The organism is Lelliottia nimipressuralis (assembly GCF_041464075.1).
Classification (GTDB): domain Bacteria; phylum Pseudomonadota; class Gammaproteobacteria; order Enterobacterales; family Enterobacteriaceae; genus Enterobacter; species Enterobacter nimipressuralis.
On sequence record NZ_CP167172.1, the window covers coordinates 2920090 to 3035432 of the forward strand.

At 56.2% G+C, this 115343-nt stretch carries 98 protein-coding genes and 1 riboswitch (2 of these 99 only partly in view); of the genes, 42 read left to right on the forward strand and 56 right to left on the reverse strand.

The features are described 5' to 3' along the window. From wcaC to ACB496_RS14075, 6 genes are all read right to left on the reverse strand, one after another. Window positions 1-1184 carry the 5' portion of a colanic acid biosynthesis glycosyltransferase WcaC gene (gene wcaC, locus ACB496_RS14050; RefSeq protein WP_107703265.1) on the reverse strand. 34 nt of this gene lie to the left of the window's left edge, so 1184 of the gene's 1218 nt are visible here — the first part of the coding sequence; its start codon is at window positions 1182-1184; the stop codon falls past the left edge of the window. Then, window positions 1181-1669, reverse strand: coding sequence for a colanic acid biosynthesis acetyltransferase WcaB (gene wcaB, locus ACB496_RS14055; protein ID WP_102104145.1), 489 nt, complete (start codon window positions 1667-1669; stop codon window positions 1181-1183). The genes wcaC and wcaB overlap by 4 nt, the downstream gene beginning before the upstream one ends. Window positions 1670-1671: 2 nt before the next feature. Next, a complete protein-coding gene (gene wcaA / locus ACB496_RS14060; RefSeq protein ID WP_371972883.1) occupies window positions 1672-2514 on the reverse strand; it encodes a colanic acid biosynthesis glycosyltransferase WcaA in 843 nt (280 codons plus the stop codon). An 83-nt stretch (window positions 2515-2597) separates the two neighbouring features. After that, complete coding sequence (wzc, locus tag ACB496_RS14065) at window positions 2598-4760, reverse strand: tyrosine-protein kinase Wzc (protein WP_107703264.1); 2163 nt, start codon at window positions 4758-4760, stop codon at window positions 2598-2600. A gap of 2 nt (window positions 4761-4762) precedes the next feature. Next, window positions 4763-5206, reverse strand: coding sequence for a low molecular weight protein-tyrosine-phosphatase Wzb (wzb, locus tag ACB496_RS14070; RefSeq protein WP_100779606.1), 444 nt, complete (start codon window positions 5204-5206; stop codon window positions 4763-4765). 6 nt (window positions 5207-5212) lie between these two features. Further along, the gene (locus ACB496_RS14075; RefSeq protein WP_100779605.1) at window positions 5213-6352 is read right to left on the reverse strand and encodes a polysaccharide export protein; all 1140 of its coding nucleotides are present in this window, start codon (window positions 6350-6352) and stop codon (window positions 5213-5215) included. A gap of 694 nt (window positions 6353-7046) precedes the next feature. Between ACB496_RS14075 and ACB496_RS14080 the strand changes: the two genes are divergently transcribed. Then, window positions 7047-8630, forward strand: coding sequence for a TerC family protein (locus ACB496_RS14080; protein WP_100779604.1), 1584 nt, complete (start codon window positions 7047-7049; stop codon window positions 8628-8630). Between the two features lie 47 nt (window positions 8631-8677). Here the strand turns inward: ACB496_RS14080 and asmA are convergent, their stop codons facing one another. The 3 genes from asmA to udk form a co-directional block, all read right to left on the reverse strand. Next, window positions 8678-10525, reverse strand: a complete 1848-nt coding sequence (gene asmA, locus ACB496_RS14085) for an outer membrane assembly protein AsmA (RefSeq protein WP_371972884.1) — start codon at window positions 10523-10525, stop codon at window positions 8678-8680. A 22-nt stretch (window positions 10526-10547) separates the two neighbouring features. Continuing rightward, a complete protein-coding gene (gene dcd, locus ACB496_RS14090) occupies window positions 10548-11129 on the reverse strand; it encodes a dCTP deaminase (protein WP_100779602.1) in 582 nt (193 codons plus the stop codon). Window positions 11130-11220: 91 nt separating this feature from the next. Beyond that, window positions 11221-11862 (reverse strand): uridine kinase, encoded by a 642-nt coding sequence (udk, locus tag ACB496_RS14095; protein WP_100779601.1) that lies wholly within the window; start codon window positions 11860-11862, stop codon window positions 11221-11223. Window positions 11863-12204: 342 nt separating this feature from the next. Here udk and ACB496_RS14100 point away from each other — a divergent pair, with 342 nt between their 5' ends. After that, on the forward strand, window positions 12205-15534 hold the full coding sequence (locus ACB496_RS14100; protein WP_107704247.1) for a diguanylate cyclase: 3330 nt from the start codon (window positions 12205-12207) through the stop codon (window positions 15532-15534). Here ACB496_RS14100 and alkA read toward each other — a convergent pair. Next, the gene (gene alkA / locus ACB496_RS14105) at window positions 15499-16371 is read right to left on the reverse strand and encodes a DNA-3-methyladenine glycosylase 2 (protein ID WP_314522810.1); all 873 of its coding nucleotides are present in this window, start codon (window positions 16369-16371) and stop codon (window positions 15499-15501) included. The genes ACB496_RS14100 and alkA overlap by 36 nt on opposite strands. 132 nt (window positions 16372-16503) lie before the next feature. On the opposite strand from alkA, the gene yegD reads away from it, so the two are divergent. The 10 genes from yegD (at window position 16504) to yegS (ending at window position 32185) form a co-directional block, all read left to right on the forward strand. Next, on the forward strand, window positions 16504-17856 hold the full coding sequence (gene yegD, locus ACB496_RS14110) for a molecular chaperone (protein ID WP_371972885.1): 1353 nt from the start codon (window positions 16504-16506) through the stop codon (window positions 17854-17856). A gap of 207 nt (window positions 17857-18063) precedes the next feature. Then, entirely contained in the window at window positions 18064-19311 is a 1248-nt protein-coding gene (locus ACB496_RS14115; RefSeq protein WP_102104101.1) for an MdtA/MuxA family multidrug efflux RND transporter periplasmic adaptor subunit, read from the forward strand. Beyond that, window positions 19311-22433 (forward strand): MdtB/MuxB family multidrug efflux RND transporter permease subunit, encoded by a 3123-nt coding sequence (locus tag ACB496_RS14120; RefSeq protein WP_371972886.1) that lies wholly within the window; start codon window positions 19311-19313, stop codon window positions 22431-22433. Before ACB496_RS14115 ends, ACB496_RS14120 begins: the two co-directional genes overlap by 1 nt. Continuing rightward, the gene (mdtC, locus tag ACB496_RS14125) at window positions 22434-25511 is read left to right on the forward strand and encodes a multidrug efflux RND transporter permease subunit MdtC (protein WP_100779595.1); all 3078 of its coding nucleotides are present in this window, start codon (window positions 22434-22436) and stop codon (window positions 25509-25511) included. After that, window positions 25512-26927 carry an MFS transporter gene (locus ACB496_RS14130; protein ID WP_371972887.1) on the forward strand — a complete coding sequence of 472 codons (1416 nt, stop codon included), beginning with the start codon at window positions 25512-25514 and terminating at the stop codon, window positions 26925-26927. After that, window positions 26924-28327 (forward strand): two-component system sensor histidine kinase BaeS, encoded by a 1404-nt coding sequence (gene baeS / locus ACB496_RS14135; RefSeq protein ID WP_100779593.1) that lies wholly within the window; start codon window positions 26924-26926, stop codon window positions 28325-28327. Before ACB496_RS14130 ends, baeS begins: the two co-directional genes overlap by 4 nt. Continuing rightward, entirely contained in the window at window positions 28324-29046 is a 723-nt protein-coding gene (gene baeR / locus ACB496_RS14140; protein ID WP_100779592.1) for a two-component system response regulator BaeR, read from the forward strand. The genes baeS and baeR overlap by 4 nt, the downstream gene beginning before the upstream one ends. A gap of 140 nt (window positions 29047-29186) precedes the next feature. Next, window positions 29187-29519 carry a YegP family protein gene (locus ACB496_RS14145; protein ID WP_100779591.1) on the forward strand — a complete coding sequence of 111 codons (333 nt, stop codon included), beginning with the start codon at window positions 29187-29189 and terminating at the stop codon, window positions 29517-29519. A 153-nt stretch (window positions 29520-29672) separates the two neighbouring features. Next, complete coding sequence (gene yegQ, locus ACB496_RS14150) at window positions 29673-31034, forward strand: tRNA 5-hydroxyuridine modification protein YegQ (RefSeq protein WP_100779590.1); 1362 nt, start codon at window positions 29673-29675, stop codon at window positions 31032-31034. A gap of 251 nt (window positions 31035-31285) precedes the next feature. Further along, window positions 31286-32185: a lipid kinase YegS gene (yegS, locus tag ACB496_RS14155; protein WP_371972888.1), complete on the forward strand. Its 900-nt coding sequence runs from the start codon at window positions 31286-31288 to the stop codon at window positions 32183-32185. Between the two features lie 87 nt (window positions 32186-32272). Here yegS and ACB496_RS14160 read toward each other — a convergent pair whose 3' ends face one another. From ACB496_RS14160 to fbaB, 7 genes are all read right to left on the reverse strand, one after another. After that, window positions 32273-33046 (reverse strand): ABC transporter ATP-binding protein, encoded by a 774-nt coding sequence (locus ACB496_RS14160; RefSeq protein ID WP_102104106.1) that lies wholly within the window; start codon window positions 33044-33046, stop codon window positions 32273-32275. 9 nt (window positions 33047-33055) lie between these two features. Further along, window positions 33056-33919 carry an ABC transporter ATP-binding protein gene (locus ACB496_RS14165; protein ID WP_371972889.1) on the reverse strand — a complete coding sequence of 288 codons (864 nt, stop codon included), beginning with the start codon at window positions 33917-33919 and terminating at the stop codon, window positions 33056-33058. After that, complete coding sequence (locus ACB496_RS14170; RefSeq protein ID WP_100779586.1) at window positions 33891-34796, reverse strand: ABC transporter permease; 906 nt, start codon at window positions 34794-34796, stop codon at window positions 33891-33893. Before ACB496_RS14170 ends, ACB496_RS14165 begins: the two co-directional genes overlap by 29 nt. Then, window positions 34793-35830, reverse strand: a complete 1038-nt coding sequence (locus tag ACB496_RS14175) for an ABC transporter permease (protein ID WP_107703253.1) — start codon at window positions 35828-35830, stop codon at window positions 34793-34795. Before ACB496_RS14175 ends, ACB496_RS14170 begins: the two co-directional genes overlap by 4 nt. Then, on the reverse strand, window positions 35827-37443 hold the full coding sequence (locus ACB496_RS14180) for an ABC transporter substrate-binding protein (protein ID WP_371972890.1): 1617 nt from the start codon (window positions 37441-37443) through the stop codon (window positions 35827-35829). Before ACB496_RS14180 ends, ACB496_RS14175 begins: the two co-directional genes overlap by 4 nt. A gap of 33 nt (window positions 37444-37476) precedes the next feature. Next, window positions 37477-38631: a mandelate racemase family protein gene (locus tag ACB496_RS14185; RefSeq protein ID WP_100779583.1), complete on the reverse strand. Its 1155-nt coding sequence runs from the start codon at window positions 38629-38631 to the stop codon at window positions 37477-37479. Between the two features lie 311 nt (window positions 38632-38942). Then, window positions 38943-39995 carry a class I fructose-bisphosphate aldolase gene (gene fbaB, locus ACB496_RS14190; RefSeq protein WP_123427334.1) on the reverse strand — a complete coding sequence of 351 codons (1053 nt, stop codon included), beginning with the start codon at window positions 39993-39995 and terminating at the stop codon, window positions 38943-38945. 252 nt (window positions 39996-40247) lie between these two features. On the opposite strand from fbaB, the gene ACB496_RS14195 reads away from it, so the two are divergent. Genes ACB496_RS14195 through ACB496_RS14205 form a run of 3 tightly spaced genes read left to right on the forward strand, consistent with a single transcriptional unit; the run spans window position 40248 to window position 43479 of the window. After that, window positions 40248-41525, forward strand: a complete 1278-nt coding sequence (locus tag ACB496_RS14195; RefSeq protein WP_100779581.1) for a nucleoside permease — start codon at window positions 40248-40250, stop codon at window positions 41523-41525. Next, window positions 41522-42526: an ADP-ribosylglycohydrolase family protein gene (locus ACB496_RS14200; RefSeq protein ID WP_371972891.1), complete on the forward strand. Its 1005-nt coding sequence runs from the start codon at window positions 41522-41524 to the stop codon at window positions 42524-42526. Before ACB496_RS14195 ends, ACB496_RS14200 begins: the two co-directional genes overlap by 4 nt. Then, window positions 42523-43479 (forward strand): PfkB family carbohydrate kinase, encoded by a 957-nt coding sequence (locus tag ACB496_RS14205; protein ID WP_371972892.1) that lies wholly within the window; start codon window positions 42523-42525, stop codon window positions 43477-43479. The genes ACB496_RS14200 and ACB496_RS14205 overlap by 4 nt, the downstream gene beginning before the upstream one ends. Here ACB496_RS14205 and ACB496_RS14210 read toward each other — a convergent pair. From ACB496_RS14210 to thiM, 3 genes are read right to left on the reverse strand one after another with little or no spacing between them, the layout of a single operon-like run. Next, window positions 43453-44199 (reverse strand): GntR family transcriptional regulator, encoded by a 747-nt coding sequence (locus tag ACB496_RS14210; RefSeq protein ID WP_100779578.1) that lies wholly within the window; start codon window positions 44197-44199, stop codon window positions 43453-43455. The genes ACB496_RS14205 and ACB496_RS14210 overlap by 27 nt on opposite strands. A gap of 49 nt (window positions 44200-44248) precedes the next feature. Next, entirely contained in the window at window positions 44249-45049 is an 801-nt protein-coding gene (gene thiD, locus ACB496_RS14215) for a bifunctional hydroxymethylpyrimidine kinase/phosphomethylpyrimidine kinase (RefSeq protein ID WP_371972893.1), read from the reverse strand. After that, window positions 45046-45816 carry a hydroxyethylthiazole kinase gene (thiM, locus tag ACB496_RS14220; RefSeq protein WP_371972894.1) on the reverse strand — a complete coding sequence of 257 codons (771 nt, stop codon included), beginning with the start codon at window positions 45814-45816 and terminating at the stop codon, window positions 45046-45048. Before thiM ends, thiD begins: the two co-directional genes overlap by 4 nt. Window positions 45817-45852: 36 nt before the next feature. Beyond that, window positions 45853-45949, reverse strand: a riboswitch (TPP riboswitch). A gap of 471 nt (window positions 45950-46420) precedes the next feature. On the opposite strand from thiM, the gene ACB496_RS14225 reads away from it, so the two are divergent. From ACB496_RS14225 to ACB496_RS14250, 6 genes are all read left to right on the forward strand, one after another. Continuing rightward, window positions 46421-47365 carry a YadA-like family protein gene (locus tag ACB496_RS14225; protein WP_371972895.1) on the forward strand — a complete coding sequence of 315 codons (945 nt, stop codon included), beginning with the start codon at window positions 46421-46423 and terminating at the stop codon, window positions 47363-47365. 201 nt (window positions 47366-47566) lie between these two features. Further along, on the forward strand, window positions 47567-48028 hold the full coding sequence (locus tag ACB496_RS14230; protein WP_100779562.1) for a hypothetical protein: 462 nt from the start codon (window positions 47567-47569) through the stop codon (window positions 48026-48028). 263 nt (window positions 48029-48291) lie between these two features. Further along, the gene (locus ACB496_RS14235) at window positions 48292-49668 is read left to right on the forward strand and encodes a diaminobutyrate--2-oxoglutarate transaminase (RefSeq protein ID WP_102104115.1); all 1377 of its coding nucleotides are present in this window, start codon (window positions 48292-48294) and stop codon (window positions 49666-49668) included. Window positions 49669-49684: 16 nt separating this feature from the next. Continuing rightward, window positions 49685-51151: an aspartate aminotransferase family protein gene (locus ACB496_RS14240; RefSeq protein WP_371972896.1), complete on the forward strand. Its 1467-nt coding sequence runs from the start codon at window positions 49685-49687 to the stop codon at window positions 51149-51151. 305 nt (window positions 51152-51456) lie between these two features. After that, a complete protein-coding gene (locus tag ACB496_RS14245; protein ID WP_100779559.1) occupies window positions 51457-51789 on the forward strand; it encodes an RcnB family protein in 333 nt (110 codons plus the stop codon). Continuing rightward, window positions 51731-52219, forward strand: coding sequence for a GNAT family N-acetyltransferase (locus ACB496_RS14250; RefSeq protein ID WP_371972897.1), 489 nt, complete (start codon window positions 51731-51733; stop codon window positions 52217-52219). The genes ACB496_RS14245 and ACB496_RS14250 overlap by 59 nt, the downstream gene beginning before the upstream one ends. 90 nt (window positions 52220-52309) lie before the next feature. Here ACB496_RS14250 and apbC read toward each other — a convergent pair whose 3' ends face one another. Further along, the gene (gene apbC / locus ACB496_RS14255) at window positions 52310-53419 is read right to left on the reverse strand and encodes an iron-sulfur cluster carrier protein ApbC (RefSeq protein WP_107703243.1); all 1110 of its coding nucleotides are present in this window, start codon (window positions 53417-53419) and stop codon (window positions 52310-52312) included. A 136-nt stretch (window positions 53420-53555) separates the two neighbouring features. Here apbC and metG point away from each other — a divergent pair, with 136 nt between their 5' ends. Beyond that, entirely contained in the window at window positions 53556-55589 is a 2034-nt protein-coding gene (gene metG, locus ACB496_RS14260; RefSeq protein WP_371972898.1) for a methionine--tRNA ligase, read from the forward strand. A gap of 86 nt (window positions 55590-55675) precedes the next feature. Here the strand turns inward: metG and ACB496_RS14265 are convergent, their stop codons facing one another. Genes ACB496_RS14265 through ACB496_RS14275 form a run of 3 tightly spaced genes read right to left on the reverse strand, consistent with a single transcriptional unit; the run spans window position 55676 to window position 58600 of the window. Then, the gene (locus ACB496_RS14265; RefSeq protein ID WP_371972899.1) at window positions 55676-56152 is read right to left on the reverse strand and encodes a DUF1456 family protein; all 477 of its coding nucleotides are present in this window, start codon (window positions 56150-56152) and stop codon (window positions 55676-55678) included. A 46-nt stretch (window positions 56153-56198) separates the two neighbouring features. Continuing rightward, the gene (gene btsR / locus ACB496_RS14270) at window positions 56199-56918 is read right to left on the reverse strand and encodes a two-component system response regulator BtsR (protein WP_100779554.1); all 720 of its coding nucleotides are present in this window, start codon (window positions 56916-56918) and stop codon (window positions 56199-56201) included. Next, complete coding sequence (locus ACB496_RS14275) at window positions 56912-58600, reverse strand: sensor histidine kinase (RefSeq protein ID WP_100779553.1); 1689 nt, start codon at window positions 58598-58600, stop codon at window positions 56912-56914. Before ACB496_RS14275 ends, btsR begins: the two co-directional genes overlap by 7 nt. A gap of 219 nt (window positions 58601-58819) precedes the next feature. Between ACB496_RS14275 and mlrA the strand changes: the two genes are divergently transcribed. Both mlrA and ACB496_RS14285 read left to right on the forward strand, forming a co-directional pair. Next, the gene (gene mlrA, locus ACB496_RS14280; RefSeq protein WP_100779552.1) at window positions 58820-59551 is read left to right on the forward strand and encodes an HTH-type transcriptional regulator MlrA; all 732 of its coding nucleotides are present in this window, start codon (window positions 58820-58822) and stop codon (window positions 59549-59551) included. A 78-nt stretch (window positions 59552-59629) separates the two neighbouring features. Continuing rightward, a complete protein-coding gene (locus ACB496_RS14285) occupies window positions 59630-59743 on the forward strand; it encodes a protein YohO (protein WP_100779551.1) in 114 nt (37 codons plus the stop codon). Here ACB496_RS14285 and ACB496_RS14290 read toward each other — a convergent pair. The 8 genes from ACB496_RS14290 to bglX form a co-directional block, all read right to left on the reverse strand. After that, window positions 59718-60455, reverse strand: a complete 738-nt coding sequence (locus tag ACB496_RS14290; protein ID WP_102104118.1) for an ABC transporter permease — start codon at window positions 60453-60455, stop codon at window positions 59718-59720. The genes ACB496_RS14285 and ACB496_RS14290 overlap by 26 nt on opposite strands. After that, window positions 60439-61389, reverse strand: a complete 951-nt coding sequence (locus ACB496_RS14295) for an ABC transporter ATP-binding protein (RefSeq protein WP_129036056.1) — start codon at window positions 61387-61389, stop codon at window positions 60439-60441. Before ACB496_RS14295 ends, ACB496_RS14290 begins: the two co-directional genes overlap by 17 nt. Continuing rightward, window positions 61382-62539 (reverse strand): ABC transporter permease, encoded by a 1158-nt coding sequence (locus ACB496_RS14300; RefSeq protein ID WP_371972900.1) that lies wholly within the window; start codon window positions 62537-62539, stop codon window positions 61382-61384. Before ACB496_RS14300 ends, ACB496_RS14295 begins: the two co-directional genes overlap by 8 nt. Before the next feature lie 12 nt (window positions 62540-62551). Beyond that, the gene (locus tag ACB496_RS14305; protein WP_100779547.1) at window positions 62552-63469 is read right to left on the reverse strand and encodes an ABC transporter substrate-binding protein; all 918 of its coding nucleotides are present in this window, start codon (window positions 63467-63469) and stop codon (window positions 62552-62554) included. A gap of 70 nt (window positions 63470-63539) precedes the next feature. After that, the gene (locus ACB496_RS14310; RefSeq protein ID WP_371972901.1) at window positions 63540-64775 is read right to left on the reverse strand and encodes an MFS transporter; all 1236 of its coding nucleotides are present in this window, start codon (window positions 64773-64775) and stop codon (window positions 63540-63542) included. Then, window positions 64772-66325 (reverse strand): MFS transporter, encoded by a 1554-nt coding sequence (locus ACB496_RS14315; protein ID WP_371972902.1) that lies wholly within the window; start codon window positions 66323-66325, stop codon window positions 64772-64774. The genes ACB496_RS14310 and ACB496_RS14315 overlap by 4 nt, the downstream gene beginning before the upstream one ends. After that, window positions 66322-67653 (reverse strand): glycoside hydrolase family 28 protein, encoded by a 1332-nt coding sequence (locus ACB496_RS14320; RefSeq protein WP_371972903.1) that lies wholly within the window; start codon window positions 67651-67653, stop codon window positions 66322-66324. The genes ACB496_RS14315 and ACB496_RS14320 overlap by 4 nt, the downstream gene beginning before the upstream one ends. Window positions 67654-67957: 304 nt before the next feature. Then, on the reverse strand, window positions 67958-70255 hold the full coding sequence (bglX, locus tag ACB496_RS14325) for a beta-glucosidase BglX (protein ID WP_319418158.1): 2298 nt from the start codon (window positions 70253-70255) through the stop codon (window positions 67958-67960). A gap of 187 nt (window positions 70256-70442) precedes the next feature. On the opposite strand from bglX, the gene dld reads away from it, so the two are divergent. Both dld and ACB496_RS14335 read left to right on the forward strand, forming a co-directional pair. Further along, on the forward strand, window positions 70443-72200 hold the full coding sequence (dld, locus tag ACB496_RS14330) for a D-lactate dehydrogenase (protein WP_371972904.1): 1758 nt from the start codon (window positions 70443-70445) through the stop codon (window positions 72198-72200). Window positions 72201-72304: 104 nt separating this feature from the next. Continuing rightward, a complete protein-coding gene (locus ACB496_RS14335; RefSeq protein WP_100779541.1) occupies window positions 72305-72859 on the forward strand; it encodes a GNAT family N-acetyltransferase in 555 nt (184 codons plus the stop codon). 76 nt (window positions 72860-72935) lie between these two features. Here the strand turns inward: ACB496_RS14335 and pbpG are convergent, their stop codons facing one another. After that, window positions 72936-73856: a D-alanyl-D-alanine endopeptidase gene (gene pbpG / locus ACB496_RS14340; protein WP_100779540.1), complete on the reverse strand. Its 921-nt coding sequence runs from the start codon at window positions 73854-73856 to the stop codon at window positions 72936-72938. A gap of 166 nt (window positions 73857-74022) precedes the next feature. Further along, window positions 74023-74610 carry a Yip1 family protein gene (locus ACB496_RS14345; RefSeq protein WP_100779539.1) on the reverse strand — a complete coding sequence of 196 codons (588 nt, stop codon included), beginning with the start codon at window positions 74608-74610 and terminating at the stop codon, window positions 74023-74025. A 174-nt stretch (window positions 74611-74784) separates the two neighbouring features. Between ACB496_RS14345 and ACB496_RS14350 the strand changes: the two genes are divergently transcribed. Further along, window positions 74785-75351: a DedA family protein gene (locus tag ACB496_RS14350; RefSeq protein ID WP_107703233.1), complete on the forward strand. Its 567-nt coding sequence runs from the start codon at window positions 74785-74787 to the stop codon at window positions 75349-75351. 5 nt (window positions 75352-75356) lie between these two features. On the opposite strand, the gene ACB496_RS14355 is transcribed toward ACB496_RS14350, so the two are convergent. The 7 genes from ACB496_RS14355 to ACB496_RS14385 form a co-directional block, all read right to left on the reverse strand. Further along, window positions 75357-76130, reverse strand: coding sequence for an SDR family oxidoreductase (locus ACB496_RS14355; protein ID WP_100779537.1), 774 nt, complete (start codon window positions 76128-76130; stop codon window positions 75357-75359). Between the two features lie 47 nt (window positions 76131-76177). Continuing rightward, window positions 76178-77596, reverse strand: a complete 1419-nt coding sequence (gene mdtQ, locus ACB496_RS14360) for a multidrug resistance outer membrane protein MdtQ (RefSeq protein ID WP_371972905.1) — start codon at window positions 77594-77596, stop codon at window positions 76178-76180. Between the two features lie 357 nt (window positions 77597-77953). Further along, window positions 77954-79348, reverse strand: coding sequence for a glycoside hydrolase family 1 protein (locus ACB496_RS14365; protein WP_371972906.1), 1395 nt, complete (start codon window positions 79346-79348; stop codon window positions 77954-77956). Between the two features lie 12 nt (window positions 79349-79360). After that, entirely contained in the window at window positions 79361-81223 is a 1863-nt protein-coding gene (gene bglF, locus ACB496_RS14370; protein ID WP_371972907.1) for a PTS beta-glucoside transporter subunit IIABC, read from the reverse strand. A 137-nt stretch (window positions 81224-81360) separates the two neighbouring features. Continuing rightward, window positions 81361-82194 carry a BglG family transcription antiterminator LicT gene (gene licT / locus ACB496_RS14375; protein WP_100779533.1) on the reverse strand — a complete coding sequence of 278 codons (834 nt, stop codon included), beginning with the start codon at window positions 82192-82194 and terminating at the stop codon, window positions 81361-81363. A 292-nt stretch (window positions 82195-82486) separates the two neighbouring features. Beyond that, complete coding sequence (gene dusC / locus ACB496_RS14380; protein ID WP_102104858.1) at window positions 82487-83419, reverse strand: tRNA dihydrouridine(16) synthase DusC; 933 nt, start codon at window positions 83417-83419, stop codon at window positions 82487-82489. A gap of 72 nt (window positions 83420-83491) precedes the next feature. Next, window positions 83492-83758 (reverse strand): hypothetical protein, encoded by a 267-nt coding sequence (locus ACB496_RS14385; protein ID WP_100779531.1) that lies wholly within the window; start codon window positions 83756-83758, stop codon window positions 83492-83494. A 217-nt stretch (window positions 83759-83975) separates the two neighbouring features. Between ACB496_RS14385 and ACB496_RS14390 the strand changes: the two genes are divergently transcribed. From ACB496_RS14390 to sanA, 4 genes are all read left to right on the forward strand, one after another. Continuing rightward, complete coding sequence (locus tag ACB496_RS14390) at window positions 83976-84374, forward strand: CidA/LrgA family protein (protein ID WP_123427288.1); 399 nt, start codon at window positions 83976-83978, stop codon at window positions 84372-84374. After that, entirely contained in the window at window positions 84371-85066 is a 696-nt protein-coding gene (locus tag ACB496_RS14395; RefSeq protein ID WP_100779529.1) for a CidB/LrgB family autolysis modulator, read from the forward strand. Before ACB496_RS14390 ends, ACB496_RS14395 begins: the two co-directional genes overlap by 4 nt. Before the next feature lie 128 nt (window positions 85067-85194). Next, entirely contained in the window at window positions 85195-86079 is an 885-nt protein-coding gene (gene cdd / locus ACB496_RS14400) for a cytidine deaminase (RefSeq protein ID WP_123427286.1), read from the forward strand. 129 nt (window positions 86080-86208) lie between these two features. Beyond that, window positions 86209-86928 carry an outer membrane permeability protein SanA gene (gene sanA, locus ACB496_RS14405; protein ID WP_100779527.1) on the forward strand — a complete coding sequence of 240 codons (720 nt, stop codon included), beginning with the start codon at window positions 86209-86211 and terminating at the stop codon, window positions 86926-86928. Between the two features lie 39 nt (window positions 86929-86967). Here the strand turns inward: sanA and mglC are convergent, their stop codons facing one another. The 7 genes from mglC to ACB496_RS14440 all read right to left on the reverse strand — a co-directional run bounded on the left by mglC (window position 86968) and on the right by ACB496_RS14440 (window position 95163). Continuing rightward, a complete protein-coding gene (gene mglC, locus ACB496_RS14410; protein ID WP_100779526.1) occupies window positions 86968-87978 on the reverse strand; it encodes a galactose/methyl galactoside ABC transporter permease MglC in 1011 nt (336 codons plus the stop codon). A 15-nt stretch (window positions 87979-87993) separates the two neighbouring features. After that, window positions 87994-89514 (reverse strand): galactose/methyl galactoside ABC transporter ATP-binding protein MglA, encoded by a 1521-nt coding sequence (mglA, locus tag ACB496_RS14415; protein ID WP_100779525.1) that lies wholly within the window; start codon window positions 89512-89514, stop codon window positions 87994-87996. Window positions 89515-89595: 81 nt separating this feature from the next. After that, window positions 89596-90594 (reverse strand): galactose/glucose ABC transporter substrate-binding protein MglB, encoded by a 999-nt coding sequence (gene mglB / locus ACB496_RS14420; RefSeq protein ID WP_063143782.1) that lies wholly within the window; start codon window positions 90592-90594, stop codon window positions 89596-89598. Between the two features lie 295 nt (window positions 90595-90889). Continuing rightward, window positions 90890-91912 (reverse strand): HTH-type transcriptional regulator GalS, encoded by a 1023-nt coding sequence (gene galS / locus ACB496_RS14425; protein WP_371972908.1) that lies wholly within the window; start codon window positions 91910-91912, stop codon window positions 90890-90892. Window positions 91913-92067: 155 nt separating this feature from the next. Beyond that, window positions 92068-93225: a DUF418 domain-containing protein YeiB gene (gene yeiB / locus ACB496_RS14430; RefSeq protein ID WP_371972909.1), complete on the reverse strand. Its 1158-nt coding sequence runs from the start codon at window positions 93223-93225 to the stop codon at window positions 92068-92070. 16 nt (window positions 93226-93241) lie between these two features. Then, window positions 93242-93910 (reverse strand): GTP cyclohydrolase I FolE, encoded by a 669-nt coding sequence (gene folE / locus ACB496_RS14435; protein ID WP_100779522.1) that lies wholly within the window; start codon window positions 93908-93910, stop codon window positions 93242-93244. Between the two features lie 104 nt (window positions 93911-94014). Then, the gene (locus ACB496_RS14440) at window positions 94015-95163 is read right to left on the reverse strand and encodes a YbfB/YjiJ family MFS transporter (protein ID WP_102104862.1); all 1149 of its coding nucleotides are present in this window, start codon (window positions 95161-95163) and stop codon (window positions 94015-94017) included. A gap of 138 nt (window positions 95164-95301) precedes the next feature. Here ACB496_RS14440 and fghA point away from each other — a divergent pair, with 138 nt between their 5' ends. Then, window positions 95302-96138, forward strand: a complete 837-nt coding sequence (gene fghA / locus ACB496_RS14445; RefSeq protein WP_371972910.1) for an S-formylglutathione hydrolase — start codon at window positions 95302-95304, stop codon at window positions 96136-96138. Between the two features lie 95 nt (window positions 96139-96233). Here fghA and cirA read toward each other — a convergent pair whose 3' ends face one another. The 3 genes from cirA to yieE all read right to left on the reverse strand — a co-directional run bounded on the left by cirA (window position 96234) and on the right by yieE (window position 100964). Further along, the gene (gene cirA, locus ACB496_RS14450) at window positions 96234-98204 is read right to left on the reverse strand and encodes a catecholate siderophore receptor CirA (protein WP_181826590.1); all 1971 of its coding nucleotides are present in this window, start codon (window positions 98202-98204) and stop codon (window positions 96234-96236) included. A 293-nt stretch (window positions 98205-98497) separates the two neighbouring features. Continuing rightward, window positions 98498-99967, reverse strand: coding sequence for a lysine-specific permease (gene lysP / locus ACB496_RS14455; protein ID WP_100779517.1), 1470 nt, complete (start codon window positions 99965-99967; stop codon window positions 98498-98500). Between the two features lie 130 nt (window positions 99968-100097). Continuing rightward, window positions 100098-100964 (reverse strand): DNA-binding transcriptional regulator YeiE, encoded by an 867-nt coding sequence (gene yieE / locus ACB496_RS14460; protein ID WP_371972911.1) that lies wholly within the window; start codon window positions 100962-100964, stop codon window positions 100098-100100. A gap of 121 nt (window positions 100965-101085) precedes the next feature. Between yieE and ACB496_RS14465 the strand changes: the two genes are divergently transcribed. From ACB496_RS14465 to nfo, 6 genes are all read left to right on the forward strand, one after another. After that, a complete protein-coding gene (locus tag ACB496_RS14465; protein WP_371972912.1) occupies window positions 101086-102132 on the forward strand; it encodes a YeiH family protein in 1047 nt (348 codons plus the stop codon). Window positions 102133-102309: 177 nt separating this feature from the next. Then, on the forward strand, window positions 102310-103191 hold the full coding sequence (locus ACB496_RS14470; RefSeq protein WP_371972913.1) for a hypothetical protein: 882 nt from the start codon (window positions 102310-102312) through the stop codon (window positions 103189-103191). A 10-nt stretch (window positions 103192-103201) separates the two neighbouring features. Then, complete coding sequence (locus ACB496_RS14475) at window positions 103202-103636, forward strand: DUF1240 domain-containing protein (protein ID WP_371972914.1); 435 nt, start codon at window positions 103202-103204, stop codon at window positions 103634-103636. Next, window positions 103626-104003 carry a hypothetical protein gene (locus ACB496_RS14480; RefSeq protein ID WP_371972915.1) on the forward strand — a complete coding sequence of 126 codons (378 nt, stop codon included), beginning with the start codon at window positions 103626-103628 and terminating at the stop codon, window positions 104001-104003. Before ACB496_RS14475 ends, ACB496_RS14480 begins: the two co-directional genes overlap by 11 nt. Window positions 104004-104007: 4 nt before the next feature. Beyond that, entirely contained in the window at window positions 104008-104496 is a 489-nt protein-coding gene (locus tag ACB496_RS14485) for a hypothetical protein (protein WP_371972916.1), read from the forward strand. Between the two features lie 26 nt (window positions 104497-104522). Further along, complete coding sequence (gene nfo, locus ACB496_RS14490; protein WP_371972917.1) at window positions 104523-105380, forward strand: deoxyribonuclease IV; 858 nt, start codon at window positions 104523-104525, stop codon at window positions 105378-105380. Window positions 105381-105455: 75 nt separating this feature from the next. Here the strand turns inward: nfo and fruA are convergent, their stop codons facing one another. The 3 genes from fruA to fruB are packed head-to-tail and all read right to left on the reverse strand — an operon-like array spanning window position 105456 to window position 109232. Then, window positions 105456-107147, reverse strand: coding sequence for a PTS fructose transporter subunit IIBC (fruA, locus tag ACB496_RS14495; protein WP_371972918.1), 1692 nt, complete (start codon window positions 107145-107147; stop codon window positions 105456-105458). 16 nt (window positions 107148-107163) lie between these two features. After that, window positions 107164-108102, reverse strand: a complete 939-nt coding sequence (gene fruK / locus ACB496_RS14500) for a 1-phosphofructokinase (protein WP_100779512.1) — start codon at window positions 108100-108102, stop codon at window positions 107164-107166. Further along, window positions 108102-109232 carry a fused PTS fructose transporter subunit IIA/HPr protein gene (gene fruB, locus ACB496_RS14505; protein WP_129036022.1) on the reverse strand — a complete coding sequence of 377 codons (1131 nt, stop codon included), beginning with the start codon at window positions 109230-109232 and terminating at the stop codon, window positions 108102-108104. The genes fruK and fruB overlap by 1 nt, the downstream gene beginning before the upstream one ends. A 352-nt stretch (window positions 109233-109584) precedes the next feature. Here fruB and setB point away from each other — a divergent pair, with 352 nt between their 5' ends. Next, window positions 109585-110766 (forward strand): sugar efflux transporter SetB, encoded by a 1182-nt coding sequence (setB, locus tag ACB496_RS14510; protein WP_371972919.1) that lies wholly within the window; start codon window positions 109585-109587, stop codon window positions 110764-110766. On the opposite strand, the gene ACB496_RS14515 is transcribed toward setB, so the two are convergent. After that, window positions 110763-111017, reverse strand: coding sequence for a YkgJ family cysteine cluster protein (locus tag ACB496_RS14515; RefSeq protein WP_100779509.1), 255 nt, complete (start codon window positions 111015-111017; stop codon window positions 110763-110765). The genes setB and ACB496_RS14515 overlap by 4 nt on opposite strands. Before the next feature lie 165 nt (window positions 111018-111182). Between ACB496_RS14515 and yeiP the strand changes: the two genes are divergently transcribed. Further along, window positions 111183-111755, forward strand: a complete 573-nt coding sequence (yeiP, locus tag ACB496_RS14520; protein ID WP_095282688.1) for an elongation factor P-like protein YeiP — start codon at window positions 111183-111185, stop codon at window positions 111753-111755. Between the two features lie 125 nt (window positions 111756-111880). Here the strand turns inward: yeiP and uxuA are convergent, their stop codons facing one another. Then, the gene (gene uxuA / locus ACB496_RS14525; RefSeq protein ID WP_107703217.1) at window positions 111881-113071 is read right to left on the reverse strand and encodes a mannonate dehydratase; all 1191 of its coding nucleotides are present in this window, start codon (window positions 113069-113071) and stop codon (window positions 111881-111883) included. A 204-nt stretch (window positions 113072-113275) separates the two neighbouring features. On the opposite strand from uxuA, the gene ACB496_RS14530 reads away from it, so the two are divergent. Together ACB496_RS14530 and ACB496_RS14535 are read left to right on the forward strand one after the other, a co-directional pair. Further along, complete coding sequence (locus ACB496_RS14530) at window positions 113276-114742, forward strand: mannitol dehydrogenase family protein (protein WP_371972920.1); 1467 nt, start codon at window positions 113276-113278, stop codon at window positions 114740-114742. A 121-nt stretch (window positions 114743-114863) separates the two neighbouring features. Further along, window positions 114864-115343, forward strand: partial view of a GTP-binding protein gene (locus ACB496_RS14535; RefSeq protein WP_312068774.1) — the 5' portion only. The gene runs 507 nt beyond the window's last position; 480 of the gene's 987 nt are visible here — the first part of the coding sequence; its start codon is at window positions 114864-114866; its stop codon lies beyond the right edge, outside the window.

The window sequence follows — 115343 nt, forward strand, 5'->3', positions numbered from 1 at the left end:
AGCATCTGTTCACCGCTGTAAGCCTTGCGGCTGCGGTTGCGGAACGATTCCAGGCTGGTGTTAAAAACAGCCTGCGCGATCTCGGCTTTTGGTCGTTGTACCAGCGGCAGCACTTCGTGCTCGCTGAAGGTTTTCCCGCCTGATTTCTCCAGCACTTCGCGTGCGGCGTCGCTGTGGGTGGCGATCACCGGCACGCCGATGGAGAGTGCTTCGCACAAAATCAGCGGGTAGTTGTCCACGCGAGAGCTAAACACCAGCGCGTCCATGCCGTTCAGGGCGCTCATCAGCTTGCGTTTATCCGTTTCAAAGCCGTGATTAATCACGTTCGGCCCTTCAAACGGCGAGAATTTGCCGAAGGTGTGCAGCTCAATTTTGTCGCCGAGCGCCATCATGTCGCGCACCAGCTGTTGATTGGTTTTGCCGTCGTAGCGCAGATCGTGCGCAACCACCGCAATTTTCGGCTTACCCGGCGTTACTGCCACCGGCGTGAGTTCCGCCAGAATGTCTTCGGTCGCCACATCAATGCCGTTATTGATAATTTTGCAGCGCCCGACGCCATACAGGCTGTTAAAGGCATCCGCTACGTGCTGGCTCGGGGAGATAAAGTGGCAGCCAAGGGCCATCATGTCGCGGAACAGCTGACGTTTTCCCGCCACCAGCTGGTGCGCGCGATCCACTTTCACCGGCGGATAGTTGCTGAGCGTCGGGCATTTCTGGCAGTGCGTTTTCCAGCCTTCGCAGCCATCGGTGAACGCGCAGCGTCCGGTGACGCTCCAGTGATCGTGCAGGGTCCAGACAAACGTGGTGTCCGGCTTGTGCGCCTGCACGTTCTCACAAAAGGCAACCACCTCTTCGAGTTTCAGCCAGTAGCTGTGCATAACGTGGAAATGCAGAACCACCGGGCCGGGAGTACGTGTCACGGTGCGGTAGAGGTTATTCAGATTGCCGAACAGATCGCGGTTGAACAGACGAAACAGCGCGATGTTGGCCACCGATGTCAGACGCGGGGTCTGCTTCAGGACGTGCGGATAATTATCGTGGCTGACGCTTTTTTTACCGCCCTTGCCGTAGCCATACACAAAGCGGGATTTGAACCCTTTTTGCAGCGCACGCTGATGCAGATCCAGCGCCACACCGGCCGCCCCGCCTTCGGCAAGACGGACGTTAAATTGCAGAATATTCATTTCAACACCTTCACGCGGGCTTTTTCACCCACCACCAGCGCGTTATCCGGGATGCTGTCCAGCACCACGCTCCCCGCGCCAATAGTGACGTTGTTGCCAACGGTAATCTCACCAATCATCACCACATTGGCCCCCAGCTCGACGTTGTTGCCAATCACCGGGCAGGCCAGGCTGTCCGGGCCACGGTTACCAATAGTGACACCGTGGCGAACGGTGAAATCATCACCCGCAACCACGAATTTATTGATAACGATCGCGTAGCCGTGGTGGATGGTAAAACGTCGTCCGATGGTGGCCGCCGCCTGGATTTCATAGCCAAACAGGCATTCAGTGATGATGCGGTACAGCACCAGAACCGGCGCTGCCCACAGGTTATTGAGCACATTCTTCTTGCGCCAGACGGAGCAGAAATGGGCGATGCGGTACGCCAGAACCATGCAGCACGGGCGCAGGCTCCAGCTGTTTGCGCGGCAATCTTCCAGAATCATTATTTCCCCCGCAGCCCGTCGGCCAGACGCTTGGTGTTTCGCACGGAAAAGAGCGTCAACAGCGTGCGCCAGTTCATGCGCTTATTGCGGATCTGATAGAGGGTAAACAGCTGATATTTACGGCTGGCACGGTCGAACTTGTCCTTGTGCTTGCGATAAAAGTGGAAGTAGCCGGAGAATTTTTTCGGCGATGAGGTGATCTGCATTTCACCGTGATTGATGTGCAGAATTTGCGTGGCGTCATCCACTTTCCAGGGTTCGCCATACTCCACCACCATGCGCAGGAAAATGTCGTAGTCCTGCGCCGCTTTCAGTTCCGTATCGAACAGGCACTCTTTGAAGCGCCATGCCCAGGTAAAGACCTGGTTGCCGATGATATTGCGTTTGTAAAACAGACGGCGCGAGTAAGGTGATTTCGGGTACAGCGGCAGGCTGGCAGGCTGGGAGTAAACTTCGCCCTGGCAGACATAGTCGTTGGCATACAGAAACGCGTGGGTGACCAGCTGATGTTTACGCGCCAGGAAGGTCGACAGACGGTTGGGCGTCCACTCGTCGTCGTCATCGATTCCGGTCAGGAACTCCCCTTTCGCCTGCAAAATCGCCTGGTTGCGCACCGCGCACGCCCCGGAGTTGATGGCGTTGTGGGTATACATCACACGCGGATCGTTCAGCTCGGTGACGAATTTTTGCAGCTGCTCGAAGGATGACGAGCAATCATCCACGATGATCAATTCCCAGTGGTTGTAGTCCTGACGTAAAACCGATTTAATCGCGCGGATCGCCAGCTGCTGACGATTCCAGGTTGGCATATAGATGGAGATCAAAGGGCGTGGTGTTGTCATTTTATTCCCCGGATGGCTTGTTGCCCTCACCCCTGCCCTCTCCCGATGGAAGAGGGAATTAAGGTTAGGGTGAGGGAAAACGATTATTTACTGTCAGACTTATATTCGTACTCGTAATACCCGTAATCCTGGTACCCGGTTGCGCGGCGGAAGATGGAGTTCAGAATCACCCCTTTCACTTCGATGCCGTTCTGCTCGAAGCGACTCAGGCTGGTTTCCACCTCTTTCAGGGTGTTCACCGCATAGCGCGCCACCATCAGGGTGGTCCCGGCGTGGCGGCCCACAATCGCGGCGTCGGTGACGGCCAGAATTGGCGGCGTATCAATCAGCACCAGGTCGTAGTGTTCACTCGCCCATTTCACCAGTTGCGCGAAACGTTCGCTCATCAGCAGTTCGGACGGATTCGGTGGCACCTGGCCGCGCGGCACAAGGTCAAAATTGGTAATGGAGGTCGGCTTGGCGCACTGACTGATCTCCCCTTTGCCGAGCAGAATTTCCGACAGACCGTTGACGTTGTTGGTGCCGAGCAATTCGTGGGTGTAGCCCTTGCGCATATCGCAGTCGATCAGCAGCACGCGTTTGTTGGTCTGACTGATTACCGCCGCGAGGTTGGCACACACGAAGGTTTTACCAATCGACGGGCTGACCCCGGTGAGCATCAGGACGTTATTTTTGGCCTGCATCATGGCGAAGTGCAGGCTGGTACGCAGGCTGCGCACCGCTTCAATCGCCAGATCCGTTGGGTTACCCACGGCCAGCAGCTGGCTCTGTTTGTAACGTTTGACCCCTTTGACCGTTTTGACGCTATCGCGGGATTTCTGCCATTCCGACAGCGGAATGCTGGCATAGACGCTGATACCGTTCTCTTCGAGGACCTGCGGGCTTTCGATACCGCGGTTAAACAGGGAGCGCAGCAGCACACCAACGATGGAGAGCATCAGGCCGAGAATAATGCTGCCGAAAATGATCAGCGCTTTCTTCGGTTTCAGCACGCCAGGCTGTGTGATAGCGGAGTCAACGATGCGCACGTCACCGACGGTACTGGCTTCGGTGATTTTCAGCTCCTGCTGTTTATTCAGCAGCTGCATGTACACCTGCTGGCCCGACTCCACATCGCGCGTTAGTCGCACAATTTCCTGCTGGGTTTTCGGCATCGCGGTGACGCGGTTGTTGAGTTTCGATTTCTCATCTTCCAGCGCCTGGCGTTTTTCCAGCAGCGTGCGGTAAGCCGGGTGGCGTTTGGTGTAAAGCTTGGAGATTTCCGCTTCTTTGAAGGTCAGCTCGTTTAACTGGGCATCGATGTTAACCATCGAATCGAGCACCGATTTCGCTTCCAGCGGCAGATCGACGGAGTCTTTCTGCTGGCGATAGGCGTTAAGTTTATTCTCCGCGTCATCCAGACGGGTACGCACTTCCGGCAGCTGTTTCGCGAGGAAAGCGAGGCTCTTCGCCGCCTCTTCCGACTTGCGCTCCACGTTCTGCTCAAGGTAGTTACGAGTAATGCTGTTGAGGACGTTGCGGATCATCTCCTTATCTTCACCGGTGAAGCTCAGGCTCAACACTCCCGTGTCTTTGCCATTTTCGGTGACGGTCAGGTTGTTTTGCAGATTGTTGATCATGCCAAGCGTTGAAAATTTGCTGACGGTAAATTCACCGCCCTCAGCCGCCTGAATGGCGCTGACCATCATGGTGACACCGTTTTTAGACAGCAACTGCCCCACTTCGCCGCGTGCGCTAAAGCCCGCATCGCTGGTCAGTTCATACTGCTTAGGGCCGAGCACCGTCAGGGTGAACACCTGATCCGCCGAACCTTTTGGCAGGGTAAAGGTGGTGACTTTAACGGTATCGTTTTGACGCCCCATCAGTCGGTCCCAACCGGCACCAAACACCGGGAAGGTGTTTTTGCTAACGGCGATATCCAGGTCGAGATCGTCAACGGTTTTACCGAGGACCATGCGCGACTGAATCAACTGGATTTCCGCATCGGACGCCGGTGGCTTATTCGCCAGCGCTGAACCGATATCCTGCACCAGTGAGTTACCGGAGTTTTGCTCGATCTGCACCAGCGCATCGGCACTGTAGATAGGCGTAGCAAACAGGGTGTAGATCACGGCGGCGATGGCAAAAACCGCGGTAATGCCCAGCACCCACCAGCGCGCCTCGACCACCGTCCCGACCAGACGGCCAATATCAATTTCATCACTGCCCGAGATCGGGGCGGCAGAAGGTTTTGTTTTTTCTGTCATTGTTATCCCTGCTGAGCTTTCAGTGCCTGCGCCCACTGTTGGGCAGACTGGTCTAGTAAGGTATAAACCGCCTCAAATGCCTCACGGCTCTTGCGATACGGATCGGGAATTTCGCGCTCACTGTCCCAGTGACCAAACAGCATCACTTTGCCGCGCATCTCCGGTGCGATTTCGCACAGCGCACTAATGTGGCGCTTTTCCATCGCGAGGATCAGATCGTACTCCCGGCACATCCGGCCAGAGACCTGACGGGCCACATGCCCGTCGAGGGAGAGGTTATGCGACTTCGCCACGCTCGTTGCGCGCTCATCCGCCCCCTTCCCCACCAGCGCTCCCAGCCCTGCGGAGTCCACCACCAGATCGGGCTGATAATTTTTCAGCAACCGTTCAGCCGTGGGGGAACGGCAAATGTTCCCCACGCACACCACCAGAATTTTGTTAAACATCGCGGGTTACCAGGTATGAATGTCGCGCGCCGTGTCCGTCATGTAGCGAACGCCACTGATGGTTGGCAGCAACTGGTTGATCAGACGGTTCCAGCGTGTGACTGGCGCGGTAGTGACATAGACCACATCGTATGGCTGCAGACGGAATTCCGTCGCCATCACCAGGGACGTCGCATCGGACATATCCAACTGGTAGATGTTGGCAATCTTGCCTTTCGCACTGCCTTCGCCTTTCAGCGGACGGATCACGAAGATGCCGCTGGCGTTAGACGACGTCAGATCCAGGCCTTCCGCATTCCCCAGCGCTTCGGTCAGGGTCATGCCGCTGAAGTCCATTTTGAGGGTGCTCTGTTTTTTAACTTCGCCCATCACGAACACTTTCAGATCGTCGTTGCGCGGCACAAACAGAATGTCGCCCGGATAGAGCAGACGGTTTTGGCTCAAATCGCCGTTCTGCATCAGCGCCTGGAGTGAAATGCGCTCCTCTTTGCCGTTGTGCGTCAGCACCACGTTGCGCCAGTCGGCCGCGTCCGTTAACCCGCCCGCGGTGTTAATGGCGTCGAGAATGGTCAGCGGTACGTTGGTGATCGCCTGCTGGCCCGATTTATTGACCTGGCCGGAGACGTAGGCTTTCTGCGAACGGAATGCGGCGATATTAACGTCCACCTGCGGGTCAGCGATGTACTGCGCTAAACGGCCGGTAATATCACTACGAATTTCTGCGAGGGTTTTCCCCACGACGTGCACTTTACCGATGTAGGGATAGAACATGGTGCCATCAGGCTGCACCCAGTTACCGGTGTCGCTGGAGCTGCGGTATTGCCCTGCGGGAGTGGTCAGTTCCGGGTGATCCCAGACGGTGACGCTCACAACGTCGCCCGGCCCCACGCGGTATTGATAAGAGGCAATTTCCTGATCCAGAGACATATTCGGCTGCGCAACATTCGGACGCGGGCGTAATTGTTCGACGATACGCGGCGTTAATGGATAAACATTCACCATTTTGTCGAGATCAAAATCAGCATCCTGTTGCTTGATCACATCCTTGCCCATTGTTGACATATTGCTGCCGGGAAAGACCGTACAACCACTCATCAAGGTCACAGACACCAATAATGGCATCAATTTCATTTTGGATTTCATCATTGATTATTTATCACTTTGGCAGAGTAATTATCCTGTGCAATTTAAATAAGCGCGGGTTGTTTAGGCAATCAGAATGCAGTTAATAAAATAGAAATATAACTGGCATCAATCCTAAAAAACGCTTATTCATCCATTGGCTATTGACAGAATAATCGAGGCTGATTCACACGCTTTCAGGCACGCTACCGCCCTTGGCTTTCAGTTACCAATCCACTGACGAAACAATGTATTATGGATAGACACCCTCTAAAATTAGGTCTTGCAGGATAAATATATCCGGCATTTTCAATGCCTGAGCGGTAATGAATGTTCGCTCTTGAGACCGTTACATAAATAGCAGCAAGAAGATTTAACATTTGATGCCTGGAGAATTGTTGCAGCTAACCTAATAGCAGGCAAGGAGACAACCGTCCTATTATTGGTTTTTAAGAATAATATTAAGCGCAAATTTTTATGGTTTTAGGAATTTCTTTATATTGACAAAATACGGACATAAAACATTTCATGCGATATTTCCTAATTATCCGCTTAACCGGATAATTTCACTTTCATATAGAAATAACAGGGTTATTCGCCGTGGCTATTTCCCGCGCTTTCATTAAGAGAAATCTCAAGCAGTCATTGCAATTTTTGCCAGCTTTATCCATGATCGAAGTGTGACAAATGTCATATCTTCAGAGGTACTGCTATTACTATGGAATGGATTGCCGATCCATCAATCTGGGCCGGGCTGGTGACGCTGGTCGTCATCGAATTAGTGCTTGGCATCGATAACCTGGTCTTTATTGCCATCCTCGCCGAAAAATTGCCCCCGGCGCAGCGCGACCGCGCACGCGTTACCGGTTTGCTGTTGGCGATGGTGATGCGTTTGCTGTTACTGGCTTCGATCTCCTGGTTGGTCACCCTGACCACTCCCCTCTTCTCGTTCCACGGCCTGAGCTTTAGCGCCCGTGACGTGATCATGTTGTTTGGCGGCCTGTTCCTGCTGTTCAAAGCCACCGTTGAGCTGAATGAACGGCTCGAAGGGAAAGACAGCGAGAACCCCACCCAGCGTCGTGGGGCGAAGTTCTGGCCCGTGGTCGCGCAAATCGTGGTGCTGGACGCGGTCTTCTCGCTGGATTCCGTGATTACCGCCGTGGGGATGGTCGATCATCTGCCCGTCATGATGGCGGCGGTGATTATTGCCATCACGCTGATGGTGATGGCGAGCAAGGCCCTGACGCGCTTTGTGAACAGCCATCCAACGATTGTGATTTTGTGTCTGAGCTTCCTGCTGATGATCGGCTTTAGCCTGGTCGCAGACGGCTTTGGCTTCCATATTCCAAAAGGCTATCTGTACGCGGCGATCGGTTTCTCGGTGATTATTGAATCCCTGAACCAGCTGGCGATTTTCAACCGCCGCCGTTTTCTCTCTGCCAATCAGACCTTGCGTCAGCGCACGGCGGAGACCGTTCTGCGCCTGCTTAGCGGTAAGAAAGAGGACGCCGAGCTGGATGCAGAGTCAGCGTCACTGCTTGCCGATCACGACGACAGCCAGATCTTTAACCCGCAGGAGCGGCGGATGATTGAGCGCGTGCTCAATCTTAACCAGCGCTCGGTCAGTAGCATCATGACGTCGCGCCACGATATCGAACATATCGACCTGAATTCGCCGGAAGCACAGATCCGCGCCCTGCTGGATAAAAACCAGCACACCCGCGTGGTGGTGACCGGCGGTGATGATGAGGAAGGTCTGCTTGGGGTGGTGCACGTCATTGACCTGCTCCAGCAGTCCCTGCGCGGTGAGCCACTGGATTTACGTGCGCTGATCCGCCAGCCGCTGGTGTTCCCGGAAACCCTGCCGCTGCTTTCGGCGCTGGAACAGTTCCGCAACGCGCGCACCCACTTTGCCTTTGTGGTCGATGAGTTTGGCTCCGTTGAAGGGCTGGTGACGCTGAGCGACGTGATGGAAACCATCGCCGGTAATTTGCCTAACGAAGTGGATGAGATCGACGCCCGCCACGACATCCAGAAAAATGCCGATGGGTCCTGGACTGCCAACGGTCATATGCCGCTGGAAGATTTAGTGCAGTACGTTCCACTGCCGCTGGATGAGAAGCGCGAATACCACACGATCGCCGGTCTGCTGATGGAATACTTACAGCGCATTCCGCAGCCGGGTGAAGAGGTTCAGGTAGGGGAATATGTGCTGAAAACGCTGCAGGTGGAGAGTCACCGCGTGCAGAAAGTGCAGCTGATCCCCCTGCGCGGGGAGGATGATTTGGATTTTGAGGTTTGATCTCCTCTCATTCCCCTCTCCCGTTCAAGGAGAGGGGGATGATTGGATCAGAGCTTATCTAAAAGCTTCTTCACATCTTTGCTGTTCTGCGAATCTTTATTCTTATCCGCCCACTCATTCAGACGGCGTTTTGCTTCATCCTGCAGATGTTTACGCAAGATCTGGTCAACCTGAAGACTGTAATTCAGCTCCTGCCATCTGCCGTAAACGTTGAGTGGGATAGCCGTCTCTTTCAGGACATCAATCAGTGGGCCTTCGCCTTCCCAGCCGGACATCACGCGGACGTTAAAGCGCGTATCCGTCGTCTCTTTCACCAGATCCAGCGTGCCTTTGCCCGTGACCGCCAGCATCGAGGATTGCCCCTGCATGTCATCGAGCGTGAGCTGCCCGTTGTCGAGCGTCAGATCGGTGGTAAAGGTGTCGAGTTTCGTCGCGCTGTCGAAGTTCTCTTTGGCTTTGACATTACTGCTGCGCTCGACGGCCTGCTGCACCAGCTGCTGGAAGTTCAGCCCTTCCATGCGGCTGTTGGCGAGGTCAACGTGCGCCTGCCCCTGCCAGCTGTGACGGAAGGCGTCAGCGTCAATCTTATCGCCGGAGAAATCTCCCGCCATGGTCAGATTACCGGTCAGCGCGATAGGATAATCGAAGGCTTTGAGGATAGTGCCAATCTCGATGTTCTCAAGACGCGGCTGGAACTCGGCCTTCGCCATATCCTTACGCACGTCCAGCATGCCAGGCAGCGAAATATGCCCCGCCCCCATCTGACCGCTTAGCTCGGAAATGACCAGTAAACCGTTGTGGTTCAGCATCTGACTACTGACGTTAGTGAAGTCGATGCCCCGCCAGCGCACCGAGTTGGCTTTAAGCAGAATATCCGCCGTAAAGCTGCGCAGCCCGTTGTAATCTGGCGCGTCGACGTTTGACGCAATAACCGGTCGCATCTGTTTCGGCAGCCCGGGTGCCTGAGCGCCGTCACCCTCTTTCGCCGGGACCGGCTGCGGAGGCAACAGATTTTCCAGGTTGAGCTTGTCGAACTGAAGATCAAAGACCCATTTCGGCTCTTCGCCCAGCAGCACGCTGGCACGACCTTTTAATGAACTGTCATTTGCCTGCAGGTTGAGATTATTCAGTTCAAGCTGTTTTTGCTCTTCGCGCCACATCGCCTGCAGCGTGCCCTGGCCGGTGATCCCTTGCGTCGGGAGATCGGCGCCAGAGAGTTGCCAGTTCAGCTGTTGAATATCGGCGGTAAGTTGATGCGGGTAGTCCGACGCGTTGACGCGAGCATTTAGCGACAGAGTCAGGTCACGCTGATTGCGATTAATGCGACCTGAAAAATCGACCGTCGCCAGATGATGCGGGTCCTGTTCCATCGTCAGATTAATATTGCGCACGGTGACCTGGTCGTCATCCTCATGCTGGAAGACCAGCACGCTGTCCGCCACTTTCAGACTGGCGATATCAAATGACCAGCCCGCATCTTCGGGGACGTCGGGAAGTGAATTAGCGCGAGGCGCAACAGGCTCACCCGGTTTACGGACGGCTTCTGTTTGTGGCGTCAGCTGAATGACAGCACCTTTCAGCATCACCTGACGCACCTGCAGCTGGTGCGAAAGCAGCGGCATTAAGGCGACGTCCAGACGCATATTGTCGGCAGAGACCACCGGCAAAGCGGCGCCCGGTGCAGTGAGTGACATGCGGCCAGACAGAATGCTGAGCTGCGGCCAGACGTGCCAGCGAAGAGGCCCATCCAGCTTCAGTTCATACCCGCTTCGAGCTTCGACCTGGCGGACCATGTAGGCGCGGAAATCATTGGGGTTAACCAGCAGAACCAACGCTGAAAGGCCAGCAACCAGCACCACCAGCAAAATCATCAGCGTTGTAAGAACTCTTCTCATGGCATCCTCGATGAAGCCTAAATCAGTCTTTATCAATACGACTGGCAACCGCACCCTGCTGGTCGCGGTACTTCGCGTCCTGACGGCGGTTGTAAGGGCGCTCGGCCGGGCCGGTCAGCGGCTCGAAGCTCAGCGCACCAATCATCATACCAGGGCGCAACGCCAGCGGTAATTTACCGGCATTAAAGAACTCAAGCACGATACGGCCAGACCAGCCGGGATCAATACGGTGCGCGGTGACGTGCACCATCAGCCCCAGACGCGCCAGAGACGAGCGGCCATCGAGCCAGCCCACCAGATCGGCAGGCAGCGTCACGGATTCATAGGTCACCGCCAGCGCCAGTTCGCCCGGGTGCAGATAGAAAGCGTCGCCTTCCGCCAGCACAATTTCATCGCTCATGACGCGATCGAGCGCGGCGCTGACTTCGTCTTTCGGTCCGCTCAAATCAATAAAAGGTGCGGTGTGGCCGCTGAAAGTACGGAATTTATTGCCCAAACGCACATCAACGGTGACACCGTTAATGCGTTCTACTGGCGGACGCGGGGTGATAGACAGACGCCCTTCATCCAGCCAGGCTTCTATATCTCGGTCACAAAGACGCATGACACTTTCTCCTTTCGTGCATCAAACCCTGAAACCGCACTGGCTTCAGGGCAAACCCGGTTATCTCTGAACGGTACACAATTCGGGCGTATTATTCAAAAAACTGGCTAATTTTCGCTTTCAGGATATCGATAGCAATGCGGTTTTTACCCCCGCGCGGCACGATGATATCAGCGTACTGTTTGGACGGTTCAATAAACTGCAGGAACATCGGACGTACGGTTTTCTGATACTGCGCCATCACGGAGTCCATCGAACGACCACGCTCGTTCACGTCGCGCTTGATACGACGCATCAGACAGATGTCCAGCGGCGTGTCGACGAAAATCGAGAAGTTCATCGCTTCGCGCAAGCGCGCATCGGTCAGCAGCAGGATGCCTTCCAGAATGATGACCTTTTTCGGTTCAATGTGAATCGTTTCTTGCGTACGCGTGTGGTCGACATAGCTATAGACCGGCAGATCGATAGGCGTGCCGCTTTTGATCATTTGCAAATGCTGGAACAGCAGGCTGTGATCCATGGCATTAGGATGGTCGTAATTCGTTTTTACGCGTTCTTCCATCGACAGATGGGATTGATCTTTATAGTAGCTGTCTTCGGGAATGACGCCGATGTGCTCATCACCAACTTGTTCGCGCAGTTCGCGATAAAGCGTACTGGCAATAAGACTTTTACCTGAAGCTGATGCGCCGGCGATGCCTATGATGACGCACTGATGAGACTTATCAGTCATAAATTTAGCGACCTGATTAACCTGGATGTAAAGGAAGGACGACGCCTGAGCGTCAAACGCGGCAATTATAGGGATTTCGCGTGCCTGATACTAGTGGAAAGGGCAGGTAATGCGAGAGTCATTCCAAATCCCTCTTTTCGCCCTGACCGAAATTTTAACGGTCATTTTTAACGCGTTAAACCTGAAATTTCTGCTGACTAAGTATTTAATAACTCTATGATGACAAATTATGAGCAGTCGGCATATGAATTGTAAATTGTTTGTACTAGCATAATCCAAATTAAAATTCTCATTCGTGCGGACCTTGTTCCTGGCAGCATGGCGTCTCTGGATAAAGCGGTAATGAATAAACAATACCAGCATGTTTTGGTGACTACCCCACATCCTTTACTACGGCTTGTCAGTCTTGGTCTGGTGACCTTCATCTTCACCCTTTTCTCGCTCGAGCTGACGCGTTTCGGTACTTTACTGGCACCGTTATGGTTCCCGACGTCGATCATGATGGTCGCCTTCTATCGCCACGCCGGAAAGATGTGGCCAGGAATCGCCCTCGCCTGCTCGTTTGGTAACATTCTTGCCTCATGGATGCTGTTTTCCTGGGAAACCCTCAGTTTCTGGTACACGGCCATCAACGTGATCGAAGCGTGCGTCGGCGCGCTGCTGCTGCGTAAATTATTGCCCTGGTATAACCCGCTCAAAAATCTTAGCGACTGGATTCGTCTGGCGATAGGCAGCGCCGTGGTGCCGCCGCTGTTGGGCGGCGTTCTGGCCTGGCTGCTGGTCCCCAGCGCCGAGCCGCTGCGTAACTTTTTTGTGTGGGTGCTTTCAGAATCTATCGGCGCGCTGGCGCTGGTCCCACTCGGTCTGCTGTTTAAACCGCACTATTTACTGCGCCACCGCAACCCGAAACTGCTGCTGGAAACCCTGCTCACTATGGCGGTCACGCTGGTGCTGTGCTGGGTGTCGATCACTTTCCTGCCCTGGCCATTTACCTGCGTAATTGTGTTACTGATGTGGAGCGCGGTGCGTCTGCCGCGCATGGAGGCGTTCCTCGTCTTTCTGGTGACGGTGATGATGGTGTCGCTGATGATTGCGACCAAACCGGCGTTGCTCACGCCCCAGAACACCGACGTGATGCTCAACGCTCCCTGGCTGCCCTTCCTGATGATGCTCCTGCCGGCGAACGTGATGACCATGGTGATGTACGCCTTTCGCGCCGAGCGCAAGCACATCACGGAGAGTGAAGAACGCTTTCGTAATGCGATGGAGTATTCCGCCATCGGCATGGCGCTGGTCGGCATTGAAGGGCAGTGGCTGCAGGCAAACAAGGCGCTGTGCCAGTTCCTTGGCTACTCGCAGCCTGAGCTGCAGGCCCTGACTTTCCAGCAGTTGACCTGGCCGGAAGATTTAAATTCCGACCTGAAAAGCCTGGAAGATCTGGTACGTGGCGACATCAACAGCTATTCAATGGAAAAGCGCTATTACACCCGCAACGGCGAGGTGGTCTGGGCGCTGCTGACGGTCTCCGTGGTGCGTCATACGGACGGCTCCCCGCTCTATTTCATCGCGCAAATCGAAGACATCAACGACCTCAAGCATACGGAGTGGGTTAATAAGCGCCTGATGGAGCGTATTACGCTCGCGAACGAAGCGGGCGGCATCGGTATCTGGGAGTGGGATTTACAGCCGGATGTGATCAGCTGGGACAAACGTATGTTCGAGATGTACGAGATCCCGTCGCATATCAAACCGACCTGGCAGCTGTGGCACGAGAGCATGCTTCCGGAGGATCGCGAGCATGCCGAACAGGTGATCCGCGATGCCCTGATGGCGCGCGTGCCGTTTAAGCTCGAATTCCGCATACGCGTCAAAGAGGGGGTGCGTCATATCCGCTCGCTGGCGAATCGGGTGCTCAACAAGCAGGGCGAAGTCGAACGCCTGCTGGGCATCAATATGGACATGACCGAAGTTAAAGAACTTAACGAAGCCCTGTTCCAGGAAAAAGAGCGTCTGCATATCACCCTCGACTCTATCGGCGAGGCGGTGCTGTGTACCGATATCGATATGCACGTCACCTTTATGAACCCGGTCGCAGAGAAAATGAGCGGCTGGACGCAGCAGGAAGCGATGGGACAGCCCATCCTCAACGTGCTGCACATTACCTTCGGCGAGAACGGCCCGCCGATGGAAAATATTCACAGCGGCGATATGTCACGTTCTGATATTAATCAGGATGTGGTCCTGCACAGCCGCAATAGCGGCAGCTTCGATATTCACTACAGCATCACGCCGCTGAGCACCCTCGACGGGCAGAATATCGGCTCGGTGCTGGTCATTCAGGACGTCACCGAGTCGCGCAAAATGCTGCGTCAGCTAAGCTACAGCGCCTCTCACGACGCCCTCACCCACCTGGCGAACCGCGTCAGCTTTGAAAGCCATCTCAAGCGTCTGCTGCAAACCGTGCATGACACCCATCAGCGCCACGCGCTGGTCTTTATCGATCTCGACCGCTTCAAAGCGGTGAACGACACCGCAGGCCACGCAGCGGGCGACGCCCTGCTGCGCGAACTGTCGTCTCTGATGCTGAGTATGCTGCGCTCAAGCGACGTGCTGGCGCGACTGGGCGGCGATGAATTTGGCCTGCTGCTGCCGGACTGTAACGTCGAGAGCGCACGCTATATCGCGGGCCGAATTATTCATGCCATCAACGATTACCACTTCATGTGGGAAGGTCGCCTGCACCGCATCGGCGCCAGCGCCGGGATCACGCTGATTGACGACACAAACAGCCTGGCCGCAGAAGTCATGTCCCAGGCCGATATCGCCTGCTACGCCTCGAAAAACAACGGTCGCGGCGTGGTAACGGTGTACGAACCGCAGCAGGAGAGAATTCACAGCGCGCGCAGCATGATGTCGCTGGATGAGCAATGGCACATGATCAAAGACAACCATCTGCTGATGATTGGCCGCAGCGTCGCGTCGCCGCGCATTCCGGAGAGCAGCAACTTCTGGCTGGTCTCCCTGCGGCTGTGGACCAGCCAGGGCGAAGTGCTCGAAGAACACGCGTTCCGCTCGGGGCTGGCAGAACCGGATCTGCTGCACGCCCTCGATCGTCGTATTTTCCAGGAATTTTTCCGCGCCTTTGCCGTTCAGGTAGCGAATAAAGGGATGGGTGTGGCGCTGCCGCTCTCGCCTGAAGGGATGTCCAGCTCGACGCTGGTGAATGAACTGCTCGATTTGCTGGAAAAAAGCCCACTGCCGGGGCGTCTGCTGCATCTGGTGATCCCGGTCGAAACCCTGCAAAACCAGGATGCGACGATTCAGGACGGGCTGCAAAAACTGCGTCAGGCCGGTTGCCGCATTATTCTGAGCCAGGTCGGGCGCGATATGGACATCTTTAACCACCTGAGCGCCCACATGGCGGATTACCTGCTGCTGGACCCGGAGCTGGTGACCAACGTCCACGGTAATCTGATGGACGAAATGATGGTGACCATTATCCAGGGCCACGCCCAGCGACTGGGGATGAAAACCATTGCCGGGCCGAGCAATCAGCCGCTGATGATGGATACCCTTTCCGGCATTGGCATCGACTTCATCTATGGCGATTCCATTGCCGAACCGCAGCCGCTGGAGCTACTGCTCAACACCAGTTATTTCGCTATCAACTGAGGGTGCCCAGTTTTCCGTATACCAGATATGGAGCAGCGCATAAGACCGCCACGGCTGCCAGCGCAGCGCATACTTGCGGATCTGCGCCGGCGTCATACCGGCGAAGCGCTGTTTGATCAGATAGTCATCCGGCAAGAACACATCTTTCGCCTGCCAGCCGCGCAGGGCTAAGTAATTAGCCGTCCAGCGCCCGATCCCGGGCCGCGCCTGGAGCGCCTTCATTCCGCTCTCAATATCTTCCGGCGGCTGGAGCGGAAAAGTGCCGTCAACGACCGACTGCGCAAGGTGAATCAGCGACTCCGCGCGTTTCACCGGCATCCCCAGCGCCTTGAGCGCCAGCGGATCGGCAGCGGCCAGTGCCGCCGGGGTCGGAAAGCAGGTGTAATCCGGGAATCCCTTCAGCGGTTCGCCGCAGAGCGCGACCACGCGCGCCGCGAGTTTCGCCGCCATCGACACACTCACCAGCTGCCCGAGAATCGCCCGCACACCCTGTTCGTACGCATCCATCGCCCCCGGCAGGCGTAATCCTGGACGCGCTGCGCCCAGCTCACCCAGCGTGGCAGCGATGTGCTGCGGATTGCAGGAGAGATCGAACAGGCGGTCGATACGCGCCAGACAGTTCTGTGCGACCGGCACCAGCCCTTCGCTGAGCGTGACCTGCAGGGTGCAATCCGCCAGCGATGGCGTGACCCGAAACAGCCCCTGATGGCCGTCGCAGGTGAAACTGCGCTCGTAATAGGTATCGGTCACGGTCTCCACGCCCGCGACCGCACGCGCGCCAAGAAAGCCAAACATCCATTGCCAGTCGTAGGGGGGTTGCCAGTTCAGGGTGTACATCATCGCTCCTTTTGTTGTCTTCACAGCATAACCCGACCTTACGCGGCGTGCCTTGCTTTCATATTCCTGTTGTCGTGAGCGAGACATTTCGCTAAAGTCTCGCCCCTTCTCAACGGCATGGGGATTACGTCAGTGTTTATTGGTTTTGACTACGGTACGGCAAACTGCTCTGTGGCGGTGATGGATGACAACACGCCACGTCTGCTGAAAATGGAAAAAGAGAGCTCGCTGCTGCCGTCGATGCTGTGTGCGCCGACGCGCGAAGCCGTGAGCGAATGGCTGTATCGCCACCATCAGGTTCCGGCGACTGCCACAGAGACGCAGGCGTTACTGCGTCGTGCCGTGAATTTCAACCGCGACGAAGATATCGACGTCACGCCGTCCAGCGTACAGTTCGGGTTGTCCTCTCTGGCGCAGTACATTGAAGATCCGGAAGAAGTTTACTTCGTTAAATCCCCCAAATCCTTCCTCGGTGCCAGCGGGCTTAAGCCGCAGCAGGTAGCCCTGTTTGAAGATCTGGTGTGCGCGATGATGCTGCACATTCGCAACCAGGCGCAGACGCAGGTGTCGGACGCGATTACCCAGGCCGTCATTGGCCGCCCGATTAACTTCCAGGGGCTGGGCGGCGATGAAGCCAACCAGCAGGCGCAGGGTATTCTTGAGCGCGCGGCCCATCGCGCCGGTTTCCGCGACGTTGTGTTCCAGTATGAGCCGGTCGCTGCGGGTCTGGATTTTGAAGCGACGCTGCGCGAAGAGAAACGTGTGCTGGTGGTGGATATCGGTGGGGGTACTACCGACTGCTCCCTGCTACTGATGGGGCCTCAATGGCACCAGCGCCGCGACCGCGAAAACAGCCTGTTAGGGCACAGCGGTTGTCGCGTAGGCGGTAACGATCTGGATATCGCCCTGGCATTTAAAAGCCTGATGCCGCTGCTCGGTATGGGCGGGCAAACGGAAAAAGGGACCGCCCTGCCGATTCTGCCATGGTGGAATGCCGTCGCGATTAACGACGTTCCGGCGCAGAGCGATTTCTACAGTACAGCTAACGGACGCTTCCTGAACGACCTGGTGCGTGACGCCCAGGACGGCGACAAAGTGGCCCTGCTGCATAAAGTCTGGCGTCAACGTCTGAGCTACCGTGTGGTGCGCAGTGCGGAAGAGAGCAAAATTGCCCTCTCCGATGCGACCGAGCACGACGTCACGCTGCCGTTTATCAGCGATGAACTGGCGACCGCCATTTCTCAGCATGGGCTTGAGACAGCGCTGTCGCAGCCGCTGCAGCGCATTCTGGAGCAGGTCCAACTGGCGCTGGAAAACGGTAACGAGAAGCCGGATGTGATCTACCTGACGGGCGGTAGCGCACGTTCACCGCTGATCAAGAAAGCGCTGGCAGAACAGTTGCCGGGCATTCCGATTGCCGGTGGCGATGATTTTGGCTCCGTCACCGCCGGGCTGGCACGCTGGGCGAAGGTGATGTTCAGCTGATATTTGTCGGGGTCTGTGCGGGCTGATGCCCTCCCCCCGCGCCCGGTAAGAGCGAGAAATCCTCAAAACGGCAGCTCAGGTTGCCGTTTTGCTTTTATCTCTCAGACAAATCCAGACAGTCTTTCATATTTCCTCCATTATTCCACTGCGTTGCCTGACTAAACTAGTATCATTCCCCGAAGTGTTTCAGGAAGAGAACGTATAACGATGAAAGGCAGCAAAAAATTCCGCTGGGCAATTGCCGCCGGTGTCATTGTGGTGGCCCTTGCCGCCGCGTGGTACTGGCACAATCAATCGGCGCAGAGTGCCGCTCCGGCAGGCGCTAACGGCCAGACGCAACGCCCTGCGGGCGGTGGACGCCACGGCATGCGCGGTGGCGCGCTTGCCCCGGTACAGGCCGCGACCGCCGTCAGCAAATCGGTTCCTCGTTATCTCACCGGTCTTGGGACGGTCACCGCTGCAAACACAGTAACCGTGCGCAGCCGCGTCGATGGACAGCTGATGGCGATCCACTTCCAGGAAGGCCAACAGGTCAAAGCTGGCGATCTGCTGGCTGAAATCGATCCGAGTCAGTTCAAAGTGGCGCTCGCGCAGGCGCAAGGCCAGCTCGCCAAAGATAAAGCAACGCTTGCCAACGCCCAGCGCGATCTGGCGCGTTATCAGCAACTGGTGAAAACCAACCTCGTTTCCCGTCAGGAGCTGGACACGCAGCAGTCGCTGGTGAGCGAAGCCCAGGGCACCATTAAAGCGGATGAAGCCGCCGTTGCCAGCGCACAGTTGCAACTCGACTGGAGTCGCATTACCGCGCCGATTGACGGACGCGTCGGCCTGAAACAGGTCGATATCGGCAACCAGATCTCCAGCGGCGACACCACCGGCATCGTGGTGCTCACCCAAACGCATCCGATTGATCTCGTCTTCACCCTGCCGGAAAGCGAAATCGCCACCGTCGTTCAGGCGCAAAAAAACGGCCAGACCCTGGCGGTAGAAGCCTGGGATCGTGCGAACAAAGCCAAGCTGAGCGACGGCCAACTGCTGAGCCTGGATAACCAGATCGATACCACCACCGGCACCATCAAGCTTAAAGCCCGCTTTACCAATCAGGATGACGCCCTGTTCCCGAACCAGTTCGTCAACGCGCGCATGCTGGTCGCTACCGAAGAGAATGCGGTGGTGATCCCAACGGCGGCGCTGCAGATGGGCAACGAAGGCAACTTTGTTTGGGTACTGAACAGTGACAATAAAGTCAGCAAACATCTGGTGAAACCGGGCATTCAGGACAGCCAGACGGTCGTCATCAGCGCGGGCCTTTCCGCAGGCGATCGTGTGGTGACGGACGGGATCGACCGTCTGACCGAAGGGGCCAAAGTCGAAGTCGTTGAAGCACACACGGATACGGCCACCAGCGAAAAACCGGCTAAACGTGAACACGTGAAACAGGGAGCGGCGTCCTGATGCAGGTATTGCCACCCAGCTCCACAGGTGGGCCATCACGCCTGTTCATTTTACGCCCCGTCGCCACCACGCTGCTGATGGTGGCGATCCTGCTGGCAGGGATTATCGGCTATCGCTTCCTGCCCGTGTCGGCCCTGCCCGAAGTGGATTACCCAACGATTCAGGTCATCACCCTCTATCCTGGCGCCAGCCCGGATGTGGTGACGTCGGCGATCACTGCCCCGCTGGAGCGCCAGTTTGGGCAAATGTCGGGCCTGAAACAGATGTCATCGCAAAGCTCCGGCGGCGCATCGGTGGTGACGCTACAGTTCCAGCTCACCCTGCCTCTCGACGTGGCCGAGCAGGAAGTGCAGGCGGCGATTAACGCAGCCACCAATCTGCTGCCCTCCGACCTGCCCAATCCACCGGTTTACAGCAAGGTCAATCCGGCGGATCCGCCGATCATGACCCTCGCCGTCACCTCCTCCGCCATGCCGATGACACAGGTGGAAGATATGGTGGAAACGCGCGTGGCGCAGAAAATCTCCCAGGTCTCCGGCGTCGGGCTGGTCACACTCTCCGGTGGTCAGCGTCCGGCCGTGCGCGTGAAACTGAACGCCCAGGCGATTGCCGCCCTCGGATTGACCAGTGAAACCATCCGCTCCGCCATCAGCAGCGCCAACGTCAACTCGGCAAAAGGCTCGCTGGACGGCCCAACGCGCGCCGTCACGCTCTCGGCTAACGACCAGATGCAGTCCGCCGACGAGTATCGTCAGTTGATTGTAGCTTACCAGAACGGCGCCCCCATTCGCCTCGGCGATGTGGCAACCGTAGAGCAAGGCGCAGAAAACAGCTGGCTCGGCGCATGGGCCAACAAACAGCAGGCGATCGTGATGAACGTCCAGCGCCAGCCGGGCGCGAACATTATCGACACCGCCGACAGCATTCGCACCATGTTGCCGCAGCTGATCGAAAGCCTGCCGAAATCGGTGAGCGTCAAGGTCCTGTCGGATCGCACCACCAATATCCGCGCCTCCGTCAGCGACACTCAGTTCGAGCTAATGCTGGCGATTGCGCTGGTGGTGATGATTATTTACGTCTTCCTGCGTAACGTTCCAGCGACCATTATCCCTGCCGTCGCCGTTCCGCTGTCGCTGGTCGGGACCTTTGCGGTGATGGTGTTCCTCGATTTCTCCATCAACAACCTCACCCTGATGGCGCTCACCATCGCCACCGGGTTCGTGGTCGATGATGCAATCGTGGTCATCGAGAACATTTCGCGCTATATCGAAAAAGGCGAGAAGCCGCTGGCCGCAGCGCTAAAAGGCGCAGGCGAGATCGGCTTTACCATTATCTCCCTCACTTTCTCGCTGATTGCGGTACTGATCCCGCTGCTGTTTATGGGCGATATCGTTGGCCGTCTGTTCCGCGAATTTGCCGTCACTCTGGCAGTGGCGATTCTCATCTCCGCCGTGGTCTCCCTGACGCTGACGCCGATGATGTGCGCCCGCATGCTGAGCGCGGAGTCCCTGCGCAAGCAAAACCGTTTTTCTCGCGCCTCCGAGCGCCTGTTTGAACGCGTGATTGCGGCCTATGGCCGAATGCTGACCAAAGTGCTCAATCACCCGTGGGCGACGTTGAGCGTCGCGCTGGGAACGCTGGCCCTGAGCGTGCTGCTGTGGGTGATGATCCCGAAAGGCTTCTTCCCGATTCAGGATAACGGCATTATTCAGGGTACGCTGCAGGCACCGCAGTCCGTCTCCTTCGCCAGCATGGCCCAGCGCCAGCAGCAGGTATCCGAGGTGATCATGAAAGATCCGGCGGTCGAGAGCCTGACGTCGTTTGTCGGCGTCGACGGCACCAATCCGTCGCTGAACAGCGCTCGCCTGCAGATCAATCTCAAACCGCTGGACGACCGCGACGATCGCGTGAATACCGTGATCGAACGGCTGCAAACTGCGGTGGCAAGAGTGCCAGGCGTCGAGCTGTATCTCCAGCCGACTCAGGATTTGACCATCGATACCACCGTCAGCCGCACCCAGTACCAGTTCACCCTGCAGGCCACCAGCCTGGAGGCGCTTAGCACCTGGGTTCCGCAACTGGTCAGTAAGCTCCAGGAACTGCCGCAGCTGTCGGACGTGAGCAGCGACTGGCAGGATCAGGGGCTGGCGGCCTACGTCAACGTTAACCGTGACACCGCCAGCCGTCTGGGCATTTCCATGGCCGATGTGGATAACGCGCTGTACAACGCCTTCGGCCAGCGCCTGATCTCCACGATTTACACCCAGGCCAACCAGTATCGCGTGGTGCTGGAGCACAACACTGAACAGACGCCGGGCCTTGCGGCGCTGGATTCGATTCGCCTGACCAGTAAAGACGGCGGGATGGTGCCGCTGAACGCAATTGCCACCGTCGAGCAGCGCTTTACGCCGCTCTCCATCAACCATCTCGACCAGTTCCCGTCCACCACCATTTCGTTTAACGTGCCGGACAATTACTCCCTCGGGGAAGCGGTGGAGTCTATTCTCAACGCCGAGAAAACCCTCAGCTTCCCGACGGATATCCAGACCCAGTTCCAGGGCAGCACCCTGGCGTTCCAGGCCGCACTCGGGAACACCATCTGGCTTATCGTGGCGGCGGTGGTGGCGATGTATATCGTGCTCGGCGTACTGTACGAGAGCTTTATCCATCCGGTGACGATCCTCTCCACCCTGCCCACGGCGGGCGTGGGCGCGCTGCTGGCGCTGATGCTGTCGGGCAGTGAGCTGGATGTGATCGCGATTATCGGCATTATTTTGCTGATCGGCATCGTCAAGAAAAACGCCATCATGATGATCGACTTCGCCCTTGCCGCCGAGCGCGAGCAGGGCATGGCCCCGCGCGAGGCCATTTTCCAGGCCTGCCTGCTGCGTTTTCGCCCGATCCTGATGACCACCATGGCCGCCCTGCTTGGCGCACTGCCGCTGATGCTCAGTACCGGCGTCGGTGCGGAATTGCGCCGTCCGCTGGGGATCGGTATGGTCGGCGGTTTGCTGGTAAGCCAGGTGCTGACGCTGTTCACCACGCCGGTGATTTACCTGCTGTTTGACAGTCTGGCGCTGAGGCTCAAAGCGCGCTTCCCGAAACGTGAAGAGGAGGCGTAAGTGAAGTTTTTCGCCCTCTTCATTTACCGCCCGGTGGCAACGATTTTGATCTCCCTCGCCATCACCCTGTGCGGCGTGCTCGGCTTCCGGCTGCTGCCGGTGGCCCCGCTGCCGCAGGTGGATTTCCCGGTGATCATGATCAGCGCCTCCCTGCCCGGCGCGTCGCCAGAAACGATGGCCTCGTCGGTGGCCACGCCGCTTGAGCGCTCTCTCGGGCGCATTGCGGGCGTCAGTGAAATGACCTCCAGCAGTTCCCTCGGCAGCACGCGAATCATTCTGGAATTCAACTTTGACCGCGATATCAATGGCGCCGCCCGCGACGTACAGGCCGCCATCAACGCCGCGCAAAGCCTGCTGCCCAGCGGCATGCCGAGCCGGCCGACCTATCGCAAAGCCAACCCGTCCGATGCGCCGATTATGATTCTGACGCTGACATCCGACACCTACTCTCAGGGCGAACTCTACGATTTCGCCTCGACGCAGCTGGCGCAGACCATCGCCCAGATCGACGGCGTCGGCGACGTCGATGTCGGCGGTAGCTCCCTGCCCGCGGTACGCGTGGGCCTGAACCCGGAAGCGCTGTTTAACCAGGGTGTCTCGCTGGATGATGTGCGCAGCGCCATCAGCAATGCCAACGTGCGCAGGCCGCAGGGGGCGATTGAGGACAGCAGCCATCGCTGGCAGATCCAGACCAACGACGAGCTAAAAACCGCGGCGGAATATCAGCCGCTGATTATTCATTACAACAACGGCGCGGCGGTGCGTTTAAGCGATGTGGCCAGTGTCACCGACTCGGTGCAGGACGTGCGTAACGCCGGGATGACGAACGCTAAACCGGCGATTTTGCTGATGATCCGCAAACTGCCGGAAGCCAATATCATCCAGACGGTGAACAGCATTCGTGAACGCCTGCCGGAATTGCAGGAGACGATTCCGGCGGCGATCGATCTTCAAATCGCCCAGGATCGCTCCCCGACCATCCGCGCCTCGCTGGAAGAGGTCGAGCAGACGCTGATTATCTCCGTCGGGCTGGTTATCCTGGTGGTGTTCCTGTTCCTGCGCTCCGGTCGTGCGACGCTGATCCCTGCCGTAGCGGTGCCCGTATCGCTGATTGGCACCTTCGCCGCCATGTACCTGTGCGGATTTAGTCTTAACAACCTGTCGCTGATGGCCCTGACTATCGCCACCGGATTCGTGGTCGATGACGCCATCGTGGTGCTGGAAAATATTTCGCGCCATCTGGAAGCGGGGATGAAACCGTTGCAGGCCGCGCTTCAGGGGACGCGGGAAGTGGGCTTTACGGTGCTCTCCATGAGCCTGTCGCTGGTTGCGGTATTCCTGCCGCTGCTGCTGATGGGCGGACTGCCGGGGCGGTTATTGCGCGAGTTCGCCGTCACGCTTTCTGTCGCCATAGGTATTTCGCTGGTGATCTCCCTGACCCTGACGCCGATGATGTGCGGCTGGATGCTTAAGCGCAGCAAGCCCCATTCCCAGCCGCGTAAAAAAGGCGTTGGCCGCCTGCTGGTGGCGATGCAGGAGGGTTACGGCAAGTCACTGAAATGGGTGCTGAACCATACGCGAATCGTCGGTTTTGTGCTGGTGGGCACCATCGCGCTCAACGTCTGGATGTACATCAGCATTCCGAAAACCTTTTTCCCCGAGCAGGACACAGGCGTGCTGATGGGCGGGATTCAGGCGGATCAGAGCATTTCATTCCAGGCGATGCGCGTGAAGCTGCAGGATTTCATGAAGATCATCCGGGAAGATCCCGCCGTCGATAACGTGACGGGCTTTACCGGCGGTTCGCGCGTTAACAGCGGGATGATGTTTATCACCCTGAAAGCACGCGGCGAGCGCAACGAAACGGCGCAGCAGGTGATTGACCGCCTGCGCGTGAAGCTCGCCAAAGAACCGGGCGCGAATCTGTTTTTGATGGCCGTTCAGGATATCCGCGTCGGTGGGCGTCAGGCCAACGCCAGCTATCAGTACACCCTTTTGTCAGACGATCTGGCCGCCCTGCGCGAGTGGGAGCCGAAAATCCGCAAAGCGCTGGCGGCCCTGCCGGAGCTGGCCGATGTGAACTCGGACCAGCAGGATAACGGCGCGGAGATGAACCTGACCTATGACCGCGAAACCATGGCGCGGCTCGGCATTAACGTTGAAGCGGCCAACAGTTTGCTCAACAACGCCTTTGGTCAGCGCCAGATTTCCACTATCTACCAGCCGATGAACCAGTACAAAGTGGTGATGGAAGTCGATCCGCGCTACACCCAGGACATCAGCGCGCTGGATAAGATGTACGTTATCAACAACGACGGTAAATCGATCCCCCTCTCCTACTTCGCCAGCTGGCAGCCCGCCAACGCGCCGCTGTCGGTAAACCATCAGGGGCTGTCGGCGGCGTCAACGGTGTCATTTAACCTGCCAACCGGCTCGTCGCTTTCTGAGGCGAGCGATGCGATCAACCGCGCCATGACCCAGCTTGGCGTGCCGTCGACCGTGCGCGGCAGCTTTGCAGGCACCGCGCAGGTGTTTCAGGAGACGATGAACTCTCAGGTGATTTTGATTCTGGCGGCGATTGCGACGGTCTATATCGTGCTCGGCATTCTGTACGAAAGCTACGTCCATCCGCTGACGATCCTCTCCACTCTGCCGTCGGCGGGCGTCGGCGCGCTGCTGGCGCTGGAGTTATTCGGCGCACCCTTTAGCCTCATTGCGCTTATCGGGATCATGCTATTAATAGGCATAGTGAAGAAAAACGCGATCATGATGGTCGATTTCGCCCTCGACGCGCAGCGCAACGGCAATATGTCGCCGCAGGACGCCATTTTCCAGGCCTGCCTGCTGCGCTTCCGCCCGATTATGATGACCACGCTGGCGGCGCTGTTTGGCGCACTGCCGCTGGTGATTTCCGGCGGTGATGGCTCTGAACTGCGCCAGCCGCTGGGGATCACCATTGTCGGCGGGCTGGTGATGAGCCAGCTGTTGACGCTCTATACCACACCGGTGGTGTACCTGTTCTTCGACCGCCTGCGGGTGCGTTTTTCACGTAAAAACAGAGAAACGGTAAGCGAGTAAATGACTGATCTGCCCAACAATGTTCGCTGGCAACTGTGGATTGTCGCCTTCGGCTTCTTTATGCAGTCGCTGGATACCACCATTGTTAACACCGCCCTCCCCTCGATGGCGAAAAGCCTGGGGGAGAGTCCGCTGCATATGCACATGGTCATCGTCTCCTATGTGCTGACGGTGGCGGTGATGCTGCCCGCCAGCGGCTGGCTGGCGGACAAAGTTGGGGTGCGCAATATCTTCTTCACCGCCATTATTCTGTTCACCCTCGGTTCGCTGTTTTGCGCGCAGGCCGACACGCTGAACGAGCTGGTGATGGCGCGCGTGTTGCAGGGCGTCGGCGGAGCGATGATGGTGCCCGTCGGCAGACTGACGGTGATGAAAATTGTGCCGCGCGAGCAGTATATGGCGGCGATGACCTTCGTGACGCTGCCCGGCCAGGTCGGGCCATTGCTCGGCCCTGCCCTCGGCGGGATTCTGGTGGAGTACGCCTCCTGGCACTGGATTTTCCTGATTAATCTTCCGGTCGGGGTTGTCGGCGCGATCGCCACGCTGTGGCTGATGCCGAACTACAAAATGCAGACGCGGCGCTTTGATCTCTTCGGCTTTGTGCTGCTGGCAGCGGGCATGGCGACGCTGACCCTGGCGCTGGACGGGCAAAAAGGGCTGGGGATTTCCACCCTGACGCTGGCGCTGCTGGTGACTATCGGCGTTCTGTCGGTGCTGTGGTATCTGTGGCACGCCAGGGATAACGACCAGGCGCTGTTCAGCCTGTCGCTGTTTCGCAATCACACCTTCAGCCTCGGGCTGCTCGGCAGCTTCGCCGGGCGTCTTGGCAGCGGCATGTTGCCGTTTATGACGCCGGTGTTCCTGCAGATCGGACTGGGCTTTTCGCCGTTCCACGCCGGTTTGATGATGATCCCGATGGTGCTAGGCAGCATGGGCATGAAACGCATTGTGGTGCAGGTGGTTAACCGCTTTGGCTATCGCCGGGTGCTGGTCGCCGCAACGCTGGGACTGGCGCTGATCAGCCTGCTGTTTATGGCCGTGGCGCTGATGGGCTGGTACTACGCCCTGCCGCTGGTGCTGTTCTTCCAGGGGGTGATTAACTCCACGCGTTTCTCGTCGATGAACACTCTGACGCTGAAGGATCTGCCCGACGAACTGGCGAGCAGCGGCAACAGTTTGCTGTCGATGATCATGCAGCTCTCCATGAGCGTGGGCGTGACCGTCGCGGGCCTGCTGCTCGGCATGTACGGTCAGCATCATCTGGGCGCTGATACCGCCGGCGCGCATCAGGTCTTCCTTTACACCTATCTCAGCATGGCAGTGATTATCGCCCTGCCCGCCTTAATTTTCGCCCGGGTCCCGGATGATACCAGCAAGAACGTCGTCATCAGCCGACGTAAAAGGAGTGAGTCATGAAATTCTGGCGCCCCGGCATTACTGGAAAACTGTTTCTGGCGATTTTCGCCACCTGTATCGTGCTGCTCATCACCATGCACTGGGCCGTGCGGGTCAGCTTCGAACGGGGTTTTATCGACTACATTAAGCGCGGAAACGAACAGCGACTGCAGGGCTTGAGCGACGCGCTGGCCGATCAGTATGCCCTGCACGGCAACTGGCGTTTCCTGCGCAATAACGACCGTTTTGTGTTCCAGATCCTCAAATCGCTTGAGCACGATAACGACGACGATCGCCCGGGGCCGGGGATGCCGCCACACGGCTGGCGCACACAGTTCTGGGTGATCGACCAGGATAAATACGTGCTGGTCGGGCCTCGCGCGCCGGTTCCACCAGACGGCACGCGGCGGGCCATTATGTTTAACGGTGCCACTGTCGGTTGGGTGATCGCCTCTCCGGTCGAACGGCTGACGCGCAACACGGATATCAACTTTGATCGCCAGCAACGCCAGACCAGTTGGCTGATTGTCGCCCTCTCCACCCTGCTTGCGGCACTGGCGACATTCCCGCTGGCGCGCGGCCTGCTGGCCCCCGTCAAACGGCTGGTGGAAGGCACGCACAAGCTGGCGGCAGGAGACTTTACCACCCGCGTGGATACCCGTAGCCAGGACGAGCTGGGCAAACTGGCGCAGGACTTCAACCAGCTCGCCAGTACGCTTGAGAAAAACCAGCAGATGCGCCGCGATTTTATGGCCGATATTTCCCACGAGCTGCGCACGCCGCTGGCGGTGCTGCGCGGTGAACTGGAAGCCATTCAGGACGGCGTGCGCCAGTTTACGCCTGAGTCCGTCACCTCGTTACAGGCAGAAGTGGGCACCCTCACCAAGCTGGTGGACGATCTGCATCAGCTTTCCATGTCCGATGAGGGCGCGCTGGCCTATCAAAAAGCGCCTGTCGATGTGATCAATATCCTGGAAGTGGTCAGCGGTGCGTTCCGCGAACGCTTCGCCAGCCGGAATCTGAAAATTGAACTCTCCCTGCCGGATAGCGCCGTGGTCTTCGGCGATCCTGACCGTCTGATGCAGCTGTTTAATAACCTGCTGGAAAACAGTCTGCGCTATACGGACGGCGGCGGCGCACTGCGCATTTCTGGCCGCGTCGAAGACGGGCGTTTCGCCCTCACCTTTGCCGATTCCGCGCCGGGAGTGCAGGACGCGCAGCTGGAGAAACTGTTCGAGCGCTTTTACCGCACCGAAGGTTCCCGCAACCGTGCCAGCGGCGGTTCGGGTCTGGGGCTGGCGATTTGCGTTAACATCGTCGAGGCGCACGGCGGCACTATCCGCGCCGCCCATTCGCCTTTTGGCGGGGTTAGCATTACAGTAGAGTTACCGCTGGAACGCGATTTATCGAGAGAAGTATGACTGAGTTACCCATTGACGAAAACACGCCGCGTATTCTGATCGTGGAGGACGAGCCTAAGCTTGGGCAGTTATTGATCGACTATTTACGCGCGGCAAGCTATGCCCCCACGCTGATTAATCACGGCGATCAGGTGCTGCCCTATGTGCGCCAGACGCCGCCGCATCTGATCCTGCTTGATCTCATGCTCCCTGGCACCGACGGCCTGACGCTGTGCCGCGAAATCCGCCGTTTTTCCGACGTACCGATTGTGATGGTGACGGCGAAAATCGAAGAGATCGATCGCCTGCTGGGGCTGGAAATCGGTGCCGATGATTACATCTGCAAACCCTACAGCCCGCGTGAAGTGGTCGCCCGCGTGAAAACGATTCTGCGCCGCTGCCGTCCACAGCGCGAACTACAGGTGCTCGACGCCGAAAGCCCGCTGATTGTCGATGAGAGCCGCTTCCAGGCAAGCTGGCGCAGCAAACTGCTGGACCTGACGCCGGCGGAATTCCGCTTGCTGAAAACCCTCTCTCACGAGCCGGGGAAAGTGTTCTCCCGCGAACAGCTGCTGAATCATCTCTATGACGATTACCGCGTGGTGACGGACCGCACCATAGACAGCCATATCAAGAACCTGCGCCGTAAACTGGAAGCGCTCGACGCCGATCAGTCGTTTATCCGCGCGGTGTACGGCGTGGGGTATCGCTGGGAGGCGGATGCCTGTCGGATTGCGTAAAAGAATTTCCCCCATCAAATCTGACCCGCCTGCTGGCGGGTTTTTCTTCACTAGAAAGTCTCACATTATCATCCATACTCTTCTTGTCGGTGCGTTTAGCTGTCGCCTGTTTCTCGTTAACTTTCCTCAAGGAGTGTTTTATGGCTGGTTGGTTCGAACTAAGCAAAAGCAGTGACGGGCAGTTCAGGTTTGTTCTGAAAGCAGGAAACGGAGAAATTATCCTCACCAGTGAGCTGTACACTACAAAATCCGCAGCAGAAAACGGCATTGCCTCCGTGCGTACCAATAGCCCGCACGACGAGCGCTATGAGAAAAAAACGGCGACCAACGGGAAATATCACTTCAACCTGAAGGCGGCAAACCACCAGGTGATCGGTTCAAGCCAGCTTTATGCTTCCGAGCAGACACGTGAAAGTGGTATCGCCTCGGTGAAAAATAATGGCACCAGCCAGACGGTGAAAGATTTAACCTGACCCGCCAGACCCGCCGGGCAGGCTTTGCAGCCAACCGGCGCTTTACCTCCCTCCCCCGCAGCGCTACAATGCCCGCCCTTAAAGTAGGGGATCTCCCCTTACCGCTGCACCGGGTGCACGCGGATCTGACCTGTCATCAGAACGAGAACAAACATGTTTAAACCAGAACTCCTTTCCCCGGCGGGAACGCTGCAGAATATGCGTTACGCTTTCGCTTACGGTGCCGATGCGGTGTATGCGGGCCAGCCGCGTTACTCTCTGCGCGTGCGTAATAACGAATTCAACCACGAGAATTTGCAGCTCGGCATCAACGAAGCGCATGCCCTGGGCAAGAAATTTTACGTGGTCGTGAACATCGCGCCGCACAACGCCAAGCTGAAAACGTTTATTCGCGATCTGAAGCCGGTTGTGGAAATGGGTCCTGATGCGCTGATTATGTCCGATCCCGGTTTAATCATGCTGGTGCGTGAGAATTTCCCGGAGATGGATATCCATCTTTCCGTGCAGGCCAACGCCGTCAACTGGGCGACGGTCAAATTCTGGAAACAGATGGGCCTGACGCGTGTGATTCTGTCGCGCGAACTCTCTCTTGAAGAGATCGAAGAGATCCGCACCCAGGTGCCGGAAATGGAACTCGAAATCTTCGTTCACGGCGCCCTGTGCATGGCCTACTCTGGCCGCTGCCTGCTCTCCGGTTACATCAACAAGCGCGACCCGAACCAGGGAACCTGCACCAACGCCTGCCGCTGGGAATATAACGTCCAGGAAGGGAAAGAAGATGATGTGGGCAACATCGTGCACAAGCATGAACCGATTCCGGTGAAAACCGTGGAGCCGACCCTGGGCGTGGGCGCACCAACCGACAGCGTGTTTATGATTGAAGAGGCCAAACGTCCGGGCGAATACATGACGGCGTTTGAAGACGAACACGGCACCTACATCATGAACTCCAAAGACCTGCGCGCGATTGCGCACGTCGAGCGTCTGACGCAGATGGGCGTGCACTCGCTGAAAATCGAAGGCCGCACCAAGTCTTACTACTACTGCGCCCGTACCGCACAGGTATACCGAAAAGCCATCGACGACGCCGCAGCGGGAAAACCGTTTGATACCAGCCTGCTGGAAACCCTGGAAGGCCTGGCCCATCGCGGCTACACCGAAGGCTTCCTGCGTCGTCATACTCATGACGATTATCAGAACTACGAGCACGGCTACTCCATCTCCGAGCGCCAGCAGTTTGTCGGCGACTTTACCGGCGCGCGCAAAGGCCCGCTGGCGGCAGTGGCAGTGAAGAACAAATTCACCAAAGGCGACAGCCTGGAGCTGATGACCCCGCAGGGCAATATCAACTTCACGCTGGAGCATCTGGAAAACGGCAAAGGTGAAGCAATCACCGTCGCCCCTGGGGATGGTCACACCGTGTGGCTGCCGGTACCGGAAGAGGTGGAGCTGGAATACGCGCTGCTGATGCGCAATTTTGCTGGCGAAAGCACCCGTAATCCGCACAGTAAATAGTCAACTGTCGGGATTTTTTCAGCATGGGATAATTCTTAGAATCGGATCACATACCGCTTCGTTCAATACGGGTATTATCCCCTGCGCTGAAAAACATAACCCATAAATGCTAGCTGTACCAGGAACCACCTCCTTAGCCTGCGTAATCTCCCTTACGCAGGCTTATTTTTTGCCCTTTCATCCTGTTCTTACCCGCTTTTTCCCTCGCTGGGATACACTCTTGTTAGTGCTAAAAAAGGGAGCAACGCTGAATGGCGACATATCCGGATAGTTTATTGATCCTCAACGGCAAAAGCGCAGGCAACGACCTTCTGCGCCAGGCGATTGCCGACCTGCGTGATACTGGCGCGAACATTCACGTTCGCGTGACCTGGGAAAAAGGCGATGCCGCGCGGTATATCGACGAAGCCTGTCGGCTTGGGGTGGCGACGGTGATCGCCGGGGGCGGCGATGGCACCATTAACGAAGTCGCGACGGCGCTGATTGAACACGATAGTGCTCAGCGTCCGGTGATGGGCATTTTACCACTCGGTACCGCCAATGATTTCGCCACCAGCGCAGGCATTCCGGAGACGCTGGAAAAGGCGCTCCAGCTGGCTATTGTCGGGAAACCGGCAGCAGTAGATATTGCCCAGGTGAACGATAAAACCTGTTTTATCAATATGGCGACGGGCGGATTTGGTACGCGCATTACCAGCGAAACGCCGGAAAAACTGAAAGCCGCTCTTGGCGGTGTGTCGTATCTGATTCACGGTCTGATGCGCATGGATATGCTCAAGCCCGATCGTTGCGAAATTAACGGAGAAAACTTCCACTGGCAGGGCGATGCGCTGGTGATCGGCATCGGAAACGGGCGTCAGGCGGGCGGCGGACAGCAGCTGTGTCCGGACGCGTTGATCAACGATGGGCTGTTACAGCTGCGTATCTTTACCAGCGACGGCATGCTGCCTGCCCTGTTCACCACACTGACCCGTCCGGAAGAGAGCCCGAATGTGCTCGACGGACAGTCCGCGTGGTTTGAAATTATCGCCCCACACGGCATGACCTTTAATCTCGACGGCGAGCCGCTCAGCGGGGAACATTTCCGTATTTCCCTGCTTCCCGGTGCGCTGGAGTGCCGTTTGCCGCCGGATTGCGCGCTTCTGCGGTGATCGTTTTGCCTGGCGGCGCATCGCTTGCACGAGCCTGCACACCCGTAGGCCCGCAAAGGTGCAGCTACCACCCGGCACCCACGCCACTCAATACGCCGCCACCTCGCGCGCCATCTCCCGGCTGTACTGCTGGCTGGCATTGACCAGCATCCGCGTATAGTCGGTTTTGGCGTTTCCGGCGACCAGTTCATCCACGCTCAGGGTCTCCAGAATCTTGCCGTACTGCATCACCGCCACTTTCTGGCACAGGTGCGCAATCACGCCCAGATCGTGCGTCACCATTAAATAGGTGAGATTCGATTCGCGCTGGAGTTCCGCCAGTAAATTAAGGATCTCCGCTTGCACTGACACGTCCAGCGCCGACGTCGGTTCATCCAGCAGCAACACCTGCGGCTCCAGAATCAGTGCTCTGGCGATGGCCACGCGCTGACGCTGTCCACCGGACAGCTGATGCGGATAGCGATCGCGAAACGCCCGGTTCAGCCCCACTTTATCCAGCAAACCGTGGATACGTCGGTCGCGATCCTGAATGCCGTGGATTTGCAGCGGCTCTTCCAGAATATCGCCGATAGTATGACGCGGATGCAGCGAGCCGTACGGGTCCTGAAAGACCATCTGCACGCGGCGGCAACGCTCAGCGTTAATCTTTCGCCCCAGCGGTTTCCCGTCAATGGCAAGTTCGCCGTCCCAGTGGGTGAACAGCCCGGCCAGACATTTCAGCACCGTGGTTTTGCCGGAACCCGACTCCCCCACCAGCCCGTAAATTTCCCCTTCGCCGACGTGAATATTCACATCGCTCAGCACCTGATTGCGCTTTTCACCCTCGCCAAAGGCCAGGTTGAGGTTGTTAATCTCGATCATCTCTGCTCCTTACTCCGTAAGCCAGCTGGCCTGACGCTGCAATACCGGCAGCACCGGACGGCGGTGGTTAAGTTCCGGCAGGGCGCTGATTAACCCCTGGGTATAAGGATGCTGCGCCTTGTGCAGATCGCAGGCGGCGATGGATTCCACCACCCGACCGGCATACATCACCAGCACACGGTCACAGAAACTGCGCACCAGGTTGATATCGTGGCTGATAAAAATCAGCCCTAGGCCGCGGGATTTCACCAGATCGTCCAACAATCCCAGCACCTGCAAACGCACAGAGACGTCCAGTGCGGAGGTCGGTTCATCGGCGATCACAAGCTCGGGATCGGTGATCAGCATCATGGCGATCATGATGCGTTGCCCCTGTCCGCCGGAAATTTCATGCGGATAGAGGTGATAGACCCGCTCCGGCTGGCGAATGCGCACCACGTCGAGCATCTCCAGCACTTTGGCTTTGGCCTCGGCTTTGCGCCTCGGATGGTGCGTCAGCCAGGCTTCGGCGATCTGATCGCCGACACAGACGACCGGATTGAGAGAGTATTTCGGGTCCTGCATGATCATTGAGATGCGCTTACCGCGAATGCCGCGCATTTGCGCCTCGCTGACGCTGCGCAGATCGATATCGCCAAACTGCATCCTGGTTGCGCTGATGCGCGCTTTTGCCGGGTGCAGACGCAAAAGCGCGCGCCCGACGGTGGATTTCCCTGAGCCGGACTCGCCGACAATCGCCAGCTTTTCGCGTCCGAGCTGGAAGGAGACGCCGCGCACGGCATGGGTCACCGCGCCGCCGTTGATAAAATCGACGTGCAGATCGCGCACATCGAGCAGTGGAGCGTTATTCGCTGCGAGGATCGAGGATGTCACGAAGGCCATCTCCTAAGAAGTTGAACGCCAGGCTGTTGATCAGAATCGCCAGCCCCGGAATAGTCACTACCCACCAGCACTCCATCATGTAGGTGCGCCCGCTGGAGATCATCGCGCCCCACTCCGGCTCCGGCGGCTGCGCGCCCAGGCCGAGGAAACCCAGACCGGCAGCGGTCAGGATGATCCCCGCCATGTTCATGGTGATACGGATAATCACCGACGGCAGACACAGCGGCACGATATGACGCCACAGCACGCGGACGGGAGACGCGCCCTGCAGGCGTACCGCCGAGATAAAATCGGCCTGACGCAGAGAGAGCGTTTCCGCACGCGCCAGGCGCGCTATCGGCGGCCATGCGGTGAGCGTAATGGCAATCACCACGTGCTCCAGCCCCGGACCGAGCGCCGCCACGAATGCCAGCGCCAGCACCAGGCTCGGGAACGAGATAAAGATATCCGTCACCCGCATCAGCACCGCATCCACTTTGCCACCGAAATACCCGGCGGTGACGCCCAGCAGCAAGCCGAGCGGCCCGACGGTGACCGACACCAGCAGCACGATATAGAGCGTGATACGCGAGCCGTACACAAGGCGGCTGAAAATATCGCGGCCAAACTCGTCGGTGCCGAACCAGTGCTGCGCATTCGGCGCGACCAGCGCATTGTTGAGGTCCTGCACCAGCGGGTTGTAGGGCGCAATCAGCGGCGCAAAGGCGGCCACGATCAGCAGCAGCAGAACAATTCCGCCGCCGATGGCGGTCAGCGGATTACGCGCCATCTTGCCGACAAAACCGCCCGCCCGATTCAGGGTGCGTTTAATACGCTGGCGGCTTTCGCTGTTGCGCGCCCCCAGCGGCGTATCCAGAGAAACGGTCATGATTTCGTCCTCGGGTCAAAGAGTTGATACAGCATGTCGGAGAGCAGGTTGAGCATCACGAAGATCAGCCCCACCAGCAGCACACAGCCCATCACCGCATTCATGTCGCCGAGCAGCAGGCTGCCGGTGAGATAGGAACCAAAGCCCGGCCAGGAGAAGACGGTTTCGATCAGCACCGCCCCTTCCAGCAGCGAGCCGTAGGCCAGCGCCACGACGGTTAAGAGCTGTACCAGAATATTGCGAAACGCGTGATTCCAGATCACCTGACGCTCGGTTAAGCCTTTCACCCGCGCGGTGATGATGAACTCCTGGGAGAGCTGCGCCAGCATAAAGCTGCGCGTCATGCGGCTGATGTAGGCCAGCGAATGGAAGCCCAGTAACGACGCGGGCAAGACCAGGTGGTTGATCGCATTCCAGAACACGGCGCTGTTTCCGGCCAGCAGCGCATCGATGGTCATAAGCCCGGTCCGACGAGGCACAATACCGTCCAGCCCTAAATCGAGCCGTCCCGCGCCGCCCACCCAGCCGAGCCAGGCGTAGAACAGCAGCAGCCCCATCATCCCGACCCAAAAGATCGGCGTGGAGTAGCCCGCCAGGCTGATAATGCGCACCACGTAATCGGAAAGACTGTTGCGACGCGCCGCCGCCAGCACGCCAAGCGGAATGCCTAACCCCGCGCCGACGATAATGGCCATCGTCGCCAGCTCCAGCGTTGCCGGGAAGACGCGCAGAATATCGTCTGTGACCGGTTTGCCCGTCAGCAGCGCGTTACCCAGATCGCCGTGCAGCAGGTTGTTCAGATAGATGCCAAACTGCGTCAGCAACGACTGGTCGAAGCCCAACTGGTGATACACCTGCTGATAGGTGCTGTGGTCGGCATCCGGGCCGACAATCGCCAGCACCGGATCGACCGGCATCACGCGGCCAATGAAGAACGTCAGCAGCAGCAGGCCAAACAGCGTCACCAGCACCTGCGTCAGTCGCTTTGAGAAACGGCGGGTCCGGGAGCCGGGAGAGAGGATCGCGACGCTCATTTTTCACCTCCGGTTTTGTAGACTTCACGCAGGAAAGTGGTGGCCGACGGGTGCGACTGGAAGTTTTTCACTTCATTACGCACGACAACGGAATCCACCATCTGCGACAGCGGGACCATCGCCGGAATGAGTTCGTCGTAGCGCACCTGGATTTGCTGATAATCCGCCACTTGCTTCTGCGGATCGCGCTCCAGCAGCGCTTTGTCGATCATCTCGTTCAGCGGTTTGTCGTAGAAACTGGTGCGCCAGCCCTGGAAGTTGGTGAGCCGCGCTTCGTCGCTGTTGTCCGGGTTATAGACCAGCGCACGCAGGCTGGAGTGCGGGTGCGGTTCGACGCCGCTCCCGCCGCGCCCGACCAGCATGTCGAACTTACGCTCGCGCATGGCGCCATAGATCTGATTGCCGGTACCGGTGATGATTTTGGCGTTGATCCCCGCCTGCATCAGCGTCGACTGCACCGCGATGGCAATATTGAGGAACGGCTGATCCGCCAGCACGCGCAGGGTGGTGTCGAAACCTTCCGGATAGCCCGCCTCTGCCAGCAGCTTTTTGGCGCGCGGAATATCCAGCCGGTAGCCCGGATCAGGGAGCGTCGACGGCATACCGGCTTTGATTGGGCGCTGATGCAGCACACCGTAGCCCGGCATCAGGGCTTTGTTGATGCCCTGATAATCAATCAGATAGCGCACCGCTTCGCGCACTTTCGGGTTGGCGAAGTGCGCCTCTTTCATGCTCATCGCCACGTAATAGACTGTCCCCTTCTGCACGGCTTCAACCGTAAGCTGGGGGTCTTTGCGCAGGGCGTTGATATCCGATACCGCCATGTTACTGGCAATATCCAGATCGCCTTTCTCAATCATCAGGCGCAGGGTTTGTGATTCCTGGAAGTGGCGCAGCACGACGCGGTTCATTTTCGGTTCATCGCGCCAGTAGTGCGGGTTGCGCTGCATGCGCAGCACATCTTTCGCCTGCCAGGTTTCCAGCATAAACGGGCCAGAACCGGCCTCGTTGGTGGTCAGCCAGCGGTTACCCCAGTCGTTATTCACCTCATGGGACTGCACCGTTTTGCTGTCGAGCACGCCCAGATTGCCGAGCGCCCCGAGAGAATAAATCACCAGCTGCGGATCGTTAGGCTTGGGCAGCACGATCTGCACGGTGTAGTCGTCGGTGGCGCGGATTTGCTGGTCGATGTTTTTCTTCGAAAAGCCGTAGGATTTCCAGACGGATGCCTGCGCCAGATTGAGGTGCAGCAAACGGCGCATCGACCACACCACATCCTGCGCCGTGAGCGGGTTGCCCGAGTGGAATTTGACGTTATCGCGCAGATGGAAAGTCAGGGTTTTGCCGTCTGGCGCAATATCCCAGGATTTCGCCAGCGCGGGCCTGACGTGGGTGAGTTCGTTCGGATCCAGCTCCACCAGCGAATCGTAGAGATTCACCACGATGCCAACCACTTCGTTGCCGGTCATCGCCGCCGGGTCGAGGGTCAGCAGGTTGTTCATGTTCATGCCGATGATGAGCTGGTCGGGCGGCGTTTTCGCGTACGCCGCACCGCACCCCATCATCAGCGAGAGCGCGAGTACACACGCTCTGCACAGCGGAGTTTGTTTCATGTATATATCGCCTGTAGGGTACGTTTTTATGTGTCAGTCGTGGCTGACGATATTGGCTTCGATATACGCAAAATTAATGTCTTCGCCGAGTCCAGGGCGATTCGGCAGGCTGACCATGCCGTGTTCATCCATCGGATCGACCAGGCTGTGGAGATACGCCGCCGGTTGGTCGTAATCAAGGAACGGGTGCAGCAGGCCGCGCTCATACCAGCGGCAGTTTTTAATGGCGCCGATCACCGCGAGGCTTGCCGCGCCGTTACCGTGCACTTCACAGTCCATGCCGAAGGACTCCGCGAGGTTCGCTACTTTCAGCGTCGGTGATATCCCGCCCACGCCGTTAGCGCCCGCGCGCAGAATGTCGCACGCCCCCGCTTTCACCCAGTCGGCGCGGCTGTGGTGTTTTCCGCCCAGGCTTTCCGGGCCGATAATCGGGATCGACAGGTTTTCCGCAAGCCAGGCGTAGGAGGCCATGCTCTCCTCTTCCATCGGCTCTTCGAACCAGGCGAAGTTGAGTTTTTCCAGTTCTTTGCCGATGTACAACGCTTCAGTACGGCTGTACCAGTGATAGCCGTCGATCATCAGATCGATATCCGGCCCGACCGCTTCACGCACGGCGGCGCAGGCTTTGACGTCCATTTTCGGGTTCGGCGCAAACGAGACGGGCGGCATCCAGGTGTGAAGTTTGATGGCTTTGTATCCGCGCGCCACCAGGGTTTCAGCGAAGCTCGCGTACTCATCCGGCGTCGACAGGCCGCCTGGCAAATCGTCGCCACACATGGTACTGCCGTAGGCCGGAACTTTATCGCGATAGCCGCCAAGCAGTTTCCAGACCGGCATATTCAGTTTGCGACCAATCAGATCCCACAGCGCCTGCTCGACGAACCCAAGCGCGCGCTCGGTGAGCTGGTGCGCGCTCCCGCGCTGCCAGTGCGCCAGCTCCTGCCAGATTTTCTCGCGATTGAATGCATCCTGGCCGACCAGCACTTTGCGAAAGAAGGTATTGACCACAAAGGGACGCACCACTTCCGGCGGCGCGAAAGAGTACCCTTTGGTGCCATCGTCTGCCGTGATCGAGAGCATCGCCATTTTGGCCATACTTTCCGGGCCAGGGTGCGAGTGCCCGGCGCTGTCGGAGACCCGGCGCGTCGGGTACTGGAAGACGGTGACGTTTACAGATTCAATTTTCATTATCAGTCCTTAAAACAACAGAGGTTCAGAGCGACTTCGTAATTTGAAAAGCTGTTTCGAAAGTAACTTTAAGCGCAAAATTCGTCCGCTGCCTTAGACAAATTCCGCTAAGCATCGACCATTTATTGGGCATATGCACGGTGAGGAGTGACAGTTTTCACAAAAGAGAGGGGAAGTGTGAAGTTGATCGGGATAAGGGTTTGACTGAAATGAAACGTAGTTTTGGGTTATCTCTTTTCCCATAGAAATGAGAGGGAAATTATCGGATCTGATAAATCCCCTCTCCGTTCGGAGAAGGGATTGCAGTAAACCTACGCGATAGTGACTTTGGTATCCAGATACACGTCCTGCACCGCGTTGATCAGCTTAACGCCTTCGGTCATCGATTTTTTAAACGCCTTACGGCCCAGAATCAGGCCCATACCGCCCGCGCGTTTATTGATCACCGCCGTGCGCACCGCATCGGTCAGATCCGTTTCGCCGCCTGCCGCACCGCCGGAGTTAATCAGCCCCGCGCGGCCCATATAGCAGTTGGCGAGCTGGTAGCGCACCAGATCAATCGGGTTTTCGCTGGTCAGTTTGCTGTAAACACGGTCGTCGGTGTAACCGAAGTTTACCGCCTTATAACCGCCGTTATTTTCGGCCATTTTCTGCTTCACGATATCCGCGCCAATGGTCGCCGCCAGATGGTTCGCCTGGCCGGTAAGATCCGCAGAGACGTGGTAATCCACGCCATCTTTCTTAAAGGCGTTGTTGCGCAGATAGGCCCACAGCACCGTGACCATCCCCAGCTCGTGGGCACGCTCGAACGCCGCGGAGATCTCCTCAATCTGACGACGGGACTGTTCGGAGCCGAAGTAGATCGTCGCCCCTACCGCCACCGCGCCCATGTTAAACGCCTGCTCGACGCTGGCGTACAACGTCTGGTCGTATTCGGTCGGGTAGCTCAGGGTTTCGTTATGGTTCAGTTTTACGAGGAAGGGAATGCGGTGCGCGTAGCGGCGCGACACGGAGGCCAGCACGCCGTAAGTTGACGCCACGCAGTTACAGCCGGCTTCAATCGCCAGCTCAACAATATTCTTCGGATCGAAATAGAGCGGATTGGCGGCAAACGACGCTCCCGCAGAGTGCTCGACGCCCTGGTCAACGGGCAGAATGGACAGATAGCCTGTTCCGGCGAGGCGCCCGGTGTTGTAAAGCGTCTGCATGTTTCGCAGAACCGCAGGCGGGCGATTGTTATCAATCATTACCCGATCAACGTAGTCGTGGCCCGGCAGGTAGAGCTGATCGGCTGGAATAGTCATACAACGATGCTGTAAAAGGCTGTCGGCGTCTTTGCCAAGCAGCTGCGCAATATCAGTCATAGCGATGCTCCCGTAAGTTCCGACATCGTGTCGGAGCGTGATATCCATACCCACATTTTTGTGAGCAGACTAAGCCTGGACCCGTCTTAGCCTATTTTCCAGCCTGAGTCATTTTTTTCAGCACAATCTGCTGGCTCGTTTCGTGTACAACAAAACTGTTACATTGATCAAACAATCACCGCAAAGGTATTTAAAAGGTATTATTGAGTGGTATGTTAAAGGCGTACCCTCTCTGACATGCAGGATTAAACAATGAAAACGAAAGTCCAACTGTCATTCATGATGTTTGTTGAATGGTTTATCTGGGGCGCGTGGTTTGTGCCGCTGTGGCTGTGGCTGAGTAAAAGCGGCTTTACCGCCGGGGAAATTGGCTGGTCGTATGCCTGTACCGCTATCGCCGCGATCCTCTCGCCGATCCTCGTTGGCTCGCTGACAGACCGCTTCTTTGCCGCACAAAAAGTGCTGGCGGTGCTGATGTTTGCCGGGGCAATTCTGATGTACTTCGCCGCCCAGCAAACGCAGTTCAGCGCCTTCTTCCCGCTGCTGCTGCTCTACTCTCTGACCTACATGCCGACCATCGCCCTGACCAACAGCATTGCCTTTGCGAACGTCGACGACGTGGAGGCCGATTTTCCGCGCATCCGCGTGATGGGGACGATTGGCTGGATCGCCTCGGGCCTGGCCTGCGGGTTCCTGCCGCAAATGCTCGGCTACAACGATATTTCTGACACCAATATTCCCCTGCTGATGACGGCGGCCAGCTCTGCGCTGCTGGGCGTGTTTGCCCTGTTCCTGCCGAACACGCCGCCGAAGAGCACCGGCAAGCTGGATATCAAAGTGATGCTGGGGCTGGATGCGCTGATTTTGCTGCGCGATAAAAACTTCCTCGTGTTCTTCTTCTGCTCGTTCCTGTTCGCGATGCCGCTGGCGTTCTACTACATCTTTGCGAACGGTTATCTCACGGAAGTGGGCATGAAAAACGCCACCGGCTGGATGACCCTCGGCCAGTTCTCTGAAATCTTCTTTATGCTGGCGCTGCCTTTCTTCACCAAGCGCTTTGGTATTAAAAAGGTCCTGCTGCTGGGCCTGATTACCGCCGCTATCCGCTACGGCTTCTTTGTCTTCGGTGGCGCGGACCAGTACTTCACCTACGCCCTGCTGTTCCTGGGCATTTTGCTCCACGGCGTAAGCTACGACTTCTATTACGTCACCGCGTATATCTACGTGGACAAAAAAGCGCCTGTGCATATGCGTACCGCAGCGCAAGGGCTGATCACACTCTGCTGCCAGGGCTTTGGCAGCCTGCTGGGCTACCGTCTGGGCGGCGTGATGATGGAAAAAATGTTTGCCTATAAAGAGCCAGTGAACGGGTTGACCTTCAACTGGGCCGGAATGTGGGCGTTCGGCGGCATTATGATCGCCGTTATCGCCGTGCTGTTTATGCTGTTTTTCCGCGAATCGGATAAAGAGATTACCGCCATTGAGGTGGATGATGCCGATACTGCGCTGACACGAGGGGAAGTAAAATGAAAGCAGAACGTATTCTCGGTGCCCTGTACGGGCAGATGTTGGGGGATGCGATGGGCATGCCGTCAGAGCTGTGGCCAAGAAGCCGCGTGAAAGCCCATTTTGGCTGGATCGACCGCTTTTTGCCCGGCCCGGCAGAGAATAATGCCGCCTGTTATTTTGGCCGCGCGGAGTTTACGGATGATACCTCCATGGCCCTGAGCCTGGCGGATGCCATTATTGAATGCGACGGGCAGATTGATCCCGACGCCATCGGCAGGCATATCCTGCTGTGGGCCGAAGAGTTTGATGCTTTTAATAAGAACGTGCTCGGCCCAACGTCAAAAATTGCCCTTAACGGCATCCGCAGCGGTAAACCGGTGAGCGAGCTGGAAAATAATGGCGTTACCAACGGCGCGGCGATGCGCGCCTCACCGCTCGGCTGCCTGCTCCCGGCCACCCGCCTTGAACATTTTGTTGAGCAGGTAGCGCTCGCCTCCAGTCCGACGCACAAATCGGATCTGGCGATTGCCGGTGCGGTGGTGATCGCCTGGGCAATCTCCCGCGCCATTGACGGGGAAAGCTGGCAGAACATCGTCGACGCCCTGCCCGGCATCGCGCGTTATGCCCAAGAGTCCAGATCCACCACGTTCAGCGCTTCTCTGGCTGCGCGTCTGGAACTGGCCCTTAAAACCGTGCGCGAGGCCAACGGCATCGACTCCGCCAGCGAGCAGATTTACCAGCTCGTCGGCGCAGGCACCAGCACCATTGAATCCGTTCCGGCGGCGATTGCGATGGTGGAACTGGCCGGGACAGACCCGAACCGCTGCGCAATTTTATGCGCAAATCTCGGCGGGGATACGGACACTATCGGTGCGATGGCGACCGCGATTTGCGGCGCGCTGCACGGCGTGCAGGCGATTGATCCAGCCCTGAAAGCCGAGCTGGATGCGGTGAATCAGCTGGACTTTGGCTACTACTGCGAGCATCTGCTGCACTATCGGGAAGAAAGAGAGGGCGCATGAGAACCGAACTTTCTCACCAGCTTGAAACCTTAACGGCCCAGCGTCCGGTGACGGTACTGGGTGCGGCGGTCATCGACGTGATCGCCGATGCCTACGCCCTGCCCTGGCGCGGGTGTGATATCGAATTAAAACAACAGGGCGTGAACATTGGCGGCTGTGCGCTGAACATCGCTATCGCCCTGAAACGCCTCGGGATCACGGCGCAAAACGCGCTGCCGGTCGGGCACGGCGTGTGGGCCGATATCATTCGTAACGCTATGACAAAACAGGATCTGCACAGCGCGGTGGAAGCCGAAAGCGGTGATAACGGCTGGTGCCTGGCGCTGGTGGAGCCGGACGGCGAGCGCACCTTTATGTCTTTCAGCGGCGTGGAAAACCAGTGGCAGCAGAGCTGGCTGGACGCGCTTGTGGTGCCGCCTCACAGCCTGGTATCTCTCTCGGGCTACCAGTTGGCCTCGCCGTGCGGGTACCTGCTGACGCACTGGCTGGAAGGGCTTAAAGACGTAACGGCGTTTATCGATTTTGGGCCACGCATCGCGGATATTCCTGATGCATTGATGGCACGTATCATGGCCTGCAAACCGATTGTGTCGCTGAATCGCCAGGAAGCCGTTATTGCGGCGGAGCGTCTAGGTGTGTCCGTGGAAGCCCTCGGCAAGGCGTGGCAGGCGCATTACAGCTGCCCGCTGATTGTGCGGCACGATAAAGACGGCGCAGAGTATTACGACGGTGAAAATGCCGGGCATGTTCCGGCATTTCCCGCCACGGTGGTGGATACCATTGGTGCGGGCGACAGCCACGCAGGTGGAACGCTGGCCGGGCTGGCGGCGGGTTGGACGCTCCCGGACGCCGTATTACTCGGTAATGCGGTGGCCGCGTGGGTAGTCAGTCATCGCGGCGGCGACTGTGCGCCGACGCGCGAGGAACTACTCCTCGCACACAAAGACGTATAAATCGCTGCGACAGTAGCTAATGCTGTACTCAATCGGCCGGTGTTGCTGGTCAAGCGCGACTTGCTTGATCACCAGCACCGGTATTTTTTCGTCCATTTTGATGTGCATCTGGAATTCGCTGTCCGGCATCCGGGCGCTGACGCGCGAGCGGGTACGCTGCGGGAAAATATTCTGGCTGCGGAAATAGTCGTACAGAGAAATACCGATGGCATCGGGGTCGTGGATCAGCCCAACCGGCACCCAGGACTCTTCAATCGACACGGCGTCATCATCGACGTAGCGAATGCGCTTGAGCATAAAGACATCGCTTTGCGGTGCGATTGAGAGCTCCGACGCCACCTCATCCGGGCATTTGACGATCCGCTTATTCACCCACAGGGTGTCAGGCTTTTTGCCGCGCAGGACAACCTGCTGAGAAAACCCGCGCGCCTCCTTGAGGGAATACTCAAAGATGTTATTAATCTGCGTGCCATAGCCCTGAGAACGCGTGACCACGCCCTCCTCTTCCAGCGCCTGCAACGCTTTGCGCACGGTAATGCGCGACACCCCGGTCAACTGGCTCAGATCGCGCTCGCCCGGCAAAATGTTGCCATGCTCCAGCATTCCGCTGCGCACGGCGTTTTTTACCGTCTCGGCAAATCTCAGATAAAGCGGGGTATTATCCACCGCCGCAAACCGTTCATTCAGTTGAGCAATTAACCGGGTATGCGCTTGTTCCATCTCTGTTTTCCTGGAAGAAAGTCCTTATTCAGTATACTCCTTCAGCGCTTTACCACCATGCATGAAAATGGTGAACCGGGCCAATACCGTGACCGACTTCCAGAGTATCGGCTTTGGCGAGCGCCAGTGAGAGCCAGGCTTTAGCGTCCTGCACCGTATCGGCCCAGTTTTCATGACGCGGACGCCGCGCCGCCAGTGCTGCCGACAGGGTGCAGCCGGTGCCGTGGGTGTTTTTGGTGATGACGCGCGGGGCGGTAAATCGCTGCGCACCGTCGCGGGTAAAGAGCCAGTCCGGGCTTTCGGCGTCGTCCAGATGACCGCCCTTCATCAGCACCGCTTCACAGCCCAGCGCCAGTAATGCACGGCCCTGCTCTTTCATCTCCTGTTCGCTGCGGGCGTGCGGCGCATCGAGCAGCGCCGCCGCTTCCGGCAGATTCGGCGTAATGAGCGAAACCTGCGGCAACAGCTTTTTACGCAGGGTTTCAACGGCAGACGTTGAAAGCAGCGGATCGCCACTTTTCGCCAGCATCACCGTATCGAGCACCACGTTTTGCACCTGATAACGCTTCAGCCGCTCGGCCACCGCTTCAACGATATCGGTTTCGGCCAGCATGCCGATTTTGGTGGTATCAATGCGTACGTCGCTGAACACGGAATCAAGCTGAGCCGCGACAAAATCTGGCTCAATGCGATAGACCGACTGCACGCCACGGGTATTTTGCGCCACCAGCGCGGTGATGACCGAGCAGCCATAAGCCCCGAGAGCGGAGAACGTTTTGAGATCAGCCTGAATACCCGCGCCGCCGCTCGGATCGGTCCCTGCGATAGTTAATGCGTTGATACGTTTCATGCCTGCGCCTCCAGATTCCAGAGGGCGTCGATAAAGGCGCTGGCAAAACTGCCCGGCCCGGCGCTGTGTGCGGCGGCTACGCTTCCCGCGCGCTTCATCCATCCACAGGCGGCAGCCACATTATCCAGCCGATCGCCCGGCAGCGAGCAACTTGCCGCAACCACCGCTGACAGGGCACAGCCGGTGCCGACCACGCGGGTCATCATCGGATCGCCGCCAGCGATGGTTTTCGTTCGCTGCCCGTCTGTGACGTAATCCACCTCCCCCGTGACCGCAACAATGGCGTTGCTCTGGCGTGCCAGCGCCTGGGCTGCGGGCAACGCGCTGGCAGCGGTATCGGTAGTGTCTACCCCGCGACCGCCCGCGCTCATGCCGGCAAGGGCAAGGATTTCTGAGGCATTCCCACGGATGGCGGCGGGTTTTAGAGTGAGAATTTGCTGGCAAAAGCGGGTGCGAAACGCCAGCGCACCGACCGCCACCGGATCGAGAGTCCAGGGCTTCCCTGCGGCAACCGCACGTTCAATTGCCCGGCGCATGGCCTGCGCGCGCGGCGAGGTGAGCGTACCGACATTGATTAACAGCGCATCGGCTATCCCGGCAAACTGCTCCGCCTCTTCGGCTTCGATAACCATCGCCGGAGAGGCCCCGAGGGCCAGCAAAACGTTCGCGGTAAAGGCCTGCACTACATCGTTAGTCATGCAGTGAGTAAGCGGAGAACGGGTACGGAAGTGGTGTAAAACGTGTAAATCGAGCAGGTCAGGCTGCATGGTTTCGCTCCTGCCTTGCGTCAAGAAGCGATAGCCGTGAGGGGCATCTGACTTCCCTACGCTGGCATTATCCAGATCAGGTGGTACGGGTATTTCTCAGCCTTCACAAAGAAGGGCACCCCGAGTCAATTTACTGAGCAGTTCAGTAATTTTAGCAGGGTAGAGCAAGCCATCGCCTCAGGCAAGCCTTCGCGAGCCAATTTCTGTCGCGCGTCAGGGCAAAAATATTAAAAAAATAGCCTCAACATTCATTTACTGTGTATACATTTAATCTCTTTGATTATTCAGATTTAATGTTTTTAACTCTCCGCTTCTCTTGGCACTACCACCTCGCAAACCAGGGTAACAATACAAATAAAAACAACGCTTTATGTAAAATTAATGTTTACTTTCAGCAACTTAGATATATGAACTACACGTGATCTGCGTCAAAGTTCACGCGCGTCAGTTAGACGATAGTTCAGCCCGGTTAATAAGATTGTGACCATCGAAGAAATACACCCTCTGGAGCAGACCTACTCGACTCGATTTTTCGCGTCGGTTTTTAGCTGCGTTATATCTAAGAATTTTTGCATTTATTGTTGAGATTGAGATCGTGAAATTAATGCTTACTCGTAAAACCCCTGTCGCTGTATTTGCGTTGACTCTCATCTGCGCCGGAAGCGTATTTGCTGCACCATTAGATTATTCTCAAGCGTGGGGAGATACCGTTGAGTCCGATCACCAGGCGGCTATCGGTCTTATCAACGATCATCAGAACCAGATCACCCAAAATAAAGTCGATAGCGAACAGGCTATTCAGGGACTGAATACGCGTATCAGTAGCGTAGATGACGATCTGAATAGCACTAAAGATGCGGTCCTGGTGGTCAACTATGATTTACAGCAGACGCGAACAGATTTAAACACGCAAATTGATAATACGAATAATGCGGTCACTCAGCAGAAAATCGACATCGATAATGCACTTCAGCAGACCAATACGAACATCACTAACCAGATTACGACGGTAACAAATACCACCACGCAGCAAACGACCAATATTGAAAAAGATCTTCAGCAGACTAAGCAGGATGTGAATCAGCAGATTTCGACGGTGAAGAACACCAGCACGCAGCAGTCGGCCAGCCTGAATAAAGATCTTCAGCAGACTAAACAGGATGTGAATCAGCAGATTAACCATCTGCAGAGTGCCGCTGCCCAGCAGTCGGCGAGCGTCGAGAAAGACCTGCAAGACGCGAAACAGTCGTTTGCTCAACAGCAGTCCGCCAGTAATAGTCAGTTCAAAAACCTGAAAGATGAAGTGGACGATAACAAGAAAGAATCCCGCAGCGGGGCGGCATCTGCCATCGCCATTGCGTCAATGCCTCAGGTACAGGTGGGCCAGCAGGTGATGTTTTCCGCAGGCGTCGGGACATTCAAAAATGAGCAGGCGCTGAGCGTGGGCGCATCATTCCATGCAGGCGACGCAACCGTGATTAAAGCGGGTGTCAGTGATTCCACCAACAACGATTTCGCGATGGGCGCGGGTATCGGAATTGGCTTCTGATATATCTGCTCTCGTTATTAAAGAGTGATTTTGTACCTGTTGATGATAGCCATCATGATAAAAATAATAATATTTTCTGCTGTGCTTTATATTTTATTAATACTGACCGGATTTTGGCTCGGGACGATGTACAGAGATTATTTCTCCTGTCGCGATCTCATCTCATCTTTAAATTGTATCCAATGTGTTAGAGGTTATTAAATGAAGAAATTAATGATGGTCGCCATTGCTGTCTCTGCGCTTTCGGCCTGTTCCTCTCCGGCTGAGCGTATGGCGAAGTGTGAAGCGCAAGGCGTCAGCCGCGATACCTGTTATTTAGCGGAGCAAAACCGCACCACGACGATGAACGCCGTGGCCGAAAAACAGGCGCTTGAGAATGCCGCCAACGCCGTGCAGCACGGTCAGAGCGCCAAAGTGCATGACCCGCTGCGTGAAGCCTCGTTCACGGCCAACGGAATCAAAGCCAGCGTCAGCAACGGCTTTTTCACCGCCAAAATCAACGGTAAGCAGGCGACGATAAAGCGTTTTAATGCGAATAGTTATGAGATTAAAGGCGCGGGTTACGTACTCTCCATCACCCTTGATGAAGACGGTATTACCGATGCGTCATGGAATAAAACCCATGGCCGCGATCATGGCTTATTGCAGTTCACGCAGAAGTAATGTTAAGGCGGCTAACGTGCCGCCTTTTTTGTATTGCGCGGGGTGAGGGCTTTTCGCGTCGAAGCGGCAGATTTTTGTTATCAAAAACATCGGGTTATTGAACGCTCTTTAACCCCCCTCTTTTGTAACAAAACAGTAAACAAATTAACCATTGAGCCACGCGCCAAAAGGCTCTATATTGGCCGCGTTTTTTACTCGCCCTATCCTTTACTAACTATTTATTCAATCGAGGCGCATAAGGCTGCCCCGGTTGTGGGAGTGATATGATGACGGATAAAGTCCGTATTGACACCGCAGATGCCCGCAAAAGCAACGAAACCTATCTGGCCCGTCAGGCCGAGTTTGAATCGAACGTCAGGAGTTATCCTCGCAAACTGCCTTTAGCGATCGCTAAAGCAGATGGCGTGTGGATTACCGATGCAGATAATAAAGAATACCTTGACTGTCTTGCCGGCGCTGGCACCCTCGCGCTTGGCCATAACCATCCTGATGTGCTGAAAAGCATCCAAAATGTCATTACCAGCGGCTTGCCGTTACATACTCTCGATCTGACAACACCGTTGAAAGACGAGTTCTCTGAGTATCTGCTCTCCCTGCTGCCAGGCCAGGGCAAAGAATATTGCCTGCAGTTCACCGGCCCATCCGGTGCCGATGCGGTAGAAGCCGCGCTGAAACTGGCGAAAAAAGTCACCGGTCGCAGCAGCATTATCAGCTTCTCCGGCGGCTATCACGGGATGACCCACGGCGCGCTCTCTGTGACAGGTAACCTGTCTCCGAAAGAAGCGGTCGATAACATGATGCCAGAAGTGCAGTTCATGCCTTACCCGCACCAGTACCGCTGCCCGCTGGGTATCGGCGGTGACGCGGGCGTGAAAGCGCTGACCTACTACTTTGATAACCTGATCAACGACGTCGAAAGCGGCGTGCGTAAACCTGCTGCCGTGATTCTGGAAGCGGTTCAGGGCGAAGGCGGCGTGAACCCGGCTCCGGCTGAGTGGTTGCAGCGCATTCGTAAAGTGACTCAGGAACACGGCATTCTGCTGATCCTCGACGAAGTTCAGGCTGGCTTCTGCCGTACCGGCAAGCAGTTTGCCTTCGAACACGCGGGTATCGAGCCAGACATCATCGTAATGTCTAAAGCTGTCGGCGGCGGTCTGCCACTGGCCGTTCTCGGCATCAAAAAGCAGTTCGATGCCTGGGCACCAGGTCATCACACCGGCACCTTCCGTGGCAACCAGCTGGCGATGGCAACCGGCCTGACTACGCTGAAAATTCTGAAAGATCAGAATATCGCTGACAAAGTGGCCGCTCAGGGCGAATGGCTGAAAGGCCAGCTGGTTGAGCTGCAGCAGCGTTATCCGGTGATCGGTCACGTGCGCGGCCTGGGCCTGATGATCGGCATCGAGATCGTGAAACCGAACGAAGCGGCAGATCACATGGGCTGTTTCCCTGGCGACGGCGATCTCTCTGCCCTGATCCAGAAGAAATGCTTCGAAGCAGGCCTGATTCTGGAGCGCGGTGGTCGTAACGGCGTGGTTCTGCGTCTGCTGCCATCCCTGCTGATTAGCGATCAGGAACTGAAAGTCTTCCTGGATAAATTCGAGCAGGCGCTGCTTGCTGCGGGCGTTCGCCCGGTCTAACGGAGTTAGGAAAAAGATGTCTGAGTCAAACCCAATTCTGTCGTCGTCGGCGCAAAGCATCGAGGCCTATCAGCAGGCCATCGAGCAAAGCTCTCAGGCGGTGATGCAGTGGCTGCAGCAGTCTGAGATGTATCAGGGGAAAACCGTCGCCGAGCTGCGCGAGAATATCTCCCTGAACTTCGGTCAGAAAGGCCTCGGCAACGAAGCGGCGATTGCCCGCGCGGTCGAGTACTTCCTGAAAGACAGCCTGTCGGTTCACCATCCGCAGTGTGTGGCGCACCTGCACTGCCCGAGCCTGGTTGTGAGCCAGGCGGCAGAAGTGCTGATCAACGCCACCAACCAGAGCATGGACTCCTGGGATCAAAGCCCGTCAGCAACCATCATTGAGATGAAGCTGATCGACTGGCTGCGTACCCGCGTGGGTTATCAGGCCGGGGATGCGGGCGTGTTCACCAGCGGTGGCACCCAGAGCAATCTGATGGGCCTGATGCTGGCACGTGACGCGTTCTTCGCGCGTCAGGGCCACTCCATCCAGCAGGACGGTCTGATCGGTGATCTGCGTAAGATCCGCGTACTCTGTTCTGAAAACGCGCACTTCTCCGTGCAGAAGAACATGGCGCTGCTCGGTCTGGGCTACCAGTCGGTCATTCAGGTGAAAACCGACGAGTGCTCACGCATGGATCTGAGCGATCTGGCGGCGAAAATTGCCCAGTGCAATGCCAACGGTGAGCAGATTCTGGCGATCGTCGCCACCGCCGGGACCACCGACGCGGGTGCGATCGATCCGCTGCGCGCTATCGCAGAGATGGCCGCAGAGCAGCAGATTTGGGTACATGTGGATGCGGCCTGGGGCGGCGCACTGCTGATGTCCGATAAGTATCGCGACTATCTGGACGGTATCGAACTGGTGGATTCCATCACCCTGGACTTCCACAAGCAGTTCTTCCAGACCATCAGCTGCGGCGCATTCCTGCTGAAAGAAGCGCGCCATTACGAGCTGATGCGCTACCAGGCGGCCTACCTGAACTCTGAGTTTGACGAAGAAGCGGGCGTGCCGAATCTGGTCTCCAAGTCACTGCAGACTACGCGCCGTTTCGACGCGCTGAAGCTGTGGATGAGCCTGGAAGCGCTGGGTCAGGAGCAATACGCGGCCATTATCGATCACGGTGTAACGCTGGCGCAGGGCGTTGCCGCGTACGTGAAAGATCAGGCGGTGCTGGAACTGGTAATGCAGCCTCAGCTGGCGAGCGTGCTGTTCCGCTTCCGCCCTGAGCAGGCGCTGGACGACGCGGCTATCGCGCTGCTGAACCAGAAAATCGGTGACGCCCTGCTAGACTCCGGCCGTGCAAACGTCGGCGTGACCGAGCACAACGGCGTGACTTGCCTGAAACTGACGCTGCTGAACCCAACGGTAACGCTGGACGACGTGAAAGTCCTGCTGTCGCTGGTTGAACGCACTGCGTACGAGATTCTGGCGAAGTAAGTCCTTGCTCCCCGCACCCTCTGGTGCGGGGACAATTTTGCTATTCCGCTTTTTCCTTTGCCACTGCGATTTTCCCCGACCAGCTTACCCATAAATTCGCACACCTCTAATTCGTTATTTTCACTGAATATTGAGATGTGAAACCTCATTCAGCGGCTTGGTTAAGAATTCGTGGGCAAAGCTGTTCAGATTTGTTACATTTTTTTTCAAACAAGTGCGACTGTGCCCCCTAAAATGGGCTGCTTGCCACGCTGTGACGCCACAGCGGGCTGAAGTATCAGCAAAACGGTTTAACTGGAGAAAAAATGGCTAAGAGTAAATTGCTGCTTCTGGGTGTGTTGATGTCACTGGCGGGTGCCGTATACGCCGCGCCGCAGCCTGCCGCTGCCCCTTCTGGTATCCAGGCATACGAAGAACAAGAGTTCATTGCCGATTTCACCAAATTCAAAATTGGCGACACCGCACCAGCTCAGTATCAAACGCCTGAATACACCATTAAACAGTACCAGCTGCGTAACCTCCCAGCGCCTGACGCGGGTACACACTGGACTTACATGGGTGAGAACTACGTTCTGATTGGTGACGCCGACGGTAAAATCCGTAAAGCCTACAACGGAGATATCTTCTATCACCGCTGATCCCCTCATCGTCCGGGCCTGGCAGGAAAGCGATCGCCCTTTCCTGCGCACCCTCTACTTACACGCCCGGCGTGAAGCCTGGCCGTGGCTGGACAGCAGCGACTGGCAGCTAGAAGATTTCGACGCGGCAACGCGTGACGAGCAGATCTGGGTGGCGATGCAAGACGGCCATCGCGTCGGGTTTGCATCGGTCTGGAGCAACGATAATTTTCTGCACAATCTGTTTGTAGACCCGCAGTATCAGCGCGCGGGCGCTGGCAGCCTGTTGCTCAAACATGTGCAGGAAACATTCACCAGCACCGGTTCGCTGAAGTGTCTGGTCAGAAATGAACGCGCGGTGGCATTTTACCAGCGACACGGCTGGCATATTGAGGCGACGGGAGATTCTCCGGACGGAGAGTATTACCTGATGCATTACGTTTTGCGGTAATTGCCCGCAGGCGCTGCGCTTGCGCAGGCCCACGGAACAGCCGGTTGCAGGCCGGGTAAGCGAGTGCCCCCGGCCCATTACGGCTAATGCTTAGACTGCGCGGAACGCGATCTCGCTTGGAATCACTTCACCCTGCCAGTACAGCTGCGCGGCCACGCGCCCTGCCAGCTGGCGGTACATTCCCGCAAATTCACTCTCCGGACGGCCCACCACGGTCGGCTTACCACGGTCGAGATCTTCACGCAGGGTGATATGCAGCGGCATCTGCCCCAGCAGCTGAGTGTGATACTGCGCCGCCAGTTTCTCTGCGCCACCGGTGCCAAAAATCGGCTCGTGGTGACCGCAGTTGCTGCAAATATGTACGCTCATGTTCTCGACCACGCCGAGCACCGGCACGTCCACTTTCTCGAACATCACGATGCCTTTTTTGGCGTCGATCAGCGCGATATCCTGCGGCGTAGTAACCACAACCGCTCCCGTCACCGGGATATTTTGCGCCAGCGTCAGCTGGATATCGCCCGTGCCTGGCGGCATATCCAGCACCAGGTAATCGAGATCCGGCCACATGGTCTCCTGCAGCATCTGCAGCAGCGCCTTGCTGGCCATCGGGCCACGCCAGACCATCGCGTTATCGTCCGTCACCAGATAGCCGATGGAGTTAGTCGCCAGGCCGTAGGCCATGATTGGCGCCATGTGGGTGCCGTCCGGGGAGGTTGGACGTTGGTTTTCCGCACCCAGCATATTGGGAATCGACGGGCCGTAGATATCGGCATCCAGAATACCGACTTTGGCCCCTTCTGCGGCCAGCGCCAGCGCAAGATTCACGGCGGTGGAGGATTTCCCCACCCCACCTTTGCCGGAGCTGATGGCAATAATATTCTTCACGCCGTTAATGCCCGGCTGATTTTTCACGCGTTTGAGCGTGGCGATGGTGTGCGTCAGCTTCCAGTCAATCGCCTTCGCCCCGGTAATACGCAGCAGATCGGAACTGCACTGCTCTTTCAGGGTTTCGAAGGCGCTGGTCCAGACAAACGGCATCTGCAGTTCTACGTGCAGCGTGTCATCCAGCCATGCCACGTGGTGCAGCGCTTTTAGCGTGGTCAGATTGTGCTTCAGGGTTGGATGCTGAAAATTAGCCAGCGTCCCGGCAACCATTGCTCGTAAGGCTTCCGGTGATTTGGCCTGGGATTGAGAACTCATCCCGACTCCTTTGTTCTTGTGAATAAGACCTTAGTTGAACAAGTTTACCTGAAAGGCCGTGGTTTGTGCTTACTTAATAATGGCCCTTTTGTTACTATCAAAAACCCTTTTTACTGTTAAAGAAGTAATGCCCACTATGACTCAAGTCGCGAAAAAAATTCTGGTAACGTGCGCTCTGCCGTACGCAAACGGTTCAATCCACCTCGGCCACATGCTGGAGCATATCCAGGCTGATGTCTGGGTCCGTTACCAGCGAATGCGCGGCCACCAGGTAAACTTCATCTGCGCGGACGATGCTCACGGCACGCCAATTATGCTGAAAGCACAGCAGCTGGGGATCTCCCCGGAGCAGATGATTACCGAGATGAGTCAGGAGCATCAGACTGATTTTGCTGGCTTTGACATCAGCTATGATAACTATCACTCGACGCACAGCGACGAGAACCGCGAGCTGTCGGAGCTTATCTACACCCGCCTGAAAGAGAACGGTTTTATCAAAAACCGCACCATCTCTCAGCTGTACGATCCGGAAAAAGGCATGTTCCTGCCGGACCGTTTTGTGAAAGGCACCTGTCCGAAGTGTAAATCCCCGGATCAGTACGGCGATAACTGCGAAGTGTGCGGCGCAACCTACAGCCCGACCGAGCTTATCGAGCCGAAATCCGTTGTGTCCGGCGCGACGCCTGTCATGCGCGACTCTGAACACTTCTTCTTCGATCTGCCGTCCTTCAGCGAAATGCTGCAGGCGTGGACCCGCAGCGGCGCGCTGCAGGAGCAGGTGGCGAATAAAATGCAGGAGTGGTTCGAATCCGGTCTGCAGCAGTGGGATATCTCCCGCGATGCGCCGTACTTCGGTTTCGAAATCCCGAACGCACCGGGCAAATATTTCTACGTCTGGCTGGATGCGCCAATCGGCTACATGGGTTCCTTCAAGAACCTGTGCGACAAACGCGGCGACACTCAGAGCTTCGAAGAGTACTGGAAAAAAGATTCCGACGCCGAGCTGTACCACTTCATCGGCAAAGACATCGTCTATTTCCACAGCCTGTTCTGGCCTGCGATGCTGGAAGGCAGCGGTTTCCGTAAGCCAACCAACCTGTTTGTCCACGGCTACGTGACGGTGAACGGCGCGAAGATGTCCAAATCACGCGGCACCTTCATTAAAGCCAGCACCTGGCTGAACCACTTCGACGCAGACAGCCTGCGCTACTACTACACCGCGAAGCTCTCTTCCCGCATCGACGATATCGACCTGAATCTGGAAGATTTCGTGCAGCGCGTGAACGCAGACATCGTGAATAAAGTGGTCAACCTGGCGTCCCGTAACGCGGGCTTTATCGCCAAGCGTTTCGACGGCGTGATGGCAGCTGAACTGGCCGATCCAGAACTGTATAAAACCTTTACCGATGCGGCCGCCACTATCGGCGACGCGTGGGAAGCGCGCGAGTTCGGTAAAGCGGTGCGCGAAATCATGGCTCTGGCCGATCTGGCGAACCGCTATGTGGACGAGCAGGCACCGTGGGTCGTCGCGAAGCAGGAAGGCCGCGATGCGGATCTGCAGGCGATCTGCTCCATGGGCATCAACCTGTTCCGCGTGCTGATGACCTACCTGAAGCCGGTTCTGCCGCAGCTGACGGAACGTGCAGAAGCCTTCCTAAACACCGAGCTGACCTGGGATGCTATCCAGCAGCCGCTGCTCAGCCATAAAGTGAACACCTTCAAAGCGCTGTATAACCGCATTGAGATGAAACAGGTTGAAGCGCTGGTTGAAGCGTCGAAAGAAGAGGTGAAAGCCGCCGCTGCGCCAGTCACTGGCCCGCTGGCAGACGATCCGATTCAGGAAACCATCACTTTTGATGATTTCGCCAAAGTTGATATGCGCGTTGCGCTGATTGAAAACGCGGAGTTCGTTGAAGGCTCTGACAAACTGCTGCGCCTGACGCTGGATCTGGGCGGTGAGAAACGTAACGTCTTCTCTGGCATTCGCTCTGCGTATCCGGACCCGCAGGTGCTGATCGGTCGCCTGACGGTGATGGTCGCTAACCTTGCGCCGCGCAAAATGCGCTTCGGTATCTCGGAAGGGATGGTGATGGCCGCCGGTCCTGGCGGGAAGGATATCTTCCTGTTAAGCCCTGACGACGGGGCGAAACCGGGTCAGCAGGTGAAATAAACAAAAAAGCCGGAGCGTTCTCCGGCTTTTTTTATGCCTTGTTTACCGGCTCCCGGCCTACAAAGCGTAGCGTAGCGCCAACAAACTTAGGCTGACGGCTTCGCGCTATGCACACGGTGAGTCAGCCCGCGCAGGAAGTAGCGCATAAACTGATCGCCGCACTCGCGGTAGTTCTTATGATCCGGCGCGCGCATCATGGCGGTGATTTCCGGCATCGACACGCGGAATTTTTGCTCGGTCATGATTGCCAGCACATCGTCAGATTTAAGGGAAAACGCGATACGCAGTTTTTTCAGTACGATGTTGTTATTCACGCGACGCTCAGGCGACAGCACCGGGGCAGACTCATCCTTGCCGCGTTTATCGTAAATCAGCCCATTTAAAAACGAAGAGAGAATGATATCCGGGCAGCGAACAAAGCCCTCTTCGTCCTCTTTGGTGATCCAGCTGGCGATATTCGCCGGCGTGGTCTCGACCTCGGCCAGCGCCATAATACGAACCAAATCGTTATTGTTGGATTTCAGGATGTAGCGCACGCTACGAAGAATATCGTTACTTAACATAGAGCCTTCAGCTGTCGGTGATGCGATGGGGCGCAGTGTACCAGTTTTACAGTCCAATCGCCTCTTTCAGGCTCTTCAGATAGCGCCGACTCACCGGCACCGTCTGCCCGGCGCGCAGCACCAGCTCCGCCTGGCCGTTCTCTTCCAGACGAATTTCTTTCAGATGCGCCATGTTCACCAGATACTGGCGGTGACAGCGGATCAGCGGCGTACGGCTCTCCAGCGTGCGCAGCGTCAGCTCCGTAAAGCCCTCCTTGCCTTCAGCGCTGGTGACGAACACCCCGCTCATGCGGCTGCTGACAAACGCCACGTCGTCCATCTGCAACAGGTAGATGCGGCTATGGCCGGTACAGGGGATAAATTTTAGCGCCTGCTGGTTTTCCGGCAGAAGCGAAACGTCCTGCACGCTGCGCTCCTGGCGCAGGCGATTGAGGGTTTTCTCCAGCCGCTTCTCTTCGATGGGTTTCAGCAGATAATCGAACGCATGCTCTTCAAACGCTTTTACCGCATATTCATCAAACGCCGTCAGAAAAACGATGTACGGACGATGCTCCGGGTCGAGCATACCGACCATCTCCAGGCCGCTAATGCGCGGCATCTGGATATCGAGAAACAGCACGTCCGGACGCAATTTATGCACCGCACCAATGGCTTCGATGGCGTTGGCGCACTCGCCCACCACCTCAATGTCGCTCTGTTCCTGCAACAGAACCCGCAGGTTTTCCCGCGCTAACGGCTCATCATCGACAATCAGCACTCTTAGCATGCGTTTTCCTCCAGGGGCAATCGTAAGGTAATACGGGTAAAACTGTCCGGCTCGCAGTCGACGGTGATACCGCAATCATCGCCGAAATGCGCGCGCAGACGTTTGTCGACCAGGCTCATCCCCAGCCCGCCCGACTCGGCGCCAGGCTGATAAAGCCCGGCGTTATCTTCAATGTCCAGCACCAGATGGTGATTAAAACGGCTGGCAGAAATATGGATTTCGCCGGTACCCAGCAGCTGCGAGGTGCCGTGTTTAATGGCGTTTTCCACAATCGGCTGCAGGGTAAATGCCGGAAGATGCTGATGCGCCAGTTCGTCCGGCACGAACAGTGACACCTGCAGTCTCGACTGGAATCGCGCCTTTTCGATTTGCAGATAGGCATTCACATGTTCGATCTCATCGGCGAGGGTCACAATCTCGGAAGGGCGCTTCAGGTTTTTGCGGAAAAAGGTCGACAGAAACTGCACCAGCTGCGTCGCCTGATCGCTGTCGTGGCGGATCACCGCCTTGAGCGTGTTCAGCGCATTAAACAGAAAATGCGGATTCACCTGGGCGTGCAGGAGTTTGATTTCCGACTGGGTCAGCAGCGCCTTTTGCCGCTCGTACTGCCCCGCCAGGATTTGCGCCGACAGCAGCTGGGCGATCCCCTCCCCCAGCGTGCGGTTGATGGAGCTGAACAACCGGTTTTTGGCTTCGTAGAGCTTAATCGTTCCCATCACCCGCTGATTCTCACCGCGCAGCGGGATCACCAGCGTCGAACCGAGTTTGCACTGCGGGTGCAGCGAGCAGCGGTACGGCACTTCATTCCCGTCGGCATACACCACTTCGCCCGTTTCTATGGCGCGCAGCGTATACGTCGAAGAGATCGGTTTGCCGGGCAGATGGTGATCGTCACCGGTGCCGGTAAACGCCAGCAGCCGTTCCCGATCGGTGATCGCCACCGCGCCGATATCCAGCTCCTGATAGAGCACCTGAGCCACTTTCATGCTGTTCTCTTCGTTAAAGCCCTGGCGCAGAATGCCTTCCGTCGAGGCGGCGACCTTAAGCGCCGTGGCCGAGAACGCCGAGGTGTATTTTTCAAACATCGCGCGTTTATCTAGCAGGATGCGCATAAACAGCGCCGCGCCGACGGTATTGGTGACCATCATCGGCGCGGCGATGCTGCTCACCAGATGCAGGGCATCTTCAAAGGGACGCGCAATCAGCAGGATAATCAGCATTTGCGCCAGCTCTGCCACCAGAGTTATTGCCCCGGCGGTGAGCGGGCTAAAGACTTTATCCGGACGGCCACGCTTGATCATGTAGCTGTGAACCAGGCCGCCGAGCAGCCCTTCGACAATCGTCGAGATCATGCAGCTCAGGGCCGTCATGCCGCCCATGGAGTAACGATGCAATCCGCCCGTTAACCCGACTAAACCGCCGACCACCGGGCCACCCAGCAGCCCGCCCATCACCGCGCCGATAGCGCGCGTGTTGGCGATCGAGTCTTCAATGTGCAGGCCAAAATAGGTGCCGAGAATGCAGAAAATCGAGAAGGTGACGTAGCAGAGAAGCTTGTGCGGCAGGCGTACCGTCACCTGCATCAGCGGAATGAACAGCCGCGTTTTGCTCATCAGCCACGCGATGACCAGAAAAACGCACATCTGCTGAAGCAGCAGCAACACCAGATTAAATTCGTACATGACCGCAAACCGCACTTTCTAAAAACGCGTAACATACACTGATACACATTAACTTTCTTTGAAGCATTCCAAAAAAGCTGCAATTCGTGCCCGTCATCACATCGTTTAGCGCAAGATATTCCACCCTTCGCATTATTTGTTCAAAAAACGGTCGATTCTTCCTGGTTCGCGAATCAACGACTACAGTTACTCTGGGGATGCGCAAGCCAGGGGGCGAACATGGCGCTTTACACGATAGGTGAAGTGGCACTGCTTTGTGATATCAATCCTGTGACGCTGCGGGCATGGCAGCGGCGGTACGAGCTGCTTAAACCGCAGCGAACGGACGGAGGGCACCGCCTGTTTAACGAGGCGGATATCGATCGCATTCGCGAAATCAAAAGCTGGATCGACAACGGTGTGCAGGTCAGTAAGGTCAAATCGCTCTTATGCGAACATGATCCCGACAGCCTGGCCGAGTGGCGCGAACATCAGGAAACCCTGCTTCGGCTGTTGCAGGCCGGTAACTTTCAACGTCTGCGTACCTGGATCAAGGAGCAGGGTCGGGATTATCCCGCCCAGACGTTAATCGCTCATCTGTTTATACCGCTTCGCCGCCGTCTGCAGTCTCAGCAGCCGGCATTACAGACGCTGCTAAGCATGCTGGATGGCGCGTTAATCAATTACATTTCCGTGTGCCTGTCGACGGCACGCAAGAAGAGCGGAAAGGACGCGCTGGTGGTCGGCTGGAATATTCACGACACCACCCGCTTATGGCTCGAAGCCTGGATCGCCACGCAGCAAGGCTGGCGAGTAGACGTGCTGGCACATTCATTAGCGCAGTTTCGCCCGGAGCTTTTCGAAGGGCAAACCCTGCTGGTCTGGTGCGGAGAAATCCCCACTGCCGCCCAACAGCAGCTTCTGAGCGAATGGCGCGAACACGGCTACCCCGTCATTACCCTCGGTCCGTAAATGTCTTAACGGCATTTAATGGTTCATTAACAGGTGTGCTTCACCGTATAATTGGGCGGTTAACAAAAGGAGCACATTATGAAGGCAACCAAAGTGGCCGTAATTACCCTCTTCGCTTTAATGGCCATCAGCGGCATTGGCGGTGTAATGCTGGCTGGCTACTCATTTATCGTACGTGGCGGTGTCGGCTGAGATACTGCGCCAGCCGTTCAAATCCGCGATCAACCACGATCGCCGCCAGCGCAACCAGCACCGCACCCTGCACAATATAAGCCGAGTTAAACCCGCTCAGGCCGATAATGATCGGCGTGCCTAAGGTATTGGCCCCGACCGTTGAGGCAATGGTCGCCGTCCCGATATTAATGATTACCGACGTGCGCACACCTGCCAGAATAACCGGCGCGGCAAGCGGCAGCTCAACTTTACGCAGACGCTGCCCCGCACTCATCCCCATGCCTTCCGCCACGCTGCTCACCGCCGCCGGAACCGCTGTCAGCCCGGCCAGCGTCGCCTGTAAAATCGGCAGGACGCCATACAAAATCAACGCAATGATCGCCGGTTCCTGACCAAAACCGATCACCGGTACCGCAATCGCCAGTACCGCCACCGGCGGGAACGTCTGCCCGATAGCGGCAATGGTCTCCACCAGCGGGCGAAACTCTCGGCCCGCCGGGCGCGTCACCGCAATCCCGGCCCCGACGCCGATCACAATCGCCACGGCGCTTGAAATCCCCACCAGCCAGAAATGGGCCAGCGTCAGGCTGATAAAACTTTCCTGCAGATAAACGGGGCGCGGAAGGCCAGGAAACAACGCGCCAAACAGCCCGCCGCTGTAGGGCATCAGCCACAGCAGCGCGACAAACAGCAGCACCAGCCACAGGAGCGGATCACGTAGCCATTTCACGTTCCACCTCCCCTGCCAGTAAATCGCGAAAATGCAGGGTGCCGCAGGGCGCGCCGTGCTCATCGACCACCGGTAACACTTCGCACTGCCTCGCGACAAACGCAGAGAGCGCATCGCGCAGGCTCATTTGCGCCTGAAGGGGTTCGCCGTTAACGGCAGGATCTTCGCGGCGCAGATACTCCCCGACCGTGCGCAGCGACAGCAGGCGTACGCCCAGTTCGCTGCGGCCAAAGAATTCGCGCACAAAATCTGTCGCCGGATGAGTTAACAGCTCCAGCGGCGTCCCCTGCTGCACCACTTGGCCGTTGTCCATCAAAACCAGGCGGTCGGCGAGGCGCAGGGCTTCGTCGATATCGTGAGTCACCAGAATAATCGTGCGCCCCAGAATGCGGTGGATACGGGTCATCTCCGTTTGCAGCGCGCTGCGAGTAACCGGGTCCAGCGCGCCAAAAGGCTCATCCATCAGCAGCACTTCAGGATTTGCGGCCAGCGCGCGCGCCACGCCGACGCGCTGCTGCTGCCCGCCGGAAAGCTGATGCGGATAGCGCTCGCGCAGGGCAGGCTCCAGCCCCAGCAGCGCCATCAGTTCGTCCACGCGATCCGCAATCTTCTGCCGCGACCATTTTTGCAGCTGCGGCACGGTGGCGATATTCTGCGCCACCGTCCAGTGCGGGAACAGGCCGATGGACTGAATGGCGTACCCCATCCGGCGGCGCAGTTCCAGCACCGGCAGGCTGCGGATCTCCTCGCCGGCAAAACGAATCAGCCCGCTATCATGCTCCACCAGCCGGTTGATCATCTTCAGGGTGGTCGATTTTCCCGAGCCGGAAGTGCCGATCAGCACCGAAAAGGCCCCTTCTTCAAAACGCAGATTCAGGTTGCTGACAGCCATCTGCCCGGCAAATTTTTTGTTCACATCGTGAAATTCAATCATCATTTTTCCCCTTCAGCAGGGCCAGCCACAGGGCAAAAAGCGCATCCACCACCACCGCCAGCGCGATGGTAGGGATCACACCGAGTAAGACCAAATCCAGCGCGCTGCTCAGCAGGCCCTGGAATACCAGTGCCCCAAAGCCGCCAGCGCCGATCAGCGCCGCAATCACTGCCATGCCCACGGTTTGCACTGCCACCACCCGCAGGCTGCGCAGCAGCAGCGGCAGTGCCAGCGGCAGCTGAATCTTCCAGAATCGCTGGCGGGCGCTCATCCCCATCGCGCTGGCGCTCTCCAGCACCTCCGGGGAAACCTGGCTTAGCCCCGCCAGCACGCCGCGCGCCAGAGGCAGCAGCGCGTACAGCACCAGCGCAATGAGCGCGGGCGTCAGTCCGGTTCCGGCGATACCGAGCGAGGCGAGCGCAGGAAAGCTTTTCACCAGCCCGGCGAGCGGCGCAATCAGCAAGCCGAACAGCGCCACGGAAGGGATTGTCTGAATCACGTTCAGCACGGTAAATACCGGTCCCTGACGCGTGGGGTGGCGGTAGCACCACAGGCCGATGGGCACGCCGATAAGCAGCGCAGGCACCAGCGTGCCAAACAGGATCGTCAGATGTTGCAACAGCGCATCGTTAAAAATTTCCTGCCGGTTAGCGTACTCTTTGAGCAGAGAAAGGGTATTCAGTTCGCCGCTAAACAGCAGCGCCAGCGGTAGAACCCAGATCTGCGCGTGGAGCAGCCAGCGCCAGAGCGGGTGTTGCGTCAGACGGCGGATTGCATCGCTACAGGCGAGCAGGCACAGGGCCATCCACAGCCACAGCCCGCTGCCTGCCGAGGTGCGCGCCAGCGGTGTTTCGGCGGTGGCGAGATGCGTCGCCGCCTGCCCGGCACTCAAGGTCAGCAGCACAACTAACGCTTCGCAGAGGATCAGCGTGAAAATGAGCGGCAAGCGCCCACGGCAAAACGCCAGCACCGCAGCCAGTAGAAGGGACAGGGCCAGCAGGAGAGGCGAAAACGCCCACACCTGCCAGACGGACAGCCCCTCGCCGGACACCAGCCGATTAGGGGCAAAGTTCACAAACGGAAGCGCGCACGCCGCCAGCGCGACAAACGCGAGCAGCAGCAGTACGCGGTTATGACAGGTTATCGGCACAGCATTATCCTGTTACTTCACAAGTCCTTTTTGCTTCAGATAATCTGCCGCCACTTTTTTGGCATCCAGCCCTTCCACCGCAATGCTCGCATTGAGCTGTTGCAGGGTTTTCTCATCGAGAGTTTCAAACACCGGCTTCAGCCAGTCGCCGATCTGCGGATAGGCTTTCAGCACCGCTTCACGCACCACAGGCGTAGGAGCATAGATCGGCTGAACGCCTTTCGGATCGGTCAGGGTTTGCAGACCGAGCGCCGCCACCGGGCCGTCAGTACCGTAGGCCATCGCCGCATTTACGCCGGAGGTTTTCTGAGCGGCAGCTTTGATCGTCACCGCCGTATCACCGCCCGCGAGCGACAGCAGTTGGCTCTGGTCGAGTTTAAAATCGTAGGCTTTTTCAAAGGCCGGAAGCGCGTCCGGACGTTCGATAAATTCCGCCGAGGCCGCCAGTTTGAAATCGCCCTTCTCTTTCAGATAGCGACTTAGATCGTCAAGAGAGGTCAGTTTGCCTTTCTCAGCGATATCCTTGCGCACGGCGATGGTCCAGGTGTTGTTGGCGGGCGCAGGCGTCAGCCAGATAAGCTTGTTCTGCTCGGCGTCGAGTTTTTTCACTTTCTCGTAGCCAGCGCTGGCATTTTTCCACGCTGCATCGTTTTCATCTTTAAAGAAAAACGCGCCATTACCGGTGTATTCCGGGTAGATATCCAGCTCGCCGGAGGTGATGGCCCCGCGCACCACGGGCGTGGTACCCAGCTGGACTTTATTGACTGTTTTCACCCCGTGGCTTTCCAGCACCTGCAGGATGATATTGCCGAGCAACGCCCCTTCCGTATCGATCTTAGACCCCACCTTTACCGGCTCTGCCGCCTGTAAAGGCAGGCTCAGCGCCGCCAGTAACGCCGCTGAACCCCATATCCCCTTTGTGATTGTCATTCTGCTTTCCTCATTAATTTGCCGCCTTTATCAGGGGCTTGAGAGAAAAGCGTAGCCTAAAATTGAGGAATCATCCTTCTTCCGGCAACCTCAGCGGAACGGTTAGCAGGCTGGCGGCAAAATAGAGCAGCGCGATCACCCACAACGTCCCCTCCACGCCAAACGGCGAAACGCAGAGCGTGACGATAAGCGGACCGGCAAAATTGCTCAGCCCCGACCCGAGATTCAGGCAGGAGATGGCAGCGCCTTTGTTCTCCGGCAGCAGGGACGGAATCAGCGCGCTCAGCGGGCCAAAGGCACCCAGCCCGATGGCGTACAGGGCCAGAGCCAGAAACAGCGCCGTTTCGCTGTCACCAAACAGTACCGGCGCGTAGCACACCGCCAGCATCGCCAGACCGCACAGGGTGCCGGAAAACCAAACCACCGTGTTGCGCCAGCCGATGGTATCGCCGAGCCAGCCGAAGAAGTAGCTGGCAAAGATATTGACCACGTTCACCAGCCCCCAGATAGTCAGCCACTCGGCGATGCTAAATCCGAAACGCGGCAGGTAGACCGGCATCAGGATCACCAGCGAAAACTTGCCGATATCGTTGATGGTTTTGACGATCACCGCCAGGCGCATTTTCGGCTCGCGCACCAGCACCATCATCCCTTCGGCAAAGGCTGCGCCGAGATGCCCGTTGCTTTGCACGTGCGGGCGATCGCGGTTGAGCACCAGCGCGCAGAATGCGCCGAGTGCCACAAAGATAAACCCGCTCAGCAGCGTCGAGGTTTCGCCGATCAAGGGCAGCAGCAGGCTTGAGTACCACGGCCCGACGATGGTCATGCCTACGCCAAACGCAATCCAGAACCAGGAGACGGCGCGCCCGAGAATAGCCGGCGCGCAGCGCTGGTTAATCCACACCAGAAACGAATAGGCAAACAGCGGATACGCCACGCCGCGCAGGGCGTAGCTCGCCACCATCAGGGGATAATTTCCCTGCGGCAGCGCGTAAGCGATAAAGGGAATTGAGCCGATAAAGTAGAACAGCGTCGCGGCCCACATCAGGCGACGCAGGCCAAGTACGCCCGCGCCTATTCCGGAAAACCACGATACCGCCGCGACACACAGCCCAAACACCGATGACAGCAGGCTGATGTGCATGGCATCAAAACCGCGATGCTGAAGCATCGACGCCAGCCAGCTTTGCTCGATGGTGGCGCCGGTGATAAACAGGAAAATCCCGACAAAGCCCCAGCACAGTTCCCGGGGCAATCCCAGCCTGGCCCACAGGCCCTGCTGGATAAATACGCTCTGCTCCGTCATGCCATTTTGTCTCGCAGTGCGCGCACATTCATGCGTTTACGGTTCAGATAGCCGACGCTGTTTTCCCCCCAGCAGTGGTCGTACGGCATACCGGTCAGGCTTTCGATCACCGCTTTGTTTTCCGCGCTGACGGTCGCCTTGCTGCCGCCCTGCTTCAGACGCGCCACTTCTTCGTTCAGAATCGCGTGGGTACGGCTGTTGACCTTAAACTGGAACGCCGACCAGATCCCCCACAGCGTCAGTGCGACCGGCAGCACAATCATGATGATTAAAATCATGTTGATGGCCGACTGCGGCTGGGCGTTTTGTCCGGAGACAAACCCGGACATCTGCAGGGCCACGCCGACGAGGAAAATCGACAGGGCCTGCGACGCCTTACGCAGCAGGCTCATAAAGCCCGCGAAAATCCCCTCGCGACGACGGCAGGTGAGGATCTCATCCACGTCGGCGACAAAGGTGTAGTTATTCCACGGAATAGCGTAGATACCGCCGCGCGCCAGCCCGGCGACCGCCGCACCGACGTACAGCAGGCTCATCCCGCCGGTGCCGCTAAAGTACGCGGACACAAACAGGGCAAACGCCACCAGCGCCATCGTGGCCTGGGTCGCAAAGGCGCGCGACGGGGAGTAGCGCAGGGTCAGCCAGGTGGCAATCCCCACACCAAAGAACTGCAGCCCGTTTACGACGCCCAGCAGATTGGAGGCCATCACAGACGAGGTCATCAGGGCGAAGACCACAAAGTAGGTAAAGACCGAGTTAAAAATGTCTTGCGCCACCGAGCCGCCGAGATACATCCCCAGATGCGAGCGGAAGGTTTTGATTTTTAACGTTGAGACGAAATCGTAATAGATATGGTATGCGCGCGTGGCGAACGGCTCTTTTTCGTCGTCTTCGTCGTGGTGCTCATTCTGCTGGATCTCTTCCAGCGAGCGCTCCCAGGTGCCGAAATAGACAAAGAACAGCACAATCATAAAGGAGACGGTGAAAATCGCCCCGGTATAGAAGAAGGAGTCGGAAGAGTCCGGGCCGAAGTACGCCACCAGACGCCCCGGCAGGAACGCCGCGGCAAAGCCTGCGAGCTGGGCGATATACATACGGGCGCTGGTCAGTTTTGAGCGCTTTTTGAAATCCGACGTCATCTCAGCCGAGAGCGTGTCGTACGGAATAATGATCATGGTGTAGACGATTTCAAACAGGATGTAGAACAGCAGGTACATCCAGTAGTTGAACCCTTCCACCCACAGCAGGCTGTAGACCGACACCAGCGGAATACTGGCCAGCAGGAAGAAACGGCGACGGCCAAAGCGGCGCCCCAGGCGCGTTTTGTGGAAGTTATCAGAAACATAGCCGATCACCGGACACATGATCACATCGACAATTCTCGCCACCGCAAACAGGGACCCGGCCTGGATCGGCGTCAGGCCGCAAAAGGTGGTTAAGAAGAACAGCAGCCAGGCGCTGACCAAAGTAAAGGCCCCTGAGCCAATCACATCCGCCAGCCCGTAGCACACGTAGTTCCGCAGCTTTATTTCCCGCACTTTTTTGATCATTTTGCACTCCGGATTTTTTCAGTATCCCAGCCCGCAGGCAGCGGCGACGGGCGCGTAATGGTGATGGCATGCAGATGCAACCCTTCGACGCCGCAGGTGTAAAGGGCTGGCAGCCCGTGCGGATATAACTCCACGCCGTGAGCGCGCCCGGTTTGCGTATTCACGCGATAGGCATTGTCCAGCCCCATTCCGGTCGGGCGCTCTGGGTTACACGGCGGGCGCACGTCGTAGCAGCCCTGTTCATCGGAACGGGAGGCAAGCTGGCTGAACGCCAGGCCGTTGAAGGTGATATCGCGGATCGCACCGGGCGTTTCGCTGTGCAGATTTATCGCCCCCTCCCCCGTCCCGTTCAGGCCCGAGAAGGTGATCTGGCTGATCGTGCCTGGCGTGATGTCCGGCGCGCGATGGCGCACGGAGATAAATACCGGGTCGGCTTTGCCCCAGTGACACGGATGGCCGTGGCGGCAGTCGAAGAGAATGTTGCTGAAGCTCATCTTGCTGAAATGGCCGCCGTCGCGGGAGATCAGGCCGATGCCGCGATTGGAGTCGAAAATCACGCAGTTGCTCACCGCCAGATGGGTGATGTCGGCGAAGGTCTCGGTCCCGACTTTGATTGCGCAGCTTTTGGAGCGAATGATGCAGTTACTGATCGTGACGTTGTCGATCGGCTGCTGGAGTTCGGGCGCTTTGGCCGTGGTCTTCAGACAGATGCCGTCGTCGGCGGCGCTGAAGTAGCTGTCGCTGATGAGCACGTGCTGACAGCTGTCGATGTCCAGCGCGTCGGTGTTAGCCAGCGCCAGATCGTTATCAATGGTGATATTGCGGATGAAAACATGGTTGCAGCTCACCAGATGCGCGGTCCACATCGGCGAGTCGCACAGGGTAATATCCGTCAGGCGTACCTGTTCGCACCCTTCCAGCACCAGCAGGCGTGGGCGCTGAGGTTTCGGCTGACGATACCCCTGGTCATCCATCTCTGCGGCAAACCAGGCCGTGGCGTTGCCGTCGATGCAACCCGCGCCGCTGAGCGTCAGGTTGCGCGCATCACGGGCGTAGATGAGCGCCATGCGCGACAGCTCGGCTGTGCTTTGGGTTTCTGCGGCGCGGTAATCATCCACATTCTGGCTGGCGAGCAGGCGCGCGCCCGCTTCCAGATGCAGGGTGAAATTCGACGGCAGCACCAGCGTTCCGGTCAGGTAGATACCTGGCGTGACCACCAGCGTGCCTCCTCCGTTCACGGCAAGCGTATCGATGAGTTCCTGCAGCGCGGTGGTGACGGGGGTCGACCCGCTTCGATCGAGGGAGATGTTTTCTAATGAGAGCTTCATGTGATTACCTGTCAGCTGTGATGTGACAGGCATTACACGGCTTTTCTGCGGCGTGTTTGTGGCGTGTTTACCGGGCTTTTTCGCGAAGAGTGAAGAGAGTCACGCCTGCCGGGTGTGGCGGGAGTGAGTTTTGATCGTCCTCACGATTTCATCTGTGGGATAAAAATGAAGTGTGAAAAAGGTCACATTTAACGGCGAGTAAGAGACAAGAAAAGAGGGAATCAAAGCAATCAGGCAGGAAAGGCGCGAAACCTTGCGGGATGCGTCACGAAACCCGCACAACGGCGGGTTTCGTCTCTTGTCGTTAAAGCAGGTCGAACTCGCCTTTATTCACTCGCGCAGAGTCCACGCCGATAAAGACGTTAAACTTGCCCGCTTCCGCGTCATATTTCATCTGCTGATTCCAGAACTTCAGCGCATCGACGTCAATCGGGAAGCTCACGGTTTTGGTCTCACCCGGCTTCAGGTCAACCTTCTCGAAGCCGCGCAGCTGTTTCACCGGGCGGCTCATGGAGGCCGTCACATCCTGCACGTACATCTGGATGACCGTGGCACCGTCGCGTTTACCGGTGTTGGTCACCTCCACGCTGGCGGTGACTTTGCCGTCACGCTTCAGGGTGGGTGCAGACATTTTCACGTCAGAAACCTTGAAGGTGGTGTAGCTCAGCCCATAACCAAACGGATAAAGCGGGCCATTGGCTTCATCGAAATAGCGTGAGGTGTACTTGTTCGGCTTATCGGCGTTGTACGGGCGACCGGTGTTCAGGTGGCTGTAGTAAACCGGAATTTGGCCGACTGAGCGCGGGAAGGACATCGGCAGTTTGCCGGACGGGTTGTAATCACCAAACAGTACATCGGCAATGGCGTTACCGCCCTCGGTCCCGGCGAACCAGGTTTCGAGCAGGGCATCAGCCTGCTGATCCTCTTTCACCAGCGCCAGCGGGCGGCCGTTCATCAGCACCAGCACCAGCGGTTTACCCGTCGCTTTCAGGGCGCTGATCAGATCGCGCTGGCTCTGCGGGAGGGTGATATCGGTACGGCTCGACGCTTCATGGGCCATGCCCTGCGCTTCACCGACGACCGCCACCACCACATCAGCCTGTTTCGCCGCGTTAACCGCTTCGTCGATCATCTCTTTCGCCGAACGCGGATCAACCTTCACCGCCTCTTCGTACTGGTTCAGGAAGGTGACGATATCGTTGTCGTTAGTGACGTTAGCGCCTTTGGCGTAAATCACTTTGCCCTTTTCACCCAGCGCATTTTTGATGCCCGTGAGTACGGTGACGGACTGATCGGCCACGCCCGCAGCGGACCAACTGCCCATCACGTCACGCTTGCTGTCAGCCAGTGGGCCAACCACGGCGAGGGTGCCGGATTTTTTCAGCGGCAGCGTTTCGAGACGGTTTTTCAGCAGCACGAGACTTTCGCGCGCCACTTCACGGGCCTCTTTACGATGCAGACGGCTTTCGGCATTGGTATCCGCCGGGTCGGACTCTTTCGGCCCTAAGTGGCTGTACGGATCGTTAAACAGCCCCATGTCATATTTCACGTTCAGCACATGGCGGGTGGCGTCGTCCAGCTCTGCCATGGTCACTTTGCCGGTTTTCACCAGATCAGGCAGGTATTTGCTGTAATACTCGTCGCTCATGCTCATGTTGATACCGGCTTTGAGCGCCACGCGCACGGCGTCTTCCGGATCGGAGGCGGTGCCGTGTTTGATCAGCTCTTTAATCGCGCCGTGATCGGACACGGTAATGCCTTTGAAGCCCCACTGGTCGCGCAGTACGTCTTTCAGCAGCCAGGAATCGGAGGTCGCCGGGGTGCCGTTGAGGGAGTTCAGGGCCACCATCACCGCGCCGCTGCCCGCGTCCAGCCCGGCTTTGTACGGCGGCATATAGTCGTTGAACAGGCGCTGCGAGCTCATGTCAACGGTGTTGTACTCTTTCCCGCCCTCTACCGCGCCGTAGGCGGCAAAGTGTTTTACGCTGGTCATCACCGAGTACCGATCCGCCGGGCTTTTGCCCTGCATCGCTTCGACCATGGTTTTGCCGAGGGTGGCGGTTAAATAGGTGTCTTCGCCAAAGCCTTCTGAGGCGCGGCCCCAGCGCGGATCGCGCGAGACGTCGACCATCGGCGCCCAGGTCATGTTCAGACCGTCATCGGCGGCTTCATAGGCCGAAATACGCCCGACGGTTCTGACCGCATCCAGGTTAAAGGAAGAGGCTAAACCGAGGCTAATCGGGAAGACGGTACGCTGGCCGTGGACCACATCGTAGGCGAAGAAAAGCGGAATTTTCAGGCGGCTGAGCTGCATCACCTGGTCCTGCATTTTGCGGATATCTTCGCGGGTGACAGTGTTAAATATCGCCCCGACCTGGCTCTCCTTGATCATCTCGCGGATCGCCTCTTTCGGGTTATCCGGCCCGACGCTGATGAGACGCAGCTGGCCGATTTTTTCATCGACCGTCATTTTGGTGAGCAAGTCCGTGACGAAGGCGTCGCGGGCTTCCGGGGTTAATGGGTGGTTGCCAAACAGATCTTCAGCCAGCGCGGGTTGCAGCGCCAGGCTTACTGCGACAGCTACAGAACAAAGCCATTTCATGTGTTGTACTCTCTCATCATCAACCGCCGGAAAACTCGGCCAGACCGTGCGAAAAGCGCAGTGTGCCACAAACCCTTTCAACCTTGCAGGGTTATTCTCTGATTTTTCTCATGAATACTTGTTCGCTTAACAGTTAATCGCGCTATGCTTTACAGCGAGAAATTTGCCCCACCACAAGGAGTGGAAGATGACTTCTGTTCGCACACAAAATAACAACACTTTTATTAACGAACTGTCTCGCCTGGTCGGTCACTCACACCTGCTGACGGACCCGGAAAAAACCGCCCGCTATCGCAAGGGCTTCCGTTCCGGCCAGGGTGAAGCGCTGGCGGTAGTCTTTCCCGGCACGCTGCTGGAGCTGTGGCGTGTGCTGAGCGCCTGCGTCAACGCCGACAAAATCATTCTGATGCAGGCGGCCAATACCGGCCTGACGGAAGGCTCGACGCCAAACGGCAATGATTACGACCGGGATATCGTCATTATCAGCACCCTGCGTCTCGATAAACTGCATCTGCTGGACAAAGGTGAGCAGGTGCTGGCCTATCCTGGCACGACCCTTTATTCGCTGGAAAAAGCGCTCAAGCCGCTGGGTCGCGAGCCGCACTCGGTGATTGGCTCCTCCTGCATTGGCGCGTCGGTGATCGGCGGGATCTGCAACAACTCCGGCGGTTCGCTGGTGCAGCGCGGCCCGGCGTACACGGAAATGTCCCTGTTTGCACGCATTGATGAGAACGGAAAATTACAGCTGGTGAATCATCTGGGGATCAACCTGGGTGTCACGCCGGAGCAGATCCTCAGCAAGCTCGACGACGAGCGTGTGAACGACGCTGACGTGCAGCACGATGGCCGTCACGCCCACGATCACGATTACGTCGAACGCGTGCGCGACATTGAAGCCGATACCCCGGCGCGCTATAACGCCGATCCGGATCGTCTGTTCGAATCTTCCGGCTGCGCGGGCAAACTGGCGGTGTTTGCCGTACGTCTGGACACCTTCCCGGCGCAGAAAAATCAGCAGGTCTTTTATATCGGCACCAACCAGCCGGAGGTGCTGACCGAGATCCGTCGTCATATTCTGGGCGAGTTCACGAATCTGCCGGTCGCGGGTGAGTACATGCATCGCGATATTTACGATATCGCCGAGCGCTACGGCAAAGACACCTTCCTGATGATCGACAAGCTCGGCACCGACAAAATGCCGTTCTTCTTTACGATGAAAGGCCGCGCTGACGCCATGCTCGGTAAAGTGTCTCTGTTCAAACCGCACTTCACCGATCGCTTTATGCAGAAGCTGGGCACGGCTTTCCCGGCGCACCTGCCGCCGCGCATGAAGAGCTGGCGCGATAAGTACGAACACCACCTGCTGCTGAAAATGTCGGGCGACGGGATTGCCGAGGCGCAAACCTGGCTGGCGGATTACTTTAAAACTGCCGAGGGCGATTTCTTTGCCTGTACGCCGGAAGAAGGCAACAAGGCGTTCTTACACCGCTTCGCAGCTGCGGGCGCCGCGATTCGCTATCAGGCGGTTCACGCCGACGAAGTGGAAGATATTCTGGCGCTGGATATCGCCCTGCGTCGTAACGATACGGAGTGGTTTGAACACCTGCCGCCGGAAATCGACAGTAAGCTGGTGCATAAGCTCTACTACGGCCACTTTATGTGCCACGTTTTCCACCAGGATTACATCGTCAAAAAAGGCGTTGATGCGCATGCCCTGAAGGAGCAGATGCTCGAACTGCTGCGCGCGCGCGGGGCACAATACCCGGCCGAACATAACGTCGGACACCTGTATGAAGCGCCAGAAACGCTTAAACGTTTTTATCGCGAGAATGACCCGACAAACAGCATGAATCCCGGCATTGGTAAGACGACGAAGCATAAATACTGGAAAGAGGCGACGCAGACAGAGCGCGACGAGACGCAACCCTCTGATCAAACACTATAGCCACACTGAAATTATTGTTAAGCCAGTAACAATCGTACTAGAGTAATCTCACCCCGCCGGAGAACCGCTTCTCCGGCTTTTTTTTCCTGAGGAGTCCGCCCATCATGTCGGCCGTTGATATCCTGTCCGCTTCCGAAGTCGAGGTGCGCGACGCCCAACCTGACGACGTACATGCCATTGCCGCGATCTACGCCTGGCATGTGCTGAACGGGCGTGCATCGTTTGAAGAAGTTCCCCCCACCATCGAAGAGATGCGCCAGCGCATGAGCACGATTGCCGCCGATGGTTTGCCGTGGCTGGTGGCGCTCTATCGCGGCGTGGTGGTGGGATACTGCTATGCGGCGCTGTATCGCGCGCGCCCTGCCTATCGCTATACGCTTGAAGAGTCGATCTATGTGGATGCCAGCGCCACCGGACGAGGTTTTGGCAGCTCGCTGATGGATGCCCTGATTGAACGTTGTGAGCAGGGTCCGTGGCGGCAGATGATTGCCGTGGTCGGCGACGGGCATAACAATGCCGGTTCGATTCGGCTGCATAAAAAGCATGGTTTCGAGGTGGCCGGGCAGTTAAGAAGCGTGGGCTATAAGAAGGGAAACTGGCGGGATACGCTGATAATGCAGCGCCCCCTGAACGACGGTGACTGGACGCTGCCGGAGTAATTCGCGAGGCAAAACGTTTTGCCGGGCGGCACTGCGCCTGCCCGGCCTGCAAACCGTGGATTCACCTGCCACGCGCTCAGTCGTTCTGTGCGGTTTCCATCTGCGCCGCTTTTTGCTTTTTATAGCTCAGTGCTGCCGCCGGAACTGGCATCACTTTTCCGGTTTCAATCCAGGTACGCAAACGGCTGGCATCAGCGAAGTGAGTGTATTTGCCAAACGCATCCATCACCACCAGCGCCACCGGTTTGCCGTTAAACACGGTACGCATCACCAGACAGTGGCCAGCCGCATTGGTAAAGCCGGTTTTCGTCAGCTGGATGTTCCAGTTTTCGCGATACACCAGATGGTTAGTATTGCGGAACGGTAAGGTGTACGCCGGATTCGCAAAGGTCGCCATCTCTTCACGCGTGGTACTCAGCTGACCGATCAGCGGGTACTGTTTGCTGGCGATCAGCAGGTGGGTCAGGTCGCGTGCGGTGGAGACGTTGTGAATCGACAGCCCGGTTGGCTCGACAAAACGGGTGTTGGTCATGCCCAGGGATTTGGCTTTGGCATTCATCGCCCGGATAAATGCGTTATATCCGCCCGGATAATGGTGCGCAAGGCTCGCGGCCGCCCGGTTTTCCGAGGACATCAGTGCCAGCAGCAGCATATTTTTACGGCTGATTTCGCTGTTCAGACGCACGCGGGAGTATATCCCTTTCATCTCTGGCGTCTGGCTGATATCGACTTTCAGTTTCTCATCCAGCGGCAGTCGTGCATCGAGCACCACCATCGCGGTCATTAATTTGGTAATCGACGCGATCGGACGCACCAGATCCGGGTGACTGGAATAGATCACCTTGTTGGTATTCAGATCGACAATCATCGCGCTACCGGAGGCGATTTCCGGCTGAGCGGCAGTGGTCACTGCGGTTGTTTTGGCAATCGCTGGCGCGGCAACGGGCACAGCCAGGATCAGCGCAAGGCTAAGTAAAGAAACTCGGAATTTCAGCATGGTGAGACTTCTGATAATTATTCATGCACGTGATGACGTACGCCTCCCGTTACAACGAGCGAAACAGGCTGGCAAAGGCATCATAGCTGCCCTGATGAGTTGTCGCCAGCGGAGAATCGTGAACAGATGCTGCATTGCTGGCATTTACGCCAGCAATGCATTTACCTCAGAAGAGACGATAGCCGTAGCCCCACAGGATCACCGTAAGTGCCAGCAGCGCCTCCAGCACCAGCACGCCAATCGCGAGAGTTGAACTGGAGAAACTTAAGCCTTCTTCTTTGTTAATGTTGAGGAAGGTCGGAATACCCACGTACAGCAGATAGCCGGTGTAAAACAGTGCGATGGTACCCACCAGCGCACACAGCCATACCAGCGGATAGAGCGCCACGATGCCGCTCATAAACAGCGGTGTTGCCACGTATCCGGCAAATACCATGCACAGGGTAAGCGAGGGACGCTGAGGATAGTTTCGCGCCATCCAGTAGATCACCCGCCCCATCACCGCGACGCCTGCCAGCATTAAACCGTAGAAGACCACCGCCAGTGCCAGCCCCGTCATCCATGAGAGCGTCACGACGTTGCCATCGCCAAAATTCCAGCCGATTTGTGTTGTGCCAATAAACGCGCAGATCACCGGTACAGCAGCCATGAGCAGGACATGGTGCGTGTAGTGATGCGCGACCGTTTCGTTCTCGCTTCTGATGACATGCATCTCACGATCGGGATGGGAAAACAGCCCCCAGACATGGTTCATACAGCCCCCTCATTGTCGGCTCGCAAGGCGATACTGTAAGTATAATGCAGCTTTAGATTATTTTATGACCAGCGGCAAAATTGCCGCTTCGGGGAAATCGTCCTGGTTGCCACACCATTGATTCACAGGGTGTATGCTTAAGGAAGGTTTACACAGGGAGACACCGCTGAACTCATGGATATCAATAGTCTGATTGAACAGTACGGATATGCGGCGCTGGTGATAGGGAGCGTGGCGGAAGGGGAAACCATCACCCTGCTAGGCGGGGTGGCCGCACATCAGGGGCTGCTTCGTTTCCCGCTGGTGGTCGCCGCGGTAGCGCTGGGGGGAATGATTGGCGATCAGTTGCTCTATCTGCTGGGATTGCGCTTTGGCCCCACGCTGCTCAAACGTTTTGCCCGGCATCAGAAAAAAATCAACCGCGCGCAGCGGCTGATTCAGCGTCACCCTTATCTGTTTGTGATCGGTACCCGGTTTATGTACGGCTTTCGCATCATCGGCCCGCTGCTGATTGGCGCCAGCCGCCTGCCGCCGAAAATCTTTCTGCCGCTAAACATCATTGGTGCCATCGCCTGGGCGCTGATATTCACTTCGCTCGGCTATGTGGGCGGCGAAGTGATTGGCCCCTGGCTGCACAACCTCGACCAGCATCTGAAGCACTGGATCTGGCTGATACTGGTGGTGGCAGGCGTCATTATCTGGCGACTGTGGCGCAAGCATCGGGAAAACGATCGCGACTAGCGTCGTTATTCCGCCGGTTTAAACTGCGGATTCGCCAGCATAAAGCCGCCGTCGACAATAAACGATTGCCCCGTGGTATAGCTGGCATCCGTGTCGCACAGCCACGCGACAAGGCTTGCGATCTCATGGGTTTGCCCAGGCCGACCGAGAGGGATCTCGGGCATGGAGCCTTCTTCGACTTCGCTGTCATCCATGCCGTTCATCGGCGTGGCGATAGCGCCAGGGGCAACCGCATTGACCAGGATCTTGTGCTGCACCAGCTCAAGGGCCATTGATTTTGTCAGGCCGCCCAGCGCATGTTTCGCTGCGGTGTAGGCGCTGGCCTCCGGTAGCGGGGTGTGCTCATGCACCGAGGTAATATTCACAATCCGCCCCCCCTGCCCCTGCTTCACCATCTGCCGGGCGGCAAGTTGTGAACAGAGAAACGCGCCATCCACATCCACGGTAAAAATCCCGCGCCAGTCGTCAAACGTCATATCAAGAAACGGGGCTTTGGCCATCGCGCCGGCGTTGTTGACCAGCGCATCCAGCCGACCAAAGCGGGCGATAAGCGTCTCAATGGCTTTCGCCCCCTCGGGCAGGTGGCTGAGATCCAGCTGTATCGCCTCGGCGCGACGCCCCAGGGCTTCTATTTCACGACAGGTCTGGAGTGCCCCCTCTTCATCCGAATGCCAGGTCACGCCAATATCAAACCCGCGCTCAGCCAGAAGTAGCGCCGTTGTTTTACCGATTCCGGAATCTGATGCCGTAACAATGGCCACACGCTGAACTGATGCCATACCTACCTCCGCCATGACGCAAAAAGGTAAGTATAGATAACGTCCTGTTAACCGTGGTGATACCCGCCACCCAGGGCGGAGGTCAGCTGCAGGGTGGCGTCCACATATTGCCCCTGAAGCGTCAGGCTCGCGATGTGCTCCTGCAACGCCGGAATTTTCGCTTCGCTGACGCGTGAGCCGGCGATGATCCCCGCATGAAAACGGGCCTGCGCCTGGGCCACCACCCGTGCGGTATCGGCTTCAACCTGCTGCTGTTGCTGATTTTTGTTCATCAGCGTCTCCACTTCACTGGCCGTGCGCGCCACCTGATTCACTGCATCGACCACCGCTTTGTTGTAGTTCGCGACGGACAGATTGCTCTGCGCCTGAGCGATGTCGAGATTCGCATTGAGGCGACCGCTGTCGAAGATCGGCAGCGTCAGTCCGGCAGTGACCCCCATCTGCTGGGCCGATGAGCGGAACAGATCGCTTAAGTGCAGGGCGTCCTGTTGCAGAAAAGCCATCAGATTAACGTCCGGATAAAACGCGGCTTTCGCTGCATCCACGTCATTCATGGACGCTTCAATGTACCAGTGCGCCTCCTGAAGATCGGGACGGCGGGCCAGCAGGTCATAGCCCAGCGTCGGCGGTAGCGAAGCGTCGATTTTCGGCAGCGGGTGCGGTGTGAGCGTCACTGACGTGGTATTGGTCAGCGCCTGCAACCGCGCCTCAATGGCTTTCATTTTGCCACTGACTTCCGCCCTCTGTTCCTGCGTTTTGCTGGCATTGATATCGGTGACGACACCTTCTACGGAGGAGGTAATGCCGTGCTGGTAGAGTTCACGATCGACGGCAATAATCGACTCTTGTTCCTGTTTGATGTCCGTCAGCACATGACCAATCTCGGCCTGCGTTTGCCACTCCCAGTACAGGCGCGCCACGCTGCTGGCGAGAAGCTGGCGGGTCTGTTCCATCTCCGCTTTCTGCGCATTGACTTTGCCGATCCGGGCCTCGATCTGGGAGCGGTTTTTCCCCCACAAATCCAGATCCCATCCCGCCGTCAGGCCAAAGGTGCCGTTGGTGTACCACGGCCCGGTGGTGCCCGCCGCAGGATCGGTCTCGGCGAACGGACCCATCAGCCCTTCTGCCGACATTTTTTGCCGCTCGGCGTCCGCCGAAAAATCAATCTGCGGGCCACCCGCAGCCACAGCCATTTTGGCCTGAGCTTCCGCGAGGGCGATACGCTGGTGGGCAATCTGCATATCCGGCGCATCGGCCAGCGCTTTGGCAATCAGAGCGTTCAGCTCCGGGTCGTGGAACTCTTTCCACCACTCATTTTTCGGCCACTGGGTGTGGGCCAGCTGAGTGTTGATTTTCGCCACGGGAGCCTGCTGATGCAGAGACGCCGCCGTGTCGTGGCCCGGCGCACAGGCCACCAGCAATAAAGAGAGAGGTAAGCTAAAAGAGAAAATAATTGAACGTTTCATTACGCCATTCACGCAAAAAAGAAAGGGGCAAATTACGCCTGCTGCATTACTTTTTTTTAGTAACGCGTGGCAACCCTTACTTTGTCATACATTCACACACTCAGAAAAATATTCCCCTTACGAATTAGACAATTACATTCATTCACAGCACTTATTGATTAAGCATTTGATGCGGCTGCTACACTTAAATAGACGTAAGCCCAATAGCAAAGTTGAAGGAGAAGGGAATGAAAATATTACTGTGGGTTATTTTGATTATTTTCTTAATTGGTTTACTGGTGGTGACGGGCGTATTTAAAATGATTTTCTGATAATTTGCCCGACCGATTTTTACCGGTCGGGCAAAGCGTGGTGCCATTACGCTTTTAGCGAAGCGCCTTTGGTCGAAATGACCTCTTTGTACCAGTAGAAGCTTTTCTTACGGCTGCGGGCCAGCGTGCCATTACCGCTGTCGTCGCGATCGACGTAAATAAAGCCGTAGCGTTTGGACAACTCAGCTTTCGACGCGCTCACCAGATCGATAGGTCCCCAGCTGGTGTAACCCATCACCTCGACACCGTCTTCCAATGCCTCATGCACCTGCACCAGATGATCGTTGAGATAGGCAATACGGTAGTCATCCTGCACGACACCGTCGGCATCGGGTTTATCTTTCGCGCCCAGACCATTTTCGACAATAAACAGCGGCTTCTGATAGCGATCCCAAAGCACATTCAGCAGAGTACGCAGGCCGACCGGGTCAATCTGCCAGCCCCACTCAGAGCTTGCGAGATGCGGGTTTGGCACCATGCTTAAAATGTTGCCGCGCGCCTGCTGGTTTAACTCTTCATCCGTGGTCACACAACCGGTCATGTAATAGCTGAAGGAGATAAAATCTACGGTCGATTTCAGCGCCTCGCGATCGGCATCAGTTACGTCAAGCTGGATACCGTTATCGCGGAAGAAACGCAGCATGTAGCCCGGATAAGCGCCACGGCACTGCACATCACCGAAGAACTGCCATGCACGGTTCTCCTGCAACGCTTCCAGCACATCGTCCGGCTTACAGGTGAGCGGATAGACCAGCCCTCCCAGCAGCATATTGCCAATTTTGCCTTCCGGGACAATCTCATGACAGGCGTTAACCGCCAATGCGCTGGCCACCAGCTGATGATGGATTGCCTGGTAGACTTCCGCTTTACTGCTGGTTTCCGGCAGGCCGACGCCCGTCATTGGCGCATGCAGGGACATATTGATTTCGTTAAATGTCAGCCACAGCTTCACTTTCTCTTTGTAGCGGGTAAACACCGTGCGCGCATACCGCTCGAAGAAGCCAATCACCTGACGGCTGCCCCAGCCACCATACTGTTTCACCAGGCCCCACGGCATCTCATAGTGCGACAGCGTTACCAGTGGAGTGATATTGTGCGCGGCCAGTTCATCAAACAGTTTGTCGTAAAACGCCAGACCCGCTTCATTCGGCTGCGACTCATCCCCGTTCGGGAAAATACGCGTCCAGGCGATAGAGACACGCAGGCAGCTAAATCCCATTTCAGCAAACAGCTTAATATCGTCCGGGTAGCGATGATAAAAATCGATCGCCACATCCTTAATTCCGCTGTCGCCCGGAACGCGCTCTACCACCGGGCCAAATACCCCTTTCGGCTGGACGTCCGACGTTGACAGGCCTTTGCCATCTTCAAGGTAGGCGCCTTCTACCTGGTTGGCAGCAACCGCGCCGCCCCATAAAAATGTATCCGGGAAAGTTTTCATCACGTTCTCCTGTTATTGATGGCTGACGGTCAGCAGCGGCGAACCGGCGTTGACGGCGCTGGCCGCCACGGTGATCACCTCTGCATAACTGTCGCTGTTACTGATAAGAATCGGGGTGGCCAGATCGTATCCGGCGTCAAGAATGGCCTGTCTGTCGAATTCCAGCAGCAGATCGCCAGGCTTCACTTTATCGCCCACGTTCACGTGAGCGGTGAAATGCTTGCCGTCGAGCTTGACGGTGTCGATACCGACGTGGATTAGCACTTCAATGCCGCTGTCGCTTAGCAGGCCAATCGCGTGTTTGGTCTGGAATAGCGAGGCAACCTCACCCGCAAACGGGGCGAAAACGTTGTTGTCAGACGGGATAATGGCCGCGCCGTGACCGAGAAGACCGCTCGCGAAGGTGGCATCTGGCACCTGACTCAGGGCCAGAACCGTTCCGCTCATTGGCGAAAGTACATCGTCTTCGCCAGCGGTGAGTGCGACCGGCGTCGTCTCAACTGCGCGCCCCGGCATCCCTGCAACCAGCGTCAGCACGCAACTCAAAATCAGAGCAACCACAGTTCCGATAATGCCCCCCCACAGCGAAGCATCAATGCCACCCGGCGGGATCATCTGCGCAATGGTAAAGATATTGGCGAACCCGAAAGAGTAAACGTAAGCCTGGCTCAGGCCCACGATGGCCCCGCCAATCGACCCGGCCACGCAGCCAAAGATGAACGGACGACGCAGCGGCAAGTTCACGCCATACACCGCAGGCTCGGTGATACCAAAAATCCCCGCCGTTACCGATGAGCCCGCCAGCATTTTCAGACGCGCATCGCGCGTGCGCAGGAAGACCCCCAGCGCGGCACCCACTTGCCCCATCACCGCAGGCAGCAGCATCGGCAGCATTGAGTCATGCCCCAGTACCGCCAGGTTATTGATCATCAGCGGCACCAGCCCCCAGTGCAGGCCGAAGATCACGCACACCTGCCACAGCGCGCCCATCGCAGCGCCCGCCAGCCACGGGGCCAGGACATAAATCACCTGATATCCGTTAGCCAGCAGCTGGCTCAGCCAGGTCGCTACCGGCCCAATCACCAGGAAGGTTAGCGGGACGGTAACCGCTAAACAGATCAGCGGCGTAAAGAAGTTTTTCATCGACGACGGCAGCAGTTTGCCGCTCTTTTTTTCCAGCCAGCAGCTGACCCACGCGGCGAGAATAATCGGAATAACCGACGCGCTGTAGTTGAACCAGGTGACCGGAATCCCGAGAAACGCGTCCGCTACGGCACCGGTTTGTTGGCTGGCCTCAAACGCCTGAATCATCATCGGATGGGTCAGCGCGCCACCGATGACCATGGTGATAAACGGATTGCCGCCAAATTTCTTCCCGGCCGTGTAGCCCAGCACCAGCGGAAAGAAGAAGAACAAGGCATCGCTTGCCGCAAACCAGATTTTGTAGGTTCCACTGTCGGGGCTGAGCCAGCCGCAAACCACGGCCAGCGCCAGCAATCCTTTCAAAATACCGGATGCCGCCAGGATGCCAATAAACGGCGTAAAGATGCCGGAGACAACGTCAATCAAGCGCCCGAGAAGATGACTCTTGTCTCCGTTCTCGTCTGCTGCCACTGGCGTATCGTCATGCAAACCCGCTTCCGCCCGCACCGCTTTCCAGACATCATTCACATGGTTTCCAATCACCACCTGAAACTGCCCGCCGCTTTCGACGACCATGATCACGCCCGGATTTTTCTTCAGCCCTTCGGCATCCGCTTTTTGATTTTCTTTCAGTTTGAAGCGAAGCCGGGTGGCGCAATGAACCAGACTGATGATGTTCTCTTTGCCCCCTACGTGGCCGAGAATATCCTTCGCCAAAGCTTGATATTCCATCTCGATTTCCTTTCTTCGATGCCCGCAGGCATCTGGTGACTGAGTTTAAAAATAAAAAAAACCCGAGAACAGCATCTCTTCAGATGCCGCGCTCAGGTTTTGCCTGCGTTATGCAGTAACAATCCAGATTTTGGAGCTTATCGCCCCTCTTTTCTCACTCGCTCAATATGAATGGTGAGAAACATAATTTCTTCCGTCGTCAGCTCGCGCTGATAACTTTTCTGCAAATACTGCGCGATTTTCTCGGCGCAAATCCAGGCTTTCGCGTAGTTGTCTTTTACCGCCGTATGCAGCGTCACATCGTCATCTTCTACCACGGTGCGGGTCAGCATCCGTTGAGCAAAGAACTTCAGGTGGGTGACAAAGCGCTGATAGCTGAGCGACTCTTCGTCATATTCCAGCTGAAGCTGATACTTCACCAGCTGCAGGATCTCCTGCATAACGCGGGTGACGTGCATCACTTCGGGCATTTCGCTGTTCAGTTGCGCCGTGACCAGGTGAAGCGCGATAAACCCCGCCTCATCTTCGGCAAGCTCCACCCCCAGCCTGCTGGCGATAATCGCCCTTGCTTCCTGCCCCAGCTCAAACTCCTTCGGGTACAGACGTTTGATCTCCCACAACAGCACGTTTTTGATCGCCAGGCCTTTCTTTTGCCGTTCGATGGCAAAATGGCAGTGGTCGGTCAACGTGATGTAGAGACTGTCCTGCAATTTCCCCAGCCGCTGCGCCGCCAGCCCAATAATGCGGTCGCAGGTGGTCATTACCTCAAGCGGGATCTGACTAAGTAATTCCCCTAATCGACGCGCCAGCTCATCGCTTTGCAGTGCGAAAACCTTTTCGACTTTCTCAGCGTCAAGATCGTCACCGATGCGTTTCTGGAAGGCCAGCCCGCGCCCCATCACGACCTGTTCGCGCATGTGCTCATCCAGAACAACCACCACATTATTATTGAGAATTTTGGCGATTTTCATCAGAACCCCAGAAACAAAAAAACCTGACCTCCAGCAGATGCCAGAAAATCAGGTTTTGCCTGCCGCAGCAGTAACAATCCAGTTTTCGCACTCTATCAGTTTCAATCGCAGCCTCAATGTACTACGCGTAAAAACGTGATACAGATCGTTATTGAGGCGGTTTTCAGTTTTGCCACCCCGCTCTCCTGCGCCAGAGGAACATATCGCTAAACGTAGCGCACATCGCCTTTAGTGAAACGCTATATGCCCTATGAAAGGCTGCGAGCGCAGTAATGCGAGGATCCCGACGCTATTATTTGGCCTGAATGACCCGCGCAATGTCGGCTGATGTCTGCAGAGTCCGAATTTCCTGAAATAACCCCAGCGCTTCGTCATATTCTTTGCGTAAATAGCTCAGCCACTGTTTGATACGTGCCACATGGTACAACCCGGTGTCGCCCTGCTTTTCCAGACGCGAATATTTTTGCAGCAGCGTGACCACATCCGGCCACGGCATACGCGGCTCGTTGTACTTCACCACCCGGCTCAGGTTAGGCACGTTCAGCGCCCCGCGCCCGATCATCACTGAATCGCAGCCCGTCTCTTTTATACACGCCTGCGCACTTTCGTAGTCCCAGATTTCGCCATTCGCGATCACCGGAATCGACAGACGCTTGCGGATCTCCCCAATCGCCTGCCAGTTGATGCGATCTGCTTTATAGCCGTCGTCTTTGGTGCGCCCGTGAACCACCAGCTCCGTCGCCCCGGCCTGCTGCACAGCATCGGCAATCTCAAACTGGCGGTCGTGACTGTCCCAACCCAGACGCACTTTTACCGTCACCGGAAGATGGGCAGGCACCGCCTCACGCATCGCTTTCGCGCCGCGATAGATCAGCTCAGGATCTTTTAGCAACGTTGCGCCACCGCCGCTGCCGTTGACCATTTTCGACGGACAGCCGCAGTTGAGATCGACACCGTATGAACCCAGTTCTACCGCACGGGCCGCGTTCTCCGCCAGCCATTCCGGGTATTGCCCCAGCAGCTGGATACGCACCAACGTACCGGAGGTGGTCCGGCTCTGACGATGCAGCTCCGGGCAGAGTCGATAAAACGACTTTACTGGCAACAGCATATCGACCACCCGCAAAAACTCGGTGACGCAGAGATCGTAATCATTTACCTCAGTCAGCAGCTCGCGCACTAATGAGTCGAGCACGCCTTCCATCGGCGCCAGTAAAACACGCATTCTAAAACCCTGTGAAAAAAGACCCGCTATAGTAGCCGCTCTCTATAAAGGTGCAAAGGGCTTAACGCGCGTCTATTTCATCACGACGTAGGCCACCGCCGTCAGAACGACCACGATGAGCAGCGTGAACGTCGGGCCCAGCGCGAAGGCGTAGACGTTCAGCTCATCTTCTTTTTTGATATCGTTGTAACGCGCCAGCGCACTTTGGGCATCGGGCGCCGTGATCTCTTCAAACTCCTGCTCATAGCCCTGCGCTTCCAGGTGCGACGAGCCCTCCGCATTGCCCTTCTCCACGGCGAAAATCTGTGTCCCTTTCCGGAAAAAAATGAATTCTGACATTAGAATCTCCTGATCGCGGGAATGGCTTTTATCATATCACTGCTTCAAAAATAGTCACCGCAACTACACTGTTTTGTATGGCTTTTGCTATGAATGCTGGGGAAATGCCTAACGTTCCAAAAAGGAATGTCTGGTATGCTCAAAAATCATGATGTGATCCATAGCACGTTTCTATGTTTAATTGTATGATGAATGCGTTCCATCAAGGACTTTCACCATGATCAAAACTCTGAATACCCTCTGGCAGTATCTGCGTGCTTTTATTCTGATCTATGCCTGCCTGTATGCCGGGATTTTCATTTCTTCCCTGCTACCGATCACCATTCCCGGCAGCATTATCGGCATGCTGATTCTTTTTCTGCTGCTGGCGCTGCAAATTCTGCCCGCGAAGTGGGTCAACCCTGGCTGCTTTGTGCTGATCCGCTATATGGCGCTGCTGTTTGTGCCGATAGGCGTGGGCGTGATGCAATATTACGATCTGCTTAAAGCGCAATACGGCCCGATTCTGGTCTCCTGCGCAGTGAGTACGCTGGTCGTGTTCCTGGTCGTGAGCTGGAGTTCGCATCTGGTTCATGGCGAACGCAAAGTCGTTGGGCAGAAAGGAAGTCAAAAATGATGGCCAATATCTGGTGGTCGCTGCCATTGACACTGGTGGTGTTTTTCGCCGCACGTAAACTTGCCGCGCGTTTCAAGATGCCGCTTCTCAACCCGCTGCTGGTGGCGATGGTGGTGATTATTCCGTTCCTGCTGCTCACCGGCATTCCTTACGAACGCTATTTTGCGGGCAGCAAAATTTTAAACGATCTGCTCCAGCCTGCCGTCGTGGCGCTGGCATTTCCGCTTTACGAGCAGCTGCATCAGATCCGCGCGCGTTGGAAATCGATCATCACCATCTGTCTGATTGGTAGCGTCGTCGCCATGGTAACGGGAACGTCAGTGGCGCTGCTGATGGGGGCGTCGCCGCAAATCGCCGCCTCTATTCTGCCGAAATCCGTGACCACGCCGATTGCGATGGCCGTGGGCGGCAGCATCGGTGGTATCCCGGCCATTAGCGCCATGTGCGTGATTTTTGTCGGGATCCTGGGTGCGGTGTTTGGTCACACGTTGCTCAATGTCATGCGTATCCGTACCAAAGCCGCCCGCGGGCTGGCGATGGGTACGGCCTCCCACGCCCTCGGCACTGCTCGCTGTGCGGAGCTGGACTATCAGGAAGGCGCGTTCAGTTCGCTGGCGCTGGTGATTTGCGGGATCATGACCTCATTGATCGCTCCGTTCCTGTTCCCAATTATTCTGGCGGTAGTGGGCTAAAATTTGCGATGCGTCGCGCAAATTTCATTTTGTTTTCATAAGTTGCATACATAATGAGAACTAGATCACATATAAAGCGCTATTGGCTCCGTACACTACCGATCCATTAACCTTTATGAGGCATTGCCATGCACCCACGTTTTCAAACTGCTTTTGCCCAGCTCGCAGAGAATTTGCAATCAGCCCTGGCTCCGGTTCTGGCGGATACGCACTTCCCCGCCCTGCTGACTGCGGAGCAGGTCACGACGCTTAAACAGGCTACGGGACTGGACGAAGACGCGCTGGCTTTCGCACTACTGCCGCTGGCTGCTGCCTGCGCCAGAGCCGATCTCTCCCACTTTAACGTTGGCGCGATTGCGCGCGGCGTGAGCGGGACCTGGTATTTCGGCGGGAACATGGAGTTCCTTGGTGCGACCATGCAACAGACCGTCCATGCAGAACAGAGCGCCATCAGCCATGCCTGGCTGCGTGGGGAAAAAGCGCTGCAGGCCATCACCGTGAACTACACCCCTTGCGGTCACTGCCGTCAGTTTATGAATGAACTGAACAGCGGTCTACAACTGCGCATCAACCTGCCAGGCCGTGAGCCGCATACGCTGGGCGATTACCTGCCGGACGCCTTTGGCCCGAAAGACCTGGATATCAAAACTCTGCTGATGGACGACCAGGATCATGGCTATGCGTTAGCGGGCGATGACCTGGCGCAAGCGGCCATTGCGGCGGCAAACAAAAGTCATACGCCGTACAGCAAGTCGCCAAGCGGCGTGGCGCTGGAGCTGCGTGATGGCAAAATCTTCAGCGGCAGCTATGCCGAAAACGCGGCATTCAACCCGACGCTGCCACCGCTGCAAGGCGCCCTGAACCTGCTGAGCCTCAACGGGTACGACTACCCGGATATTCAGCGTGCGATTCTGGCAGAAAAGGCCGATGCGCCACTGATCCAGTGGGACGCCACCGCCGCCACCCTCAAGGCGCTCGGCTGTACCAGTATCGACCGTACGCTGCTGGCGTAATAGACCTGTGCGGGCAGAAATGCCCGCCCTGCTGATGAAATTCCCCCCAATCAAACCGCTGTTTCTTGCGATTACCAGGCGGGTAAAGTAGCCTGAGTGAAATTTCCCTCCACGGAACGAGCCATCTTCATGTTAAAGCGCGTGTTTTACAGCCTGTGTGTCCTGGTCGGCATTCTGCTGTTGACTGTGCTCGGCCTCGACCGCTGGATGAGCTGGAAAACCGCCCCCTATATCTTTGACGATCTGCAGGATTTGCCTTATCGCCAGGTGGGTGTGGTGCTGGGGACGGCCAAGTATTATCGCACCGGCGTGATTAATCAGTACTACCGCTACCGCATTCAGGGGGCGCTGAACGCCTACAACAGCGGCAAGGTCAATTACCTGCTGCTGAGCGGCGATAACGCCCAGCAAAGCTATAACGAACCGATGACCATGCGCAAAGATTTGATTGCTGCTGGCGTCGATCCGGCGGATATCGTTCTCGACTATGCCGGATTCCGCACCCTGGACTCCATTGTGCGTACGCGTAAAGTCTTTGATACTAACGATTTTATTATCATCACCCAGCGCTTCCATTGCGAGCGCGCGCTGTTTATTGCCCTGCATATGGGGATTCAGGCGCAGTGCTACGCGGTCCCTTCTCCGAAAGATATGTGGAGCGTTCGTGTGCGTGAGTTTGGCGCACGCTTTGGCGCGCTGGCGGATCTCTATCTCTTCAAACGTGAACCGCGCTTTTTAGGCCCGCTGGTGCCGATTCCGGAGATGCATCAGGTGCCTGAAGATGCACAGGATTATCCGGCGGTTACCCCGGACCAACTGCTGGAATTGCAGAAGAAAGAGAAGAAATAAAAAAACCCGCTCGTGAGCGGGTTTTTCTTTTTGGCAAGATTACTTCTTACGCGCGTATTTCAGGGAATCCAACGCCACCGCAAAGATGATAATCGCCCCTTTGATGATGTACTGCCAGTACGGGTTCACACCGATATAGGTCAATCCGTAGTTGATAACGGTAAAGATGATTACACCCGTCACCACGCCTACCACCGTACCTACACCGCCACTGAAGGAGACGCCGCCCACCACGCAGGCTGCGATAGCATCCAGTTCGTACATGAAGCCGAGGTTGTTCGTCGCTGAGCCGATACGACCCGCTTCCAGCAAACCACCGAAGGCATAGAACACGCCGGACAGGGCATAAATCATCAGCAGGTTCAGGGCCACGTTAACGCCGGACACTTTTGCTGCTTCCGGGTTGCCGCCGATAGCGAAGATGTTTTTACCGAAGCGCGTTTTGTTCCACAGCACCCAGACAAAGGCCACGGCGATCAGCGCGTAGAAGGTGATGTAGGAGAGACGGAAACTGCCCAGCGCCACAAAGCCCTGCGCGAAGGTCGAGAAGCCGCTGTCGAAACCAGAAATCGGGGATGCACCCACGAAGTCGTAGTACAGGGAGTTGATACCGTAAACGATAATCATCGTACCCAGCGTGGTGATAAACGGCGTCACGTTCAGATAGGCGATGATAATACCGTTGATCAGACCGATGATGGCACCCACCACACAGACAATCAGCACCACCACAATAATTGGCATGGTGGCCATCTCCGGGAACACTTTGTTGGCGTTTTCCATCGACTGCAATAGCGTGGCGGCCACAACCGCCGCCAGACCCACCTGGCGCCCTGCTGACAGGTCCGTACCCTGAGTCACAATCAGCCCCGCCACGCCCAGCGCGATGATGATACGCACGGAGGACTGGGTCAAAATGTTACTCAAGTTAAGCAAACTTAAGAACGTAGGGTCCTGGAAAATAATAATGGCCAGTAATACTAAAAGAACGACGTAAATACCGCCCTCTTTCAGATAAGTGAGAAAACTTTTTTTATTTAACGCACTCATGAGGAGCCCCTGATCTTAAAGGTGCAAAGACGCAAGACGGAGAATTTCGTTTTGCGTTGTCGTTTTGGTGTCAACAATTCCGGCAACGAGACCATTGCTCATAACCAGAATACGATCTGTGATCCCTAACAATTCCGGCATTTCGGAAGAAATAATAATGATCCCTTTATTCTTTTTAGCCAGTTCAGCAATCAGCTGATAGATTTCAAATTTTGCACCCACGTCAATACCGCGCGTCGGCTCATCAAGCATTAAAATTTCTGGCTGCGTTAATAACCAGCGACCAATAATAACCTTCTGCTGGTTACCGCCGGAAAGTGAACCGATTTGCGTCTGGTGCCCTGGGGTTTTTACACGCATTGAGTCGATAACCCACTGGGTATCGCTTTTCATGCGGGAAGTATCCAGCAGGCCCATCTTATTTTTATAGTTACGAATATTGGAGATTAACGAGTTGAAGTTAATATCCAGATAAGCATAAATCCCCGTCGAACGACGCTCTTCGGTCACCAGGGCAAAGCCGTGGTTAATCGCTTCGTTGGCGTTATGGTTATTAATACGCTTACCGTGCAGCGTAATGGTGCCGTCCGATTTTTCACGGATACCAAATAAGGTTTCCACGATATCGGTACGTTTCGCACCGACCAGGCCTGCAATACCCAGAATTTCGCCCTTATGCAGGTCGAAGGAGACATCGCGGATAGAGGGCTGGCGCAAAGACGTAAGGTTGCGAACTTCCAGAATCACTTCGCCCGGCTTGTTCTCTTTGTCCGGGAAGCGCTGGTTCAGGGAGCGGCCGACCATCATGGCGATGATCTTGTCCATATCCAGCCCTTCGAGAGGCTGAGTGGTGATCCACTGGCCGTCACGCAGAATGGTGATTTCATCGCACAGCTGGAAGATCTCTTCCATTTTATGCGAGATATAGACGATGCCGCAGCCACGCTCTTTCAGCTTACGGATAATGGTGAAAAGGTGGTTCACCTCTTTTTCCGTCAGGGATGACGTTGGCTCATCCATAATCACGATTTTCGCGTTATAGGAGAATGCCTTGGCAATTTCAATCATCTGCATTTGTGAAACGGATAAAGTGCCTACGCGGGCGCGCGGGTCAATATCAATATCCAGTTCATCAAAAATCGCTTTGGTGTCGCGATACATTTTGTCCTGATCGACAAATACGCCTTTGGTTGGATAACGACCCAGCCACATATTGTCCATAACAGAACGCTGAAGCACCAGGTTTAATTCCTGGTGAACCATCGAAATACCATTCTCCAGTGCTTCCTTGGCGGAATGGAAGTCGATCTCTTTCCCCTGAAAAAGAATGCTACCAGAATCTTTTTGATAGATCCCAAAAAGGCATTTTAATAATGTTGATTTACCCGCACCATTCTCCCCCATCAACGCATGAATAGAGTGAGGACGTACTTTTAAATTAACATTGTCGAGAGCCTTAACGCCGGGAAAAGACTTGTTAATATTGCTCATTTCTAACAAGAATTCGCCTGACGACTGAGTATTTGTGCTGACCATAATTATACCTTGACGGCCTCGCATATCGCGTTATAAAAGGGCGCAACGAATTGCGCCCTGTGAGAACATGCAATCTCTAACTTATTTACCGATAAACTCAGCCAGGTTTGACTGGTCTACGCCCACGTAAGGAACGCGAACGATTTTGTTCTCGATTTTCCAGTTGGTGCCATCAGCCGCACCTTTGCCATCGGCCAGGTTTTTCGCCAGATCGAAGGTCGCTTTAGCCTGGTTATTCGCATCGTTCAGAACGGTACCGGCCATTGCGCCAGACTTAACCAGTGCCAGCGCTTCTGGCAGAGCATCCACGCCGAAGACAGGAATAGACGATTTGTTGTGCGCTTTCAGTGCTTCAACAGCACCCATTGCCATCGCATCGTTGTTGGCGATAACCACTTCGATTTTGTTCGCGTTCGGGCCAGACAGCCATGCGTCCATCTTATCTTTCGCCTGAGCGGTATCCCACATCGCGGTATCTAACGCCAGCTGCTGGGTTTTCAGACCTTTGTCGTTCAGCTCTTTGATCACATACGTGGTACGTGCTTCAGCATCCGGGTGGCCCGGCTCGCCTTTCAGCAGAACGAACTGAATCTGACCGTCTTTGTTCAGGTCCCAGTTCGGGTTCGCTGCCCAGTGTTTCGCGATCAGATCGCCCTGAATAATACCGGACTCTTTAGAGTCAGTACCGACATAGAAGGCTTTGTCATAGCTGTCCAGCGCTTTGCGGGAAGGCTCTTTGTTGAAGAAGACGATAGGCACATTCTGGCCACGTGCTTTTTCAATAACGGTGCCTGCAGCTGCCGGGTCAACCAGGTTGATGGCCAGGGCTTTCACGCCTTTCGCCAGCAGAACGTCGATCTGGTCGTTCTGTTTGGACTGGTCGTTCTGGGAGTCATTCATCAGCAGCTGAACGTCTGGCGCTGCTTTAGCATCTTTCTCGATAGCTTTACGAACAACAGACATAAAGTTGTCATCGTATTTATAGATTGTCACACCAATACGGGTATCCGCAGCGTGCGCAGCTGCACCAAAAAGCATGCTTGCCATAACAGCAGACAGAGTCAACACCTTCTTATTCATGGTATCTCCGGTTTTTTTTATGCAGGGTAGTTCTTGTGAATAACGGTCGGCGGGCAGATGTTAGAAAAACGTTACTGACAGCCGAAGTTCACTTATAAAATTTCTATCTTCCGTGTTCGGTAACGCTCCAGTAATGCGTTTTATTTGTCGTTTGGGGCACTTTGGCTATAGAGAAAGTGATTAATCACCGTTACATAGCGTTTCAGCTCCTAAAACGCTGACATCATAGTCAGCGGCTTGTTAAGATACTGTGAATTTACTCACAGATTGAAAACGGTTACATCACCTGACGTAATCAGTTAGTGATCGGAGCCACAATTTGTTTAACAGCCACAGAATGGCGGCGTACTAAAGTCGGCATGAAACAGTGTGTTGCGCTCAAATCCTGCTGCTCTGCGGCGCCCTGTAACGCCAGCTCCGTTGCCAGACGGGCCATGGACGCAATCGGATAGCGCACGGTAGTGAGCTGCGGGTCCGTGTAACGGGCAATCGGAATATCATCAAAACCAATCAATGACAGATGCTGCGGCACCGCAATGCCGTTGTCTTTCAGCGCAGTGAGCGCCCCGGCGGCCATACTGTCGTTGTAGGCAAAGACGGCGGTCAGTTGCAGATTCCGTCCGAGCAGTTCGACCATCGCGGCCTCCCCTCCCGGCATATCCGGCGAACCGGTACCAATCCAGCTGTCTGACGGCACAATCCCGGCTTCTTTCAGGGCGTTTTGCCAGCCTTCCCGTCGCATATCGTCATCTTCAATATGGTGACTGGAGGCGAGATAACCGATGCGCTGATGGCCGTTATTGAGCAGCATGCGCGTCGCCATCATCGCCCCGCTGACGTTGTCCAGCGTGACACAGCGGTGGGCATACCCCGGCACCACGCGGTTGATGAGAACCATGCCTGGGATTTGATCCATAAACCCCGCCAGCTCCTCATCGCTCAAGGCTTTTGAGTGGACAATCAGGGCGTTACATCGTTGGCGGATCAGCACCTCAATGGCGTGACGCTCTTTTTCAGCCTCGTGGTAGCTGTTACCGATCAGCACATATTTATGGTGCTGCTGGGCGACAACGTCCACGGCTTTCACCAGCGCACCAAAGAAGGCATCCGACACATCCATCACCACCACGCCAATGGTGTCGCTCACCTGGGTGGCGAGAGCCTGCGCATTGGCGTTGGGCCGATAGCCGAGCTGCGTCACCGCTTTCATCACGGTTTCACGCGTTTCAGGGCTGACCAGCGCGCTGTTATTCAGCACGCGGGAGACGGTAGCAACAGAAACACCCGCGATGCGGGCTACGTCACGAATGGTGATCATATTCACCATCCTTTAAAGGATTGCAGCAACTCACAGACACCCCCTGTGTTTAGCAAGGAGGCTATTCTGGCAGTGACAAGGAGGGGACTACGTGAAGAAGCTCACACAGATGAAAACGTTTACATCCGTTTTGTTAATGATTGTGATCCAGATCGTTATCTGGATGTATTAGTCAATGATACACCTGCAGCACGTGCGGTTAATTGACGCCACAACCATTCCAGCGGTCCCTGGCGGAAAAAACGCAGCCAGATGACGGAAAACACCAGATTCACTGCCCAGACCGGAATAACAAACGCCAGCAGATGAAGGCGGTCGAATTTCATAAACAGGCCGAAATGATAGAACAGCGTGGTGCAGATCAGAGTTTGCAGCAGATAATTGCTCAGCGCCATCCGGCCAACGCAGGCCACGGCAGCCACCAGTCGGAAACGGGCTATCTGCGGCCAGAAGCCGAAAATCAGCGCCGCATAGCCGATGGTCTGGAACGGGGCGCTCAGCTCACGCGGGGCCTGTAACAGGAACGCGCACCAGCGGTAATCCCAGCCCAGCATCCACTGCGCGACAATTGCGGGCAGATTGATGATGACACCAGTCAGCACCAGCGCACACCCGGTCCGGCGGTAATGAGTGAGACTAAATTCCCCTTTCAGCCAGCCGGTGCGCATTAGTGCCGCGCCCATCAGCATCATTCCCGCCAGCTGCCAGCCGTACTGCGCACCGAGGGCGATCAGGTTATCGCCGAGCATATCCGCGCGATTGCTGATCGCCTCCACGCCGCCTTTTAGCTTCCAGAACTGTTCATATTGCAGATTCGCCGCATCCGGGATCCATGAGCGGTTGGTCGACCCGCCGGAGATCATTCCCAGCAGCAACAGTACGCCGATGCCAATCAGATAGAGGATCGCACCCGTATTGAACAGGTTTTTTACGTCGTGGGCATCGCGGATCATCCGCCAGCAAATCAGACCGACTAACCCATAGGCCAGCAGAATATCGCCATCCCAGAAAAACAGGCCATGGATAAAGCCGAGCAGTACCAGCAGCGTCAGCCGCGACTGGATCCAGCGTTTGCCACGTTTGAGGAGCAGCTGCAGCCCTGCGCCGAAGAGGAGCGCAAAGAGCGTGAGGAATTTAACCTGCGCGAAGAGATCGAGAATCGCCCATGTCCAGGCGTCGCTGCGGGTAATATCGCCATACCAGGCGGGATTGAGATACGCCGCTTTGGGCAGTCCAAAAGCGGCGATATTCAGTAGCAGGATACCGAGAATGGCAACGCCACGTACAAAATCCAGCGTGACATTACGCTCCATCTATCCTGCCCTGTGGTTAGTTGTGGTGACGCACGGCGCGCAGGAACTCCTGGCGGGTGTTCTGGCTGGATTTAAACAGGCCACCCAGCGACGTGGTGGTGGTCGCGCTGGTTGCATCGCGAACGCCGCGCGCTTTGACGCAATAATGGACGGCATCAATAGATACAGCCACATTGTTGGTGCCAAGCAGCGTTTGCAGCGCCGTTAGAATCTGCTGCGTTAAGCGCTCCTGCACCTGCGGACGCTGGGCAAAGAACTGCACAATGCGGTTGATCTTGGACAGACCAATCACCGTATCTTTCGGGATATAGGCCACGGTCGCTTTGCCGTCGATAGTCACGAAATGGTGTTCGCAGGTGCTGGTCAGGGTGATATCGCGCACAGTCACCATTTCATCGACTTTCATTTTATTTTCGATGACGGTGATTTTTGGGAAATTGGCGTAATCGAGACCGGAAAAAATCTCATCGACATACATCTTGGCGATGCGATTCGGAGTTTCCATCAGGCTGTCGTCGCTCAGGTCGAGATTCAGCAACTGCATGATCTCGGTCATGTGCCCGGAAATAAGACGTTTGCGTGTTTCGTTGTCCAGTTCATTAACAGGCGGACGCAGCGGGGTTTCAAGACCACGCGCGACTAAAGCTTCGTGAACGAGAGCGGCTTCTTTACTGAGTGATGGCATTATTTTTCTCCTGCAGGTGTGGCTGCCTTTTGCCCTCTTTGAAGCAAAAGTGTGCGCTCATTGTGCGTGAGGTGGCGCACATAATCCAGTATTCACAGCGATAATTATTGCAATTGCTGCTGCCTTTCGGCCTGACGATCCCAGACCAGTGCTCCGCCGACAAACAACGCCAGCCCTGCAAGGCCCAGCGCCGGCTCAAGCTGATGGGTAAGCCAGGTCGAGAGCGCCGACGTGACCGGCCCAACCAATTGACCGAGCGCATACCCCGTAGTCAGTAAACCGGCCATATAACGGGTGTGGTTCGGGGCCAGTTCGCGGCCGCACAACAGGGAGAGCTGCACGGCACAGAGGAACCCACCGCCCACCAGCAGTGCGCCCGTTATCAGGCCACCGATCCCCGGCATCAGCCAGGCGGCAAACACGCCCAGCCCCTGCAACCAGAGGACAATCGACAGACGGCGGTTCGACGTCGAGACGTGGCGCAGGGCGATACTCAGCGCGATCCCGATGACAGACGCCGCGCCAAAGACGGGCCAGACAAACTGCGCAAACAGGCTGCCGGGGAAACGCACGGCCGCCATCTGCGATAAAAAGGTGGCCGGGAGAATGTAGCCAAACCCTGCCAGGCTGTAGCTCCAGACCAGGCGACGCAAATCGGTGGTCAGCACCAGCGGCTCCGGCGCCGTTCCCGGCCGATGCAACTGCCCGCCGCGCGGCAGATAGCGCGCCACCAGCACGATAAGAATCAGCGCCAGCACGCCATAAATCTGCCACGCCGCGCCTGCTGAAAGCGAGCGTGCCTGAATATAGACCGCCAGCAGGCCGCTTAAGGCAATGCCCGCCCCCGGCCCGGCAAAGACCGCCGCGCTAAGTCCCGGCTTACCAAAATGGGCCAGCCGTTCGTTAGTCCAGGCGGCAATCAGCACCATCGACCAGCCGCTCATGCAGCCGATCGCGAAACGAATCAGGCCGTGAATGATGGCGTTATCCGCGACGGCTGACAGCAGCGTCAGCGCTACCGCGCCGAAGATCCCGAGATAGAGACGCCCTTCAACAAAGCGGTGCGCCCGCATGGCATCCCACGCGCCAACTAAATAGCCCAGATAGTTCATGGCGGCCACCAGCCCGGCGCTGGTCAGCGTCAGCTGTCCGGCCGAAATCATCAGCGGAACCTGAGGCGTAAAAGCAAAGCGCCCTATCCCCATCGCCACCACCAAAACCACAAATCCGCTGAGCGCGATACGCAGCGCCATGATCGCCCCAATTGTTAAAATTTAGTTAATTCATGATGCAACATATCGACTTAATGCGGAAGTGAAAGTTGCTCACAGGTGAATGAATAATCTGTATTATGGATTTAGTGAATATCGACACAAAATCAGGAGCCTTGCATGGAACTGCTCGAAGAGCACCGTTGTTTTGAAGGTCGGCAGCAGCGCTGGCGGCACGACTCCACCACGCTGAACTGCGCGATGACGTTCAGCATCTTTCTGCCACCGTTCACCGGTAACGTTAAGCCGCCGGTGCTGTACTGGCTCTCCGGCCTGACCTGCAACGATGAGAACTTCACCACTAAAGCGGGTGCACAGCGCGTTGCGGCTGAATTAGGCATTGCCCTGGTGATGCCCGACACCAGCCCACGCGGCGATGATGTCGCTGACGACGCCGGATACGATCTGGGTAAAGGAGCGGGTTTCTATCTGAATGCGACCCAACAGCCCTGGGCGAGCCACTACCGGATGTACGATTACATTCGCGACGAGCTGCCTGCTCTGATCCAGGCGCAGTTTGCCGTGAGTGACCGCGCGGCCATCAGCGGGCATTCGATGGGCGGACACGGCGCGTTAATTATGGCGCTTAAAAATCCGGATAAATTCACCAGCGTCTCCGCCTTTGCGCCGATTGTGAACCCGACTCAGGTGCCCTGGGGGCAGAAAGCGTTTTCGAATTATCTGGGCGATGATGTCACCCCCTGGCAGGAATGGGATAGCTGTGCGCTGATGCAGGCAAGCCTTCCGCAACAGGCGATCCCGACGCTTATCGATCAGGGTGATGCCGATCAGTTCCTCGCCGATCAACTGCAGCCCGCAGTGCTGGCGGAAGTGGCGCGGCAGAAAAGCTGGCCTTTGACCCTGCGTATCCAGCCGGGGCACGATCATAGCTATTACTTTATTGCCTCGTTTATCGAGGATCATCTCCGCTTCCATGCGGAGTATTTACTGAAATAACCCAGCCTGTTGCCCGGTGCGCTACGCAAACCGGGCCAATACAGAGCGCAAGCGTTGGCCGGGAAAGGCATAACCTTCACCCGGCCAGCTCGCTATCAGAAGCGGTAATCCACTGCCATAAAGTAACGGCGGCCATCTTCCGTATAGCTGTAATCGTCGCGGCTGAGATCTTTATCCAGCAGGTTTTGCACGCCTGCACGCAGTTTGACATTTTTCGTTGCCTGCCACGCTGCACCGGTATTCCAGACCACATACCCGCCTGGCGTTGCATCGCCGGCGGTGATGGCTCGTTTTTCGCCGGAGTAGTTACCCTGCATATAGAAGGACCAGTCCTGCGTTGCCTGCCAGTCCACGGTTCCGTTCGCGGTATGGAAAGGCAGCTCGGACAGCGGTTTGTTGCCACCGTTGCTGATATCACGCCCGTCGTTATAGGTGTAATTCAGCGTCACTTTCCAGTCTTCGGCCAGCGGGAATTTCAGCTCGGTTTCCACGCCGCGAATACGCGCTTTGTTGACGTTGTAGTAGCGGAAAATCGGCTCACCGTCGGCATTCAGCCCCACGTAGTTTGGATAGCTCTGCGCCTGATTTACATTTGCGGTGCGGAGGATGCTGATGCGGTCATCCACATCGTTCTGGAAGGTGGTAATACTGGCCTGAACGCCCTCTAACCAGCCCTCTTCCCCGGCATAGTAAAGACCCAGCTCAAAGCTTTCGCTGGTTTCAGGTTTCAGATCCGGGCTACCGACAATTTCACAGGCACCACGGCACGAACCGGTGGTCCAGTCCGGGCTTAACTGCAGTAAGGAGGGAGCTTTGAAGGCCGTCGCCCAGCCGCCTTTCACCGTCACGGTGTCTGTTGCGCTATAGACCAGGTACGCACGCGGGCTCCAGTGGTCGCCGTAGGTTTCGTGATCGTCCATACGCACGCCAGTGGTCAACGCCAGCGGTTCAAAAATACGCCATTCGTTTTCAATAAACAGCGCGTACTGGCTGGCAGAGGTGTTGCTGCTGGAGCCGCCGGTCAGGTTCACCGGATCTTTCAGTTTGTCGTGTCGCCATTCGCCGCCAAAGGTCAGCAGCTGGTTAATTTCACCGAGCGGCAGGACATATTTCCCGTCGATACTGTTGCTTTCGGAGGTAATCGGGCTGCTGTTACCAGGGTTTTTGTTATCGACTTTCTCGCCGTAGAATTTTAGCTCGCTGTTGCCGACATCCCAGCGCCCGTTGTGGCTCAGGGAGTAGTTCTGGCGCTCAAGGCGGTTCTGGTCGAGAGAGTCTGAATCGCGATCCTGACGGTCGAAACCGTAGCCTGCGGTGAAATCGTGGTTTTGATTCGGCGTCCAGGCGAATTCGACGTTAGCGTCGCGGCTGGTGAACCCTTCAATGCGCGGCGTTTCGCCCGTCGCAGAGGTTGAGGATTCCTGCTGGTCATCCTTTTCGCGTTTAGAGAGGCTACCGTAGGCTTTCAGCCCCAGCACGCCATCCACCAGCGGACCGCTGGTAAAGAACTGACCGTTGTAGGTGTCACCGCGATCGCGATGTTCCTGAATCGTGGTGTCGGCGGTCAGGGTGCCGGTCCATTTCTGGCCGATTTTTTTGGTGATGATGTTTACCACCCCGCCCAGCGCATCGGACCCGTACAGCGATGACATCGGGCCGCGCACCACCTCGATACGCTCGATGGCATCGACCGGAACCCAGTTGAGATCGAAATCGTTATGGCGGAAGACGGCGTTGCGGGAGTTGACGCGCTTACCGTCCACCAGAATCAGGGTGTAGCTGCTGTCCAGCCCACGGATACTGACCCCTTTACGGTTATCCCCTTCGTTGGTGAGTTGCACACCTGGCACGTCCTGTAACACATCTTTCAGGTTCTGAACGGGTTTACGCTGCAGATCTTCCTGAGTAATGACGCTGATACTGGCCGGTGCATCTTTGAGGTTTTGTTCAGTGGCAGACGCCGTGACAACCAGGGTATCGCCGGACTCAGCCGCAATAACCGGTAACGCCAGGGACAGTGCAGACGCACAGAGTCCTCCCCGTACGAAGGGATTTAACCTAAACATTCCATATCTCCATGAGGTAAACACAACAATATCAAATAATTATTGCTCACAGTGCATTGCATACCGCCGGCTTCTTTGGCCAGTCGGCTGTGTGTTTCTTTGCAGGTGTGGCAGTAACGTCATCGTCTTTTCAAAAACGCGACGCTGACTCCTTCATCCTTTTGATAACGGCGATAACGATAAAACAAACGATAATTATTATCAATTCAATTGTTAACAATTATGTCATTTATGCATACTGTGGGGATAAAAAAACCCGCTCGAGTGAGCGGGCTAAAAGAGAGGAAGTGCGATTATTGTTTGATTCGTCCAGGGAATTCCATTTCGCTGTAGCGGACGAATCGGGTTCCTTTCGTCAGTTTGTAACCAAACCAGATGATCAGGAACAGAGGGATACCAATGTACGTCGCCATGACGCCGCCCCAGTCGATGGTGTCTGACAGGAAGGCTTCGTAGTTCTGACCGAGCGTGATGATCAGGCACAGAATGAAGGCGAAGATTGGCCCTAACGGGAAGAAACCAGAGCGGTACGGCAGATCGTTAATATCGTGCCCCTGCTTCACATAGCCGCGGCGGAAACGATAGTGGCTGATCGCAATCCCCAGCCAGGCGATAAAGCCGGTCATACCGGAGGTGTTCAGCAGCCACAGGTAAACCGTCTGGTTGCCGAACATCGACGTCAGGAAGCACAGCCCCGCCACCACCGTGGTTGCATACAGCGCGTTGCGCGGTACACCGCCGCGAGACAGTTTAGAGAAAATACGTGGCGCTTTACCGTCGCAGGCCAGGGTGTAGAGCATACGCGTTGAAGCGTACATCCCTGAGTTCCCCGCCGACAGCACCGCCGTCAGGATCACCGCGTTCATCACCGCTGCCGCAGAGAGCAGACCCGCATGCTGGAAGACCAGCGTGAACGGGCTGACGCTGATGTCTTTAACATCGTTACGCAGCAGGCTTGGATCGGTGTAAGGAATAATCAGGCTGATTATCAGGATCGCGAACACATAGAACAGCAGGATACGCCAGAATACCTGACGCACGGCACGCGGAATGTTCTTCTCCGGATCTTCAGATTCACCCGCCGCGATACCAATCAGCTCGGTGCCCTGGAAGGAGAAGCCGACGATCATCGCCACACCGATCATTGCCGCAAAACCACCGGCGAACGGCGCTTCGCCAATCTGCCAGTTGCTCCAGCCCGCTGGCTGCGCCCCTTTGAAGATGCCGACAATCATCGCCACGCCGACGACGATAAAGATGATAACGGTCGCGACTTTAATCAGTGAGAACCAATACTCCGCTTCGCCAAAACCGCGCACGGAGATGTAGTTCAGCAGGAAAATCACGGCCAGGAAGAGCGCGCTCCAGATCCAGCCCGGCGTGTCCGGGAACCACCAGTTCATGACCAGCTGTGCGGCCACGAGGTCAACGGCGATGGTCACCGCCCAGTTGTACCAGTAGTTCCAGCCCAGCGCGAAACCGAAGCCTTCTTCAACGTATTTTTGGCCGTAAGTGGAGAAAGAGCCGGATACCGGCATATAGGCTGCCAGTTCGCCCAGACTGGTCATCAGGAAGTACACCATCAGGCCAATCAGCATGTAAGAAAACAGCGCGCCACCGGGGCCTGCCGCTGAAATAGTTGCACCAGAGGCAACAAAAAGACCTGTACCGATAGAACCGCCAATGGCGATCATCGTCAGGTGACGCGCCTTGAGTTCGCGACGTAGCGCGGGCGCTTCTGTGGTTTTAGTTTCGGAAACCATATGAAAATGCTGTCCATTCAAAAAATGAGGCGAGATTGTAGCAGACGATCCGCGAACCTTCCGGCAGAAATGCTCTGTTATAAGAGAGCTTCATGACGGCTCCGGAATTATAAGTAAAGCAGAGCCTGGACTAGATTTCGCAATAGCGCAAAAACCGCTGCAACGAATTCGAAAGGTGTTTTTGGCGGTGATGAATACACCACAGGGTGCGCACCAGCTTCGGCAGTGGAATCGGAATTTCAATCAAGGAACCGCTTTCGAGCTGCTCGGCGATGACGCGACGGGAGAGACAGCTAATCCCAAGACCGTGCCGCACGGCGTGTTTAATCGCCTCGGAATTACCCAGCTCCATGCCCAGCTGAAACTGCGGCAAATGCGAGAGCAAAAGATAGTCGACGATTTCGCGCGTGCCTGAACCGTGCTCGCGTAAAATCCACGGCGCCTGCGCCAGGCGTTCCAGCGTGACCTCGCCCTGTAATAACGAAGAGGCGGGAGAGGCAAACACCACCAGTTCATCTTCCAGCCAGGGTTCCGCAATGATATCCACGTTATGGCACGGCCCTTCGATAAGCCCGATGTCCACGCGGAAATCAATAATCGCGTTAATCACATCCTGGCTGTTGCCTACGCTCATCTCCAGCGGCAATGCCGGGAAGTCGCGGCGATAGCGGGCAATCACTTCCGGGAGAATATAGTTACCGATGGTGCTGCTGGCATAGACACGGATCGCCCCGTTGTCTTCCCGGAACAGCTGTTCAATTTCGACAGCCTGCTCCAGTAGCGCCAGCGCGCGCGGGTAAAGCAGACGCCCGTGTTCGTTCACCACCAGCCGCTTCCCTACCCTGTCGAAAAGCTGCACGCCGAGCTGCCCTTCCAGATCCGTCAGCGCGGCGCTGACCGCCGACTGAGACAAGGCCAGCCGCTGCGAAGCCTGGGTGGTCGACCCGCTTTTCAGCACTTCGGCGAAAACTTCCAGTTGACGTAATGTTATGTGCATCGTGGCCTTCCACCCGGTAAGCGCGCTGCTTACCACTTATAAAGATTAATTATAAATATATAATCAATTTTATTTTTAAGCCAGAGCGCCGTAACCTTTTAACCATTGAAAGGAGAAGGCTATGACTGAACTCACTGTGCATCATCATCGAACGCTGTGGCATTACGTTCCGGGGCTTGCGCTAAGTGCATTGATCACCGGGGTGGCATTATGGGGTGGCAGTATTACGGCCGTCGCCGGGGCAGGATTTAGCGCATTGACGCTGGCGATCCTGCTGGGGATGGTGGTCGGGAATACGGTTTACCCAAAAATCTGGTCCGCCTGCGATGGGGGTGTGCTGTTTGCCAAACAGCATTTGCTGCGTCTGGGTATCATTCTTTATGGTTTTCGCCTCACCTTTGCGCAGATTGCCGACGTCGGCGTGAGCGGCATTGCCATCGACGTGTTAACGCTCACCAGCACCTTTATGCTGGCCTGCTTTATCGGGCAAAAGGTCTTTGGCCTCGACAAACAAACCAGCTGGCTGATTGGCGCGGGGAGCAGTATTTGTGGGGCCGCGGCTGTGCTGGCGACAGAACCGGTGGTGAAAGCCGAGTCGAGTAAAGTGACCGTTGCGGTGGCGACGGTGGTGATCTTCGGTACCCTGGCGATTTTCCTTTATCCGGCCATGTACCCGCTGCTGGCACACTGGTTCACGCCGGAGGCCTACGGTATCTATATTGGTTCGACCATGCATGAAGTGGCGCAGGTTGTGGCGGCCGGTCATGCCATCAATCCGGATGCCGAAAATGCGGCGGTGATTGCCAAAATGCTGCGCGTGATGATGCTGGCCCCGTTCCTGATTATTCTGGCGGCACGCGTAAAACAACTTTCGCCAGCAGGCAAAGGCGAGAAAAGCAAAATCACCATTCCCTGGTTCGCCGTTCTGTTTATTGTGGTGGCGGTGTTTAACTCGTTCCATCTGCTGCCAAAAGCAGTGGTCGATATGCTGATTACACTGGATACCGTCATGCTGGCGATGGCGATGGCCGCTCTGGGCGTCACCACCCACGTCAGCGCGCTGAAAAAAGCCGGGGCAAAACCGCTACTGATGGCACTGGTACTGTTTGTCTGGCTGATTGTGGGCGGTGGGGCGATCAACCTGGCGGTACATTATGTGTTAGCTTAAAACATCCATTTGATGAATATAAATAAATTCTGAATTGCGACTATCTCGTAACCCACTCTCAGTTTTGCTCGGGTAACCATGTTGAACTGCCGTCTTCTTTGAAGGCGGCAGTTTTTCATTTTTTACCGTCCCAACCGGGCAATGACTTGGGTATACGGAGCATAAAGGATAATCATCATGGACAGATTTATAAATCAGCCTCCCACATGGGAAAATTACCTGGGCGATTTGTTACGAGGAAACGCCCCTGTTAATCAGCTTATTCCTGACCATCCCTATTTGCTAGATACGTTGAAACTCGAAGAGATTCTGCATAAAAACACCACGCATATTATGCTTTTGACGATGGATGAGGCTTATGCTGTTGCTGATACATTCTACAATTACGGAACAACCTATGCCGGAAATATTAAAGATACCGTGTCCGGTTTAACCAATATCTTTAAATTCACCAGCTTCATCGATGCCGACAAGCTGGTGTTTCGATTAAAAGGATTGGGTATTAAAGCAGTGCCCTATTTTCACAAAGGCGTCGCCTATATAAAAATCACAGGCTACCCTTCGGTTCGAAGAATTCTCAATGGTACACGTTACGCGGTTAACCATCCAAAAATACTGGAGATCGGTATCGGACAAGCGGGGATTCAGGCAGGGATCTTAAGCGGCTCGCGTTTCTGTATCTACTTCGCGGCAGCACAACGGGTAGTTGAGTACATTTTTTCTTCTGAGCACGATGTCGCGACCTTTATCGGCAACATTACAGCGGATGTGGCGAAAGTAATTGTCAGTGTTTTTATTACTAATATAGTCATTTCATTTACGGGAGGATTAGCTGCGTTAGGTAGCATTGTTATATCTATTTCGGCAGGAATATTCCTTACCGTTGCCCTCGACTTAATAATTACCACAGCACTATTTAAGATGGACGAAGAATATAGTTTATCCACACGATTAATAAACACCATCAAAGAGGGGATGGATAAGCAACAAAAAATTATGGAATGGAATATGCTTCACAGCAGTTCCTATACATCCTCATCGCCGAATAGAGACTATTAGCATTATGAACATGGAAAAGCTTAAGGCGTATTTTTGCGCAGCGATATGCATCATTTCCCTCACTGCTGTAATATTTTTTGTTTATAATGATGGCATTGAATTATTTAGAAAACTCTTCTCCCAAGAGGATTATATTATTTATGATCCTAAAGAAGTGCATCTGTTTCTTGCTATTCCCGTCGGAATTTATTTTGATTTACTTTGTCTTTTCCTAATTCTGCCATATAGTGTTAAAACGGTGGCTTATATGCAAAAATTTATGGTGCCGGTAACAATATATGGCATTATCTCATTTGCGATTGGTTTTATTATCTCAATCATCATCTCCTTTTACCTTCTCGGCACTGACTACTATAAGTGCCACTCGACAAGCATTATTTCCTCCGGCAGCAGCTATGCCAAAAGCAAAGAGATATGCAAGCAACGAGGCACCGATGGCTATTAAGGTCTTCCTGTGGTATTTGGATATCAGGATCGGCGGGCGTGGTGTAGTAATTTTTCTCGGGTACACTATCGCGGATGTAGCGAAAGTAAATCTGACTGTGTTTATTACTAACATGTTGATTTCGTTCACTGCAGTTGTAGCGGGTGTATTCAGCTTAGTAATGCCTATCTCTGCAGGAATATCCCTTACCGTTTTACTGGGATTTATAATTACAAGAAAAATTGTTAATCTGGACGAAACCTATCAATTATCCAGACGCTTAATTGAAAGAATTAAGGAAGGAATCAGAGAACAGCAAAAAATAATGGAATGGAATATGCTTCACAGCAGTTCATTTCTCTCGTCCTCAATGGATGGAGGTTTTTAGCGGTATGGACGTGGTTAAACTCAAAGGTTATGTCAGTGCAATAATATGCACTTTACTTTTGACATGTGCAATAGACTTTATCTTAGAAATAGGCTTAACCTTGATCAACGCCCTTATTAACAGTGAGGATTATCTATTTTTTGATACTAAAGATATTCCTCTTCTGCTCTGCATACCTGTGGCCATTTTTTTGGAGGTCATATGCATTTGCGCACTTTTACCTTTCAAATCAAAAACTGCCCCATTTCTACAAAAACTCATGATTCCAGTAACAATATATGGCCTTGCCTCATTTGCGATTGGTTTTATTATCTCAATCATCATCTCCTTTTACCTTCTCGGCACTGACTACTATAAGTGCCACTCGACAAGTATCATTTCCTCCGGCAGTCGCTATGCCAAAAGCAAAGAGATATGCAGCCAACGAGGGTCTGGCGGCTACTACGATCTTCTTGTTGGGGGGCGTAAAAAATCTGTTAACCCGCTATCATAAGCGTTTCGGGTTAACAGGAGTCCCTTATGAAATACGTTGGAGCGCACGTGAGCGCAGCAGGTGGTCTTGCGAATGCCGCCATTCGCGCCGCCGAAATCGAGGCGACCGCTTTCGCCCTGTTCACCAAAAATCAGCGCCAGTGGCGCGCTGCGCCGCTCACCACTGAAGTGATTGATGATTTCAAAGCCGCCTGCGAGAAGTATCACTTCGGGCCGGGCCAGATCCTTCCGCATGACAGTTACCTCATCAACCTGGGCCATCCGGTTCAGGAGGCGCTGGATAAATCGCGCGAGGCGTTTCTGGATGAACTTCAGCGCTGCGAACAGCTTGGCCTGACGCTACTGAACTTCCATCCTGGCAGCCATCTGATGCAAATCGAAGAAGATGCGTGTCTGGCGCGGATCGCCGAATCCATCAATATTGCGCTGGCGCAGACCACCGGCGTCACCGCGGTAATCGAAAACACCGCAGGCCAGGGAAGCAATCTGGGATTCAAGTTTGAGCATCTGGCGGCGATTATCGATGGTGTAGAAGATAAATCCCGCGTCGGCGTCTGCATTGATACCTGCCACGCCTTTGCCGCCGGGTATGACCTGCGCACCGTTGAAGAGTGCGAGAAAACTTTCGCGGAGTTTGAACGTATTGTCGGCTTTAAGTATTTGCGCGGCATGCATTTGAACGATGCCAAAAGCGCGTTCGGCAGCCGCGTCGACCGCCATCACAGTCTGGGTGAGGGCAATATCGGCCACGACGCGTTCCGCTTTATCATGCAGGACGCCCGCTTTGACGGCATCCCAATGGTACTGGAAACGGTGAATCCGGATATCTGGGCGGAAGAGATCGCCTGGCTGAAAGCACAGCAAACGGCTGAACAAGCCGCATAAAAAAAGCCGGGTCGCGTAAGCACCCGGCTTTTTACTTTGTCGGTCAGGAAAGCGAAGCGCCACCCGAAAAGACGTTTACGCTACTTTCGCAACCACTTCTGCTTCCGGGCGTTTCAGCACCGCGTAAGACAGACCCGCCACCAGCGTACCGGCGATAATCGCGAACAGATAACCCAGAACCGGGGTAATCGCGCCAGGAATCAGCAGAACAAACAGACCGCCGTGCGGTGCCATCAGTTTCGCGCCAATCGCCATGGAGATCGCACCAGTTACCGCGCCGCCTGCGATACAGCAAGGCAGAACACGCATCGGATCACGCGCTGCGAACGGAATCGCACCTTCGGTGATGAAGCACAGCCCCAGTACCAGCGCCGCTTTACCGCCCTCTTGCTGCGCCTTATCGAACTTACGGCGTGCAATAATGGTCGCCAGACCCAGCGCCAGCGGTGGCACCATACCGGCAGCCATGATAGCGGCCATCGGGGCATACGTCTGAGTACTCAGCAGGCCGACACCAAACGCGTAAGCCGCTTTGTTGACCGGACCACCCATATCAGTACACATCATGCCGCCAAGGATTGCGCCCAGCAGTACCGCGTTCGCCGTCCCCATGGTTTGCAGCCAGTGGGTCAGACCTTCCAGGATACCCGCAACCGGCTTACCAATCAGGTAAATCATACCCAGGCCAACCACCAGGCTTGAGATCAGTGGAATGATCAGGATCGGTTTCAGTGCTTCCATACTTTGCGGCAGCTTCAGCTTCGAGCTGATGACCTTCGCGACGTAACCGGCCAGGAAACCGGCGATGATACCGCCGATAAAGCCCGAGCCAGTGCTCACAGCCAGCATACCGCCGATAAGACCCGGCGTCAGGCCCGGACGGTCAGCGATGGAGAACGCAATATAACCCGCCAGAACAGGCACCATCAGCGCGAACGCCGAGCCACCACCAATCTGCATCAACGCCGCCGCCAGCGTACCCGGCTCTTTAAAGGCTTCGATACCGAAAGCGAAGGAGAGTGCGATACACAGACCACCCGCAACCACCATCGGCAGCATGTAAGACACGCCGGTCAGCAGGTGACGATAAGCGCCGGCAGACTCTTTTTTGCCTTCGCTGGCGGAGGACTCTGATTTGCCCGTTAGCTGATAAGGTTTCGCTTCAGCCAGTGCTTTATCAAATTCCTGCGCCGTTTTCTTCAGCGCCAGGCCGGTAGAGGTGCGATACATCGGCTTACCGGCGAATTTCGCCAGGTCCACTTCAATATCTGCCGCCACCATGACCAGATCCGCTTCCGCCACCTCTTCCGGGGTGATCGCATTGCCTGCGCCCACGGAACCACGGGTTTCGACCTTCACCCACCAGCCGCGTTTTTTCGCTTCGGTTTCGATGGCTTCAGCCGCCATAAAGGTGTGCGCCACACCCGTCGGGCAGGCAGTAATCGCCACGATGCGTTTCGGGCCGGTTGCCGTCGCCACTGCTGCGGTAGCAACAGGTGCGCTGTAAACCGTTGCGTGGCCTTTCGCTTCGCTCAGGAACAGTTCGGGATGTGCCACCGCGCGATTGATATCGCCCAGCCACACTTTTTTGCCGTTCAGCGCACTGTCAGCCGGGACTTTATCACCCAGAACAATCGCCAGTTCGGCGTCATTTGGGTTGTCGACGAGTTCAACATGCGCTTTGTGTGCCGCCGCGCCCAGCAAGGTCTTCGCCATATAGGCGCGAGCTTGTCCAAGTCCGGAATCAATGATCAGCAGCGTTTTCATTATGCCTCTCCTGCTGTTAGTTAAAAGGTTTTAAGTCAACGCGCGCCATCATCGCGGCCAACTGGGTACGTTCGGTAATTCCAACATTGCTCTGACTCACGGCCAGGGCGGCAACAGCGGTAGCAAGACGTAAGGTATGCTCACTGGATTCACGCATCAGCAGGCCGTAGATCAGACCGCCCACCATTGAATCCCCGGCACCTACGGTGCTGACCACTTCCACCGACGGTGGCTTGGCGATCCATTCGCCAGACGCGTTAACCCACAGCGCGCCTTCTGCACCCAGCGAAATCACCACGTGAGCGATACCCTGTTCACGAAGCGCATGGGCCGCTTCAATCACATCTTTCAATTCTGGCAGCTTACGGCCGGCCCAGATCTCCAGTTCGCGGCGATTTGGTTTCACCAGCCACGGAGAGGCTTTCAGACCCGCCACCAGCGCTTCACGGCTACTGTCGAAAATAATGCATGGGCACTGGCTACGCAGACGCAGCATCCAGTCGGTGAAGGCTTCCGGGCTGACGCCTGACGGTAGACTGCCGCTGACGCAGACCATGTCGAACTGACCCAGCCAGCTCAAGGAGTCATTCACGAAACGCTCCCAATCCGCGCCCGTGACTTCAAAACCGGAGAAGTTCAGATCGGTAACTTCGCCGTCTTTTTCCGTCAGCTTGACGTTAATACGGGTACGGCCCTGAACGACCTGGAAACGGTTGGCGATGCCCAGCTCGCTGAACAGCTGCTGAAAACCGTCCTGGTTGTCTTTCCCAAGGAAACCGCCCACGGTCACGTCAATACCTAAGTCTTTCAGCACTTTCGCAACGTTGATGCCTTTACCGGCCGCGTGCAGGCCGGTGGTGCGCACGAGATTGACCTCACCGCGCTCAATTTCAGGGCAAAAACCGACGAGATCGTAAGCCGGGTTCAGCGTAATAGTGGCGACACGTCTGCTCATTATGCGCCCTCCCCCAGACCTGCCGCGATGGCTTCGCCAATCGCTTTCAGCGCCTGTTCAGCATCCGCACCCTGAGCGGTAAAGCGCAGGCGGTGGCCTTTTTTCACACCCAGCGCGACGACTTTCATCAGGCTGCGGCCATTGGCGGGTTTGCCGGACCCATCGAGGTTGGTCACGGTAATATCACTTTCGAATTGCTTGATGGTGTTGACCAGCAGAGTGCCAGGACGGGCGTGCAGGCCATGTTCGTTACGCACCACAAACTCAGCGCTCAGCAGGTCGTCGGTTAGTGCGTCATCACTGGTCAGCAGCGCCAGCAACGTGGCGGCATCCGCTTTCAGCAAATGTTCAGCTTTGTTGTTCAGCAGCAGATCGCTCAGGCGCTTCAGCACGGCAACCGGCTGTTCATCGGCCATCGCAACCGTCACTAGCAGCGCGGCATGTTCACCATCGGCTTCAAATGCGCTCGCGGCACGGCTTACAGCAATCGCGCTGCGCAGGTTACCTTCCGCACTGTCGTTCAGCCAGACGCCCTGACCCAGGTTCAGCGGCTTATCATTAATCACGCGGGCAACGAAGGCGGTGTCAACAGCACCCGCCTCTTTCAGACGACCGGCGTTCAACGCCTGCAGGGTCACCAGATCGGTGGCCACCACGTCCAGCGTCAGCGTGTCGTTATCCAGCTTCAGCGCGTCGCTCTGTTTTTCACCCATCAGCAGCGCACGCAGCTCTTCTGCGGTGGTGGCAGATTGCAGCTGTTCAGCCACGGAGTCATCGCTCAGCACGTGCGTCAGCTGACGCAGCAGGCCCAGGTGCTCATCGCTGCTGGCGGCAATCCCGATGGCCACGTAAGCCACCTGCCCTTCGCCCCACAAAATCCCCTGCGGGAACTGATAAACCTGAACGCCGGTTTTCAGCACCTGGTCGCGGGTATCCGTTGTGCCGTGCGGAATGGCAATGCCATTGCCGAGGAAGGTGGAGGTTTGCTGTTCGCGCGCCAGCATGCCGTCTACATAGCCGTCCGCCACGTTGCCTGCCTGCACGAGGGCAGCGGCAATCTTGCGAATGGCCTCTTCTTTATTACCGGCCTGTTCGCCCGGATGAATATCTTGCACTGATAACTGGAACATAGTTCTCCTCTCTCGCTGAATTGAATCGTTTCAGCCTTTATGAGAAAAAATGCGCTAACCTGCTCCGTCAGTTAAAACAAGATAGCGCTGAAACGTTTCAAGAAGTCTTACGCTTAATGTTCAGCCTTGCAAGAAAAGTCGTGTTTCCTGTTTCAGAATTTAGAAGTGCAGCACATTTCTCCCACATTTGCTGACGTGACAGTCACGTACATCCTTCAGCTTCAGCACACTTCAGCCAATATGATTTTGAAATGGCATTTTGATTTTTCGTGGGGAATTTGACTGCACCACCTGTTTATTTTCTGACAAGCGGCGTAAACTCCGCGACTCTTCACATTACCGATAGCGAACCATGCACAACTCCCCCGCTGCCGCCTCACCAAAACCCTTTGATTTGACGTCATCGGCGTTTTTGATTGTTGCCTTTCTCACTGGTATCGCCGGCGCGTTACAGACGCCAACGCTGAGCCTGTTCCTGACCAATGAAGTTCACGCCCGTCCGGCGATGGTTGGCTTCTTCTTTACCGGCAGTGCCATCATCGGCATTCTCGTCAGCCAGTTTCTGGCAGGCCGCTCCGACCGAAAAGGCGATCGCAAAAGCCTGATTGTTTTCTGCTGCCTGCTCGGCGTGTTTGCCTGCTTGCTGTTCGCCTGGAACCGCAACTATTTTATCCTGCTGTTTGTCGGCGTGTTCTTGAGTAGCTTTGGTTCCACCGCGAACCCGCAGATGTTTGCCCTTGCACGGGAACACGCGGATCACACGGGGCGCGAAGCGGTAATGTTCAGCTCGATACTGCGCGCCCAGGTGTCGCTGGCATGGGTGATCGGCCCGCCGCTGGCTTACGCGCTGGCGATGGGCTTTGGTTTCACGGTGATGTATCTGAGCGCCGCCGTGGCGTTTGTCGTGTGTGGGATCATGGTCTGGTTTTTCCTGCCCACCATGCGCAAGGAGCCAAAACTGTCGACCGGCACGCTGGAAGCGCCGCGTCGCAACCGCCGCGACGCCCTTCTACTGTTTATTGTCTGCACGCTGATGTGGGGCACCAACAGCCTCTATATCATCAATATGCCGCTGTTTATTATTGATGAGCTGCATCTGCCGGAAAAACTGGCAGGCATCATGATGGGTACAGCGGCAGGCCTGGAAATCCCGACAATGCTGATCGCCGGTTATTACGCGAAGCGTTTCGGAAAGCGTTTTTTGATGCGGATTGCGGCCGTGGCCGGTTTGCTGTTTTACATCGGAATGCTGACAATGCACACCCCGGCGTTGCTGCTGGCGTTGCAGCTGCTGAACGCCATCTATATTGGCATTCTCGCGGGGATCGGCATGCTCTACTTCCAGGACTTAATGCCTGGCCAGGCAGGGGCAGCAACGACACTTTATACTAATACCACCCGCGTGGGCTGGATCATTGCGGGCTCGCTGGCAGGGGTTGTGGCGGAAATCTGGAGTTATCACTCGGTGTTCTGGATTGCGCTGGTGATGTGCATCATTACCACCGGCTGTCTGACGCGAATTAAAGATGTCTAGGGCGCGGTGAGCGCTTCCAGCTCAATCAAATAGATCATCGCCTGCTCGCGCGTGCTGCCGCACATCTCTTTTAAGGGCTGAAGCGCACCGCAGACTTTCGGGCGCAGCGGCGAACCAAAGATATTGCACAGATTGGTGTCAGAAAGCTGAACGCAGCGGGTGTTGGCAGGCTTGCCCTCTGGCATGCCTGGGATCGGGCTTGAGATGGACGGCGCGGTGCAGCACGCGCCACAGTCTGGACGACAATCCATAAACCCTCTCTGTCAGTGGCGGATGCCCGTATGGTCGGGCGTGGCGCGCACAGTAACACCTTTTGTGTATTGATAGCAAAAGCCACTAATTCCGCTTGCCTGAAAGGCTGTGCGCGAGTAATTTGGCGCGATATTTTTTACCTCCCAGTAGACAGGATTATTGCAATGCCAAGAGCGAACGAAATTAAGAAAGGTATGGTACTGAACTACAACAGCAAACTGCTGATTGTGAAAGATATCGATGTTCAGTCCCCAAGCGCCCGTGGCGCAGCCACACTGTACAAAATGCGCTTTGCCGATGTGCGTACCGGTCTGAAAGTCGAAGAGCGTTTCAAAGGCGACGATATCGTTGATACCGTGACCCTGACCCGCCGTTTCGTTGATTTCTCCTACATCGACGGCAACGAATACGTGTTCATGGATAAAGAAGACTACACGCCGTATATCTTCACTAAAGACCAGATTGAAGACGAGCTGCAGTTTATTCCTGAAGGCGGTATGCCGGATATGCAGGTTCTGACCTGGGATGGTCAGCTGCTGGCACTCGAACTGCCGCAGACCGTGGATCTCGAAATCGTGGAAACGTCGCCGGGCATTAAAGGGGCCTCTGCCAGCGCACGTAACAAACCTGCGACGCTGACTACAGGTCTGGTGGTACAGGTTCCGGAATATCTGTCTGCCGGCGAGAAGATCCGCATCCATATCGAAGAAAAACGTTATATGGGTCGTGCTGACTAATTCTGTTTTGCCGGATGGCGGCTTTGTCTTATCCGGCTCACACAAAAAACGCATAAAAAAACCGGCGAATTCGCCGGTTTTTTTGTAGGCCCGTTCAGCGTAGCGCTGCCGGGCATTAATGCCAGTTACAACAGTTCAGGGTACTTCGTCATCTTCAGCGCCAGCTCCACGCCGCGCACTTCCGCCATGCCTTTCAGGCGACCAATCGCCGAATAACCTGGGTTGGTTTTCTTACGCAGATCGTCCAGCATCTGATGTCCGTGGTCTGGACGGAACGGAATCGGACGCAAATCCCCCGCTTTCTTACGACGCTGCTCTTCACCCAGAATCGCATCAACCACCGCCACCATATTCACGTCACCGCCGAGATGCGCCGCTTCGTGGAAGGTTTTTGGGTTATCTTCGCGACAGGTCGCGCGCAAGTGGGTGAAGTGAATGCGGTCGCCGAAGGTTTCAATCATGCGTACCAGATCGTTATCCGCGCGTACGCCGTAAGAACCGGTGCACATGGTGAAACCATTGTTAATGCTGTCGACGGTCTCTTTCAGCCATTGCATATCTTCAATGGTTGAGACGATGCGCGGCAGGCCGAGGATTGGGCGCGGTGGATCGTCCGGATGAACCGCCAGACGTAAACCGCAGGCTTCCGCCACCGGCACAATCGCGCGCAGGAAGTAGGCCATGTTTTCGCGCAGCTGATTTTTGTCGATGTCGCCGTATTCCGCCAGACGTGCGCGGAACTGATCCAGCGTGTAACCCTCTTCCGCACCCGGCAGGCCGGCAATGATATTGCGGGTCAGCTTCTCGATATCCGCTTCCGTCGCCTCGTTAAACCATTTCAGCGCCTGCTGCTGCTCTTCGGCGGAATAGTCCGCGTCGGCGCCCGGACGCTTGAGGATGTGCAGCTCAAAAGCGGCAAAAGCAATCTGGTCGAAACGCAGGGCTTTAGAGCCGTCTGGCATCTGGTACTCAAGGTCGGTACGCGTCCAGTCCAGAATAGGCATAAAGTTGTAGCACACGGTATCAATACCGCAGGCCGCCAGATTGCGGATGCTTTGCTGATAGTTGGCAATCCAGGTGTCAAACTCGCCGGAATGGGTTTTGATGTCTTCGTGCACCGGGATACTTTCAACGACTGACCAGGTCAGCCCTTTTTCCGCCAGCACAGCCTGGCGTTTTTTAATCTCTTCCAGCGGCCAGACCTGACCGTTCGGAATATGGTGCAGTGCCGTGACAACACCCGTTGCGCCAGCCTGACGCACATCATCAAGAGAAACCGGATCATTCGGCCCGTACCAACGCCAGGTTTGTTCCATTGCCTCACCCTCTAAAGTTGTTATACCAATATGATTGTTGCAATGACGACTACCATACATGTTTGTTTCAGACGGTCAATACAGGCGGCAGCATTGATTGATCGAACTCACAGAATCTGGATATTTACGGCTTACCAATTCAATTTGCTGTCATATAACTTTACACTGCCATTGTTAATTAATGGTTAATCAGGTGTGTATTTCATGAAGACAATTGCCTCCACCGCGCTCCCTTCTCATGTGCAACTGCCGCAGTTCGATCGTCAGCAGCTGCGCTCCCGCATCGTTCATTTCGGTTTTGGTGCCTTCCATCGCGCGCATCAGGCGTTGTTAACAAACCGCGTGCTTAACGCCAAAGGGGGCGACTGGGGGATCTGTGAAATTAGCCTGTTCAGCGGCGATACGCTGATGAGCCAGCTGCGCGCCCAGGATCATCTGTTTACGGTGCTGGAGAAAGGGGCCGAGGGTAATCAGCCGATTATCGTCGGGGCGGTGCATGAGTGCCTCAATGCCAAACTCGATTCGCTGGCAGCCATTATTGAAAAGTTCTGCGAGCCGCAGGTGGCGATTGTGTCGCTCACCATCACCGAAAAAGGCTATTGCATCGATCCGGCGACGGGCCGACTGGATACGCAAAATGCGCGCATCGTTCACGATCTGGAAAATCCGTCTGAGCCGCACTCGGCGCCGGGGATTCTGGTTGAAGCCTTATACCGTCGCCACGCGCGCGGACTGGCACCCTTTACCGTGCTCTCCTGCGACAACATTCCCGACAACGGTCATGTCGTGAAAAACGCGGTGCTGGGGATGGCGGAGAAACGCTCGCCAGAGCTTGCCGCCTGGATTGCTGAGCACGTCAGTTTCCCCGGTACCATGGTTGACCGCATTGTTCCTGCCGCCACCGACGCATCTCTCGCCGAGATTACCCAGGAACTCGGCGTGGAAGACCCTTGCGCCATCAGCTGCGAGCCGTTTATCCAGTGGGTGGTGGAAGATAACTTCGTTGCCGGTCGTCCGGAGTGGGAACTGGCGGGCGTGCAGATGGTGCAGGACGTTTTACCCTGGGAACAGATGAAGCTGCGTATGCTTAACGGCAGCCACTCGTTCCTGGCGTATCTCGGCTATCTTGCCGGTTACGCCCACATTAATGAGTGCATGGAGGACGACGCGTTCCAAGAAGCCGCGCGCCGCCTGATGCTGGATGAACAGGCACCCACTCTGCGGATTACTGACGTTGACCTCACGGGATATGCCGACAGCCTGATCGACCGCTTTGCCAATCCTGCTCTGCAGCATCGCACCTGGCAGATCGCGATGGATGGCAGCCAGAAATTGCCTCAACGTATGCTTGAGGGCGTACGCGTTCATTTAGCACGTGAGAGCGCCTGGCCGCTGCTGGCGCTGGGTATCGCGGGCTGGATGCGCTACGTCAGCGGTGTGGATGACAACGGCAACGCCATTGATATTCGCGATCCTCTCAGCGATAAAATTCGTGCACTCGTAGAAACCAGTAGCGAAGAGGAGCGCGTCAGCGCCCTGCAGACGCTGGGTGAAATTTTTGGCACCGATCTGCCCCAGCATCCGCAGTTCGTCGAGGCCATTCGTCAGGCGTATCAACGTATTGCTCAGCACGGGGCGCGCCAGGCTGTGATTGACGCCGTGATGATTTAACCGATCATGCGCTTAAAGCGGACGGGGGACACTCCGTTCGCTCCTGCCCTTCCCAATACTCTCTTTTTTCGCCAGGATAATATTCATTGTTCGTGCATGAAGATTATCTCCTGGAGTTCACGTGACCAAAACTAACCTGGTAACCGGCTTTCTCGGCAGCGGTAAAACCACCTCAATCCTTCATCTGCTGGCTAACAAAAATCCCGCGGAGAAATGGGCCATACTGGTTAACGAATTCGGCGAGATTGGGATTGACGGCGCGCTGCTGGCTGACTCGGGCGCGCTGGTCAAAGAGATCCCCGGCGGATGCATGTGCTGCGTCAACGGCTTGCCGATGCAGGTCGGTCTCAACACCCTGCTGCGTCAGGGCAAACCGGACCGCTTAATCATTGAGCCGACCGGTTTAGGCCATCCCAAACAAATTCTCGATCTGCTTACCGCTCCGGTGTATGAGCCCTGGATCGATCTGCGTGCAACGCTGTGTATCCTCGACCCACGCCAGCTACTGGACGAGAAAGTGGTACGCAATGAAAACTTCCGTGACCAGCTGGCTGCCGCCGATGTCATTGTGGCGAATAAAGAGGATCGCGCATCACAGGAG

Bases quoted from the DNA above. Each gene is read 5' to 3' on its own strand.
- wcaA (WP_371972883.1), bottom strand. From the start codon at position 2,514: ATGACAACACCACGCCCTTTGATCTCCATCTATATGCCAACCTGGAAT.
- wzc (WP_107703264.1), bottom strand. From the start codon at position 4,760: ATGACAGAAAAAACAAAACCTTCTGCCGCCCCGATCTCGGGCAGTGAT.
- wzb (WP_100779606.1), bottom strand. From the start codon at position 5,206: ATGTTTAACAAAATTCTGGTGGTGTGCGTGGGGAACATTTGCCGTTCC.
- ACB496_RS14075 (WP_100779605.1), bottom strand. From the start codon at position 6,352: ATGATGAAATCCAAAATGAAATTGATGCCATTATTGGTGTCTGTGACC.
- ACB496_RS14080 (WP_100779604.1), top strand. From the start codon at position 7,047: ATGGAATGGATTGCCGATCCATCAATCTGGGCCGGGCTGGTGACGCTG.
- asmA (WP_371972884.1), bottom strand. From the start codon at position 10,525: ATGAGAAGAGTTCTTACAACGCTGATGATTTTGCTGGTGGTGCTGGTT.
- dcd (WP_100779602.1), bottom strand. From the start codon at position 11,129: ATGCGTCTTTGTGACCGAGATATAGAAGCCTGGCTGGATGAAGGGCGT.
- udk (WP_100779601.1), bottom strand. From the start codon at position 11,862: ATGACTGATAAGTCTCATCAGTGCGTCATCATAGGCATCGCCGGCGCA.
- ACB496_RS14100 (WP_107704247.1), top strand. From the start codon at position 12,205: ATGAATAAACAATACCAGCATGTTTTGGTGACTACCCCACATCCTTTA.
- alkA (WP_314522810.1), bottom strand. From the start codon at position 16,371: ATGTACACCCTGAACTGGCAACCCCCCTACGACTGGCAATGGATGTTT.
- ACB496_RS14115 (WP_102104101.1), top strand. From the start codon at position 18,064: ATGAAAGGCAGCAAAAAATTCCGCTGGGCAATTGCCGCCGGTGTCATT.
- ACB496_RS14120 (WP_371972886.1), top strand. From the start codon at position 19,311: ATGCAGGTATTGCCACCCAGCTCCACAGGTGGGCCATCACGCCTGTTC.
- ACB496_RS14130 (WP_371972887.1), top strand. From the start codon at position 25,512: ATGACTGATCTGCCCAACAATGTTCGCTGGCAACTGTGGATTGTCGCC.
- baeS (WP_100779593.1), top strand. From the start codon at position 26,924: ATGAAATTCTGGCGCCCCGGCATTACTGGAAAACTGTTTCTGGCGATT.
- baeR (WP_100779592.1), top strand. From the start codon at position 28,324: ATGACTGAGTTACCCATTGACGAAAACACGCCGCGTATTCTGATCGTG.
- ACB496_RS14145 (WP_100779591.1), top strand. From the start codon at position 29,187: ATGGCTGGTTGGTTCGAACTAAGCAAAAGCAGTGACGGGCAGTTCAGG.
- yegQ (WP_100779590.1), top strand. From the start codon at position 29,673: ATGTTTAAACCAGAACTCCTTTCCCCGGCGGGAACGCTGCAGAATATG.
- yegS (WP_371972888.1), top strand. From the start codon at position 31,286: ATGGCGACATATCCGGATAGTTTATTGATCCTCAACGGCAAAAGCGCA.
- ACB496_RS14160 (WP_102104106.1), bottom strand. From the start codon at position 33,046: ATGATCGAGATTAACAACCTCAACCTGGCCTTTGGCGAGGGTGAAAAG.
- ACB496_RS14170 (WP_100779586.1), bottom strand. From the start codon at position 34,796: ATGACCGTTTCTCTGGATACGCCGCTGGGGGCGCGCAACAGCGAAAGC.
- ACB496_RS14175 (WP_107703253.1), bottom strand. From the start codon at position 35,830: ATGAGCGTCGCGATCCTCTCTCCCGGCTCCCGGACCCGCCGTTTCTCA.
- ACB496_RS14180 (WP_371972890.1), bottom strand. From the start codon at position 37,443: ATGAAACAAACTCCGCTGTGCAGAGCGTGTGTACTCGCGCTCTCGCTG.
- ACB496_RS14185 (WP_100779583.1), bottom strand. From the start codon at position 38,631: ATGAAAATTGAATCTGTAAACGTCACCGTCTTCCAGTACCCGACGCGC.
- fbaB (WP_123427334.1), bottom strand. From the start codon at position 39,995: ATGACTGATATTGCGCAGCTGCTTGGCAAAGACGCCGACAGCCTTTTA.
- ACB496_RS14195 (WP_100779581.1), top strand. From the start codon at position 40,248: ATGAAAACGAAAGTCCAACTGTCATTCATGATGTTTGTTGAATGGTTT.
- ACB496_RS14200 (WP_371972891.1), top strand. From the start codon at position 41,522: ATGAAAGCAGAACGTATTCTCGGTGCCCTGTACGGGCAGATGTTGGGG.
- ACB496_RS14205 (WP_371972892.1), top strand. From the start codon at position 42,523: ATGAGAACCGAACTTTCTCACCAGCTTGAAACCTTAACGGCCCAGCGT.
- ACB496_RS14210 (WP_100779578.1), bottom strand. From the start codon at position 44,199: ATGGAACAAGCGCATACCCGGTTAATTGCTCAACTGAATGAACGGTTT.
- thiD (WP_371972893.1), bottom strand. From the start codon at position 45,049: ATGAAACGTATCAACGCATTAACTATCGCAGGGACCGATCCGAGCGGC.
- thiM (WP_371972894.1), bottom strand. From the start codon at position 45,816: ATGCAGCCTGACCTGCTCGATTTACACGTTTTACACCACTTCCGTACC.
- ACB496_RS14225 (WP_371972895.1), top strand. From the start codon at position 46,421: ATGCTTACTCGTAAAACCCCTGTCGCTGTATTTGCGTTGACTCTCATC.
- ACB496_RS14230 (WP_100779562.1), top strand. From the start codon at position 47,567: ATGAAGAAATTAATGATGGTCGCCATTGCTGTCTCTGCGCTTTCGGCC.
- ACB496_RS14235 (WP_102104115.1), top strand. From the start codon at position 48,292: ATGATGACGGATAAAGTCCGTATTGACACCGCAGATGCCCGCAAAAGC.
- ACB496_RS14240 (WP_371972896.1), top strand. From the start codon at position 49,685: ATGTCTGAGTCAAACCCAATTCTGTCGTCGTCGGCGCAAAGCATCGAG.
- ACB496_RS14245 (WP_100779559.1), top strand. From the start codon at position 51,457: ATGGCTAAGAGTAAATTGCTGCTTCTGGGTGTGTTGATGTCACTGGCG.
- apbC (WP_107703243.1), bottom strand. From the start codon at position 53,419: ATGAGTTCTCAATCCCAGGCCAAATCACCGGAAGCCTTACGAGCAATG.
- metG (WP_371972898.1), top strand. From the start codon at position 53,556: ATGACTCAAGTCGCGAAAAAAATTCTGGTAACGTGCGCTCTGCCGTAC.
- ACB496_RS14265 (WP_371972899.1), bottom strand. From the start codon at position 56,152: ATGTTAAGTAACGATATTCTTCGTAGCGTGCGCTACATCCTGAAATCC.
- btsR (WP_100779554.1), bottom strand. From the start codon at position 56,918: ATGCTAAGAGTGCTGATTGTCGATGATGAGCCGTTAGCGCGGGAAAAC.
- ACB496_RS14275 (WP_100779553.1), bottom strand. From the start codon at position 58,600: ATGTACGAATTTAATCTGGTGTTGCTGCTGCTTCAGCAGATGTGCGTT.
- mlrA (WP_100779552.1), top strand. From the start codon at position 58,820: ATGGCGCTTTACACGATAGGTGAAGTGGCACTGCTTTGTGATATCAAT.
- ACB496_RS14285 (WP_100779551.1), top strand. From the start codon at position 59,630: ATGAAGGCAACCAAAGTGGCCGTAATTACCCTCTTCGCTTTAATGGCC.
- ACB496_RS14295 (WP_129036056.1), bottom strand. From the start codon at position 61,389: ATGATTGAATTTCACGATGTGAACAAAAAATTTGCCGGGCAGATGGCT.
- ACB496_RS14305 (WP_100779547.1), bottom strand. From the start codon at position 63,469: ATGACAATCACAAAGGGGATATGGGGTTCAGCGGCGTTACTGGCGGCG.
- ACB496_RS14310 (WP_371972901.1), bottom strand. From the start codon at position 64,775: ATGACGGAGCAGAGCGTATTTATCCAGCAGGGCCTGTGGGCCAGGCTG.
- ACB496_RS14315 (WP_371972902.1), bottom strand. From the start codon at position 66,325: ATGATCAAAAAAGTGCGGGAAATAAAGCTGCGGAACTACGTGTGCTAC.
- ACB496_RS14320 (WP_371972903.1), bottom strand. From the start codon at position 67,653: ATGAAGCTCTCATTAGAAAACATCTCCCTCGATCGAAGCGGGTCGACC.
- bglX (WP_319418158.1), bottom strand. From the start codon at position 70,255: ATGAAATGGCTTTGTTCTGTAGCTGTCGCAGTAAGCCTGGCGCTGCAA.
- dld (WP_371972904.1), top strand. From the start codon at position 70,443: ATGACTTCTGTTCGCACACAAAATAACAACACTTTTATTAACGAACTG.
- ACB496_RS14335 (WP_100779541.1), top strand. From the start codon at position 72,305: ATGTCGGCCGTTGATATCCTGTCCGCTTCCGAAGTCGAGGTGCGCGAC.
- pbpG (WP_100779540.1), bottom strand. From the start codon at position 73,856: ATGCTGAAATTCCGAGTTTCTTTACTTAGCCTTGCGCTGATCCTGGCT.
- ACB496_RS14345 (WP_100779539.1), bottom strand. From the start codon at position 74,610: ATGAACCATGTCTGGGGGCTGTTTTCCCATCCCGATCGTGAGATGCAT.
- ACB496_RS14350 (WP_107703233.1), top strand. From the start codon at position 74,785: ATGGATATCAATAGTCTGATTGAACAGTACGGATATGCGGCGCTGGTG.
- ACB496_RS14355 (WP_100779537.1), bottom strand. From the start codon at position 76,130: ATGGCATCAGTTCAGCGTGTGGCCATTGTTACGGCATCAGATTCCGGA.
- mdtQ (WP_371972905.1), bottom strand. From the start codon at position 77,596: ATGAAACGTTCAATTATTTTCTCTTTTAGCTTACCTCTCTCTTTATTG.
- ACB496_RS14365 (WP_371972906.1), bottom strand. From the start codon at position 79,348: ATGAAAACTTTCCCGGATACATTTTTATGGGGCGGCGCGGTTGCTGCC.
- bglF (WP_371972907.1), bottom strand. From the start codon at position 81,223: ATGGAATATCAAGCTTTGGCGAAGGATATTCTCGGCCACGTAGGGGGC.
- licT (WP_100779533.1), bottom strand. From the start codon at position 82,194: ATGAAAATCGCCAAAATTCTCAATAATAATGTGGTGGTTGTTCTGGAT.
- dusC (WP_102104858.1), bottom strand. From the start codon at position 83,419: ATGCGTGTTTTACTGGCGCCGATGGAAGGCGTGCTCGACTCATTAGTG.
- ACB496_RS14385 (WP_100779531.1), bottom strand. From the start codon at position 83,758: ATGTCAGAATTCATTTTTTTCCGGAAAGGGACACAGATTTTCGCCGTG.
- ACB496_RS14390 (WP_123427288.1), top strand. From the start codon at position 83,976: ATGATCAAAACTCTGAATACCCTCTGGCAGTATCTGCGTGCTTTTATT.
- ACB496_RS14395 (WP_100779529.1), top strand. From the start codon at position 84,371: ATGATGGCCAATATCTGGTGGTCGCTGCCATTGACACTGGTGGTGTTT.
- cdd (WP_123427286.1), top strand. From the start codon at position 85,195: ATGCACCCACGTTTTCAAACTGCTTTTGCCCAGCTCGCAGAGAATTTG.
- sanA (WP_100779527.1), top strand. From the start codon at position 86,209: ATGTTAAAGCGCGTGTTTTACAGCCTGTGTGTCCTGGTCGGCATTCTG.
- mglC (WP_100779526.1), bottom strand. From the start codon at position 87,978: ATGAGTGCGTTAAATAAAAAAAGTTTTCTCACTTATCTGAAAGAGGGC.
- mglA (WP_100779525.1), bottom strand. From the start codon at position 89,514: ATGGTCAGCACAAATACTCAGTCGTCAGGCGAATTCTTGTTAGAAATG.
- mglB (WP_063143782.1), bottom strand. From the start codon at position 90,594: ATGAATAAGAAGGTGTTGACTCTGTCTGCTGTTATGGCAAGCATGCTT.
- galS (WP_371972908.1), bottom strand. From the start codon at position 91,912: ATGATCACCATTCGTGACGTAGCCCGCATCGCGGGTGTTTCTGTTGCT.
- yeiB (WP_371972909.1), bottom strand. From the start codon at position 93,225: ATGGAGCGTAATGTCACGCTGGATTTTGTACGTGGCGTTGCCATTCTC.
- folE (WP_100779522.1), bottom strand. From the start codon at position 93,910: ATGCCATCACTCAGTAAAGAAGCCGCTCTCGTTCACGAAGCTTTAGTC.
- ACB496_RS14440 (WP_102104862.1), bottom strand. From the start codon at position 95,163: ATGGCGCTGCGTATCGCGCTCAGCGGATTTGTGGTTTTGGTGGTGGCG.
- fghA (WP_371972910.1), top strand. From the start codon at position 95,302: ATGGAACTGCTCGAAGAGCACCGTTGTTTTGAAGGTCGGCAGCAGCGC.
- cirA (WP_181826590.1), bottom strand. From the start codon at position 98,204: ATGTTTAGGTTAAATCCCTTCGTACGGGGAGGACTCTGTGCGTCTGCA.
- lysP (WP_100779517.1), bottom strand. From the start codon at position 99,967: ATGGTTTCCGAAACTAAAACCACAGAAGCGCCCGCGCTACGTCGCGAA.
- yieE (WP_371972911.1), bottom strand. From the start codon at position 100,964: ATGCACATAACATTACGTCAACTGGAAGTTTTCGCCGAAGTGCTGAAA.
- ACB496_RS14465 (WP_371972912.1), top strand. From the start codon at position 101,086: ATGACTGAACTCACTGTGCATCATCATCGAACGCTGTGGCATTACGTT.
- ACB496_RS14470 (WP_371972913.1), top strand. From the start codon at position 102,310: ATGGACAGATTTATAAATCAGCCTCCCACATGGGAAAATTACCTGGGC.
- ACB496_RS14475 (WP_371972914.1), top strand. From the start codon at position 103,202: ATGGAAAAGCTTAAGGCGTATTTTTGCGCAGCGATATGCATCATTTCC.
- ACB496_RS14480 (WP_371972915.1), top strand. From the start codon at position 103,626: ATGGCTATTAAGGTCTTCCTGTGGTATTTGGATATCAGGATCGGCGGG.
- ACB496_RS14485 (WP_371972916.1), top strand. From the start codon at position 104,008: ATGGACGTGGTTAAACTCAAAGGTTATGTCAGTGCAATAATATGCACT.
- nfo (WP_371972917.1), top strand. From the start codon at position 104,523: ATGAAATACGTTGGAGCGCACGTGAGCGCAGCAGGTGGTCTTGCGAAT.
- fruA (WP_371972918.1), bottom strand. From the start codon at position 107,147: ATGAAAACGCTGCTGATCATTGATTCCGGACTTGGACAAGCTCGCGCC.
- fruK (WP_100779512.1), bottom strand. From the start codon at position 108,102: ATGAGCAGACGTGTCGCCACTATTACGCTGAACCCGGCTTACGATCTC.
- fruB (WP_129036022.1), bottom strand. From the start codon at position 109,232: ATGTTCCAGTTATCAGTGCAAGATATTCATCCGGGCGAACAGGCCGGT.
- setB (WP_371972919.1), top strand. From the start codon at position 109,585: ATGCACAACTCCCCCGCTGCCGCCTCACCAAAACCCTTTGATTTGACG.
- ACB496_RS14515 (WP_100779509.1), bottom strand. From the start codon at position 111,017: ATGGATTGTCGTCCAGACTGTGGCGCGTGCTGCACCGCGCCGTCCATC.
- yeiP (WP_095282688.1), top strand. From the start codon at position 111,183: ATGCCAAGAGCGAACGAAATTAAGAAAGGTATGGTACTGAACTACAAC.
- uxuA (WP_107703217.1), bottom strand. From the start codon at position 113,071: ATGGAACAAACCTGGCGTTGGTACGGGCCGAATGATCCGGTTTCTCTT.
- ACB496_RS14530 (WP_371972920.1), top strand. From the start codon at position 113,276: ATGAAGACAATTGCCTCCACCGCGCTCCCTTCTCATGTGCAACTGCCG.